The sequence below is a fragment of the Neisseria weaveri genome, assembly GCF_900638685.1.
Lineage (GTDB): Bacteria > Pseudomonadota > Gammaproteobacteria > Burkholderiales > Neisseriaceae > Neisseria > Neisseria weaveri.
In genome coordinates, this window is record NZ_LR134533.1 from 1,497,441 (window position 1) to 1,612,783 (window position 115,343).

Genomic DNA, 115,343 nt, shown 5'->3' on the forward strand with positions numbered 1-115,343 from the left:
CTTCGTAGGGATTGCCGCCGATTTCGCCTTTGAGGTTAATCACGGCGGTGTGTTCGCCGTGCGGAATGTGTGCGTCGTTGCGGCCAGTTAGCGATACGAGGAACAGTAGAAACAGCACAACCCAAACGATACGCCAAAAATTGCGCCAACGGCGACGGCTGCGCTGCTCTTTATAGGATTCCAGCAGGGCTTCGCGCAGGGTGTCGCGTTCCCAGCTGTCGGGCGGGGTGCTTTGGGAAGGATTGTGTTGCGGTTGGGCGGAATGGTCTTGCATGATTTGTCTGTCTCTGTTCGGATGGGGCGGAGGCCGTCTGAAAAAAACGGCGGTTTGTTATCTTACCGTGATTTTACAGGCTTGCCAAAAAGTCGGGTAATTCGGACAGGCGGTTTAACAGGGTAAGGTAAGGGGACTGTTGCAATTGGGCGGCGGTGTGTGCGCCGGTCGTGATGCCGATGCCGCGTGTTTTGGCATTGGCCGCCATATCCAAATCGAAAGTGGTGTCGCCGATGACAACTGTTTCCGCTGCCGGTAGGCCGAGTTCGTCGCACAGTTTGAATACCATGTCGGGTGCAGGCTTGGACGGACATTCGCTGGCACAGGTGGTGGCCAGCCAAAAATCGGCGGTGTCGGTTTGCCGGATGGCTTGATCCAATCCGGTACGGCCTTTTCCGGTGGCAACGGCCAGCCAGTAACCTTGCTGTTTCAGCTCGTTCAGGCAGGGTAAGGCGTCGGGAAACAGCCGCATATGGTGGTTGTTCGGGTTGAGATAATGACCGCTGTACGCGGCAATCAGCTCGGTGTGTGTCCGGTAGTCCGCTTCGGGTGCGAGAATCTGCATGATTTGCGGCAGGCTGTAACCGATCAGGCGGCGTATGTCGTCTGCCTCGGGAGCTTGCAGACCGCAATGGCGGAAACTCAACTGCATGGTTTCGATAATCGGGTTGGTGGTATCGGCCAATGTGCCGTCCCAATCGAAAATGACGAGTTTGGGTTTCATGGGCGTTCCTTTTCAGACGGCCTTGCGGCAGTAGCGGTGTTTTGGTGTTCCAATATCACGATAAACTGCTGCAATTCTTGTGGCAACGGTGCTTTGAGTACCAACGGTTCGTTGCTTAACGGATGGTTTAAATGCAGCTCGGCGGCGTGCAGAAACATGCGCTTCAGCCCCAACTTTTGCAGGTGTTTGTTGGCTTGGTAATCGCCGTAACGTTCGTCGCCTGCAATCGGGCAGTTTTGCGACTGCATATGCACTCGGATTTGGTGCGTACGCCCGGTTTTCAATGTGGCTTCGACAAAAGTCAGGTGCGACAAGCCGACTTGATGGAGCAGGCCCTCTGAAAAACGGTTGATTACGCGGAAGATGGTGTGGGCGCTTTGCCCGTCTTCGCTGACCCGAACCATTTTCTCGCCTTGTGCGCCCGTGTATTTCAAGAGCGGCAGTCTGACGTTTATTTTATTGCCGTCCAGTTTGCCGACGCCGACGGCCAGATAGATTTTTTTCGGATGGTCGTTGCGTATCGCTTCGTGTAATTTCACCAATGCGCTGCGTTTTTTGGCAATCATCAGTAAGCCGCTGGTGTCTTTATCCAAACGGTGGACCAGTTCCAAATATTTGGCTTGCGGTCTGGCACGGCGGACTTGTTCGATAACGCCGAAGCTGACGCCGCTGCCGCCGTGTACCGCCGTACCTGACGGCTTATTGATAACCAGCATGGCATCGTCTTCATAGACGATTTCAAATTCGCGCGCCGGTGCAGCCTGTTTTTCAGACGGCCTCTCTTTTTCGGCAATGCGGATAGGCGGAATGCGCACTTCGTCTCCGGCTTCGATACGGCTGTCGGCTTTGCAGCGTTTTTTGTTCACGCGCACTTCGCCTGCGCGGATAATCCTTTGGATATGGCTTTTCGGCACGCCTTTCAGGATTTTTATCAGATAGTTGTCCAAACGCTGCCCGGCCTCGTTTTCAGAGATACGGATATGGTTGACTAAGTCTTTGCTAATTGTTGTCATTTTATCTATAATCCGTTTACTGTTTCAGATGTGCGGCAAACGGTAAAAAAAGGCCGTCTGAAAACAGATGCGGCGATGTGCCGCAAATTATTGTGAATCGAATATTTTATATTAAAAACGCACTCCATAAAGCATTTCCTTTATCCGCCTCCAAGCCGGGCGGGTAGAGACGTAGTTAAGTTTAACCTTTTCCGACAGGTACGCCGGCAGGTGTAAGACGCAGCTATTTTGCGCAACCGGCGGCTGTTTAAACTGTCGGACAGCAATGAAGAAGATGACGGCTCAAATTTATTGTTCCGCGCAGTCAGGGATAACAACAAATCAAGCGCGGAATATTCAGGTGCATAGCCCTGTTTGATAATGCGGAATTGGCGTTCCGGCAGGCTGTGCCCGCTGCTCTTTACTGCCTTCTCGTTCAGATAATGCCCCGCGCCGTTTCAGACGGCCTGTCTGCCGGCGGCTTATAAGCTTAAAAACTGATTACCTGCCTCGTGAGTGCGTAAGCGAGGTTGTTATGAAACGAATGTTATTCAATGCCACGCAGGCAGAAGAACTGCGCGTGGCAATTGTCGACGGCCAGACCCTTTTGGATCTGGACATCGAAACGCTGGGCAAAGAACAGCGTAAAGGCAATATCTATAAAGGTGTGATTACCCGCATCGAACCGTCGCTGGAAGCGTGCTTCGTCGATTACGGCACCGACCGCCACGGTTTTCTTCCTTTCAAAGAAGTTTCCCGTTCCTATTTCCAAGACTACGAAGGCGGCCGCGCCCGCATCCAAGACGTGCTGAAAGAAGGCATGCAGGTGATTGTGCAGGTGGAAAAAGACGAGCGCGGCAATAAAGGCGCAGCGCTGACTACTTTCATCAGCTTGGCCGGCCGTTATCTGGTTTTGATGCCGAACAATCCGCGCGGCGGCGGCGTATCGCGCCGTATCGAAGGCGAAGATCGTCAAGAGCTGAAAGCGGCTATGGCGGAATTGGACGTGCCGCGCGGCATGAGTTTGATTGCGCGAACCGCGGGTATCGGCCGCAGCGTGGAAGAACTGCAATGGGACTTCAATTATCTGCAGCAACTGTGGCAGGCCATTGAAGAAGCCGGCAGGGCGCACAACGAGCCTTACCTGCTGTTTATGGAAAGCTCGCTGCTGATTCGCGCCATCCGCGACTATTTCCGCCCCGACATCGGTGAAATCTTGGTTGATAACCCGGACGTTCATGCACAAGTATCCGAGTTTATGTCTTATGTCATGCCGAATAATGCAGGCCGTCTGAAACTCTACGAAGACCATACGCCGTTGTTCTCACGCTTCCAAATCGAACACCAAATCGAAAGCGCGTTTGCACGCAGCGTCAGCCTGCCTTCAGGCGGTGCGATTGTGATCGACCACACCGAGGCGCTGGTGTCTATCGACGTTAACTCCGCCCGTGCGACACGCGGCGCCGACATCGAAGAAACGGCTTTCAAGACCAATATGGAAGCGGCTGAAGAAGTTGCCCGCCAAATGCGTTTGCGCGATTTGGGCGGCTTGGTGGTGATCGATTTTATCGATATGGAAAACCCAAAGCATCAACGCGATGTGGAAAACGTCTTGCGCGATGCCCTCAAAAAAGACCGCGCCCGCGTGCAAATGGGCAAATTGAGTCGCTTCGGACTGCTGGAGCTTTCCCGCCAGCGCCTGAAACCCGCATTGGGCGAAAGCAGCCATATCGCCTGCCCGCGCTGTGCCGGTACCGGCGTTATCCGCAGTATCGAATCCACTGCCCTGCATGTGCTGCGCATCATTCAGGAAGAAGCCATGAAAGACAATACCGGCGAAGTGCACGCGCAAGTGCCGGTTGATGTGGCCACGTTCCTGCTTAACGAAAAACGTGCCGAACTGTTCGGATTGGAAGAACGCTTGGATGTGTCGGTGTTCCTGATTCCGAATATTCATTTGGAAAATCCGCATTACGAAATCACCCGGGTGCGCGTCGATGATGTCGATGAAGATGCCGCACCGAGTTACAAACGGGTGGCCGAGCCGGAAGCAGATGAAAGTGCCAAACCCTTCGGCGGAGAAAAAGCCAAAGCCGCTTATCAAGAGCCTGCCGTAAAAGGCGTGAAGCATACCCAACCTGCACCGATTGTAGAAAAAACTCCGGAAAAAACTTCTTTGTGGGGTAGCTTGAAATCTTGGTTCGGTAAATTATTTGCTTCGTCTGACAGCGATGAAAAACGCGAAGAAAATGCAAAAAACGAGAAGCGCGGAGCCCAGCAGCAAAGACAGGGCAACCGTCGTCCGAACCAGCGCCGCCAACATCAGCGCCGCAACCACAAACATCATGATACCGAGCAGGATACGGATGTTCAGGTGGAGCATGTAAAAACTGCGGTTAAAGAACCGGCCAAAGAACCGCAGCGTGAGACCAGAAACCACAACCGCCGCAACCAAAACGAGCAAGCCCAACGCAGCGCACGTCCACAAGTTGAAGCAGTGGATGCGCCGGTAGAGGCAAAACAGGAAAAAGGCAATAACCGCCGCCGACGCAATAACCGCAGTCGTGATCAGCAGGCTGCGGAAGAGATGGCTTCTGTAAATGCGGTTGATTTTGCGCAAGCGGAAGTTGTTGAAGCCGAAGCACCGGTCGTGTCGGAAACGCCGAAAGGTGGTCGTGAGCATGAAAACAAAGGGAACCGCCGCCGCAACGATGCAAATCGAAATCAGCGCGACCGCAGAAGCAACAGCAAAAAACGTTATGTGCCGTCCGCCGCTAAGATCGAACGTTATCTCAGTATTGCCGAAGCAGGAGAAAAAGTCCGCTTTGCCGTTGCCCATGTGTTCGGTGAAAGTTTGCCGTCCGAATTGGCTGTTGCTGTTCCGGTTGTAGCCGAAGCAGCTCAGCCGCAGCCGGTTTTCCAGGAATTTGTCGAAATCAAAGGCAATGATGCCGGTGAGGATGATGAAAAAGCCATGTTGGCGACGGCGATTGAAAATGCGCACAGTGCCATCGGTCACGTAATCGGCTTGCAGGTTACGCCTGAAACAGAGACTGTCGTTCATGCGGTAGAGCAGGCGACCTTACCGAAATCGGCGCCGCAAGTGGAAATGCCGGTGGAACAACAGGTTGAAGTCAAAGCACAACCGGAAGCTGTCTCTGCAGCGTCATTCGAGCATATCGATTTGGGCGGTTTGCAGTTGGTGCAGACCCGTGCGGATGCGATGGCTGAAGCGGCGGCTCAAGCCCAGCCGCAGCAGTTGCCGGGTTTGCGCCGCTCGGATATGCCTAAGCATGATGCGGCGGAAGAAGCGCCTGTGACTTTGGTTCAGGTGGAAACATCGGTAAACCGTTAACCATGCTTGGATTTTCAGACGGCCTGGATAATATGTTAGGTCATTGGCAGGAGGCCGTCTGAATTTTCGAATGCAGCCCGGTTGATTGCAATCGGGCTTTTTTTTTACAGATTTGTACTTGATCACTGATTTTGATGTAATTCGTGGTAAAGCTGAGGCAAAACCGAGTTTTAGATAAGATTTTTCTTTGGGTATTTGTCGGAAAGATAGAGTTAGAAAGGTGGGAATATGGCTTTGTTCCAAAAAATAACGTGGCTGATTGCGGCACTTTCGGCAATGGCAACGGCAAGCTCGTTTGCTTCCCAATATCTATTAGGCATGAACCCTTGCGTGTTGTGTATTCTGCAGCGACTGATGGTTATGTCGGTAGGTATTGCGGCATTGGTTGTGTTGATGTTGGCCGGCAGCATTAAAAAAAGGCTGCTGGGTGTGGCTTTGATCAGCGTACCTGCAGTTTACGGTATCGGCGTGGCTGTATATCAGCTGTGGCTGCAGTCATTGCCGCCGGGTGCGGCACCTGCATGCGGCGCACCGTGGACATTCCGCTTGCGGGATTGGCCCTTATTTGAAATTTGGGAGCCGGTGGTACGCGGTTTCGGCGACTGTGCTGTTGCAGATTATTTTTTAGGCGTACCTCTGCCGGTGTGGAGTGTATTGTATTTCTCCACGGTTTTACTGTTGGTTTGGTACGCGTTTATCCGTAGTTTGCGCAGGTAACACGAAAATTTCAGACGGCCTGGTTTTATATCTGTTAAAGTTTTTTACACGGCTCTCTATTTATTGTTGAAAGTAGTGATACTTTTAAACATTGAGGGATATAAAATACAGGTACAGTTATTGCAAAGGCCGTCTGAAAAACTTTTCAGACGGCCTCATACACATCTACCGTTTCTATTTAATCCAACAGCAAAGCATCGTCCGATACTTTTTCGCCGCGGGTTTGTTCGAATAAATTAAGTAAATCAGGCACGTCCATGCCTTTACGTTGTTCGCCGGATACGTCCAACACTACTTTGCCTTGATGCAGCATGACCGTGCGGCTGCCGTGGTCGAGGGCTTGGCGCATGGAGTGGGTTACCATCATGGCGGTGAGTTTGTTTTCTTCGATGATTTTGTCGGTCAGCTCCAGCACAAACGCGGCGGTTTTGGGGTCGAGGGCGGCGGTGTGTTCGTCGAGCAGCAGGATTTTGCTCGGCTGCAAACTGGCCATCAGCAGGCTCACGGCTTGGCGTTGGCCGCCGGAAAGCAGGCCGATGCGGTCGGTGAGGCGGTTTTCGAGGCCGAGTTTTAAAATTGCCAGTTTTTCGCGGAACAGCTCGCGGTTTTCTTTATTGAGCGCAAAACCCAAACCGCGCTTGCCACCGCGCGAATAGGCCAATGCCATGTTTTCTTCGATGCTGAGGGCTTCGCAAGTGCCGGCCAGCGGGTCTTGGAAAACGCGGGCGACCAGATGGGCGCGTTTGTGGGCGGGAAGGCGGGTCACGTCTTGGCCGTCGATGTGGATGCTGCCGCTGTCCACCATCAAATCGCCGCTGATGGCGTTGAGGAAAGTGGATTTGCCCGCGCCGTTACTGCCGATCACGGTTACAAATTCGCCGTCTTGAATATGCAGGCTCATGCCGCGCATGGCGGGGTTTTCAATCGGTGTGCCGGCGTTGAAGGTAATTTTTAAATTGTCGGCGCGCATCATGATGTCTGTTTCCTTTTAAAAGCGCGTTTCATCATCGGCAAACGCAGGGCAAGCACAACGAGGATGGCGGTGATCAGGTTCAGGTCGGTCGGGCGCACGCCCAAGCCTTGCAGAAATTGGTTGCCGAGCGCAAACGCAATCAGCAAACGGTAAACCAATGCGCCCAAAATGGCAGCTAAGGTAATGAAAATAATACGTTTGCTGCCCAACAAATTCTCGCCGATGATCACCGCCGCCAAGCCGATCACAATCGTGCCGATACCGCTGGCCAAGTCGGCGCTGCCGGTAGTTTGGGCAAAGAGTGCGCCGCCCAAGGCAATCAAGGCGTTGGAAATCGCCATGCCCAACACAATCATTTTAGAAGTAGCCACGCCTTGCGCTTTGGCCATGCGGGCGTTAACGCCGGTGGCACGCATGGCCAAGCCGGTTTTGGTGTTGAAAAACCAATCCAGCAGCAATTTGGCCAGCACGACGAAGCCTAAAATAATCAGCGGCTGCACCCAAAATTGGTTACTGTAATCTTCGGCTACAAACGGGGAAAACACGCTGGGCGCGCCAATCAGCGGAAGATTCGGCGTTCCGCCTGTAATACGCAGGTTCACCGAATACAAAGCCACCATCACCAAAATACTGGCCAGCAGCGGCAGTATTTTCAGCGAGACGTTCAACCACGCCGTAACCATACCGGCACACGCACCGGCGGCAGCACCGGCCAAACACGCCAGCCACGGGTTCATGCCCGAGCCGACGCAAACGGCAAATACCACTGCGCCCAAGGGAAAGCTGCCGTCGGCAGTCAAATCGGGAAAATCAAGAATGCGGAACGAAATCAGCACGCCCAATGCTACCAAAGCGTAAATCAGGCCGGCTTCGATACCGCCGAAAAAAGCGATCAAGCTCATAGAGGACTTCCAGGTAGGTGGTTTTTATTGATAGGGATATCAAAGGAATGAGGCCGTCTGAAAATTTAATCGGTTTTCAGACGGCCTGGATAAGCCGGCCGGATAAATCAAACCAAGCTTATCGGTTTATGTCGGCTTATTCTTGGACTTCTTTGGCTTCTTTCAGTACGTCTTCGGTCAGAGTGACACCGGTTGCCGCCGCATTTTTCTTGCTGACGAACAAATCCAAAGTTTCCATACGGGCCGAAGGAATTTCACCGGCTTTTTTGCCTTGTAAGATTTGGAAGACCACGTCGCCGGTTTTCTTGCCCATGTCGTAATAGTTCACGCCCAAAGCCGCAACCGCACCGCGTGCTACAGAGCCGGTGTCGGCAGCCACCAACGGCGTTTTCATTTCGGCGGAAGCTTTAAACATGGATTCGTAAGAAGAGACTACGTTGTTATCCAAAGAAGTATAGATTAAGTCCACTTTGCCCTGCAGGCTGCGTGCGGCAGTCAAAACGTCGGATGAGCGTTGAGCCGGAGCGGCAACCAAGCTAATGCCTTGAGGTTCAAGTTTGGCTTTGAGTTGATCCAATACCACAGTCGAATTGACTTCGCCCGGGCTGTAAACGTAACCGACGTTTTTCACGGTCGGTACGATTTTCTTCATCAGGTCGATTTGCGGATCCAGCGGTAATTCATCGGATACACCGGTAACATTGGTGTTTGACGCTTCCCAACTTGGAACCAGTTTGGCGGCCACAGGGTCGGTAACGGCGGAGTAAATAATCGGAATGGTTTTGGAAGCGGCAACCATAGATTGTGCGCTTGGTGTCGCGATGGCTACCACGACATCAGGATTGTCGCCGACAAATTTTTTGGCAATTTGCGCTGCGTTGGCGGTGCTGCCTTGCGCGCTTTGGAAATCGATGGTCAGGTTTTTGCCTTCTTCATAGCCCTTGGCTTTCAGCTCGTCGATCACGCCTTTGCGCACGGCATCCAGAGCGGGATGCTCGACAATGGCGGTAATGGCGATTTTTTTGCTTTCTTGAGTTGCGGCTGCGGCTTGGTTATCGGCAGCGGCAGGCGCTTCGGCTTTTTTCTCGGCAGGCGAACAGGCGGCCAGTAAAACGGCAGTTAGGGTGCTCAAGCTGAAAGTAGTGGCTGGGAATTTCATCTCTATCTCCTGATGTATTCTTGTTGCGGACACATATTTAAATGTGAGTTGTCTGTAATCTTATTTTAATTTTCTTAAAAAATCATCGCTCTATTTTTACTTTTCGACATCTTTCAAGCGGATTTTTATTGGGAAAGTATTATGAAATTTTTGATTTCAGGCTTTTTCGGCTAAATTAAATCGGGCTTGTAACAATAAAAAGCGTTTTTTAAATTTGAATTGTGAAAAAATGGTTATCTATCGTCTTGTAGCGGAAAAGATGGGTGCAGGCTTATTTTCAAACAGACTTTGTTATTGATATTTATACAAAATTTTATTCTATATAAAAAACGAAGAACAATATGCTTTTGCTGTGATAAATATATTTTGAGGCTGTCTGAAATTTTCAGACGGCCTCAATTAAACAGAAAGCAGCTTGTTTTGACCGGGAGGTGGCAATCAGTAGCCCAAACGTTGGCAGATGGTCGATACCAATCCTGCTTGGTTTAGGGTGTAGAAATGCAGGCTGGGTGCGCCTTCGCGCAGCAGGCGTTCGCACATTTCTGTTACTACGTCCAAAGCCAGTGCTTTAATGGCTGCGGTGTCGTCGGCATAGGATTGCAGTTTCAAGCGCAGCCAACGCGGAATTTCTGCACCGCAGGTATCGGAGAAGCGTGCCAGTTTGGAGAAGCTGGCAATCGGCATGATGCCGGGGATAATCGGAATATCGACGCCGCGCCCCTGAACATCATCGACAAAGCGGAAATAGCTGTCGGCATTGTAAAAATATTGGGTAATGGCGGAGTCGGCGCCGGCTTTGGCTTTGCGGACGAAATTATTGATGTCGTCTTCCGCGCTGCGCGCCTGCGGGTGGTATTCGGGGTAGGCGGCGACTTCGACATGGAATTGGTTGCCGTATTGGTTTTTGATCAGTTCGACCAATTCGTTGGCGTAGCGCAAGCCGCTCATGCCTGCGCCGACGCCGGAAGGAATATCGCCGCGCAGGGCCACGATATGGCGCACGCCCATTTCTTTATAGATATCCAAAAGTTCGATAATTTCAGACGGCTGCATACCGACGCAGGGCAGGTGGGGAGCGGCGGCAATGCCTTCGCTCAAAATATCCTGAATGGCTTGAAGCGTGCCTTCTTTGGTGGAGCCGCCTGCACCGGACGTGCAGGAGAAAAATTCCGGGTTGTATTGGCTCAGTTGTTTGCGCGTAATCACTTGTTTGGCCCGGCCTTCAGGCGTTCGGGTCGGGAAAAATTCGAAGCTGAGTTGTTTTTTATCGTTGGACATGGTCAGGTTCCCGATGAAAGATTTTATTGAATGGAATCTGTGCAAGGATAGGTATATAACTTATTGAAATCAAGATGAAAGGCGGATTTTATGCTTGAAAAATATAAATTTTTGCATGAATAAAATTTATATACATTGATTTTGTTTGTAAAAATCCGTCATAAAGGGAAGTGCAAACATACGGAGGCCGTCTGAAAAAACGGGCTTGGGCAGGCGGCGGCAGCCTCAGGCCGGTTGCCGTAGGCGGCACGGTATCAAAATTCATTTTATTTGCTTATAATTCCTTTTTATTTTCCACAAGCGTATATCCCGTCATGAAATGGCTCAAACGCAGCAAAACCATCGTTAAAACCCTGCATAATTACGGCTTGGCGGACTTGGTCACGCCGTTGGTGCGCCGTGATTGGTTGCGCCGTTTTTTGGAAAGGCTGCCGAAGTCGCCGACATACACGCATGAACCGCTGCCGGTACGCGTGCGCTTGGCTTTGGAAAGTTTGGGGCCGGTGTTTGTGAAATTCGGGCAGGTGTTGTCGACGCGTCCGGATCTGATTCCGCACGACTATGCGCAGGAGCTGGCCAAGCTGCAGGATAAAGTGCCGCCGTTTGACGCCGAACTGTCGCGCCGACAAATTGAAAAAGCTTTGGGTAAACCGATTCACGAGCTGTATGCCGAGTTTGACAGCGAGCCGGTGGCCAGTGCATCGGTAGCGCAGGTGCATAAAGCACGGCTGCATTCCGGAGAACGGGTTGCCGTGAAGGTGTTGCGCCCGAATATTGCGCCGGTCATCGAGCAGGATTTGGCTTTATTGCGCTTCGGTGCCGGCTGGGCGGAGCGTTTGTTTTCAGACGGCAAGCGTTTGAAACCGCGCGAAGTGGTGGACGAGTTTGACAAATACCTGCACGACGAATTGGATTTGATGCGCGAAGCCGCCAATTGCAGCCAATTGGGGCGCAATTTTAAAGACAGCGATATGCTGCTCGTGCCTAAGGTTTTTTACGATTATTGCAGCCGCGACGTATTGACCATCGAGTGGATGGACGGCACGCCGATTTCCGATATCGAAACGCTGAAAGCCAAAAATATCGATTTGAAGAAACTGGCGAATTACGGCGTAGAAATTTTCTTTACCCAAGTTTTCCGCGACGGCTTTTTCCATGCGGATATGCATCCCGGCAATATTCTGGTGGCCGACGACAACCGCTACATCGCATTGGATTTCGGTATTGTCGGCAGTCTGACCGACTACGACAAACGCTATCTGGCGATCAATTTTTTGGCGTTTTTCAACCGCGACTACCACCGCGTGGCCACTGCGCACATCGAATCGGGTTGGGTGCCGGCAGAAACACGCGCGGAGGAATTGGAGGCGGCGGTTCGCGCCGTATGCGAGCCGATTTTCAACAAGCCCCTGTCGCAGATTTCGTTCGGATTGGTTTTGATGCGCTTGTTTGAAACCAGCCGCCGTTTCAACGTGGAAATCCAGCCGCAATTGGTGCTGCTGCAAAAAACCCTGCTCAATATCGAAGGTTTGGGCAGGCAGCTTGATCCCGATTTGGATTTGTGGGCGACGGCCAAACCGTTTTTAACCAAATGGATGAACGAGCAGGTCGGCCCCAAAGCCTTGTGGAACAACATTAAAAACGAAGCACCCGATTGGGCGCAGATTCTGCCGAGTCTGCCGCGCAAACTGAATATGCTGGTTGACGAAGCGCGCCAGCAGGAAATGCGCGATGCCTATATTCATTTGGTGAAAACCCAGCAGCGGCAGAATTTGTGGCTGTGTATCATTGCGGTGGCGTTGGTATTGATTCTGCTGTTTAAATAAATCATTCGAGGCCGTCTGAAATCTTTTCAGACGGCCTCAGTTATAATACCCGCATGATCTACCACCACATCGCCCTCAACATCCCCATTTCAGACGGCCTCTTAACCTACGGCCACCCGACTGCCTTGCCCAAAGGCTGTCGGGTGGTGGTGCCGTTTCGCGGCAAGCCTGTTGTCGGTGTGGTGTGGGCGAACGGGGTAACGCCGGAGATTGACGCGGCAAAAATCCTGCCGATTCAGACGGCCTTTACCAGTGAACCGCTGTTCCCTGAAAGCTGGTGCAAGCTGCTGGAGTTTACTTCGCGCTATTACCATTATCCGCTCGGGCAGGCTGTGTTTACCGCACTACCTTTGGGTTTGAAAGAGACCAAGCCCGTCGAAACCCCGCAGCCGCCGCAGTTTTATGCTTTGAACGACGCAGGCAAAGCGCAAACCCCGCCGCCGGAGCGTTTCCATAAAAAACACGCCTTGTGGCAGGCTTTGCTTTCAGACGGCCTCAGCATGGCGGCCTTGAAACACATCCACAACCAAGCGCCGAAGCTGCTGCAAGAGTGGACGGACAACGGCTGGATACGCACCGCCCAAGCCGCCGCGCCCGTGTTGAGGCCGTCTGAACACCGATTAAACGCCGAGCAGCAGGCCGCCGCGCAAGCGATTCAGACGGCCTTCGATACCTTCAAACCCTTCCTGCTCTACGGCATCACAGGCAGCGGCAAAACCGAAGTCTATTTCGACGTGATGGCCAAAGTGCTGGCGGCGGGCAGGCAAGTGCTGTTTCTGCTGCCCGAAATCAACCTTACGCCGCAACTGCTCAAGCGCGTGGAAGCCCGTTTTGCCGACGTGCCGACCGCCGTGCTGCACAGCCAAACCGCAGCAGGCAAGCGCACGCAAGACTATCTGCGCGCCATGCTCGGGCAGGCCAAACTGATTATCGGCACGCGGCTGGCCGTGTTTACCCCGCTGCCCGATTTGGGCTTGGTAGTGGTGGATGAAGAGCACGATTCCTCGTTCAAACAAGACAACGAACTGCGCTACCAAGCCCGCGATTTGGCCGTTTGGCGCGCACGGCAAAGCAGTTGCCCCATCGTGCTCGGCAGCGCCACCCCCAGTTTGGAAAGCTGGCACAAAGCGCAAACCGGCGCGTACCAACTACTCGAACTGACCGAACGCGCCCATTCCGCCGCCCAATTGCCGCAAGTCGACATCTTAGACGTGCGCCGCCTGCCGCTCGACAACGGCTTCTCGCCCCAAGCCCTGAAACTGCTCAAAACCAACCGCGAACAAGGCGGCATGTCGCTGGTGTATCTCAACCGCCGCGGCTTCGCACCCGCCCTGTTTTGCGGCGACTGCGGCCACACCTTCGGCTGCCCGCGCTGCTCCGCCAAAATGGTGCTGCACCAACGCGCCCGCCAACTGCGCTGCCACCATTGCGATTTCAGACGGCCCGTACCCTACAAATGCCCCGAATGCGGCAACCAAGACCTCACCGCCGTCGGCCACGGCACCCAGCGCGTCGAAGAAACCCTGCGCAACTTCATCCCGCAAGCCAAAATCGCCCGCGTCGACCGCGACAGCACCGCCCACAAAAACGACTGGGCCGATTTATACCGACGCATCGCCGCCAACGACATCAACATCCTCGTCGGCACCCAAATGCTCGCCAAAGGCCACGACTTCGCACGGCTGAACCTCGTGATCGTATTAAACGCCGACGGCAGTCTGTACAGCGCCGACTTCCGCGCCCCCGAAAGACTGTTTGCCGAACTGATGCAGGTTTCCGGCCGGGCAGGGCGCGCCGAAGCCGCCGGCAAAGTGCTCATCCAAACCCAACTGCCCGAACACCCCGTATTCGCCGCCGTAAAAGCGCAAAATTACCGCATCTTCGCCGAAAACGAGCTAAACGAACGGCAAACATTCAATATGCCGCCCTTCGGTTTTCAGACGGCCATCCGCGCCGATGCCGTAAAAATCGACGAAGCCGTGCAGTTTCTCAACGACATCCAAGCCGTTACCCAAGCACTGCTACCCGAAACCGTATCCGCCTTCGGCCCCGTGCCCATGCTGATGGCGCGGCTGGCCGAACGCGAACGCGCACAAGTATTTTTAGAATCCGCCTCCCGCAAAGACCTACACCACGCCGTGAGCCTGTGGGTGCAGGTGTTGCAGCAGTACCGCGACGGCAAAGTGAGATGGTCGGTGGATATCGACCCGCAAGAGATGTGAAGAGGTTTTTAAATATTTCTGATAATTTTTAATAAGTTCAGATAGGAGAATGATATGAATGGAACAAGATGGTGGGAAAATTATTTGGTTCGTTACTTAGTGCCATCAATTTTAGGGATGGTTATTTTAATGTGGTTGGGTGAAAATTTCCCTATGTTGAAAACTTATTTATCCATATTGCCGTTTGACGGATACGATAAATTCAGCACAGCCCACTTAGTTGGATGGTTACTATTTGGAACATTATATTGCTATATTGCTTCATATCCTATCTTGGTTTTTCATGCCATTAGGATTGAATTTTTTAAAAAAAATAAAACAAATATATTAAATTTACATACCGTTTTACCTATAAGTTTATTTACAATATTTATTGTTTTATCGGTATTAATTATTTCCTCTCAAAATAATAAAAATTTCGCTTTTGGTGTAGTAGTTTGTTCGGTGTGTGTTTTTTCACTTTATCAAATTTACTATTTGTATAAAGTATCTTCTACAAGATTGGGGTTTTCTTATGCAAAAAGACTAACCCAAGTCAGAAATGGTCAAAAAGATTTTGTTGAATCATATAGGCATTTGAGAGAACACGGTAATACGGCTCTCATTATTTTGTTTGAAATTTTGTTGGCAGCTGTTCTTTATGTTGTTTTGAGTTTCGAAGTAAAACCAAATTATCCAAATTTATCTAAAAAATATATTGATTTATCTATGGTTTCTATCATTTTGTTTATATGGGTTGCACCTGCCACTTTAGTATATTTTTACGGGCAATTTTTAGAGAGGAAATTGTCTCAATTTTAATGCTAAGTACGATTTGATTTATTAGATTCCTAGAAATCTATTCGAGGCCGTTTGAAATTTCAGACGGCCTCGAATAGATTGTGTTTTTCAATGCGCCGTATTTTAAAAGTTGGATATCTGTTTGGTTTATTTGTTAATGTTTCGATAAGTATAAGGTAGAAAATGTACTCGAGATGGTTAAAATCCCAATTTTTTCTTAGTGTTTTTGCAGGCTTGGCTTCAGTGCCTGCGGCGGCTGGTGCCGAACAATGTATGCATTCGGATTTGGATGTGGTGGTGTTGGGTTCGGGCGGGCCGGAGTTGAGTGACAGGCGTGCTTCTACGGGGTATTTGGTGCGCGAAAAAGGTAAGGCGCGTTTTATTGTGGATTTCGGGGCGGGTTCGTCGCTGAATTTCGAGTATGCGGGCGGGAAGATTAAGGATTTGGAGGCTTTGCTGTTTACGCATTTTCATGTGGACCATTCCAATGATTTGCCTGCTTTGGTAAAGGCTTCGTATTTCTCCGAACGTGATCGTGATTTGCCGATTTACGGTCCGACCGGCAATCATACGATTCCGACGACGCCTGTGTTTGTGGAAAGGCATTTCGGTGAGGAAGGCGTGTATCCGTATTTGTCGGATTTTCTGACGGGTGAGGCGGCATTTAGGTTGAAGCCGGTTGCGGTCAATGCGGATAAAAGCAGACCTGAGATGTTTGAAACGAAAATCGGCGGATTTACTTTGAGAGCGGTTCCGGTGGAACACGGCTTGCTGCCGTCTTTGGGGTGGCGTATCGAGAAAAACGGCTGTTCGGTAACGGTGTCGGGCGATACCAGTAATTTGGGTAGGACTTTGGATCGGTTGGCTGTGAATACGGATATTTTTATCGCGCATAATGCGGTTCCTGAAAATGCGCGCGACAAGGTTGCGCTGAAACTGCATATGACGCCGTCTGAAATCGGGCGTATTGCTAAAGAAACTTCGAGCCGCAGTGTGGTGTTGTCGCATTTTATGCGGCGTACCGAGCATGTCCGAGATGAAACTGCTGCCGCTATCCGCCGGCATTATCAAGGCAAATTGGCGTTTGCGGAAGATTGCGATATTTATTCGCTGCAAACGGGCATGAAAACGGGAAGTTGCAAGCAGCGGTAGGATTTTTGTTTATGTGGGGCCGGAGGCCGTCTGAAAATTTTAAAAACAGTTTTCAGACGTCCTCCAATTTTTTAACTTTTTTGGCAGCGGTTTTTGTTCATGCAGCGGTTTTTGTTCATGCAGAGGTTTGTAGATGGAATGCGCTGCCGGTAAGTGAACTTTGCTGTAAAAGCTTCCGTTGATTTGCGTTACATTGATGTGATACATGCGGAAAGCGTGGAATAGTTCTTTATCGGGCGGAATAGGGTGGTTCCAAAATTCAGCCAAGCTGTTTTGTGCTGTAATGCCGGCAATATCGTAATTTGCACGGCCGATAACTTTTACCGGCATATCGTGAATTAAAGCAGAAAGTCCGCTGGTGCTGTTGAGTGTGACCATTCCAATGCCGTATCTGAGAAATACGGGCAGAGGGGTGTCGTGGACATAGAAAACCCGCCCTTTTAATTTGGGATGCGCTTTGATAAAGCGGTTGATGTCTTTGCGGTAATCGATAAAGCCCCTATCCATCGGGTGGTGTTTGACAATCAGGTTGGTATCTTCGGGCGCATGAGTGGCAAAAGACGATAAAACGTGTTCCAAGAAGCTGCGTACCGATGAAAAATCGCTGTGTACTTTAACTTGACTGTCATTCATTACCTGTAAGGGGAGAATGAAGAATTTGCCGTATTTGCCGTTTGCAACCTGTTGGGCGAATTTACGGTCTTCAAAGATATAATTGGCGCGTTTCAGCCCGGATATCGTCCATGATTTGATGTAGTAGCGTAGGCTGCTGTTGCGGTGGTGTATGTAGTGGGGGTATTTATCGCGGTTTTTTCGTGCGGCAAAATAATACAGTGCGGCACATTTGGCCATAGGTATAAATCCCCCTTTAACTGCAGGCGGTGCTTGGTATTGCCGCACACGCAGTTTGGGTAATGCTTGCCGGTAAAAATCGGCACTTCGAGGCAGGGGGGAAAAGTTGTTGACGCCGCTTTTTTCCAAAGTAATGTAAAAGGGGCGGAAATAGCCTTCTTCGAATACCCAGAAGCTCAGGTCTTTCTGTTTGGCGATTTCTTTGGCTACGATATGGTAAGGCCGGTTGTCGCCGAAACACATGACGGCTTGGATGTTGTGGGTGTCGATAAAACGGCTTAGGAATGCGGCAAATTCTTGATAAGTGTCGCGATAGGCAAAGGTATTTTTAGTATTTTCAGGGTAAAAGAATTCATCTCCGTAGTTAAAATTAATTTTAAATACGGTTTTGTGATGTTGGACAGAGAGCCATTGTGAAAAGTCGTGAAAAAAAGAACTGACAGGACCTTGCAAAAGCAAAATTCTGTTTTTGGTATGGACTAACTCTTCTAAGTAGGCGGTAGTGATCTTATTTCCCATTATTGATTGTTATGTAGTAATTTTTATATTGGGTTACTATAACATCAATTTTATTTGATTGGTATATTTATTAATGTGTAAAGTTGCTTAATTTTAAACCATTGTTTTGATAGAAAGCTTCTATTTAAGTTGCTGTTTTGTTTTTTTTGTTTTTTTAATCTTTTTAAGGTCTCGATAGCAGTAGCAACATCAATCAAACCGAATGTTGTAGGGCTAATGTAGTTGGGATAGTGAATCAAGGTGCCGGCCACCAGCTCCCATAACGCCAATTTTCGAGTGCGGCGCGGAAGGTTCAGATAATCCTGAGTCAATCCCCAGCCGGCATAAAACGGCAGGCCGTAGCAATGTACGGTTTTACCTCGCAATAAGGCCTCGAATCCGGACAGGGAGGTCAGGGTATGGACTTCATCTGCATGCTTGAGGCAAGTGAGGATGTCGCACTCGGTAACGGTTTGGTCGGCATAGCGTGATGCTTCTTCCGGCGGAATTGCGCCGACGCGGTTGCCGCTCACAACATCGGGATGGGGTTTGTAGATGATGTAGGCATCGGGGTTCAGCTCGCGCACTTTTTTCAATAAACCCAAATTAGTGCGGATTTCAGGCAAACCGTGGCGGATGGAGGCATCGTCTTCTACCTGACCGGGCACCAGCAGCACTTTGCGGTCGGTATTCGGAATATTGAGCGTGCCGTTGCCGACGTTGTATTTGCTGATTTCCGCTTCGGTAAGCGCTTGCTGCAAATAAGAGGCCGTCTGAAAATCCTGTGCGGTAAATTCGCGGCTCTGCAAAATGTGTTCCAAGCGGGAGGGCTGTTCTGCGTTGAAGTAAATGCCTTGATCGTCGATAACGAGCGAGAGCGGCGGCACCAGATTGGAGCCTAATCCCACCGAACGTATGAAACCGTCTTCCATCCGCAGTACGGGCAGATTGTGTTTTTGCGCAAAATCAGCCGATTCCTGACTGCCGTTTCCCCAAACCAAAAGCCGTGCATCGGACGGCAATGCGGATTTTTCCAGTTTTTTGAAGGATGAAACGAAATGCAGTCGGCAGGAGGGCACATTGAAAAATGGCTTGATTACTGCCTGTTTCCACAAAGACATGCCGACGCAGTAAAGATTGCCACGCAGCTTTTCATTTAAGCGGCGGGCAGAAGAAAGATAGTCGATAACATCGAATATCGTTCCCGTTTTACCGGTGTTCGGGTTGATGTAGCGGCTGTATTGCAGATAGGCGGCAGCAAAAAGCTGCAACAGCGAGCGGGGGGCGCGACGTTTTTGTGCGGTTAAACCGGCTACACCGGAATGGCGGTCGTCGGAAACGCCCCAGCCTGCATACCACGGCAGCCCGAAAGTGACCACGGGCTTGCCCAGCAGCAGGGCTTCAAATCCCATTTGAGAAGTAACGCAATAAACTTTGTCTGCTTGCTCCAAAAGGGAAATCGGATTGATGTCTTCTGCCACCAAACGCACATTTTCCGCATGGTTAGAGAGATCGGTAAGGTAACCGCGTTTTTTACCGCTCAATACATCGGGATGGGTTTTCACCCAGATTTCCGCATCGGGATTTTCAGATAAGGCCGTCTGAAACATGCGCTCAAAAGTATCTGTATCCGCGCCGCCGTATTGCACCGCCATATCGCCGAAAGTTTGGTCTATAACCAACACAACTTCTTTTTCAGACAGCCGTTTGACAGAGAGGCCGTCTGAAAAGATTGGCGCATGGTTGTATTTGGAAAGTTTGTCTGCAACGATAAGGTCGATTGCTTTTCTAGCATCTTCAATGATTTCAGACGGCATGCTGTCCGCAGCCAAAACCAACTGCTCCAAACGCGAAGTGCGGGTGGTGTCGTAGTAAATACCCGAATCGTCAATCACCAGAGCAAGCGGCGGGCAGCCTGTTACGCCCAAACCGATTGAACGCAGAAAGCCGTCTTCCAAAGCAATGAATGGAAGGCGGTGTTTTTTTGCATAGGCGCGAGCTTTATGGGTGGTGGGGCGCAGACCCCAACCCAATACACAATTTATTTGGTTGGCTGATGGATATAGATTACATTCAGTTAAAAATTCTTGTAGATATGGAATGTTGCGGATACCATTTGAAAAAATTTTAGGTGATTTCTTCATAGCTATTTTATCAATACTAAATTTTTACAGAGAATCCATAACCTTATCTAAGAATTCAAGAAATTTATTTTTATCAATAATAATATCACCAGCAAGTGTTTGATTATTTCTATAGTTAGAATGTGTAGGTTCTACATAATAAGCAGCATAGGTAGCGTTTCGCAGTTGAGCAGTGCGAAAATAGCTGACTCTGTTATAGTCAGTATTCATAATTTCTAGAATTAATTTTAAATTTTGGGAAAAAGCACTATTAGCAATTCCCATACCATGAGGCCCAACAATAATTTCTGCATCTTTGAATAATTTTACTTGATCTGATTTTGAGAATACTCCAGGGTCAATAATTACAAAACCTCTTTTTTGTAGTTCTTCTTCTAATACATATTCATTTAATGTTTTTCGAAAAGTAGCTTTATTTCTTGATACATAGATTCTTTTGTGTGATGTTTTTGCTACTAAATGATTTTCCTTAGTTAAAGAAGAAACTACTCTATTTGCTGTGTGGATATAATGCATAGTTGGTGTATGTAAATGACCAAAACTGCCAAAACATGGAATTATCAATTGTTCGAATGATAGCCATTTGTGGTCTATTCGAATAATATTTTCTTTAGGAAGCCCAAGTTCTACTAAAAATTTTAGTAATTGATCATCTAATTCAGGTGTTATGTAGTTTAAATCATTTAATTTAAATCCCATTTGGCTGATAAAATTTAAAATAGGCAAGCATTCTCTTAAGAGATGGTCAAGATTGCCAAAAGGATATAGCCATAGAGATATTCCTTCTATTCTTACCTTGGGTATAGTATTTATATTCACATTGATAATGTTATTATTAACTTCAAAAAAACCAAATTTTTGGAAGTTAACTTTTGCCATATCATTTATAAAATTAAAGGCATAATATTTATCAAAAAACATACCCCAGTATCTAGGAAGTTTAGGGCATCTAGGAGTGACAGTGCACTCATTTATTTTTACAGAAAAAACTTCTGGAGCTGTATAAGAATCAGTAAAAATTTGTGATAATTCTTCTAATTTAATAGAATCTTCTTGTTTTTCAAAAAATTTCTTAGATGAAAAATTTAATTTTTGAGATTTTTCAAATTGATAAAAAGTGCAGTTACTTATTGTCTTTTCATCTAATCTGCGTAAGTCAAGAGGATGATAGGAAAACATAATTATGATCCAAGTATAAATTAATAGTAAAAAATATATTTGATTAAATTTTTGATTTAAAAAAATGGTGGAATAATCGTAAAAATTGATTAGGTGAGTCTGCAAAAAATTGTCTTGGATTGTTTTTGAATTTATTGATTTTCCTATTTATTTTTATATTCTTATTTATTTTACTCGATTGTTCAATAAAATTATTATTTTTAATAATTAATTCTTTTTCAGATTGAGAATTGTCTATATTTTTAGAGTTTTTTATAGTGTTGTTGGGTAATAAGGTAGATGGAGCATTTGTATCCTGTATGCGTTGGCTTTGTTTGCCAGATACAAGGGAAATAAAGTTTGGTAAGGTGAAAATCTTTTGCAAAATTGCCACACCTGAATCATGAACAGAAACAGTATGTTTTTGTAATAAAATAGTGATAAATTTTTCAAACAAATCTAGCTCATGCATTGATAATATATTATTTATTTCATGGTTTTTTATATGACGAATGAAGGTCTCAATGTCATTCAAATCATAATCAGAAGTAAATCCTTTTTTTCCGTAAAATGCATTACCGAATTGAACTGTTTTAAAGCCTTCAAAAGTAGCTTCTAATAAGCCTTGAGAATTGAGTCCTACTACCCAATCAGTCTGATTAAATAACTGTTTGATAGAATAGTGATCTACTAATTTAATCCTGTTTTGCTGCTCATTAGTCAAATTTTCAATAAACTCAGTTAATATATTTTTAGTTAATGATGTATGAATGTTATTTTTCTTCTCTTCCCAAGGGTGAGTTTTCATAACAACATTGAACCCATTCTTTGTTAACTTATCTATAAGTTCTTTATAAAATGAAATTGTTGATATTCCAGTATTTTTATATTCAAGTACAGAAAAATCATTAATTACTTGCCCTATAATACTCACGCAAGGTAAAGATTTTTCTGAAAATTCTATTGTTTCAGAAAAATCTGGTTGCTCTACGTTCTTGTTTTTTGATAGAAGAATCTTGTTGATGGCTTTGGAACGTTCTCTATCGTATTCGGTATTAGTTCCTAAATTGTTTAAATAATTTTGATAAACAGCAGGATGTTTTATATCGCAATTGTTTGCAATACTAGAATATCGTTCTTCACAATAATATTCGTTACCTGTAAATAGACTTTCCATTACCATCACTTTGGTTGGTGTGAACTTTAGTTGTTCGATCAAAGCTTTTTGATAAGTCAAACCACCTGAAAAAACACAACAATGAGTAAATGGGTACAATTCTGTTAAACGAACTTTCCAGAAATCTAGCCAATACCATGCTGAAGCCATATTTTGCAAAAGAATATTTTTATTTTCCGCTAGTAATTTATTAAATATTCCTATATTAGATTTAGGATAAGGCTTTTCATACCAAGAAGGTAATGTGGAGACTAATGTTAAAATTTCTGCCCGACAAATAGAAAAAAGATTAATGTCATTAATTTTAAAATCTTGTAAATCCCCGGATGATAATTTTGATAAAATTTCAATTTTATCAATTAATTTATCTAACTTGCTGTCATAAACCCCATATAAAGAAATCCAATCTTTATGGCTTTGCTCAAAGTGAACTTTTACTTTATTTTTTTCAATAAATTTAAAAAATGATCCAAAATTTTTTTTATTAATGTGTAATGAATCTGCTACCAAAATTGATATATTCATGTTTAGTCCCCGATTAATTTTTTTGATCTAATATATGTTTATAGACTGAAATATTACTTAAAACACTTTGTTCCCAACTTAATGCTAACGAAGTTGTTTCTTTTGCATTTTTTATCATATTAAGTAGTTTATTCCGATTGTAAACACATATATCCATAATATTTTCTGCATCTATATCTGGATTTAATGTTAAAAATAATCCATTTATATTATTTTTAATGATATCTTTGGGCATCCCTATATATGATGAAAATATTGGAGTTCCTGTTGCAATTGCTTCTGGTGTGTTTGCAGGCCCTCCTTCATGACTACTGCACATTAATAGAATATCTATATTTTCATAAAAACTTTGAAACATACGATAAGGTAATCTCTCGTAGGAAATAGCTTCAAATCCTAAGCTTCTCATCTCTATTGTATTCAAGGTTCTGTCTTGCCCAACGAAAACAAAATTAAAATATTTGGGATCTAATCGTTTTGCTAATTCAAAAAGATAAGCCTCTCCTTTAACTCTACGAGCATATCTACGTGAAGCCATTCCTAGAGTTATTTTATTATTTTCTTCGCATAACCTTGAGAAAGATGAATCATTTTTAGGTCGTAGATACTTGCTATGATATCCATGAGGGATTACATATAGTTTTTTTGTGTCAATACCTTGATCAATTAAAATTTCTTTTTGGCTTTGATTTAAACAGATGATCGCTGCTGATTCCATATAACGAGGAATGAAGCGAAATTTCGCATGCCAAGGATCTGGATCATTTAAATCATGATGCACAGTACACACAGAATTATTTCGTAATTTGGACTCTAGATGAGGACGATGATAATGATAAATATCAGCGTTTTCCAAAGGTTCAATGCTCACAATATGTTCAAATACTTGGCTGCCATATTGTTTAAAATATTCGATAATTGCTGTAAATATACTGCTATGAATATCTCTTGACATTACATGGTTTACTATATATTTACCTTTTACTGTTCTGTCAGATTTCTCAAAAATTTGACTTTGCATTATTAGAAGATCAGATATTTTAGAATTTTCATTATTCATTTTGCTTGCTCGTAATGATTTAAAAGTATATTTGAAAATATTACTAATGTGATTATTCTTGTCTTTAAATTAAAGAAATACTGAATTTAGATTCATTATTTTTCATCTCTTATTTTATTATAGTACATTTTGTAATTATTATAAAATTTATGTTCAATAATTTCATAGTATTAATGTGTATTTTGAATTTTTGTAAAATAATTTTAGCAATTATCGCAAATATATTCTGTTAATTGATACAATGTCAGCTATATATATTCGTAGAACTGGAAACCTAATAAATGATGAGAGGAAGAGAGTTTGTACTTTGTGCAATTTTAATAATATCAGCTGGTTGTGGTAATTTGCCAACATCGGGTCCGACACAAATTGGGGTAATTGGTTTGAAAAGCCAAACTGCTCAAGTTTCTGTACCTGATGTGGCAGTGATTGATGTTGATGAAAATGTAACCTCAGATTTGTATCGTGTGGCTTACGGGCAATCTTTTGCTGATTTTGGTTTGAGAGGATCCAGCTCAATTGATGTGATTGGTGCAGGGGATGTGCTTGAAATCACATTATGGGAAGCTGCTCCGGCAGTGTTGTTTGGCGGTGCTTTAAACTCTTTGGGTTCCGGATCTGCCCGAACAGTTAATCTTCCGCCTCAAATGGTAAATTCTAAGGGAGTTATTTCCGTGCCTTTTTTGGGAGCTGTGTCTGTGCGGGGTAAAACGACTGAAGTAATTCAAAAAGAGATTGTAGGCCGTCTGAAAAAAATGGCAAACCAGCCTCAAGCTATGATACGTGTTGTTCAAAATAATTCCAGTAATGCTACGGTAATTCGAGCCGGGCGCAGTATCAGGATGCCTTTAACCGGTCATCGTGAGCGGGTTTTGGATGCGGTGGCCGCTATTGGAGGTACGGATAGTGGAGTACAAGATATATCTGTACAGATGACCCGTAGAACCATGGTTCGTACGGTTGCTTTGGAAACGATTACAGCTCAACCGGCGCAAAATATTGTTTTACAGCCGGGAGATGTGATTACTTTGCTTTCAAAGCCTCTCAGTTTCACTGCCTTGGGTGCACTTGGTAAAAACCAGCAAATTTCTTTTTCGGCCAAAGGTATGAATTTGGGTGAGGCTATTGGTGCATCAGGTGGTTTGTTGGACAGACGTGCAAACCCTAAAGGCGTGTTCGTGTTCCGCTATCAGTCTTTAAATTTGTTACCAAAAGAAGAAAAAGAGAAGTGGTTGGCAAAAGGTTATGATGTTTCAATGGAAGTGCCTACTGTGTATAGAATGAATCTTTTGGATGCGAATTCGTTGTTTTGGTTGCAGAAATTTCCTATGAAGGATAAAGACATCGTTTATGTTGCTAATGCACCGTTGGCTGAAATGCAAAAATTCTTGCAGTTTGTGTTTTCTCCGGTGGTGGGTGGTGTGAATAGTGTGAACAATATAGCTAATTGATAGCGAATAGAAAGTGTAAATTAAAGATGTCTGAAAAAAATACGGATACAGAAAATGTTCAAACAAAATCTGAAGAAAAACAGGATACTACAAATAATCTTCAGCATAATGCAAATAGAAAATATAAGAAAAATGGGGTTTGTATGCCTAAGCCCGGACCATTGGCTTGGGCTACGATTATTATTCCTACAGTATGTTCATTGATTTATTTTTCAGCATGGGCGGCAGATCGATATACGTCTGAATCCAGTTTTGTGGTGCGCTCTTCTCACAATCAAACTTCGACCGGTGGTTTGGGAGCTTTATTGCAGAGTGCAGGATTTACTCGCTCGCAAGACGATACTTATACTGTTCGTGAGTATATGGGTTCGCGCACAGCTTTGGGAGAATTGAGCAAAACCATTCCTGTTCGCGCCTATTATGAAGAGAAAGGTGATGTATTCAGCCGCTTCAATGGTTTTGGTTTCCGAGATTCAGCTGAGGCTTTCTATCAATATTACAAAGAAAAAATCAACATTGCTTTTGATCCTGTATCCGGCATTTCTACATTGGCGGTGGAGTCGTTTGACGCCAAAGAGTCACAGCAAATCAATGAGGCTCTGCTCAGCAAGGGTGAAGAACTGATTAATAGGCTGAATGCCCGTGCGCGCAAAGATACTATTGATCAAGCTCAGCAAAACGTTGCTGTAGCGGAGGAGCGTGTTAAAAACGCGGCTGAAGAAATGGCTGTGTATCGCACTAAAAACGGTATTTTTGACTTAAAAGCCCAATCTGAAGCACAGATGAATTTGGTGTCGAAACTACAGGATGAGTTAATCGTTATTCAGACGCAATTAGACCAAGTCAAGGCAGTTACTCCGGAAAACCCCCAGATTCCCGGTTTGAAAGCACGTGAAAAAAGCCTGCAGAAGGAAATCAAACAGCAAATGCAGATGATTTCAGGTGGCTCAAGTAATTCTATCACTGCACAAGCTGCAGCATATCAGCGTTTGTTCTTGGAAAATGAGTTGGCGGAGAAGCAATTGGCTGCAGCAATTGCTGCTTTGGAAAACGCTAAAGCCGAGGCGGAGCGCAAGCAGCTCTATCTTGAAGTTGTGTCTAAGCCAAGTCGTCCGGATATGGCATTAAAACCTCAACGTTTATACAACATTGTTGCAACATTTTTTATTGGTTTAATGTTGTATGGTATTTTAAGTTTGTTGATTGCCAGTGTAAGAGAGCATAAAAACTGATGAAAGCGTTGCACGAAACTACTTTTCGGGAGTCTTTAGCGATTCAAAAACGGGTGGTTGGTGCGCTTTTGATGCGCGAAATCATTACCCGTTACGGGCGCAATAACATTGGTTTTTTGTGGCTGTTTGTAGAGCCGTTATTATTTACCTTGCTCATTGTGATGCTTTGGAAATTTGTCAGGGCTGATCAGATTTCATCTTTAAATATTGTTGCCTTTGTACTGACCGGTTATCCGATGGCCATGATGTGGCGTAATGCTTCCAACCGTGCGGTGGGCGCGATTTCGGCGAATGCCAGCTTGCTTTATCACCGAAATGTAAGGGTGTTTGATACGATTCTAGCCCGTGTATTATTGGAAATTGCCGGAGCTACCATCGCGCAAGTTGTGATTATGGCTGTTTTCATTGCAATAAAATGGGTAGAGATGCCGGCCGATATTTTTTATATGCTGATTGCTTGGTTGCTGATGGCTATGTTTGCATTTGGTTTAGGCTTAATTATTTGCTCCATTGCGTTCAAGTTTGATGTATTTGGCAAGCTGTGGAGTACTTTAAGTTTCGTGATGTTGCCTTTGTCAGGGGCTTTCTTTTTTGTCTCTACATTACCATATCAAGCTCAGGAATACATGTTGTGGATTCCTATGGTGCACGGCACGGAGATGTTCAGACAGGGATATTTTGGCAATACGGTTACCACATTGGAAAACCCATGGTATTTATTATTATGCAACTTGGTCATGTTATTTATCGGATTGGCAATGGTGGCTAAGTTTAGCAAGGGGGTAGAACCGCAATGATTTCCGTTGAGCATGTGTATAAAAAATACCAAACCCGCCAGGGTTGGCGCATGGTGCTTGAAGATGTCGATTTCAAACTGGAAAAAGGTGAAAAAATCGGTATTTTAGGTAGAAACGGAGCAGGTAAATCCACGCTGATACGCCTGATCAGTGGTGTGGAACCGCCTACCGAAGGCGAGATTAAACGCACGATGAGCATCTCTTGGCCGTTGGCGTTCAGCGGGGCGTTTCAAGGTAGTCTTACCGGTATGGATAATTTGCGTTTTATCTGTCGGATTTATAACGTCGATATCGATTATGTGAAAGCGTTTACGGAAGAGTTTTCCGAGCTGGGGCAATATCTGTATGAACCGGTAAAACGCTATTCTTCAGGTATGAAGGCGCGGCTGGCTTTTGCATTATCGCTTGCGGTGGAGTTTGACTGCTATCTGATTGATGAAGTGATTGCGGTGGGCGATTCGCGTTTTTCCGAGAAGTGCCGCTATGAGTTGTTTGAAAAGCGTAAAGACCGTTCGATAATTTTGGTGTCGCACAGCCCGAGTGCGATGAAACAATATTGCGATAATGCTATGGTGTTGGAAGCGGGCAGACTGTATAAATTCGATAGTCTGGATGAGGCATATCAATATTATAATGCCTGTATATAAAGAGTTTGTGATTCGAGAGGCCGTCTGAAATTTTCAGACGGCCTTTGTAATATGTTGGAAGTATTGGATTATTGGAAAGGCAGGGTATTTTATTTGGCTTGTTTTGCAGCTTTGTTTCATTGTAAACATGGTTGTAGAATAGCCTGTAGCAGTGAGGTTAAGCGGTTTTTTTATAATCCGGCAGCAGGATGGAAAGAAAGGCGGATGATGAGCGACATTGAGCAGAGAGAAAGGCGGCACAATAGCAGGCAGCATAAGCCGCCGTTTTGGCAGGCAGATAAGCCTTATCTCCATGAACACCACATCAGTGATATCCGTTTCCGTATTTTGGGTTATTTGATGGCTTTGTTGGCCGGGACGATTAACGCCGGCGGTTTTTTTGCGGTGGCACGTTATACGTCGCATGTAACCGGTGAATTGTCCCATGCGGCGGATATGGCTTATTTGGGTGAGTGGAAAGTGGTGGCCGTGTCGATATTGGGTGTGGTCTGCTTTGTGTTGGGGGCGGCGCATTCCAGTTGGGTGATTTTGTGGGCGAAGCGTCAGCGTTTTCGCGGCGGATTCGGATTTTCGATGTGGTTGGAAGCGGTGTATTTGTTGCTCTTTGGTTTGTGGGGTGTGATGACAATTGAGCTGGGGCAGTTTATCGTGCCGGCGGCAGCGCTTTTTTTGCTGTGTTTTATTATGGGTATGCATAATACGGTGATTACGGTTTTATCGGGCGGTGCGATCCGTTCTACGCATATGACCGGTACGGCGACGGATTTGGGTATCGAATTGTCGAAAGTGTGGTATTACCAGAAAGACAGCAATCCGCGCTTGCCTAATGTGCAGGTAAACATTCCGAAAATCAAGCTGTTTGTCGGCTTGATGCTGGCTTTTGTGTTGGGCAGCTTTGTCGGCGCGTGGGGTTATCATACGGTGGGTCATCATTTTGCGTTGCCGGTGTCTTTGGTGTTGTTTATGTTGGGATACGGCTCGGTGGGATATGATGTCCGCTTGCGGTTGAAGTTGAGATTGTTACACAGGCTTCGTAAGCATATCGATATAGAATGATTGTGTGCCGAATTACAACGTAAGCGTGTTTTTGGCGGTTTATGATGGAAAAAGACGTAATTTCTGTGTAATTTCCCGTTAAGCAAACTGTGAAATACTCAAAAGCCCGTTATAGTTGTTTTACTTTCCGGCTGTCGGTGCATTGCCGAAACGGTGTAGAAACAGGCTGGAACTGCAAATAAATTGATATTGAAAGGTTTGTTATGAAATTGAAATCGTTGACTGTAGTGGGTATGTGTGCGGCTTTGGGTTTGGCAGGCTGCGTGACCAATCCTGAAACCGGTAGAAGTATGCCGAGCAAAACCGCAATGTACGGTTTGGGCGGTGCGGCAGTGTGCGGTATCGTGGGTGCGTTGACTCACGGCAGCAAAGGTGCACGCAATTCGGCATTGGCTTGCGGTGCGGTAGGTGCCGGTGTCGGCGGTTATATGGATTACCAAGAGAAAAAATTGCGTGAAAGCTTGGCCAATACCGGCGTGGATGTTGAGCGTCAAGGTGACCAAATCAAGTTGGTGATGCCTGAAAGCGTAACTTTTGCAACCGGCAGTGCAACTTTGAGTACGGCGGCAATGGATGCCTTGAACCGTGCTTCTCAAACGCTGGTTCAATATCCTGATACTACTTTGACTATCGCCGGTCATACTGATAATACCGGTTCGGATGCAATCAACGAGCCGTTGTCTCAACGTCGCGCCCAATCTGTGGCCGGTTATCTGAACCAACGCGGTGTAGCCGTTGCGCGTTTGAGCACGATTGGTTACGGTTCGCGTCAGCCGGTTGCTTCTAATGCTACCGTTGAAGGTCGCGCACAAAACCGTCGTGTGGAAATTTTGATCAATCCGGATCAAAAAGCAGTACGTGCTGCCCAACAGCAAATGTAATCGTTCGATTGGTAATGCTAAAAAGGCCGTCTGAAATTTTCAGACGGCCTTTTATTTGTGAATACATTGTTGTTTCGATTAATCTTTAATGCGTGTGGCCATTAAAGTATGCAGACGGCGGTTGTCGGCGCGGGCAACGGTAAATTGCAGCGGGCCGACAATAATTTTTTCGCCACGCACGGGCAGGTGGCCGATTTCCTGAATCACCAAACCGCCGATGGTGTCCACTTCTTCGTCGCTGTACGACGTACCGAAGAATTGGTTGATGTCTTCGATTTCGGTTACGGCATTGATGCGCCAGCGTTCTGCGGAAACGGCAAAGATATTGTCGGCGCTTTCGTCTTCGTCAAATTCGTCTTCGATGTCGCCGATAATCTGCTCGATGATGTCTTCAAAGGTAACCAAACCGGAAATGCCGCCGTATTCGTCGACGACAACGGCCATGTGGATGCGTTGCTCTCGGAATTGGGTCAGCAGTGAATTGAGCGATTTGCTTTCCGGTACGAAAACGGCCGGACGCAAAACCGATTGCAGGTTGAATTGTTCGGGGTTGATTACGTATTTGAGTAGGTCTTTCGCGTGCAAAATACCGAGTACTTCGTCTTTGTCTTCGCCGATAACGGGAAAACGTGAGTGTGCGGTTTCGGCAACGTAGGCAATGATGCGTTCCAAACTTTCGTTGGATTTGATGACGTTCATTTGGCTGCGCGTCATCATGGCATCGCGCACTTCCAATTCTGAAAAGTCGAGCATTTTTTCCAGCCGCGCCAGTGTTTCTCCGTCAAATACCTGCTGTTCGTGCGCTTGGCGCAGCAGGCTGACTACGTCTTCGGCGGAGTCGGGAGATTCGCCCGAAAGGCGGGAAACCAGTCGTTCGAAAAAATTGGGTTTCGACGGGGTGTCGTCCATGGGTGGTTAATCCTCTAAATATGGGTTTGGGTATCCTAACTGATTAAGCAGCTGGATTTCAAGTGTTTCCATTTCTTCGGCTTCGCTGTCTTCGATGTGGTCGTAACCCATCAGATGAAGCGTGCCGTGTATGGTTAAGTGGGCGAAGTGTTGGGTTGGGATTTTGCCTTGTTCTGCGGCTTCTTTGGCAACGATTTGCGGGCAAATAATCAGGTCGCCGTGGAGGCCGTCTGAAATCTGTAGGTCAAACATGGCTTCGCCTTCGTCTAAAGCAAAACTCAATACGTTGGTAGCGTAATCTTTGCCGCGGTAATCGCGGTTGTAGCTGCGTGCTTCTTCTTCGTCCAGTAACAACAGGCTGATATCAGCCCGGCGGTATGTGTTTTTCAGGGTATGCCAAATCCAGCGGTAGAAATCCTGTTCGGCAGGAATATCCGCCATACTGCTGCGGTTGTCGAAATGCAGGGAGAAGCGCTGTTTTTGCAGGGTGAGAAACGGATATTTTTTAGCAGCTTTCATTTTTTCAGACGGCCTTTTCGGTAGGGTTTATGGTTGTGATCGGTTTTGGGGATCAGCCGTCGCCGCGTTCGAGAAGCATCAGCAGCATGGCGGCGTTTAACACCAATACGTCATCTTCCGCCGGGGCTTGGGCAGTTTTTTCCAAGCTGAATTTGCGTTCGAAGAATGAGGCGTTTTTCTTGAGGCGGTAAGTTTCGCGACCGTCCGGCGTGGCGATGGTGTAGGACGGGTTGAGAAAGTAGCCGGTAAGCATGCCGATAAAGGGGATTTCGCCGACGATGCCGTCTACCACTGCCGTCCACGGATTGGTTTCGTGCAGGGTATAGCGTAGGTTGCCTGCGGCATCGTTGAGACTGTAACTGGTTTTCCATAATGACTTCATGCCGCTGCGCTTGATGCTGCCTATGGTTCGGCCGGCCGCATCGCGCACGGTGTAGCCGGCGTTGAAGTCGATAATGCGGTCGGCGTCGATGGTGTAGAGTCTTTCGTTGCGGCCGGCATTGCGGAAAATTTCGATGGATTCTTTGATTTTAAAAATCTTCTGACGCGTGTAGGCGACTTCTTCGCCTTGTGCGTTGTATACGGTGAAATCGTTGGAGGGGGTGAAGATTTTAAAGGTAAAGTTGAGGGGGAATTGAAGGTTTTGCATGTGTTGCTTCGATAAATCAAGATGTTGCCGATTATATAGCAAATCCTTTGATTTTTGCTATGCTCCTGCAGGATTGTCAGTCTGTGTCGGGCGGTAACGGATGGGTGGATTGCAGCTGGTTTATGTAAAGCGAGGCCGTCTGAAAATTTCAGACGGCCTCGCTTTATCGGCGGTCAGATATTAGACCATTGACGCAGCAGATTGTGATAAACACCTGTAAGCAAAACGGATTCTTCAGATTCGCCGTGTTGCGTACGCAGGGAGGTGATGGCCCGGTCCATATCGAACAGCATGGTACGTTTTTCGTCGCTGGCAACCATGGATTGTGTCCAGAAAAAGCTGGCGATGCGTTGTCCGCGGGTAACGGGGGTAACGTGGTGCAGGCTGGTGGCGGGGTAGACGATCATGTCGCCGGCTGCCAGTTTGACACTGTGGCTGCCGTAGTTGTCTTCAATCACCAGCTCGCCGCCGTCGTATTCGTCGGGGTCGTTGAGAAAAAGGGTGCTGGATACATCGGTACGTACCCATTGACCGGTGTAGGGGTCGCTGCGGATGGCATTGTCGATATGGTTGCCGAAGCTTTGGCCTTCGCGGTAGCAGTTGACCAACGGCGGAAAAATGGTGTGGGGCAGGGCGGCGGAAAAAAATTCGGTATTGCGTAAGACGGCGGCTTTTACAAGTTCGGCCATGGCTTTGCCCGCTTCGCTCATTTGTGGCAGTTGCAGGTTGTTTTTGACTTGACCGGACTGGCTGCCTGCGGTGATTTTGCCGTCACTCCATGGGGCGTCGGCCAGCAGATTTTGCGCGTAGGCCAGTTCGTCGGCGGTTAATACGTTTTCGATGTGCAGCAACATGGGGGATCTCGTCCTTGTGGTGGTAAGTCGGTAAACTGAATATGGCCGGTATGCCGTGATATTGAGTTTAAGGGCTCTTGAGTTGGAAGAGGCCGTCTGAAAATTTGAGGGAATTAGGGTTTTCAGACGGCCTGATGGCTACAGGGAGCGTTTAGAATTTATAACCGAAAGTTGCCAATATCGTACGGCGGTCGCCCGGTACGGCTTGGCGGCGGTGGCCTGTGGTGAAGTGTTTTTTGTCAAACACATTGTTCACGTTGAGTTGAGCGCGGTATTTTCGGTTTTCGTAGCTGGTCATGGCATCAACTGCGGTATAGGCAGGCAGTTTTTGCACAATGTCGCCTTTGCTGCTTGGATTGTGGGTATAGCGGTCGCTGATATGGCGGATACCCAAACCGGCATTGACGTTGTCGGTAATGCGGTAGTTGGTCCACAGGTTGGCGGTGAACTTGGCGGCTGCTTCGGGGAAGTGTCCGTCAAGCTGCTTGGTTTTGGGATTGGTGGCTTTCATTTTGCCGTTGCTGGCCACGATGTTGGCGATCATGTTCAGGCGGTCGGTGATGCGGCCGGCTACTTCTACGTCTAAGCCGTACACCTTGGACCAGTCGATAAAGCCTGCATCACGGTAATATTGCTGGGTTTTTTTGGTGTGGAACAGGGCGGCGTTTACGGTTAGTGCATCGTCGAAGAAGGCGTTTTTGGTGCCAATTTCGAAAGTGCGGGTTTTTTCCGGTTCGGCAACCAGTTGAGAGTCGTCGAGACTATCGGATTGACCGGTTACGCGGTAGGCCACGGGTGTGGTGGCGGTGTTGTAGGCAGCGTAAACATTGTGGCCGGGCAGGTAATCCCAAATCAGGCTGCCACTGTATGTCCAGATATTGTCGGAACGGTCGGCATCTTTACTGTTGACATTGGTGAGAATCGCTTTGTTTTTGGTACTGATGCGGTTGAAGCGCACGCCTGCAACGGCTTTGACTGTGGGGGTCAGTTCCATAATGTCGTTAAGGCCGAGACCGATTGTGCGCGTCGTCAGGGTTGAGTTGTGTTTGGGGTCGCGCATTACCGTTACTTTGCCATCAGCAAATTTACCTGTTGCAATATCGTAAGGCAGGCCTTGGTTGCTTGCGGCTTTGGCACCGTTCAGTTGGAAGGTCTGCCCTCCGGTGAAGTTTTTGCGTTTTTCCTGCGTCAGCTCCAAGCTGGCCAATAAGTCGTGTTTGATGGCGCCGGTTTCAAACTTGATGTTGAAGTCGGTTTGGTTACTCCATGTGTTTTTTTGGTATTTGATGGTTTTAAAGTCGCCGAAATTGCGGCGGATGGCGGTTTCGCTTGAGTTCCAACGCGGTGCTAAAACCAGATAGTCGTAATCGTTTTTGGCGTAGCGCAAGGTGTTGGTCAGTTTGGTTTCGTCGTTGAATTTGTGGCTCAGCTTTGCTGTGGCCGTATGGTTGCGGCGTTTTTCAAAGTCAATGTTTTTGTAGCCGAAGTTGGTATCAATCAGGCGCAGATCCGCAGTGGCGGTTTTGTCGCCGGTTTTGCGGTAGGGAATGCCTAAGTCGGGCGTGTTGTCGGCTTTTTCGAATTTATATGCGGCTTCCAGTTGCGTATCGCCGCTCAAACCGATGGCAATGCTCGGTGCGAACCCCAGTTTTTTGGTTTCGGCCGGCTTGCGGAATGAGTCGTGTGCTTCGCCCATGGCATTGAAGCGGACGGCAATATCGTCACTGAAGGCATGGTTGAAGTCGGCTGTCAGACGGCTGTGGCTGCGGTTGCCTAAGCTGATGGCTGCTTCGCCGCCGGTTCCGATATATGGTGTTTTGCTGGCTTGGTTGATTACGCCGCCTGCCGCTCCGCGTCCGAACAGAACGGCTGCGCTGCCTTTCAATACTTCGATATGGTCGGTGTTGAATGTGTCGCTGTTAAATTCGGCTGCTGCACCTCGGATGCCGTCGTCGTAAACATCGCCGCCCGCATGCATGCCGCGGATAATCGGTACTTCCGTTTGACCGCCTTCACCTGCTTGGAAAGTAATGCCGGCATTTTTTAATGCGCCTTTCAAGTCGCTGGTGGCTTGGTCGCGCATAACTTGCTGGTTGATAACGGTTGCGCTTTGGGGCATGTCCTGTAAGTCTTGCAGGCGCTTGCCGATGGTGGTGTTGGGGGCTTTGTAGCCGCTGCGGAGCGGCTTATTGCCTTGTACTTTGACGCTTTCTAAATCGGTTTTTTGGGTTTCGGCTAGAGCGGGGTTCATGGCTGCGGCCAGTAAGCCTACACCGAGCATCATCGAGCGGCTGCGGTTTCCTTTTAAGATGGTTGTTTTTTTATCGGACATCGAAAAAACTCCTCAAGATGGTTGTTGTACGGCAATGGGACGAATGCGCCGGATTGCTGCCGTTTGGTCAGATTTATCAGATATTAATGATTTCGTGTTCTCGGCAGGTTTAAGGGGCAAACCGGCGGTTATCGGAGCTTACGGGCTGCTGTCGTTCACCCCTGACGCCGGTTTGCATAAAATTTGGCCGTCTGAAAAAGCGGCCGTTTTACCGTATTTAATTTCAAATCATTTTGAATTTTAATAATTTAAAATAAATTGATAACCAAAATCATTTATATTCTAAATTGGCTTAAAAATTTGTCAAATATGTTTACTTTTGCCCTATTTGTTTTGAATGTAAACAGAAGCTGTGAAATAGCATTAATACTCTGGTAAACCGTAGGCTTCCTTGAATTTTTCAGTCAACCTGTCTGCTTGCTTTAGAGTGTGGTATGGATGTAAATGTGGAGTTGTTTTCGAAGTTGCCGCTGTTTAAGATTGGACAATATTGGGTATTCGGTAAGACTGAGGCCGTCTGAAATTTTCAGACGGCCTCAGGTTTCGATTGGTATGCATTTTTATGCGTGGTATTGATTGGGCAGTAACTTTCTTTGTTTATTGTCTTCCCGCTCTTCCGCCGCATCAGCCGCATCGTAGGCTTCGACGATTTTCTGCACCAAAGGATGGCGCACCACGTCTTCGCTGGTGAAGGTGTGGAAATACAAGCCTTCGATGCCGTTGAGTTTTTCTTTGGCATCTTTCAAGCCTGATTTGATGTTGCGTGGCAGGTCGATTTGGCTCAGGTCGCCGGTAATCACGGCTTTGGCACCGAAGCCGATGCGGGTGAGGAACATCTTCATCTGCTCGGGCGTGGTGTTTTGCGCTTCGTCGAGAATCACATACGCGCCGTTGAGCGTGCGGCCGCGCATGTAGGCGAGCGGCGCGATTTCGATTAAGCCTTTTTCCAAGAGCTTGGTTACGCGGTCGAAGCCCATCAAGTCGTATAACGCGTCGTAAAGCGGGCGCAGGTAGGGATCGACTTTTTGGGCGAGGTCGCCGGGCAGGAAGCCGAGTTTTTCACCGGCTTCTACGGCAGGACGCACTAAAACGATGCGCTCGATTTGGTGTTTTTCCATCGCGTCAACGGCGGCGGCTACGGCCAGATAGGTTTTACCCGTACCGGCAGGTCCCAGTCCGAACACAACATCATGGTTGAGCAGCGCGCGGATATAGCCGTTTTGGCGCGGTGTACGCCCGCCGATGCTGCCGCGTTTGGTACGCAGATAGTATTGCTGGTCGTGATGTTTTTCTTCGTGTTGCGCGTCGGCGGTTTTGGCTTCGACGGCGGCAAGCTGGATGTCGCTGTCTTCCAAGTCGCGGCTTTCGGCGGTGCTTGCCAAGGAGAGCAGGGCGCGGCGGCCGGCGTGGGCGAGGTCGCCTAAAAAAGTAAATTTATTGAAACGTCTGCTGATTTGAATGTCTAAAGCTTTGGCAAGTACATTGAGATTATTGTCGAGCGCGCCGCATAGGCGTTGCAGTACGGTGTTGTCGATATCTTCGAATTGTAGGTGGACGGTATGGCTCATTGTCGGCTTCGTCTGTGGAAATGGTATTGATGATTGGCTATATATAGGGTTGAAACGGTGGAAATACAAGTTTCGGCGGTGGTTTTTTCAGACGGCCTTTTAAAATTGTAAGTTTTATAAAAACTATCGTTTTTACAGCGAAATTTATCGCCAAATTATAGTTGAATTATGATACATTTCTGATGTTGTCTATAATTTTTAAAGATTAAGTAGCTGCAAGTCCGTTTTTAAATGATTTTGATAGTTTGATGTCATAATTTTATATTGTGATTATTTGAAAACCGGTTTGTTTCGGATGGGCTGTTTGAAGAAAAATATATTTTCAGACGGCTTGGTATAGATTTTAAAGAGTGTGAAAATGACAGAGCTGACTGAAATTATCCGTTCGGATATTCAAGCATTAACCGCTTATCATGTTGCTGATTTGCCGCAGGATTTTATCAAGTTGGATGCGATGGAAAGTCCGTTTCATCCGTTTGGGCGTAAAGAGGGATTGCGTGAAGAATGGTTGGCTTTGATGGCTGAAGCGCCGATTCATCTTTATCCCAATCCGGCAACATCCGGTTTGCAGCAGGCTTTGCGTGAGGCTTTTTCGATTCCGGAATGTGCAGAAATCGCTTTGGGTAACGGTTCGGACGAGTTGATTCAGTTGATGACCATGCTGGTTGCAAAACCGGGTGCGGTGATGTTGGCGGTGGAGCCGAGTTTTGTGATGTATAAGCACAATGCGGCTTTGTACGGCATGGAATATGTCGGCGTGCCTTTGAACGACGACTTTACTTTGAATCTGGAAGCCGTATTGGCGGCGGTACGCCAATATCAGCCGGCATTGATTTTCTTGGCTTATCCGAATAATCCTACCGGCTTGCGTTTCGAGCGCAAGCAAGTGGAAGCGGTGATTGCGGCGGCAAAAGGGATTGTTGTGGTGGACGAAGCCTATGGGGCGTTTAGCGATGACAGTTTCTTGCCTCAGGCAGGGAAGATTGAAAATCTGGTGGTGATGCGTACCATCAGTAAAATCGGTTTTGCCGGCTTGCGTATCGGTTATGCCGCGGGTTGTCCCGCCATTATGAGGGAATTGGCCAAAATCGTTCCGCCATACAATATGAACCAGTTGAGTTTGGCAACGGCCAAGTTTGCGATGAAGCACGCCGATGTAATTGAAGAAACCGTTGTTTTTTTAAAGGCAGAGCGTGAACGAATGCAGCTGGAAATTGCCAAACTAAACAGAGTAAAAGCTTTTCCGAGTGCCACCAATTTTATTACCGTCCGTGTTCCCGATGCGCTGGCTTTGTTTGAAAAGTTGAAAGAACACAAGATTTTAATTAAGAAATTGCACGGTTCGCATCCGCTGTTGGATGAGTGTGTGCGCATTACCGTCGGCTCGCGTGAAGCAAACGATGCCGTATTGACCGTGATGAAGGGGCTTTATGCCTAAATTTTCAGACGGCCTATATACTTTGAATCCACAATAATAAATTTTTTATAGTTTTACAGACAGAATCATGATGACTCAAGCAGAAATTCATTTACAAAATCTTTACCTTTTAATTAAAGAAGCCGGTTCTTTAGCCGAATTGGCACGCCGTTGCGGTTATGACAAATCCGCATCTCTGTTTCAGGTTAAGCGCCGTTTGGAAAAGCAGAAAGCCGAAGGCGATCAAGGACGCGGTATTGCCCGTTCGGTTGTGGCCAAGTTGGAAGCCGGTATGAATAAGCCTGAAGGCTGGATGGGGCGTGATAACAGTAGCACACCTTCGGAAAATGTTGCGGTCGGAATCGGTTCGAATACCGGTTCGGGCAACTCTTCCATTGTTATCGGCTCACCTTCCCATATTCATCAGCCGGCCGGTCCGCGTGCCGTTACGGTGAGCCGGCATACCAGCGAAACCCAGATTACGGTTTCTTTGAACTTGGACGGGACGGGACAATGCCGTTGCGATACGGGCGTGCCGTTTTTGGAGCACATGCTGGATCAGATTGCCCGTCACGGTTTGATCGATTTGGACATTACCTGCAAAGGTGATCTGCATATCGACGACCACCACACCGTGGAAGACATCGGTATTACCTTGGGTCAGGCTTTGAAGCAGGCTTTGGGTAATAAGGCGGGTATCCGCCGCTACGGCCACAGCTACGTTCCTTTAGATGAAGCTTTGAGCCGCGTGGTGTTGGATTTGTCAGGCCGCCCGGGTTTGACTTATAACATCGAATTTACGCGCGCGATGATCGGGCGTTTTGATGTGGATTTGTTCAGTGAATTTTTCCACGGATTGGTCAACCACAGTATGATGACGCTGCATATCGACAATTTGCGCGGCTATAATGCCCACCATCAGGCGGAAACGGTATTTAAGGCCTTTGGTCGTGCTCTGCGTATGGCGGTGGAATACGATGAGCGTATGGCCGGTAAGATGCCTTCAACCAAAGGCACGCTGACTGCTTGATATTCTGTTTAGGCCGTCTGAAAAGTGTTGAGGCCGTCTGAAAAACAACGTGTGATTTTCAGACGGCCTTATCGGCAATAAACAGCAGGAAGACAAAAAGATGTTTGTTACTTTGCTTTTGGTCACGTTTTTACTGGCGTTTGCAGTATCGTTTGCCGTGATGAAATTGTTCAGCCGTCCGTTGCATGCCATAGTCCACCGCATTATCGACGACCCCATACACGAAGCATGGGTTCGCTATATCAAATTTGCCTTAATGGTGGTCGGTGTGTCTGCCGGCGTACGGATTTACGAGCTGGAAAAATATATTACGCCGCTGCGTCGTGTATCGGACGATAAAAATGAAGTGATCCAATTGACAACGGAACGCTGGATCTTGGAAATTTACCGAACCGTTATCGAGTCATTGCAGGGCATTGCGTGGATGCTGTTGCTGTTTTTCGTGTTTGCATTGATTGGTTATGTCGTGGTTCGTTTGGGCGAGAAAAGGTCAAACCGCCTGCCATAATCAAATAATCAGTATTATTTAAGTGGGAAACCCAATGTCGTTATATTGTCGCGGTATGGCGGATGAAAATATTGCCGTCCTGCATAGGTATGATGACATACGCCCGAGAGGCCGTCTGAAAAATAAAAAGGGAATTGGATGAAAGTAGCTATTGTCGATTACGGTATGGGTAATCTGCATTCTGTTTATAAATCGGTATGTGCCGCACAAAAGCTGGCGGACGTGCAGGCTGAGATTGTTTTGACCGACCAGCCTGATGTGGTCTTTGCCGCCGACAAAATCATTTTCCCGGGGCAGGGCGCGATGCCCGACTGTATGGGCGCGCTTAAGCGCAGCGGTTTGGGCGAAGCAGTTTCAGACGGTCTGAAAAACAAACCTTTTTTCGGTATTTGCGTCGGTGCGCAATTATTGTTTGAGCACAGTGAAGAAGGTGATACGCCGGGGCTGGGCTGGTTTGAAGGCGAAGTGAAACGCTTTGCCTCCGATATGTCGGATGCGGACGGCAACAAATTGAAAGTGCCGCATATGGGCTGGAACAATGTCCGTCAGAAGCAAAGCCATCCCTTATTTAAAGATATTGATGACAATACCCGCTTTTATTTTGTTCATAGCTATTATTTCTCTCCCAAAGATAGCAATATTATATTAGGAACCAGTGAGTATCCGCACGAATTTGCTTGTATCGTTGGAAAAGAGAACGTATTTGCAACGCAATTCCATACCGAAAAAAGCCATGATGGCGGTTTATTATTGCTACGTAATTTTTTGCATTGGAATGGATAAAATGTGTAAAATAAGCGCGGCCTGTCATGATAGGCCGTTTTGTTTGTATACATAAATCTATTTATTCATCCTTTTGATTAATGGAAAGAAAATGTTACTTATCCCTGCGATCGATTTAAAAGAAGGCAGCTGCGTGCGCCTGAAGCAAGGTTTGATGGATCAAGCCACTGTATTTTCCGACAAACCGGCAGAAACGGCACTGCATTGGTTGAAGCAGGGAGCAAGACGTCTGCATTTGGTAGATTTGGACGGTGCTTTTGCCGGCAAACCGAAAAATCTGGAAGCCATCCGGGAAATCCTTCAAGCGGTGTCGCATGATATTCCCGTCCAATTGGGCGGCGGTATCCGCGATATGGCAACCATTGAAAAGTATCTCGAATTAGGTTTGAAAGATGTCATTATCGGTACGGCAGCGGTCAAAAATCCCGAATTTGTACGCGAAGCCTGCAAGGCGTTTCCGGGGCATATTATTGTGGGTTTGGATGCGAAAGACGGCATGGTAGCGATTGACGGTTGGGCAACGGTAACCGAACATCACGTTATCGATTTGAGCAAGCAGTTTGAAGATGACGGCGTAAACAGCATCATCTATACCGATATCGGCCGCGACGGCATGATGAGCGGCGTCAACATCGATGCGACCGTTAAGTTGGCGGAAGCGGTTAACATTCCGGTGATTGCTTCAGGCGGCCTTACTGATTTGGACGACATTTGTGCTTTATGTGCCGTAGAAAAAAGCGGTGTGGCCGGCGCGATTACCGGACGTGCTATCTATGAAGGCAGCATTGATTTTGCCGAAGCGCAAAAATTGGCCGATACTTTGGCTCAAGCATAAAATATATAATTAAACCAACTATTAAATAAATCGTCTTTAACAAACAGCGGTATCCGGAAAGGCTATTGGGATGCCGCAAACATTATTAAATTGGGGAATTTGTAAATGCTTTCAGCATTTATTTTGGGTTTTTGGGTATTGTGGTCGGATGAACGGGACGTCAATATTTTCTATGAAAGTTTGATGTTTATTTTAGTCAATGTTTTGCTCACTTCGGCCTTAGAGTTTCATTTTCCGGCTTTCAGCCTGCTTTGGGCTTTGGAAACGGCTTTATTGTGGTGCTATGTGATCGCGGCATTGATGCTTATCCAAAAATTGTCGGTTAATTTTATGATCACGATTGCAATGTCGATTGCCATTGCGGTAGGTTATTATCATCTGGCCGGGCAAGCCGATATTTGGGTTGCTTCTTGGTTGGCAAAGATTTGAAACAGGCTGCTTCGGCAGCCTTAATTATGAGGGCAGAATACATGGCTTTAGCAAAACGCATTATCCCCTGTTTGGACGTGGACAACGGCCGCGTTGTCAAAGGTGTCAACTTCGTCGGCTTGCGCGATGCCGGCAATCCGGTTGACGTAGCCAAACGCTACAACGACGAAGGTGCCGACGAGCTGACCTTTCTCGACATCACCGCTTCTTCCGACAACCGCGACACCATTCTGCATGTGATTGAAGAAGTCGCCTCGCAAGTGTTTATCCCGCTTACCGTCGGCGGCGGCGTGCGCTCCGTAGCTGATGTGCGCCGCCTGCTCAATGCGGGTGCCGACAAAGCCAGCATCAACACCGCCGCCGTAACCAACCCCGATTTGGTGAACGAAGCCAGCAGCTTTTTCGGTTCGCAAGCGATTGTGGTGGCGATTGATGCCAAAGCCGTCAATCCCGAAAACACCCGCTGGGAAGTATTTACCCACGGCGGACGCAAAGCCACGGGCATTGATGCGGTCGAATGGGCGCAAAACATGCAGGCGCGCGGCGCAGGTGAAATTCTGCTTACCAGCATGGACAGAGACGGCACCAAAATCGGCTTCAACCTGCCGCTTACCCGCGCCATCAGCGAAGCGGTGGATATTCCCGTTATCGCCTCAGGCGGCGTGGGTAATGTGCAGCATCTGATTGACGGCGTGAAAGAAGGCAAAGCCGATGCCGTGCTGGCCGCCAGCATTTTCCATTTCGGCGAAGTGAGCATCCGCGAAGCCAAAGAAGCCATGCGCGCAGCGGGTATCGAAGTGCGTTTGTAATATTCACTTTCAGACGGCCTCCCAACCGTTGAGGCCGTCTGAAAAGAAAGAAACCGATATGAAAAAATTCATTCCAATTGTATTGATGTCTTCCCTGTTGGCCGCGTGCGGTGGTGGCAATACCGAAAAAATCGGCGAGGCAAGCACCGTGTTCAACATGCTCGGCAAAAACGACCGCATTGAGATTCATGCGTTTGACGATCCGCAAATTAAAGGCGTTACCTGCTATATTTCCTATGCCAAAAAAGGCGGTTTGAAAGAAGCGGTAAACTTGGAAGAAGACGCGTCCGACGCTTCCGTTTCCTGCGTGCAGACTGCGCCGCAAATCAGCTATAACGAAGCTGAAGTGGCCAAGCCGCAAAAGATTTTCAAAAAAGGCTCCAGCTTTATTTTCAAGACCCTGCAAGTGATGCGCTACTATGATCCCAACCGCAAAGTGTTTTCATACATGGTGTACAGCGACAAAGTGATTCAAGGTTCGCCGAAAAACTCGATGGACGCTTTCTCCTGCTACACCGGCGCACCGCTGGACGCTGCCAAGGTGAGCGTGCAGCCAAACCAGCAGATTCACGGCTCGTGCATCGTTACGCTTGCCCGGAAATAAAGAGCAAATGAACTTCATTTGAAAGAGTACGTTCGTCATGCTCGGGCTTGACCCGAGCATCTTTGATAAGATTACTGGAATCAAAGATACTCGGGTCAAGCCCGAGTATGACGAAACTATGATAAAAATAAGTTTATTTTATAAACTTCAGGCCGTCTGAAAGCCCTAGGCTTCTACCAAGCTACAAACAGATCGGAGCAGCATGGATTTAACCCTTTGGCATTATGCGGCGATTGCCGTGCTGGGCATTTTAGCCAGCATCATCAACATTTTGGCGGGCGGCGGTTCCAATCTGATTCTGCCGCTGTTGATGGCCTTCGGCGTGCCGCCCGATATTGCCAACGCCAGCAACCGCGTCGGCATTTTTTTCCAGTCTCTCACCGGCATCAGAGGGTTTAGAAACGCCGGCGCGTTGCCTACACACGATTTGCGCGGCATTTTGCTGCCGATGATATTCGGCGGTTTGGTCGGCTCCGTGTTGGCTTCGGTATTGCCCAATCAAATTCTGAAACCCGCTTTGCTCGTCTGCATTCTCGGTGTGGCCACGCTCACTTTTCTCAAACCGCAGCTTTTATTGCCGCCGCAAAACGTGCAGGAACGCAAAGTGTCCGACACGCGCGGGGCGGCGGTTTTGCTGTTTGCCGTCGGTATTTACGGCGGTTTTGTGCAGGCCAGCACCGCGTTTATTTTGCTGCCCGTGCTGGCGGGCGTGCTGCACTACAACCTGCTGCGCGCCAACGCCTTGAAACTGGTGTGCACGCTGGCGTTTACCGTCGTGGCTTTGGCCGTGTTTATCGTGCAGGGGCAGATTTGGTGGGATGTCGGCCTTGTGCTGGCAGCAGGCAATGCCATCGGTTCGATGATCGGCGTGAAAATTGCCTTAAAACTCTCACCCAACACCTTGCGCACGATTTTATTTGTGATGACGGTTGTGGCCGTGGTCGCGGCGTTTTTGAAGTAAATAAGGCCGTCTGAAAACACGGATTTCAAAAGATAAATTCATGAACATGCCTGCAAAATCCTACCGCTACATTCTGCTTGCCTTAGCCTTATTTCAGACGGCCTGTACGCCCGAAAGCAGCAGCCAATTCCAAGCCGAACGCGAAGTTTTATCACCGGTTGCCACCAAAGATTCGGCTTCTTGGGTCGGCATCTATCGTGGCGAACTGCCTTGCGCCGACTGTGATTACATCGAAGCCACCATCGTTTTGCGCGATAATCTGCATTACAGCCTGACTACCCGACACGTCGGCAGAGTGGCCGGCGTATTGCCGTCTGAAAAACGCGGCACTTTCCATTGGCGCGACGACGGCCTGCTGCAATTGGATGCGGCGGGCGACAATATGGTGTTTTTCGCTCACGAAAAAGGCCTGCAAATGCGCGGCAACGACGGCAAAGCCTATCCCGACGGCAAGGGGAAAATCTGCGGTTTGGCAAAAACCGGCAGTTTTGTGCCCGGGCAGTGAGCGGTTTTCAGACAGGCATTCTTGCGATGGCCTGCTCTGCTGTACAACAAGGAGAAACCATGCAGTTTGAGGAATACAGAAAATATGATGCCGTCGGCTTGGCAGAGTTGATCCGCAAAGGCGAAGTATCTGCCGATGAAGTGCTTCAGACGGCCTTAAACCGTTTAGACGCGGTAAATCCCAAGCTGAATTTATTGGCCCATGATTTGCGCGAACGGGCTTTTTCATGGCAGAGGCCGTCTGAAAATCCCCATGCGCCTTTAGTCGGCGTGCCGTTTCTATTGAAAGACTTAATCGCCGATTGGGAAGGCACGCCCACATGGTCTGGTTCGCGCATGATGAAAAATTATGTAGCCAAACAAAACAGCGCTTTAACTCAGGCTTATCTAAATGCGGGGTTGCGCATTTTCGGTAAAACCACCACGCCGGAATGGGGCGCGTATCCCGTTACGGAAACAGAAATCTATGGCATTACCCGTAATCCGTGGAACTTAAGCTATACACCGGGCGGCAGCAGCGGCGGTTCGGCGGCAGCCGTTGCTGCAGGTGTTGTGCCGGCAGCGCATGGCGGCGACGGCGGCGGTTCGATACGTATGCCCGCCCATAATTGCGGCATCTTCGGCTTGAAACCGAGCCGTGGCCGCAGCAGCTTTGAACCGTTACAAAGCGAAGCATGGCAAGGCTTGGTCAACGAACATGTGCTGACCCGCAGCGTGCGCGACAGCGCCCTGTTTCTCGATATTGCGGCTCAAACCCAAACACACGCCCTGTATGCCTGCCCCCGACCTGCCGAATCGTTTTCAGACGGCCTCAAACACGACACAGGCCGTCTGAAAATCGCTTTTTGGCAGAAGCCGTGGTTTGGCGGAGAAAATGATGCAGACACGCAAACGGCATTTGCCCACAGTCTGAAATTGTTGTCAGATGCAGGGCATCATTTGGAAGAAGCCTCTCCCGATTTTTCCCCGTCTAAAATACTCAACCGTGCAGCAAGGGTCTTGGTGATGGGTGAAACAGCCAAACTGCTTTATCTTCATCAACAGGCAACCGGGCAAAAACTGCATCACAGCCAGTTGGAACCGGCAACTTGGGCGTTGATTTCACAAGGACAGCAAATCAGTGCAGGCGAAATGGCGTGGGCGCGTGACGTGATGCTGACACAGGGGCGAGCCGCCGAAGCGTTTTTTACACGCTACGATGTCTTAATGACACCGATTTGCCCGCGTAGCACACCGAAAATCGGCGAACTCATGCCGTCTGAAACCGAGCAAAAGATCATCCGTTTGCTGTTCGGTACGTTGAAATTAGGCTGGCTGATGAAACAAAACCCCTTGATTGAAAAAGAAGCCGAGCGCACGTTGCAATACATCGGCTACACCGCACCATTTAATATGACCGGCAATCCCGCCATGAGTGTCCCGCTGTTTTGGCACAACGGGCTGCCGATAGGTACACAGTTTGCCGCAGCACGCGGGCGGGAAGATTTACTGCTGCGCTTGGCGGCGCAATTAGAACAGATTCAACCGTGGGCGGATAAACAGCCGTCCATATAAGATAAAATAACCAACCTTAAAAAAATGTCGTATAAGAAAGCCTGCAACAACAAGGCCGTCTGAAAAAGGAGTAACAAACATGCCGAACCCACTGCTGGATGCCGTTAAATTCGATGAAAAAGGCTTAGTTTGCGCCATCGCACAAGACGCGAAAACCCTGCGCGTGCTGATGGTGGCTTGGATGAACGCCGAAGCGCTGCAAAAAACCGCCGAAACGGGTTATGCCCACTATTACAGCCGTTCGCGCCAAAAGCAATGGATGAAAGGCGAAGAGTCGGGGCATACGCAAAAAGTGCACGAGCTGCGCTTGGATTGCGACGGCGATGCGGTAATTATGCTGATAGACCAAGCCGGAGGCATTGCCTGCCATACCGGCCGCGAAAGCTGCTTTTACCGCGTGTGGCGCGATGGCGAATGGCACATTGTAGATGCGGTATTGAAAGACGAAAAAGAGATTTACGGGCATACGCACGGTTGATGCCTGTCTGAAATCAGTATGCCGCCATGCGGTTCAATTAAATCAAGAGAATACTAACTATGACCGACCAAGTTTTAACCCAAATCCAAAACGTGATCGATTCCCGCAAAGGCCAAGATCCGGAAACGTCTTATGTGGCTCAGCTTCTGCACAAAGGCGAAGATAAAATCCTGAAAAAAGTGATTGAAGAAGCGGGAGAAGTGCTGATGGCTTCCAAAGACGGCGGCGGAGAACATCTGGTTTACGAAGTGGCGGATTTGTGGTTTCACACGCAGGTGTTGCTGGCGCATCACGGCTTGCGCGTTGAAGAGGTGTTAAACGAACTGGCGCGCAGGCAGGGTTTGTCGGGGCTGGTGGAAAAGGCTTCGAGAAGCGCAGAATAAGGTAAATGGGATATAGCAGATTAACTGTTTTTATGTTGGTTTAAGGCATTAGGGAACTGTTAAGCTGTTTTTTATTTGGGTTGAAGATAAAAACAAGTCAGGCCGTCTGAAAAAGCCTGACTTGTTTTTTATAAGCTGCAGCAGTTATTTTTGTTTTTTCGGCAGGATAAACCGCATTTTCAAACCGTTGGGTTTGATGTTTTCAGCGATAATCTTACCGGCGTGTTGTTCGACAATGTGTTTGGTGAGTGCTAAGCCCAAGCCGGTACCGGGCTTGTTTGCGCCGCTGTCGGCCCGGAAGAAAGCCGTAAAAATATGCGGCAGCTGCATTTCGTTAACACCGGGACCGTTATCGGTAATGTCGATTAACCAGTTACGGTAATCCTGGTGCAGTTTGATCTGTATGGTACTGCCTTGTGGACTGTAAGACATAGCGTTACGGATCACGTTGTCGATGGCGCGGTAGAGATAACTTTCATTTGCCAGCAGTTTTGCATCTTGTGGGATTTTTTCCATGACCAAATTAATGGTTTGCTGGTTTTGTTGTGCAACGCTTTGGCAGTCTTCAACCAAATGTTGGAGAAAGGGGATCAATACCAGATTTTCTTTTTCCAGCGGCAGATTTGAAGTTTCCAGTCGGGATAGGGTGAGAAGTTCGCCGACCAAATTGTCCATACGCGTCAATTCGCCTTCCAAGCGTTTTAAATATTGCTCCTGTTTTTGCGGCTGTGCTTGAATCAGCCCCAAAATTGCCTGAATCCTGGCTAAAGGGGAGCGCATTTCGTGGGAAACGTGATGGAGCAGATGGCGCTCCCGTGCAACCAGTTTTTCCAATTGCTGAGCCATTTTGTCGAACTGTTGCGCCAAATTGGAAAGTTCGTCGTCCCTATCGTCCATTTGGTGGGAAATACGGGTATTTAATTCGCCTGCTGCCAGCAGGTTCATACCGCGATCGAGAATACGGATGGGTTTGGTAATGTTGTTGGCCAAAATATAGGCCAATAACAAACCCACTAAAATAATAAAGCTTAAGATGATAAATTCATGCCAGATCGGTGCCAGTTGCAGGCCGGGGATATATAGCGGACTGGGCGGACGTTGGATTTGCTGGTTGTCCCAACCTTTGATGAAAAACAGATACTCCTCGCCCCAGCGGTTATATTCCATGCGCACCAAAGGAGATTCCGGATGTTCCATAGCGAATTGGCGTGCTGATTCGATGAGTTTTTGGTTTACTTTCCGATTCAGCAGGTCGCGTTTTTCATCACCGGAGATGACGTAGATGTTGTGGGTAACGGGATTGTTTTTCCATCGGTTCAGGATATCCAATGTGCCTTGTCCGCCCTGTGCGGAGAAAGCGGAAGCCAAGCTGTCGAGCAGGGTGGTTTCAATGGTACGCTGTTGCTGGAAATGGTTTTCAGCAATGGTATTTTGTACTAACCAGAAAGAAAAACTCGCCACGAATATCGAGCAGATGATTACTGCGCAAAACGTGGCGAAAATGCGTTGGAACAGTTTCATTTATGCTGTTCCTGAAATCAGTTTTTGACGAACAGGTAACCCAAGCCGCGTACGGTTTGAATCAATGAGGCGTCGCCTAATTTGTGACGGATACTGGAGATATGCACGTCGATGCTGCGGTCGAATTTTGCCAGTTTTCTATCTAAAGCTTCTACAGACAGGGTTTCTTTGCTCACGACTTGTCCGGCATGGCGCATCAATACTTCCAATAAATTGAATTCGGTACTGGTCAATTCCAAAGGCTGGTCGCCGATGGTGGCTTGGCGTTTGGCAGGGTAGAGAGAAACATTGCTGACAGACAAGCTGTTGGCATTGCCCGGTTGTTCGCCTGTTTTGTGAGCACGGCGCAAGATTGCGTTGATGCGTGCCAATAATTCGCGCGGCGTGCAAGGTTTTGGAACGTAGTCGTCGGCACCCATTTCCAAGCCGATAATGCGGTCGATATCGTCACCTTTGGCAGTCAACATGATTACGGGAATCGTGCTTTGTGTGCGGATGTGTTTCAGCACTTCCAGTCCGTTCATTTTCGGCATCATGGAGTCTAATACGACAACATCGTATTGACCGGATAAAATTTCATGAACGCCGGCTTCGCCGTCGGGTACGCTGTGTACGTTGAGGCCTTCGGCCGTCAGGTATTCTGACAATAGTTCGGTCAATAAAGCGTCATCATCTACCAGTAATACTCGACTCATGGTCTATCCTTTATTGTGACTGATTGATTAATATTGATATTTGCATGGCATTTTAAATGCGATATGTTCCTAATCTTAACATGCAAATATGTTTTGTTGATAGTTTGTTTTCTAAGGCTTTTGCGCTTTTTTGCATTGTTTGTCTGCGTTTTTACATTTCAGACGGCCTCTGCCTATAAGCACGGTTTGCTGTTGGGTCTTAAAACATTAAATTGTTTGCAGGTTTTTTCGATTTGGGACAGCAAGGGGTGTAATTCGGGATTGCTGCGTATTTTAGAAGTGTAAAACGGCATGGTGTAGGGGTAATACAAATACATTTTTTCCAACCAGGCTTCGGCTTCTTGGTGTTGGCGGTTTCGGTATTGATAAAGGCCGACTTGATAGGCATTGGCATACGGACGGAAAGTCAACGCTTCCAAAGCCGCTTGCTGTGCCCAAGGTTGAATGGTTTCTTGACTGGGTTCGGCACGGCGGGTGAGTGCCAGTTGTGCGTAGTAGCGCAAGAGAGGCTCGTTTTCGGCAATATGGTTAAGGCCGTGTATTTTGAGGGCAATGTCGGCCGGTGTGTCGCTTTTGGGGCGGCTGCTATATTCGGTAAGTTGCGAATAGGTATGGGTAAGGTTGGCAAGTCCGGTCAGTAATACGACCGAAACGATGGCTCCTGCATAGTGTGTTTTGGCAACAGCCCAAGAACTGTGGTTATTTGAAGGAGAGAGCGCGATCATTAGGCCGAAGACGGATAAGAAATAGACATACCACAAAGGGTATTCAAGCATGCTGTGGCACAAAGTTACCGTCATGGCTGCCAACAGGAAGAAAGCTGCAGGATGTGCGGGACGCATCAGGAGTTTTCTAATGGCAACGAGAAATCCGAGACCAACAACAAGCGTACCTGCCAATCCCATTTCTGCCAGTAATTGCAAGATTAGGTTGTGGCAGTGGGTAAACAAAACATTGAGCAGGTTGTTGGTAAAACCGCCGCTTTCCCCGTGCAGAATGAATCCCTGCAGCGCGTAGCTGCCCCAGCCGTGTCCCCACAGCGGTGCATTCATAAACAGAGACCAGGCTTTTCTGCCTTCTATGTCGCGCACGGAACCGCTGAAAGCGGAGCTGTCTGCACGAGCTAAAGCGGTTTGATATTGGGTTTCGGAAAACCAATCGATCAGCGTGCCGATTCCCAGCTGTATAACGAAAACCAGCGATAAGGCGAATAAAGACGTAAGAACAGTACGGTTGCCGGACTTGCCCGACAGCAACCGCCAAAACGGCAGCAGCAGACCGATGCCGATTAAGTAGGCGAAAATAGTGCGGGAATTGACAAAACCGAGTGCCAAAGCAAGATAGGCAATCAGAGCGATACCGACCGCAGTCGGAAGGCGACGGATATTCCACAAATAAGTGGCGGCCATGATGCCCCACATCAGGTAATGACCGAGATGGTTTCTTTGTCCCAATTGGCCGTTGACTTCACGCAAGCCTTTGTAAGAGACAATGCCGTGTAGAAAGTCGGCAGAAGCCCAACCGGTAAACTGCATAATTGCGACCGCAGCCTGCAACACCGCCCCGATAAGCAAAGCCGAAGCGAAAACGGAAACTACGGTTTCGTGGCCGAAATCTTCAATCCAACTGCGGCATGCCCATGCGCCCAAAGCGATGATCAGGAATGACCAGGCCGCCATATCGCTTATACCCGGATAGGTTAAATCCATGACACGGGCTTGAATCCACCAAAATGCGGCCAACAGCATGAAATAGAAAAATGCGGCAGGCAATCGGTTTTTCAGACGGCCTGACAGCGAGGAAAGCAGCAGAAACAGCAATATGCCGCTGAGGGAAACTGCCTCGATATAAAAACTGGAAAGAGGGCCGACGCGGTAAATCATCAGAAACGGCAGGGCGCAGATCCAAAGAAAGCAAAACCAGAGCGGCAGGAGTGCTTTGGAAAATAAACGGTGCTGAAAAGTTTGGGCATCAAACATTGTTTTCTTTCTTGTGTGTTTTGATGTAGGCCAGGCAAGAGATAAAAAATACGGTGGCGGAGAGTGTGGCCGCGCCGGCGCAGAGGCGGCTGGCCGTTTCCGCGTCAAACAAACGTACGACCGCTTCGGCAAAGTAAAATAAAATCAGCAGACTGCTGTATTGGAAGGTATAGATTTTGCCTTTCAGGATGCCGGCTAAAGGCAGGCACAAAGGCAAAGCTTTTAAGGCCAGCCATGAGCCGCCGGGTCGCAACGGTGCGATCCAAAGCTCCCAAGCCACGCTGACGGCAATGAGGGAAATCAGGCTGAAAATAGCAGCGGCGTGCGACCAGTGTTTTCGGGCGGAATAGGTATTCATCGTTTAATCGGCCGGGATTGAGGCCGTCTGAAATTTTCAGACGGCCTTTGGAAAAAATGCTTTGAAAAACAGTAAAAATATGTCGGGCATTTTACCTTAAAAACCAATGAGGCCGCCTGAAAATTTCAGACGGCCTCATGATACTGTGTTGTTGATGATCCAACCTTGCATGAAGGCTGCTTCGATGTTTTCGATTTCCGTTTCAAAGCGTGAACAGCTTCAATATCGGCTTAAAGTGTTTGCCGCAAAACTTACGGATTTTACCGGTCGGACGAAGGCCGGATAAAACGGCAAAACCACAAGCCTGCTTCATAAAGCAGAATCAAGGGCACGGCCAGAAGGATTTGCGAGATGACATCGGGCGGCGTCACAATGGCTGCCACCACGAAAGCACCGACAATCACATAAGGCCTTGCCGCCTGCAGCTGCGCACGGGAGACAATGCCCATCCGGTTAAGTAAAACCACAACGATGGGCACTTCGAAAGTCATGCCGAATGCGACAAACATGCCTAAAACAAAAGAAAGGTATTTGTCGATGTCGGTAGCCATATTGACGCCGGCAGGGGTAACGCCCGCCAAAAACTGGAAAATAACGGGGAAGACCAAAAAGTAGGCAAATGCCATACCAGCGGCAAACAGCAGCAGGCTTGACAGCAGCAAAGGCGTAATCAGGCGTTTTTCGTTTTGGTAGAGCGCGGGGGCAATAAAAGCCCAAACCTGATAAAGCGTGTGCGGCAGCGAGAGCAGGAATGCCACCATCAGGGTAACTTTAACGGGTACGAAAAATGGTGCAATGACATCGGTTGCAATCATGCTGGTGTTGGCCGGCAGAGACGACATCAGCGGTTTGGCCACAAAGGAATAGAGCTCTTGGGCAAACGGCATCAGGCCGAGGAAGCTTAATAAGATACCGCCGGCAATCCACATGGTGCGGCGGCGCAGCTCGATGAGGTGCTCGATAAGCGGTTGGGTTGTTTGGGTCGGATCGGTCACCGTCGGCTCACTTCCTGCGTGCGCGCAAATGCGGTTTCGGCCGGTAGCGCGGACGCATATCGCGTTTGCGCTGTATGGCCTGTTTGTGGATGGATGCGGTATTGAAGCTGCGGCTGCCGACTGTTGGTGCGGCATAGCCGGCATCGAAGAATGATGATTCGGTTTCACCGTTGTTGTGGGTGAAATCCGGCAGCGGATGACCGTTTTCGTCCAATCCGAAATCGGCCGGTGTCCTCATCTCGGGTACGCGTTCCCAAGCCGGAACTTTGAGGCCGTCTGAAATTTCATTCAGATGGCTTTGGGTTTCCGCGCCGATATGGTTGATTTCGTTTTTCAGGCTGCCTGCCGCCGATTCAAACTCCTGCTTGGCTTGCCGCAATTCGTCCATTTGGATTTGGGCGTTGAGTTCTTGTTTGATGCCGCTGATCAGGTTTTGGGCGCGCCCTAAAAGGCTGCCTGCCATGCGTGCGGCTTTGGGCAGCCTTTCCGGGCCGAGTACGACCAGGGCGATGGCGCCGATGAGCAGAAGTTCGCTGAAGCCGAAGTCAAACATGGGTTAAACCGTTTTGTCTTCGTCTTTTTTGTGTTCGATGATTTCATCTTTCTTGCCGGCTTCGCTGCCTTCGTTCAGGCCTTGCTTGAAGTCGTGCACGGCACCTCCTAAGTCTTTGCCTACGTTACGCAGTTTTTTTGTGCCGAAAACGAGTACGACGATAACCAGTACGATAATCCAGTGCCAAATTGAGAAGCTGCCCATGGTTGAGATGTCCTTTCGGTGATTGAGTAAACCGTTTGTGCGGCGTATTTATGCGGGACGGCCTAAGATGTGGATGTGCAGGTGGAATACTTCCTGACCGCCGCCCTTGCCTGTGTTGATTTGTGTTTTGAAGCCGTTGGCCAAGCCGTTGTCTGCGGCGATTTGCGGAACTTTCATCATCATTTTGCCCAATAAGGCTTCGTGTTCGGGTTTGGCGTGTGCCAGTGAATCGAAGTGGGTTTTGGGAATCAGCAGTAGGTGTACGGGTGCCGACGGGTTGATGTCTTTGAAACATACCATATCGTCATCTTCGTAAACGATACTTGCCGGGATGTCTTTGGAAACGATTTTGCAGAAGATGCAGTCGGTCATGATAAGCTCCGGAAAAGGTGGTTTCGTTCGGCTGTATTTTCAGACGGCCTTCCGGTGGCGGAGGCCGTCTGAAAAATAACGGCTTTTGTTTTCTTATAAGGTTATTGGTTTTTTTCGATGGTTTGTTTCAGCTGCGGCAGCGGGCTGTATCCGCCTTGGGTTCTGCCGTTGGGGAAGACTAAAGTCGGCGTGCCGTGGAAGCCCAGCTGCTCGCCCAAAGAAACGGTTTCTTCAACCGGATGGTCGCATTCGCCGGTTTGCTTCGGCATCTTGCCTTTGCGCATCCATTCGATCCAGGCGGTGGTGCGGTCGGGTTGGCACCAGATTTGTACGGCTTTGCGCAGGCCGTCCGGATGCAGGCTGGCAATCGGCATCATGAAGCTGTAAATGGTGATGTCGGTCATTTTGGCAAATTCACCCTCCAGACGTTTGCAGTAAGGGCAGTCGGGGTCGGAGAATACGGCGACTTTGAGCTTGCCGTTGCCGCGTACTTCTTTGATGGCTTTGTCTAAAGGCAGGCTGGAGAAATCGATGCGGTTGAGTTCGGCAACGCGTTTGTCGGTCAGGCTTTCGCGGCTTTGGATGTGAATCAGGTCGCCAACCAGCATGTGTTCTGCTTTGGCATCGACATAAACGATTTGGTTGCCGCTGACGGTTACTTCATACAGGCCGTTAATCGGGCTATTGTGTACGCTTAATACTTTCAAATTTTGCTCAGCATAGACTTTTTCCAGCTTGGCTGTCAGTTCGGTTGAAGTGTTACTGTCGGTAGGGGTGTGTTGTGCGGCGGAACTGGGTTGGCTGCATGCGATTAACGGAGTCAGCGCTAAAAACAGTAAGGTGTTGAGAAATTTGATTTTCATGATTTTATATTAATATATTAAATGGTTATGTGAAAACAGGTGCAAACGGATTGTATCAAATATCTTTCGGTTTGCGGTAAATTCGGATGTGGCCGGATATTTTCAGACGGCCTTGGAGTTGAATAAAAGTAGAACAGTTCGGGCTGCTTGGTGTAAAGTTCGGCATAAGGCAGGGTTTGGTGCGTGTGCGGTTTGCTGAAACTGTGTGGCAGCTTGCCGGACTGCATTGCCGTATTGTGTCCCACCGCTTGTTTGCCCTATGTTTACGGAGCATGATGATGACGCCTATTTTAGCTTTTGATATCGAGACGGTTCCCGATGTAAAAGGAATCCGCGTATTGTTTGATTTGCCGGATACGGTGTCGGATGCGGAAGTGGTGGCGTTTGCGCAGCAGAAGCGGCGCGCGCAGACGGGCAGTGATTTTATGCAGCACCATCTGCATCAGGTGGTGGCGGTTTCCTGCTGCATGCGTTGGGGAGCGGATAAAATCCACGTCGGTACCATTGGTGAGCAAGGCGATTCGGAAGAAACGGTGATTGCCAAGTTTTTTGATTTGATTGAGAAACACACGCCTCAGCTGGTCAGCTGGAACGGCGGCGGATTCGACTTGCCGGTTTTGCATTACCGTTCGCTGATTTACGGAATTTCTGCGGCGCGTTATTGGGATATGGGCGAAGGGGACTTCGGCGACAGCCGTGATTTCAAGTGGAATAACTACATCAGCCGCTATCATGCGCGGCATTGTGATTTGATGGATTTGCTGGCACTGTATCAGCCGCGCGCCAATGTGCCGTTGGACGATATGGCCAAGTTGTGCGGTTTTCCCGGAAAATTGGGTATGGACGGCAGTCAGGTGTGGGAAGCCTATCATGCAGGCCGTCTGAAAGAAATACGGGATTATTGCGAAACAGATGCGGTAAATACCTATTTGATGTATCTGCGTTTCCGTTTGATGAGCGGTGCTTTGGATGCGGATGAATACGAGCAGGAAATCAGACGGGTGAAAACTTATCTGAAAACTTTTGAAACTGCGGTACATTGGCAGGAATTTCTTGCGGCTTGGAAATGATAAAGCCGTCTTCGGGTGTTGTCGGTTGAGAATTGAGTGTGTATGAATGGTGTTCCGTTGAATCAGATTACCCTTATCGGCGTCGGGCTGATCGGCGGCTCTTTTGTCTTGGATTTGAAGCGTAGGGGAAAGGTGCGCCGTGTGGTCGGCGTGGATTTGAACCGGGATAACCTCGACCGCGCTTTGGAACGTCGTGTGATTGACGAAGCGTTTGACCGTATTTGCCGCGAAAGTGTCGCCGGAGCGGATTTGGTTTTGATTGCTACGCCGGTATCTACTTTGCCTGCAATTTGCACGGCGTTGTCGGGAATTTTGGATAAAGAAACGTGGGTGTCGGATGTCGGCAGTACGAAGCAGTCTGCGATTGCCGCTTTTCAGGTATACCTGCCTGCACATTTTTCCCGTTGTGTGGCGGCACATCCGATTGCCGGTTCGGACAGAAGCGGTGCGTTGGCGGCTCAGTTCGGTTTGTATGAAGGTAAGAAACTGGTGATTTGTCCGCACGGTGCCGAATGTTCAGACGGCCTCAAGCTGATCGAATCCTTATGGCAGGCAGTCGGTGCCGATATTTTTTATATGTCCGCACAAGAGCATGATGCCGTCTTTGCAGCGGTATCGCATATGCCGCATTTGTTGGCTTATGCTTATGTCCATCAGATTGCCGATCATGAGGACGGGCAGAAGTATTTGGCGTTTGCCGCTTCGGGCTTTCGGGATTTCAGCCGTATAGCTTCGAGCCATCCGGATATTTGGACGGACATCTGTATGGCAAACAAACACAGTCTTTTACAATTGATAGAAGGGCAGCAGGCGCAGCTGCAAAATTTGAAAACCATGTTGGAAAACGGCGACGGCAAGGCAATGCACCGTTATTTTTTCAAAGCCAAGCAAACGCGTGATGATTGGTTGGATCAGGTTTAAACAAACCGTAATTAAATAAACATAAACACATTTTTGGGAAAATGCTGTTCAGGCGCGGCTGTCAATCGGCTGCGTTTCCGGCAATGAAAGTTGTATGAGAAGTTTTATTGTTTTAACGCTATTTTTGGGGTTGGCGGCTTGTGTTTCGCAAAAGCCGGTTGTATTTAAGAATGTTAAGGGGATGGATAAGCGTCCGGCCCGTTTAAAGCCGCCAAAGGCGGTAACGGTTCAGCCGAAAACGGTTCGTCCCGTCAGGAGTGTGGGCACGAAAGCGTTTTCGGTGGTGTACAAACAGCCGGTTTATCGGGCGAAATACCCTTTGCGTTGGGAAACGGTTAAATCGCCGAATTCCGGCAGGTTGCCCGATTGGCAGAGCCTGAGCCGGATGAAACCGGGTTTGTCGATGCCGGAAGTGCGCAATATATTGGGTTCGCCGCGGACGCAAAGCCATACTTCGCTGTCGGAATGGAATTATCTTTACCGCTATATGTTTGGCGGTACCATGCAGCAATGCCAGTATAAGGTGGTGTTTGATAAGCGGTCGGGTAGGGTGGACGGGCTGTTTTGGGAGCCGGTCGGTAATGCGCACTGCAAGCATTGAATGAATGATGTTGAAAAGGCCGTCTGAAAATTTCAGACGGCCTTTGTTTTGGATTTGTTTTAATCCGTTGGCAATCAGCTTTGCTTTCGGTAAATCCTGATTTTCTGTATTAACCGATAGTCGGTGAATCGGATGCTGTCGGCGTTTAAACCAATTTGGCGGCGAAATTGCTTAAATCCAAGCCGGTTTTTTCTTTGACTTCCGCGATGATCTCATCGGCGCCGCGCCCTTGTTTGGCTTGGCTGATGGCCCATAATATAGAGCTGCGCGTGCCGGTTCGGCAATAGGCCAAGACAGGGCCGGGGGATTGTTCCAGTAAAGCCGAAAAAGCGGCACTGTCATCTGCAGTGATATTGGGGGCGACAACGGGCAAGTGATGGAAGTCGGGAATGCCGGCTTCTGCTAATTTGGCTTGGATGGCTTGTGCGACAGGTTGGGTTTCTTCCTCACCGTCCGGACGGTTGCAGATAACGGTAGTGATGCCGGCTTTGGCGGCTTCTTGAATGGTTTCGTCGCTGATTTGGGAGGAAATATACAGTTTTTCGCTTAATCGGCAGAGAGACATGGGGGTTTCCTTTTCTGTGATTGAAAAATGGTTGCAAAATATTGTAGTAATGTAATCTTGCTTGGATTTGAGAGCAAGGTGTTCCGTTTGCCGTAAGCAGATTTTATTGTTGCTTACGGCTTTATTATGGGAAATGCGGTTATTTAGGCCGTCTGAATATTTCGGTTAAACAGCCAGTCGGCCAATTTATCCGGGTTTTCGGTTTGCAGCAGTGCGGTATCGGCTTCTGCTGCTTGTATGGTCAGTTCTGTTTCATGCAGCACGCCGTCGCGGAAGAAATGTATGTGAACGGTGTCGCCGATATTGAGTTTCGACCATTGTGCGGTAAAGTCGGTGCAGGCAAAACGGTTGAGGGCGATGATTTTGTCGTTGGTACACAACCCTGCCCGCTCTGCGCTGCCGTCATGAAAAACGTGGCTAAGCGTGATGCCGTCTGAATTTTGTTTGAATCTTGCGCCGAAATCTCCGGCAGAGTTTTGCGGTTCAATCCGGCAAACGTATGCACCGCCGTGGCTGCGCGTCAGGGCGTGCCATTGTAAATCGATACCTGCGTAAGAGAGACATTGGGTCAGCGGCAGATCATGGGTTGAATATAAGGCCGTCTGAAAAAATTCATTTAAATCCAAGCCGGTGATTTCTTGGCAGCGTTGTTGCCATTGTTTTTCCGGAATGCCTTTACGGGTTGCCTGCCAGTCGCGGTAGTGTTGTTGCATAACCGTGTCTAAACTGAATAAACCATTGCTTTTTTCACGAATAATCAAGTCTAGGCATAAAGCGGCCAGCGCGCCTTTTTGATAGTAGCTGACAATGCTGTTGGGACTGTTTTCATTTTGTTTGTAGTATTTGTTCCAAGCGGTGAAGCTGGATTCTGCCAACGTCTGTTTCAGACGGCCTTTGCCCTGCTGTACCCGGGTCAGGTTTTTGGCTAAGAGATTTAAATAGGTTTCGGGAGTAATGACGCCGCTGCGCACCAGGAATAAATCGTCGTAATAGGAAGTGATGCCTTCAAAAGCCCATAATTGTTCGGTGTAGCACTCTTGATCAAGGTCGTAAGGGGCGAATGCTTCCGGTTTGACGGATTTCACATTCCAAGCGTGGAAATACTCGTGTGAACACAGGCCGAGAAGTTGGACGTAGTTTTCGTCATTATCCGGAGTGTTGTGCAAAGGCAGGCAATTGCGGTCGGCAAGCAGGGCGGTACTGCTGATGTGCTCAAGACCGCCGTAGATATTGTCGCCGACGTGCAGGAGAAACAGATATTCTTCGAACGGCGCCGGTTCGGGAAACATTGCCAATTCTGCTTGGCAGATCTTTCGGATATCGTCGATAAAACGGGTTCTGTCAAAGTCGGCATAATGGCCGCTCAAGGCAATACGGTGCGGAATGTTGTTTGCCGAGAAGTGCAGGATTTCAATATTGCCGGTTTCAACTGGGTGATCGATCAATTCGGCATAAGAGGCCGTCTGGAAATTATGATGTGTATCGGATCCGATGCGGGGCAGGGTAGTGGCTACTTTCCAGCCGTGCGGCAGGTTTTGCAGGGAAACCTGGTGCGGAAAGTGTTCAAATCCCGATGCTTTCAGAAACAGGCAGGCACCGTCGAAAAAACCACGTTCGGTTGTAAGAAATGCGCCGCGTACAGACAAGTCAAAAGCGTAAACAGTGTAGCAAATGCGCCACTCTCCGGCCAAAGGCGGGGTTTTCCAAGTATTTTTGCTCGTTTGGATTAAGCTCGTTTGACGGTCGTTACACCAAGCGTTGATTTCGATAATGTGCCGTGAAAAATCACGAATCAGATAACTGCCGGGAACCCAGTTCGGCAAACTGAATTCTAAAGATAAGGCTTTTTCTTGGCGAAGCGTTAAGCAGATTTCCCACTGGTGTTTATTGGGGTTGGGAGAGACGGTGTAGTAAAGCATAGAAAATCCGAATTGTTAAAAAATGTTTAGATAGTCCAAACAGTTTGACTTGTATCAATAAGCAAAAAAGTTGCAGCCCTTAAGCTAGCGAGATACAAAGGTAAATCGTAGTTTTCCTTTGCGAAGTTATGGTTTTACACCGATTTGGCTTGGTATGGCAAAGGTTTTGATTTAAAATGTACCAGTTAAACTTCCGCTTTGCATGTCTGAAATGACGGCAGCGGTGTTAAATTAAGAAAAATCGGGTGTCTCTTTAGTTTGAATCAGAAAGCTAAAGCAAACCGATCAATATTAATTGCCATGTTTTATGGAGACCTTCATGGAAACGCAAACTTATAACTACAAAGTGGTGCGGCAGTTCGCCATCATGACTGTAGTTTGGGGTATTGTAGGTATGTTGGTTGGCGTGATTATCGCCGCCCAACTGTTTGCCCCTGCTTTAGACTTAACCGACATCGGCCCGTGGTTTCACTTCGGCCGTCTGCGTCCGTTACACACCAACGCGGTTATTTTCGCTTTCGGTGGTTGCGGTCTGTTTGCCACATCTTATTATGTTGTTCAGCGTACATGTAATGTGCGTCTGTTCGGCGGTAATTTCCTTCCGGCATTTACTTTCTGGGGCTGGCAGGCCGTTATCGTTTTGGCTGCAATTACCCTGCCTTTGGGTTATACCCAAGGTAAGGAGTATGCGGAATTGGAATGGCCGATCGATATCCTGATTACCTTGGTATGGGTTGCTTATGCCATCGTATTCTTCGGTACCATCGCCACCCGCAAGATCAAACATATCTATGTGGCCAACTGGTTCTATGGTGCGTTTATTTTGGCTGTTGCCTTGCTGCACATTGTTAATAACCTGAGCATTCCTGCCGGCTTTATGAAGTCTTATCCGATTTATTCGGGTGCGATTGATGCGATGGTTCAGTGGTGGTACGGTCATAACGCGGTGGGTTTCTTCTTGACTGCTGCTTTCTTGGGTATGATGTATTACTTCGTTCCTAAACAAGCAGGCCGTCCGGTTTACTCATACCGTTTGTCTGTGGTTCACTTCTGGGCATTGATCTTCACTTATATGTGGGCCGGTCCTCACCACCTGCACTATACCGCTTTGCCTGACTGGACTCAGTCTTTGGGTATGGTTCTGTCGTTAATTCTGTTTGCACCTTCTTGGGGCGGTATGATTAACGGTATTATGACTTTGTCAGGAGCGTGGCATAAATTACGTACCGATCCTATTTTGAAATTCCTGGTGGTTTCATTGTCTTTCTACGGTATGTCTACATTCGAAGGTCCGATGATGTCTATCAAATCGGTTAACGCGTTAAGCCACTATACCGACTGGACCGTGGGTCACGTACACTCGGGTGCTTTGGGTTGGGTAGGTTTCGTTACCATCGGTGCGATTTATTATCTGATTCCGCGCTTGTTCGGGCAAAAAGAAATGCACAGTGTCAAGTTGGTTGAAGCGCATTTCTGGATTGCTACAATCGGTGTGGTTCTTTATATCGCGTCAATGTGGATTTCAGGTGTGATGCAGGGTCTGATGTGGGGCGCTCTGAATGATGACGGTACTTTAACCTACTCTTTCGTTGAGTCAGTAAAACGCAGTATGCCTTTCTATATGATCCGTTTCGCAGGTGGTGTGCTGTATTTGAGCGGTATGGTAATTATGGCTTATAACGTTTACCGTACAGCTGTCGGCGGCAAACCGGTGGATGCTGAAATTCCTGCTGTTTCGCAAACTCAACACCACTAATATAAGAAAGACAGGCTACCAAAATGAAATTACAACAATTAGCTGAGGAAAAAGTCGGAGTGTTGATTGTCTTTACCTTCTTGGTAATCAGCGTCGGCCTCTTGATTGAAGTTGTACCGTTGTTTTTTACAAAATCCGTAACACAGCCTGCGCCGGGCGTAAAACCCTACAGTGCTCTGCAGGTCGCCGGCCGCGACATCTATGTGCGTGAAGGCTGTTATAACTGCCACTCTCAAATGATCCGTCCTTTCCGTGCGGAAACCGAGCGTTATGGTCATTATTCTGTTGGCGGAGAGTCTGTTTACGACCGTCCGTTCCAATGGGGTTCTAAGCGTACCGGCCCTGATTTGGCACGTGTTGGCGGTCGTTATTCTGACGAATGGCACCGTATCCACCTGTTGAATCCGCGCGATGTGGTACCGGAATCGAATATGCCTGCTTTCCCATGGTTGGCGCGTAATCCGGTTGATCCGGAAAAAACAATCCGTCATATGAAAGCATTGCGTGCGGTTGGTACACCTTACAGCGACGAAGAAATTGAAAAAGCTCCACAAGAGCTGGCTAACAAATCAGAGCTGGATGCTGTAATTGCCTATCTGCAAGGTTTAGGCTTGGCATTGAAGAACGTAAGGTAACATCATGGATATAAACTGGGTTCGCTCACTTTTTACGGTTTGGGTATTTATTAGCTTTGTGTTGGTTTTGTATATTGTTTTGAGTAAAAAGAATAAACAAAATTACAACGATGCAGCACAAAGTATCATGGACGATAATGATACCCCCGAATCTTCTAAAGATGAGCGTTAGCCCGGTTTACCGTGGTAACGGAGCAAAATAATGAACACAACTTCCCAATTTACCAGTAGTTTCTGGAGTATTTATATTACTGTGATTGTCGTACTCAGTTTCATCGGTTTGATGTGGCTGTTGATTTCACAGAATAAAACCAAAGCGCCGCCAAAAGGCGAAGATGTTAAGACCATGGGTCATGCATGGGACGGTATTGAAGAATACAACAATCCTTTGCCTCGCTGGTGGTTCTACCTGTATATCCTGACCGTGGTTTTCGGTGTCGCATATTTGTTTTTATACCCAGGTTTGGGTGATTACAAAGGTTTCTTAAACTGGACAAGTACAAACCAGTATGAGAAAGAGGTGCAAAAAGCTGATGAGCAATATGGCAAGCTGTATGCAAAATTTGCCAATATGCCGATCGAAGCGGTAGCAAAAGACCCTCAAGCTCAACGTATCGGTAAAAACTTATTTGATACTTACTGTATCCAATGTCATGGTTCGGATGCAAAAGGTTCAAAAGGTTTCCCGAACTTGACCGACCATGATTGGCTGTGGGGTGGCGAGCCTGAAAAAATTCAGGAAACCATTCAAAAAGGCCGCGTAGGCGTGATGGCTGCTTGGGGTCCTGCTTTAGGCGAAGAGCGTGTAAAAGATGTAGCGCACTATGTAATGTCTTTGTCTAAGGCCAAAGAACAGTACGACGAAGAGCGTGCAGAGCGCGGTAAGGTCTTGTTTAACGGCGGTCCAGCAAACTGCTTCACTTGTCATGGTGACAAGGGTCAAGGTATTCAGGGTTTAGGTCCGAATTTGACCGATGATGTATGGCTGTGGGGTGGTACTCAAAAAGCCATTATCGAAACCATTACCAATGGCCGTCATAACCAAATGCCTGCTTGGGATAATTTCTTGGATAAAGATAAGCTGCATATTATGACCGCTTATGTGTGGGGTCTGTCTAATAACGGTAAACAAGCTGCGCCTGCTGCTAAAAAAGAAGAAGCTGTCGCTGTAGAGACTTCTAAACCTGCTGCTCCTGCAGAAGATAAAGCAGAAGTGGTATTTGATACTCAAGCCGGTACTCCGGTAGCAAACTTCTATTTTGCAACCGGTAAGAGCGACGTAGCAGACAATGCCGCTGTCATTCTTCCTGATCTGATTAAAGCAGGTAAAGACGGAAAGAAATTGGTAATCAGTGGTTATGCTGACAGCACCGGTAATGCGGCTGCTAATGCCGAGTTGTCTAAAAAACGTGCCCAAGCTGTAAAAGCTTTCTTAGAAGCTCAGGGTGTTGCGGCTGAAAACATTGAGCTGCGTAAACCTGAAAATACAACCGGTGCACAAGGTAACAATGCTGAAGGTCGCCGTGTAGAGGTTCGCATCGAAGGCTAATTGGTTCTTGAATGAATGCAATAAACCGCCCTTATATGGGGCGGTTTTTTTATATAGATTGGTTTGCAGGTGGGTAATGAGGGTTACTTAGTATGGAACTCTTATAATTTTCAGACGGCCTTAGGTTTGTTCCGGTGAATATCGGATTAAAAGTCGTGTAAGAAATATAAAATGCCCTGACAATGCGGTTTTGTCAGGGCTGGATGGAATGTAAATTATTTTATTTTAACGGTTCAAGCAATTTTGCAAATGCTTCTTCAAATTGTTTTAAGCCATCTTCCTGTAGGCGTTTTGCCATGGCCTCCAAATCTATGCCCAAATTTACGGTTTCATTTAGAATGCCGGCAGCTTTCTCGTGATTTTCTTGGAGAGTGGCTTTAGCCGTGCCGTGATCGATAAACGCTTTCAACGTGGCATCAGGTACGGTATTGACTGTATCGGGGCCGATTAAGCTGTCTACATATAATGTATCAGGATAGTCGGGGTTTTTGACACCTGTTGAGGCCCAAAGCAGTTGCACCGGATTAGCACCTTGTGCAGACAGTTTTTTGAAATGATCACTTGCGAAAAATTGCTTCCAGTCTTGGTAAGCGGTTTTAGCTAAAGCAATCGCAACTTTGCCTTGCAGATGTGTAGGTAATGAAGCATCTAATGTGTTATCAATGCGTGAAATAAAGAAGCTGGCAACAACGTGAATGGAATCAACGGATAAACCCTGATTAATACGGTTTTGTATGCCTGTTACATATCCTTGGTAAGCTTTTAATGTTTGTTGGCGTGAAAATAATAAAGTCAGGTTGATACTGATGCCGTCTGAAATTAGTTGGGTTAGGGCTTGAATGCCGGCATCGGTTGCCGGAATTTTAATCATTACATTCGGACGGTCGATGGTTTGGTAAAGTCGTTTGGCTTCTTCAACGGTTCCTTCAACATTGTGGCTTAAATCAGGTTCAACTTCCAAACTTACAAAACCAGTTTTCCCGCCTGAGGCTTGAAATTCGGGCAGGCAGATATCGCATGCAGCACGTACGTCAGCAATGGCCAGAGTTTCGTAGCGTTGTTTCGGGGATAGGTCTTGTTGTTTTAATTCTTCGATTTCTTTTGCATAGAGTTCATCACCGGCAAATGCTTTTTGGAAGATGGCAGGATTGGAAGTAATGCCGCAGATGCCTTGTTTTAACATTTCGGCCAGTTCGCCGTTTTGAATCAGTGAGCGTGATAAGTTGTCCAGCCAGATTTGCTGCCCCAGCTGTTTAACGTCTGAAAGAATGGTCATTTTTAGTCCTTATAATAATCGGATGTTTCACGTTTGTTTTGTGCGATACCTGTATGATTTGTTCCGGGTATCGTAACGTTTATCACATGAGTTTGAGATTTGTTTTTTTAAGATGGTTGTATGGCTTAAAAATTCAATATGATGTTGTTTTTTATTTTAAGTATGGCAGGTATTAATTGGGTTTATTGTTTCTTCAAAAGGTATGGTACGCTTATTTGATGATAGAATGCTATATCTATAGTGGTTTGAAATTGTCGCTGCTTTGATGAAATTGCATCATTAATGTGTTTTGGAAGCTGATTTATATATGGTTAGAAAGTGGCGTTACGGTTGGCTGTTTCCATTGGTTTTGGCTGTCGGCTTAGGTGGTCTTTCTGCGTGGTTGGGACGTATCAGTCAGGTTGATATTGAGGAAGTGGTTTTGAATCCGGATGAACCTCAATATGCAATGCATGGTATTGACGGGCGTCGTTTTGACGATAATGGCCGTCTGAAAGAAAACCTGAGTGCAAATAAAGCTTGGCAGCTGCCGAACAGTAATGATGTGTATTTTGAAAAACCGGCGCTTGCATTATTTTCAGACGGCCTTTTGCTGTATTCGGTAGAGAGTTTAGAGGCCAAATATAATCTTGACAGCCGACAGGTGGTATTTGAGAAAGAAGTTGAGCTGGTTAAGAAAGCCGATGAAGTGCGTCCGGCCGGTGTGTTAAAAACGGCGAAACTGATTGTGGATACGAAAAGCGGTAGGGCGCATACTGATGAAACCGTGCGTTACAGCTACGGGCAATCACATGGTACGGCAAACGGTCTGGTATACGACCATAAACAGGGTTTGTTGAATTTACCCTCAAGAGTGAAAGCGATTATTTATGATCCGAAACAGCATTAAAACCATATTGTCTGTATTAATTATGGCGAGTGTACAATTTGCTTATGCTTTGGAATCCGACCGTAAGCAGCCGATTGAGATTGAAGCAGATCAAGGTTCGCTTGATCAGAATAACCAAGTAACCGTTTTTAGCGGTAATGTCGTTATCAAACAAGGTTCGTTAAACATTCGTGCCGGTAGTGTCCGTGTATCGCGTAACGATAAAGGCGATCAATTGATGAGTGCCGAAGGCAGCCCCGTCCGTTTCGGCCAGACTTTGGATAACGGCAAAGGTACGGTAAAAGGGCAGGCTAACAAGGTTGAGTATGCTTCGGCTACCGGAATTGTGAAGTTGCAGGGTAATGCAAAAGTCGAGCGGGGAGGCGATAAGGCCGAAGGTGCGAGCATTACTTACAATACCCGTACTGAAGTGTATACCGTCAGCGGCAGTAAGGCTGCCGGCATGAAAGGCGGCAAGCGCGTTACTGTAGTGATTCAGCCTGTATCAACAAAATAATCGGATAGGCCGTCTGAAAAAAGCCCCATATTTTCAGACGGCCTGTCTATCAATCAAGATTTTCAAGGTTTGTTTATGAGTAATCATAGCCGTCTGAGTGTTCAAAATTTACAGAAAAGTTTTAAAAAACGCCAAGTTGTCAAAAGTTTCTCATTGGATATCGAAAGCGGCGAAGTGATCGGCCTGTTGGGGCCGAACGGCGCAGGCAAAACAACCAGTTTTTATATGATTGTCGGCTTGATTGCGGCTGATGCAGGCAGCGTACTGTTGGACGGTAAGGAGATTGTGCACAGCCCCATTCATGAGCGTGCCCGATTGGGCTTGGGTTATCTGCCGCAAGAAGCCTCGATTTTCAGAAAAATGACCGTAGAGCAGAACATTCGTGCGATTCTGGAAATCAGTTTGCAGGATAAATCGAAAATCGACGATGAATTGGAACGTTTGCTTGCCGATTTGAACATCGGCAGATTAAGAGACAATCCGGCACCTTCTTTATCTGGAGGGGAGCGGCGCAGGGTAGAAATTGCACGGGTGTTGGCCATGCAGCCTCGTTTTATCTTATTAGACGAACCGTTTGCCGGTGTAGACCCGATTGCCGTTATCGATATTCAGAAAATTATCGCTTTTTTAAAAGAGCGCGGTATCGGCGTTTTGATTACCGACCATAATGTCCGCGAAACCTTACGCATTTGCGACCGAGCCTACATTATCAGCGAAGGGGCGGTGCTGGCTTCGGGAAAACCTGAGCAGCTGGTGCAGGATGAACAGGTTAGAGCGGTTTATCTGGGTGAAAATTTCGATTACTAAACAGAAAATTGCTGAATAAGAATAATCCATGAAGCAAAATGTCGGACTCAAACTCAGGCAAACCCAGCAGTTGAATTTGGGATTACAGCAGTCTTTGCGTATCTTGCAGATGTCCAGCCAAGAGTTGGAACGCGAGGTTGAAGATTGGTTGCAGGATAATCCCTTGCTTGAAAAAAATGATACGGAAACAGAGGCTGCTTTACAGCTGGAGCAGTTTACCGCTGCCGTCGGCAGCAGAAATATCGGTGGCGATGATGCCGAAGATATTTGGGCAACGATTGCGCACGAAGACAATTTCAACGAATACCTGCATAAACAGGTGTGCGAACATCCGCTGACACCGGTAGAGGCCGACAGGGTTCATCTGCTGATTGATTTTCTCGATGAACAAGGCTATCTCTCGGAGAGCTTGGATGAGATTGGCGAGCATATTCCTTTGGAATGGTCATTGGATCCCGATGCGTTGCAAGATGCTTTGGATTTATTGCAGAATTTTGAGCCGGCCGGTGTGGGTGCAGCCGATTTGGCAGAGTCGCTGTTGCTCCAATTGATGCGTTTGCCTGCATCTCCGGAACGCCAGGTGGCCGGCCAGATTGTCCGAACGATTTTGCATGAGCTTGGGCCGAGTAAGCAGCAGAACAAGGCAAAATGCCGGAAGTATTTTCCTGAAGCGGATGCCGGGCTGATTGAAGCGGCTTTGGCTATGATTGCTGATTTGAATCCTTATCCGGCATACGGTTTTGCCTCCGCAGAACCGACAGCATACATACAGCCCGATGTTTTTATCAAAGACACCAAAGACGGGTGGAAGGTGGTCGGTAATCAGCAAGCATGGCCGCAAATCGCATTGAACCAAGACTATTGTGAAATGCTTAAAGAGTCGGAAGAAGTCAGCGATGTTTGGAAAGAAAAACTTGCTGAAGCCAGACAGCGTATCGACAGCTTGGAAATGCGTAAAAATACGGTTGTGCGCTTGGCAGAGTATGTATTGTCCAAGCAAGAAGACTTTTTTACTTTCGGCGAAGTCGGTTTGGTACCGTTGCTGATGAAAGATGCGGCAGTGGAATTGGGTATTGCCGAAAGTACGGTTTCCCGTGCCGTAAACCAAAAATATTTAGCTTGCCCGAGGGGCGTGTTTGCGTTACGCTATTTCTTCACACAAGCCGTTGCCGCTTCCCGAGGCGAAGACACCAGCCAAAGTGCGGTTAAAGCCATGCTTTCCGAGCTGGTCAAAAATGAAAATAAGGAAAAGCCTTTTTCGGATGAAGCATTGGTGAAGCTGTTACAGAAACAGGGCGTTTCGATTGCACGGCGAACGGTGGCAAAATACAGGGAAGCATTGGGTATTCCTCCTGCCCATCAGCGCAAACCTTGAATACAGTATTTTGCAGCATGCATCGGCATTCTGCGTTTTCATACTAAAGGAGTGTTACCATGAATCTGAAAATTACCGGTCTGAACTTTGATGTTACGGAAGCCATTAAGAATCATGTCAACCAGAAGTTGGAACGTATCAACAGACATGCAGGCAATATTATTTCGGTTGCCATTACGTTGTCGGTTGAAAAAGTGAATAATAAAGCTGAGGCGGATGTGCATCTGGCAGGCAAGGATTTACATGTCGAATCAGTGGAAAGCGATATGTATGCGGCAATCGATATCTTGATGGATAAAGTCGACCGTGCCATTTTGAAACACAAAGGTAAAAGCAACGATGTGCGTGCAGTGGCAGCACCGGAGCCGGAAACCGAAGAGTAAAAGTGTTGCCGGTTTGAATGGCAATATTCATATAAAATGAAAATGAAGTAAAAAGGCCGTCTGAAAATTTTCAGACGGCCTTGTTTATGGTTGGCGGCGGATTGTACGATTTAGCGTTTGATACCGCTTAAACATGCCCAACCTTCATCTAGTTTAGCCGGTTGTAAGTCGAACCATTGCCCGTATATGCCGCTCATTTCTTCAACTTGCTCTTCCAGAATACCTGAAAGCACGATGCGTCCGCCTTGTCTGGTACGTTTGGCCAACATTTCACCAAGCATGCGTAAGGGGTTGGCGAGGATATTGGCGACCACGACATCAAATTGACCTTCGGGTAAATCTTCCGATAAGTAAAACTGTGCGTCTACTTGGTTTTGTGCCGCATTATCGCGACTGGATCGGATGGCCTGTTCGTCGATATCCACCCCCGTTGCACTTGCAGCTCCCAATTTCAGTGCGGCAATAGCCAGAATGCCGGAACCGCAGCCGTAGTCTAAGACTGATTCTCCGCCTTTTAAATTGTTGTCCAGCCATTGCAGGCATAAGTGTGTGGTCGGGTGGCTGCCCGTGCCGAAAGCCAAACCCGGGTCGAGCTGGAGGTTGATGGTGCCGCTATTCGGGGCTTCATGCCAAGAAGGAATCACCCACAGGCGTTCGGAAATTTGAATCGGATCGAATTGCGATTGGGTCAGCCGAACCCAGTCTTGTTCGGGCAATAACACCATTTCGTAAGGAGGGGTTTCAATTCCGCAGTCTGCGGCAGCAGCGGAAACGATGGGGTCGATATCGGTATGTTTGTCGAATAAGGCGATGACTTTGCTTTTCTGCCACAGTTGATCGGTCGGCATGCCAGGCTCGCCGAAAATAGGCTGTTCGTTACTGGTGCCGGCATAAGCATCTTCGATGGCGGCAGACAGGGCACCGTGTTCTATCAGGGAGTCCGACAGGGGTTCGGCGATAGATTCGTTTACGGCAATGGTAATTTGTTGGTATGACATATGGGCTTTCTTTGTGCTTCGGAGGCCGTCTGAAATTTCTGCAGATAGCTTGTGAGGTTATGTTGTCAATCGGGTTGGAATATTGGCGAATAGTCTTGTTTTGAGAAATAAGTTGATCCGCCATAGTTTTTTGTATTTTAACGGATTGCCTGATGTTTAAAAAGGCCGTCTGAATTTTCAGACGGCCTTTAGACTAAACTGGAAGAATCAGGCTTTTTGTGCTTTGCGTGCTTCCAGCCATTGTTCCAGGTAATGGATGCTTACTCCGCCTTCGCTAAATCCGGGGTCGACAAATAAATCGCGGTGCAGAGCCGTATTGGTTTTAATGCCGGTAATGGCCAATTCGGCCAAGGCAACACGCATTTTGGCCATTGCTTGCTCACGGGTTTTGCCGTGTACGCAGATTTTGCCGATTAAGCTGTCGTAGTTGGGCGGAATGCGGTAGCCTTGATAAATGTGGCTGTCAACTCGAATACCCAAGCCGCCGGGAAGATGGCAGCTTTCAATTAAACCCGGGCTGGGGATAAAGTTGTATGGGTCTTCTGCATTGATACGGCATTCGAAAGCATGACCTTCCAATACGATATCTTCTTGTTTGTATTGCAGCGGCAAACCGGCGGCAACGCGCAGCTGTTCTTGAACGATATCGACACCGCTGATCAATTCGGTTACCGGATGCTCCACCTGTACGCGGGTATTCATCTCGATAAAGAAGAATTCGCCGTCTTCGTATAGAAACTCAAAGGTACCCGCACCGCGATAGCCGATACGTTTACAGGCTTCCACACAGGCGTTGCCGATTTTCTCGCGTTCCGCTTGAGTAATGCCGGGAGCAGGTGCTTCTTCGATGACTTTTTGATGGCGGCGTTGCATGGAGCAATCGCGTTCGCCCAAGTAAATGGCATTGCCGTGTTCGTCGGCCAAAACTTGGATTTCGACGTGGCGTGGGCGCTGCAGATAGCGTTCCATATAAACCATCGGGTTGCCGAATGCGGCACCGGCTTCGGCTTTGGTCATTTCAACCGAGCGCAGCAAGTCTTCTTTTTTCTCGACCACGCGCATACCGCGTCCACCGCCGCCACCTGATGCTTTGATGATGACGGGGAAGCCGACTTGGTCGGCAATTTTCAGGATTTCTTCGTCGTTGTCGGGCAACGCGCCTTCAGAACCGGGTACGCAGGGTACGCCGGCTTCGATCATGGCGTGTTTGGCCGAAACTTTATCGCCCATTAAGCGGATGGTGTCTGCACGCGGGCCGATAAAGGTAAAACCGGATTCTTCCACTTGTTCGGCAAAGCTGGCGTTTTCAGCCAAGAAACCGTATCCGGGGTGAATGGCATCGGCACCGGTTACTTCGGCGGCGGAGATGATGGCCGGAATATGGAGATAGCTTTGCGGAGAGGGTGCAGGGCCGATACATACGGACTCGTCTGCCAGTTTGACATGAAGGCTGTCTTTGTCTGCTTCGGAGTGCACTGCAACGGTGGCAATGCCCATTTCGCGGCAGGCGCGTAATACGCGGAGTGCGATTTCGCCACGGTTGGCAATCAAGACTTTTTTCAGCATAGTTTTCTTTCAGAATGGAGTAAAAAGCCAAAAGGGCTTTTGTTCTGATCGGTTTCAGACGGCCTTATGCATAATCGGATGAGGCCGTCTGAAAAACGGGCTTATTCGATAATGAATAAAGGTTCGCCGAATTCGACGGGGTGGCCGTTTTCAACCAGGATTTCTTTCACTACGCCTGATTTTTCCGCTTCGATTTCGTTCATCAGTTTCATGGCTTCGATAATGCACAGGGTGTCGCCGGCTTTAACGGTTTGGCCTACTTCTACGAATGCGGGAGCAGTCGGACTCGGAGCGCGGTAGAAAGTGCCGACCATCGGTGATTTTTGTGCGCCGCTCAAATCGCGTGCAGCCGAAGGTGCGGCTGTCGGGGCTGCTGCGGGAGCAGGCGTTGCGGCCGGTGCGGCAACAACCGGTGCGCTGTGCTGCACCGGTGCTGCGTAGATGGCTTGTTGCGGTGCGGTTGAGCGGGTAATGCGTACTTTTTCTTCGCCTTCCGTCACTTCGATCTCGGCAATGCCGGATTCTTCAACCAAATCGATCAGCTTTTTCAGTTTTCTTAAGTCCATAATTATTTTCCTTTTGGTAAGGTAGGTGTTGCAGCCGATGGCTGCAAGCACGGAATTTCGTCTGCTCCGCTTGGGTGGGGGAGTGTGCGGAAGATGGGGTGCCAAACAGGATTTTTCTTAAATTTTCCTATGCTGTTTATTCCGCATGGTTTTGAAAATGATAATGGCGCATTTTCGCTAACTTGCTGTTAAATGTCTAGTAAAATATCAAAAATAAGTAGTTTTTTCGAATTATATGTAATTTCGGGCATTCTGTTTTGCGGGTTCGTTTTATGATGAGTAATTATTCTAAATATTGCTGTTTTGGGGGCCTTCGAGATTTTGAGGCCGTCTGAAATTTAGAATTGCGTATAATGGGCGGTTTGTTGGTTTTTGGATTAAAAGTTCATGCATATTTCGGATTTTGATTTTGAATTGCCGGATGATTTGATTGCGCAACATCCTCCCGAAATCCGCGGAAGCAGCCGTTTGTTGGTTGCTTGTCCCGGAGAGCCGTTGGGGGACGGGCAATTTGAACATTTGCCGGATTGGATTGCTGCCGGTGATGTTTTGGTATTTAACAATACTAAAGTGATCAAAGCGCGTTTGTTCGGAATGAAAGCCAGCGGCGGTAAGATTGAAGCGTTGGTGGAGCGTGTTTTGGATGAGCATACGGCTTTGGCGCACATCCGTTCTTCAAAATCACCGAAGCCGGGTACGGAGCTGGTGTTTGAGGGCGGGATCCGCGCTGTGATGGTGGAGCGTGCGGGCGAGTTGTTCTGCTTGCGTTTTGACGGTGAAAAGAATGTTTATGAGTTGTTGGAAGAAAACGGTCATTTGCCGTTGCCGCCTTATATAGAACGTGCGGCGGGTGAGGAGGATGACAGCCGTTACCAAACGGTTTATGCCAAGCATCAAGGAGCGGTTGCCGCTCCGACGGCTGGTTTGCATTTTACCGAGGCTTTGTTGCAACGATTGCGCGATAAAGGTGTTTGCACGACTGAAGTCACACTGCATGTGGGGGCGGGGACGTTTCAGCCTGTGCGCGTGGAAAATGTTGCCGAACATAAAATGCATAGTGAGTGGTTTGAAGTATCTGAAGCAACCGTGCGGTTGATTGAGGATGCACATGCCAGGGGAAACCGGGTATGGGCGGTAGGTACGACTTCGATGCGTGCGCTGGAATCTGCTGCTTTGGAAACAGGCCGTCTGAAATCCGGATGTGGCGATACGGATATTTTTATTACACCAGGTTTTCGTTTTAAGGTTGTCGACGGTTTGATTACGAATTTCCATTTGCCGAAATCGACTTTGCTGATGTTGGTTAGTGCTTTTTCGGGTGTGGAGCATATCCGTTCGGTTTACCGTCATGCGGTCGAGAAGCGGTATCGCTTTTTCAGCTACGGCGACGCCATGCTGTTGAAGCGTTGTGATGGCGGAGATGTTACGGTAAATCAAAGTTGATGTGATTGAAAATAACCGGATAAAAAAACACCGCTTTAGAGCGGTGTTTTTGTTGGCGTGACGGGCATTAATATTTTGTGTAAGCGTAATAGCTGTGCACATTTTGGGAATTGCGCGGTACGCTGTTGAAAATAATGCCGTTGATGTTGATATTGTTGTTTTTCAGACGGCTTAACGTTGCTTCCAGTTCGGCGGCAGTTGTGTTGTTGTGACGGACAACTAAGAAAGCTGTGCCGGCATATTGGCCGATAATGTTGGCATCGGTAACCGCCAATACGGGCGGTGTGTCGATAATAACGTAGTCATAGCGTTGTCTTGCCCATTCCAACAGGGCTTTCAAGCGGTTATCCATCAGTAATTCGGATGGATTGTCCGGAATCTTACCATGTCCGATAAAGCTTAAATTCGGAACTTGGGTCGGTTGGATGACTTTTTCCGGTGAAGTTTGTCCGGAAAGGATTTCTGCCAAACCTTCAGATTTGTCGACTGCAAAAACACTGTCTAAATAACCTTTGCGCATATCGGCGTCGATTAGCAGCACACGTTTGTCGGATTGGGCCATAACGCTGGCTAAATTGGAGGCGATAAACGATTTGCCTGCTTCGGGCGCCGCTCCCGATATCATTAAGATATTGTTTTTCGCGTCCATAGTTGAGAAGTGTACATGGGTACGTAGCGAACGTATGGCTTCGATAGCAATGTCAGAGGGGTCTTGTTTGGCCAACAGGAAGTGTTTCTTGGCACTGCTATTGTTTTTCAGCCATTTGGCAGCCGGCTGTATTTTGTTTTGGGTGGGTGAAATAGGAATCACAACGGTAACTTCCGTGCCCAAAGCTTCAATTTCTTCTTGGCTGGTAAGATGTCGGCGTGAGATTGAACGTACCAAGAACCAAGATGAGGCCAGCAAACCGGCCATCAGTGCTGATAAGAAGATGATAACGGCTTTTTTCGGTTTGATCGGATATTCGCCCGACACTGCCGGGTCGATAATACGCACGTGACCTTGGGCACTCGCTTTCATAATATTGAGCTCTTGCTGTTTGGTCAGCAGCTGCATATATGTGGCTTGATTGGTTTCGACGTTGCGTGTTAAGCGGATAATTTCCTGCTGGGTATTCGGTAAGTCGGCAATTTGGCGGTTGATTTTCGCTTTGGCTTGTTGCAGAACCCTTAATTTATCCAAGACGGCTTTATAAGACGGATGTTCAGGCGTATACAGTTCGGCCAGTCCGGCTTCTTCTGTTTTTAATGTGGTAATTTGTGATTCGATTTGAATCAGGCTCTCCAAAGCGCCTCTTGCTTCTATAGGAATATCGAGAGAACCGCTCTTGCGGCGGTATTCATTCAGCCTGTTTTCCGAATCCTGTAAAGCTTCTTTCAGGCGTGGTAATTCCTCACCGATAAATGCCAAGCCGTTGACGGCAACTTGTACGTCTTTGTTTTTGTTTTGGCTTACATAGTTATTGATGATGCTGTTTAAGATCAAGCTGATTTGATCGGGGTCGGTACCGGTGTAGCCGAGATTGATAATCGGGCTGGTTTTGCCTTTGCTTAATACGGACAGGTTAGTGAGCACTTTTTCAATGGCGCTGCGTTGAGAATATTTGGTCAATGTAAATTTTTGACCCGGCTCGGCCAAAATCTGATTGATTTGTAATGAAGTTTTGGGATTGATTTGAACAGTTTTGCCCACTTGTCCGTTGATGTTTGAATTGTCGGGCATAGTAGCGGTAAAACTCTTGTTGTCGATAACTTCGATTTCAATCGGTTTATTCAGCCATGCATCGTCAACTTCGAGAGTATATACGTCCAGCTGCGGTTTGGGGTCGCTGCTGAGATTTTGTGCGAGATTGCCGAAAACGGGAAAATATTTTGGCTCGATATGTTTGTCTAGATTAAGCTCTTTCACGGTTTGGCTGATGATCAGACGTGATTGGATCAGCTCGATTTCCGCTTCGGATTGAGACGGCTCTTGAGTAAACAGGCTGCTGATTTCGTTTAGAATTTGGTTTTGTTTGGTGCCCAATTCCAACATGGCATCCGCGCGATAGACGGGTGTAGTAGAAAAGGAGTAAATAGCACCGGCTAATCCGCCCAATAAAACGGCAGTAGCAATCTGGCGTTTATGATTTAGCAGATTTCTAAGCTGTTTGCCGAAATCTATATCGTCATCGGAATTGGCGGGCGTATTTTTCGTATAGTATTTGTTCATTATTTCGTTTCCCTAAGTTGGGGATTCAACCGGCCGTCTGATTGGAGAGTTTGTTGCTCCAAAGTTCGGCGGCTTCTTCTAAATGCTGATAAACAAGTTCAAAAAATTCTTCGCTTTGCATATAAGGGTCGGGAATACTTTTTTTTGCATTCCATTGGGCAAACAGCATGGTTTTGCTTCTCGAAGAAGGGGCTATTTCTGCTACTGAATCGATCTGCGAAGGTTCCATTACCAGTATCAAATCCGCTTCTCTGCACATGTCTTTTGTTAATTGGCGGGCAACATGGCCTGCGATAATGACCCCGTGTTTCAAAGCGGTTTTAATGGCTTGAAAATCCGCATCCCGCGGTGCGGGTACGTATAAACCGGCCGAGTAAATATTTAATTTAGGAAGCCTTTTGCGGAGTAACTGCTCGGCGGTAGGCGAGCGGCAGATGTTACCGACGCATACGATCAAAATATTTTGATACATAAAGTTTACAAATTGGCGATAAAAATATTTACGTATTAAAACTTAAAGATATTGTCTAAAGAGTTCGAGTTGGAAATGGTATTGGTCAACTGTGAAATAACGCGGTTCCAGCGTGTTACCGGAGCGGCCGTAATGTAGACAATATCTTCGGCATGCAGTTTAAATTCGTTGCCTAAAGCGTAAGCGGTTGCGTCTTTGAGGTTGAGCTGGTAAATATGGATCGGTTTTTCCAAATCTTTTGGCGTGTTGCGGATAACAAATACACCGGTTGCATCGGCATGGGTTTGATTTAAGCCGCCGGACTCGCCCAAAGCTTGAGTCAGGGTTAAGCCGTGCCCGCTCATGCGTAGGGCCGTTTGCTTGCCGACTTCGCCCATTACGTAAACTTTACTGTTTTCGTTGGTGGGTACATAAATAATGTCGCCATGGCTCAGCAGTTGGTTTTGCGCCAAATCGCCGTATTGAAGGATGTCCTGCAGTGAAACCGTAGAATCTACGCCGTTATGCGTCCATTTGATGTTTTGCGTGTCGGCATTGGCAGTTACACCGCCGGCCATATCGATGGCGTCTAGGAGGGTTACCGGAATGTTGGTAATCGGTTGCTGTCCGGCATTGGCTACCGCACCGGAGATGGTTACGCGCTGTGATCTGAACTCCGTTACGTTGATGGAAACGTGTGGATTTTTAATATAACGGCGCAATTGTGAAGTGATGATTTGCTGCAACTCTTCGATGGTTTTCCCTTGAACGTGCAGACGGCCTATTAACGGATAAGAAATGTAGCCGGATTCATCTACCCAAGTACCGCTGCTGACTTGTTTGCCGGGAGGATTGAATGTAGGTACTTTAGAGGCAAGGTCGGGATGATGCCAAACCATAATGTTCAATACATCGCCTTTGCCGATACGGTAGCGGTAAGTGGATTTTTTATGGTTTAAGTCCAAATTGTTGCTTGCCATGCGCGGTGGCTGTTTCATACTCTGGATAAGATTGTAAGTAATCGGACGTATGCTGACTTTGCTGTCCAAATCCACTCGCTGCGTAGAGTCTTGTTCGTGGTAAACAACGGTTTTATTTCCTTTGGGCAGGGACGAACCCGGCACAACCGTGCAACCCGTACCCAGGGCTAACAATGAAAGACTGATGATGGTCAGTTTGCAGTAATTCACGCAGAAATCCTTTTTATTTATCCGTTATCGCGGTATCAATTTTTTCAGACGGCTTATTGTTCTGCTGCCATATCAAATCGCAGATTTCGTCTTTAGGAGTAAAGGCTGTTGGCGCCTCGAGTAATAAATTTCTTACATCTGTTTGGTTTGATAAATCACATGCCTGAGTCAAGCGTTCGAGTATGTCCGAAAGCTTGTACCAAGGCAGCATAATTTCATTGGCGGTCATAATACGGGGGTGAGTGGTTTCTTTGACCTCTGCGCCGATTAATAGTTCTTCGTATAGTTTTTCACCGGGGCGCAAGCCGGTAATTTTAATCTCGATATCGCCGCCGGGATGCTCGGCATCTTTAATCTCTAAACCGCTCAGGCGTATCATTTGTTTGGCCAAATCAATAATTTTGACCGGCTCGCCCATATCCAAAACAAATACATCTCCGCCTTTGCCCATTGCACCGGCTTGGATCACCAGTTGGGCGGCTTCGGGAATGGTCATGAAGAAGCGGGTGATGTTTTCGTGGGTTAGGGTAATCGGCCCGCCGGCGGCAATTTGTTTTTCGAAAACAGGAACGACGGATCCGGAAGAACCGAGTACATTGCCGAAACGAACCATGCAGAAACGGGTTTTTTGGTCAGGCTCGGCAGCCAAAGCCTGGAGTACCAATTCAGCCATCCGTTTGCTCGCCCCCATCGTATTGGTCGGGCGCACGGCTTTATCGGTTGAAATCAATACAAAAGTAGAAACGTTAGAGTTAATGGCAGCTTGTGCGCAGAATAGGGTACCGTAAACATTGTTTCTGATGCCTTCGATGGTATTGAATTCAACCATGGGCACGTGTTTGTATGCTGCTGCGTGGTAGACGGTGTCGACTTTGTAAGCCGTCATAATTTCGCGCATACGTTCGTAATTCTGTACAGACCCCAGCAGCGGCAGTATCTCTACGTTAAAGCCTGCTGCAGCTTTCATTTCATTGAGTTCTTTGTCGATACTGTATAAAGAAAACTCGGATAATTCGAATAAAATCAGTTTGCTTGGTGCGCGTCGGATGATTTGTCTGCATAGCTCGGAGCCGATTGAACCGCCGGCACCGCTGACCATCACCACTTTGCCGGTAATGTCCGCAGCCATCAATTCGGGTACGGGATCTACGGGGTCACGTCCGAGTAAGTCGACAACCGATATTTTTTTCAAAGAGCCGACGCTGATTTTGCCGTCCACCAAATCTTTAACCCCGGGAATGGTGAGTACTTCGCAAGGATAAGGTTCCAGTTTTTTCAGGATATTTTTTCTTTCCTCGCTGGTCGCACTCGGAATGGCAAGCAGAATTTTGCTTACACCATAGCGGGCAATCAGATTGTCCATTTCGGACGGATGATAAACGGCCAAATCATAGATGACCGTACGTTGGATATGCGGATTGTCGTCTACGAAAGCAACGGCATAGTATTCGTTAACTTGTTTGATGGCTTCAAGTAATTGTCGGCCTGATTGGCCGGCACCATAAATAATGACCGGCTCTTGGGCTTTGCTTTGACGTGATGACAGCAGGGAGCGCAATGTCATGCGTGAGCCCGTGGTCAATACTACCAATACCAAAAAGTAAACGATAGGCAAGGCAAGACGCAGCCGTTGTTCGAAAATCAGAACGCTCAGGAAGAAAATGACCGCAGAAACCGCACTGCCCAACACGGTCATGCTGAGCACTTTGGTACTGACATAGCGGGTTACGGCACGATATAGCCCTAAACGGATAAAAAGAAAAATGGTTAGGCCTGTGGTAGCGATAAACGCTAACCAGTTGGCTGCACTGAGCCATTCTTGCGAGTAGCTGGCTTTAAGGTTTTGTGCAAACCAAAAAGCGATAAAAATAACGAGTGAGTCGTGAATAACAAAAATGATTTTTTTGATATTCCGAGGTAAGGCGAGCAGTTTTTCCAGATTCATATTGATATTTCTGATTTTAAAGTTATAGCCGGTCTGTTTGTATCACCTGTGTTTATTTTAGTTAGAGTCTTTTAAATATAGATAGTTTCCTATAGGAAGAAAATGGTCCGAATCTTAGTCGGACCATTTTGCTTTTTCTTATGCCGTAGCCTCTGCCATCACTTCTTCGATATGGCGACAGCAGAAATCCATTTCTTCCGGCGTGATGGTCGGATGCACCAAGAACATCAGGCTGGTGTCGCCCAATTCCACCGCGTTTTTCAAACGCTCTTTCGGCCGCCACGGCGTGTTGTCGAAAGCTTTTTCCAAATACACCTCCGAGCAGCTGCCCTGATAGCACGGCACTTTGCGCGCGCCCAATTCTTCGACGATGCGGTCGCGGCTCCAGCCTGCTTTGAGGTTTTCGGGTTTCACGAACGCATAGAATTTGTATTGCGCGTGTTCGATGTAGTCGGGAACGTTCACCAAACGGATGCTGGCGAAGTTTTTTAAGACGGCCTCCAGCTTGGCGGCGTTGGCTTGGCGTTTGGCCGTCCATTCCGGCATACGTTTGAGCTGGATGCGGCCGATGGCGGCCTGCATTTCCATCATGCGCCAGTTGGTGCCGAAACTTTCGTGCAGCCAGCGGAAGCCGGGCGGGTGTTGGCGGTTGTACACGGCATCGTAGCTTTTGCCGTGGTCTTTATACGACCACATTTTCGACCACAGCTCTTTATCGTTGGTGGTAACCATGCCGCCTTCGCCGCCGGTAGTCATGATTTTGTCTTGGCAGAACGACCATGCGCCGACATGACCGATGGAGCCGACCGGTTTGCCTTTGTATTTCGCACCGTGCGCTTGGGCGCAGTCTTCGATGACCCACAGTTTATGCTTGCCGGCCAAGTCCATAATAGCGTCCATTTCGGCGGGCATACCGGCCAAATGCACCACGATAACGGCTTTGGTATTCGGAGTTAAGGCCGTCTGAATGGTTTCGGCGGAAATGTTTTGGCTGTTTAAATCCACGTCGGCAAACACGGGGTTGGCACCGGCGGTCACGATGGAAGAGGCGGAAGCCAAAAACGTGCGCGAGGTCACAATCACATCGTCGCCCGCGCCGATGCCCATGGCTTTCAAGGCAACGTCCAAAGCGAGCGTACCGTTGCCAAGTGCTACGGCGTATTGCGTGCCGGCAAAGGCGGCAAATTCTTTTTCAAACTCACGGCATTCCGTGCCCGTCCAATAATTGACTTTGTTGGACAGCAACACACGGGATACGGCATCGGCTTCTTCTTGGGTGAATGAAGGCCACGGGGCAATAGAAGTATTAAGCATCGGCTTGTCCTGCAAAAAGGCTGGTGGAATCTTTGGGGGCGACGGCTTCTAAAATCCGGCGGTTGACCAGAGTGAATTTTTTGCCGTCGATTTCAACATACGCACCGTCGTAAGGAGGGAACCAAAACGCGCGCACTTTTCTATCAACATCATCGCCGGGGCGGATTTCTTTCATGGCTTCCATTTCGGCGCGGCTGGTATAAGTTCCGCCAACATTTGGATAAGTGGGCAGTTTCGCACCGCTGTTGACGGCCTGCATAATTAAACGCTTGGCAAACTCGTCCAATACCGACATCGAGCGGCTTTCCAAAGATTGTGCGGTTTCGGTATCGGGATTCATCGGAAAGCGCACCACTTCGATTAAATCGCCGGTGTCGATGGAATCGTCGACATAGTGGGCAGAAATGCCCCATTCGGAGAGGCCGTCGAGAATCGCCAGATTGTAGCCGCCGGTGCCTTTGTATTCGGGGAGGATGGCGGGGTGGAAATTGATGGTGCCGCGCGAGGGGACGGTCAGAAATTCATCACGAAGCTTGCGCCAGTAGAGTATCGACAAGCCCAAATCGTATTTCAGACGGCCTTCGCGCATAGCTTCTAAAGCAGTATCGAAAGTGTAGAGGGGAAGCCCCAATCTCTTGGCAGCCGCCGTGGTGGGAGAGCCTTGCAGGTGGCTGTCGGTGAGTACGCCTACGATTTCGATGTTATTTTGCGCGGATAGGAATTCCAATAATCCGGCCGACACTTTTTTCCGACCCATAAAGAGAATTTTGGTCATTTTTTATCCTTGATTTTTTAAATATATATGTGTCTGTGATAACGCCTTCCTAAAGGCTTTTATCGTGTAAAGAGTGAGGGGAGTTCGTCTATCCCGCCCAACCATATATGCGGTTGGTAGCTGTTATCGAAACGGTTCGCCTGATGTTGGTGGATATTGTGTTTTTTGGGCAAAATACCGATCGTCTGCCATCCCAAACGGTTGGGAGTGATGAAATCTTTGGCAATATTATCCCCTAAATAAATGTAGTGTCGACCGGAATAATGTTGTTGAACGTGTTTAAAGCGTTTTTCGTCAGGTTTTTCCGACTGGCATGCCTCTGAAATCAAAATTTCATCGAAGCACTCCAATAAGCCGAGTGCATATAATTTTAAACGTTGTGTCAGACTGCGGCCGTCTGAAATTAATATGCAGGCGGCAAACGGCTTCAGCAAGTTTTTAAATTTTTCAGACGGCATAAATGCCGTTAAGTTAGGGGTGTGCGTGCGATACAACCACAATAAAGATTGTTTTTCCGATTGGTTAAAACCGCACAACCGGCACAACTGGTCAAGCCAGTCGTTGCCGGATGTATCCAACTTTGCCATCAGCTTGTCGGCAGGGTATTCGGGGTAGAGCAGGGAGATGTGTTGACATACGGTTTGAATGCCGGAAAGTTTATATTCGTATTCCGGATACAGCGTGTCGTCTAAATCCAAGACCAAAATACTTTCCGACGGCCTGATGTTTTTCATTTATCTCACACTTTCTGATAATTTGCGTGCTATTCGGACACCAATATTTTCGCGTCGTAGCGCAACATGATTAAATTGTTTTGCCATTGGTCAAACGACGGAATCTCCTCGCCGTACAGGTATTCTTTGATTAACCAGCCTAAATAATTGGCACCGCATGCATAAGTAAGAGGGAAGCCGCCGCCGAATCTCGGGTTGATTTCAACGCCGTATAAAGTATTGCTTTCTTCGTGGTAAAAAAATTGAACGGTCAGGCAGCCTCTGGCTCCTTTAACTACCGCCATTTTTTCAATCAGCGTATCGTAAAGTTTACCGCGACGGGTGGCACCTTTGCTGACTTCGCCCGAGCGGACTTCCAAACGTTCGCGGGGTACCGTACATTTCAGACGGCCTGAGCGGTCGTAATACATATCGACAGTAAATTCTTTAAAAGTGTTTTTGATATCGATTAATTGGCAGAACATCATTTTGGGGTCTGTCAATAATTCATTGGTCAGCTCTTCGGCACTTTTTAGCATTTTCGCACCAACCGCACGGCTGCCGTCGTACGGTTTGACAAAGCAGGGGAATTGGATGTTGTTGCGGTCGTAAATTGCCGGTGTGTTGATGCCGAGTTTGTTGAACAGGGTAATGGTAGCGCGTTTATCGCGACAAATGCGGATAAAGTCGCTGTCGGATACTACAATGGTAATCCCGGCATCGGCAAATTGTTCGCGTGCGTCGGCCAGTTTTTGCAATTCGGTATCGATGGTCGGCACGATCAAGCCGATATTTTGTTTTTGGGCCAGTTTGAAAATCGAGTCGATATAATCTTCAGAGTCAATTCTGGGAACTTGGAACGAGCCGTCTGAAGTTTGGCAGGCGGAAGACATTTTCGGATTCAGGTCGGTAGTGTAAACCTTAATGCCGTCTGAAAATTTGGCAGCTTCTTTTTGAAAATCCTGAACCAGTTCGACCCGGCGCCCTGCGGATAATACCAAGATATTTTTATTTTTTGTCGTCATGATCGTTCCCTGTGAAAAATGGCATGGTGGCTTCGCCTTCTGCTGAAATGCCTTCTTTAATAAATACTTTTTTTATTGTGAGGAACAGGATTTTTATATCCAGCCAAAAACTCAAGTTATCGACATACCAAACATCCAGTTCAAATTTTTTGTCCCAAGAGATGGCATTTCTTCCGTTTACCTGTGCCCAACCGGTAATGCCGGGTTTGACTTCGTTTCGGCGGCGTTGGAAATCGTTGTAAAGCGGCAGATAACTCATTAAAAGCGGGCGGGGACCCACTAAACTCATGTCTCCTTTTAAGACGTTCCAAAGTTCTGGGAGTTCATCCAAACTGGAAGCGCGCAGTTTTTTTCCGAACGGCGTCAGGCGTTCGCTGTCGGGAAGCGGGTTGCCGTCGGCATCAACGGCATCGCGCATGGAGCGGAATTTGTACATTTTGAACGGTTTGCCGTTTAAGCCGGGGCGGATCTGCGTGAAGAAAACCGGCGAGCCTAAATTTTTTCGGATCAGGTAAACCAAAATCAAAAAGATGGGGGATAAGACCACAAGCCCGACCGCTGATGCTGTGATATCCAATAGGCGTTTAAGCAGTTTGTTCATGGTGCAGTCTTTCGATCAGGTTGATGATTTTCCGGTAGGAAATGTCGCGTTTAAAGCGTTGCAGTATTTCGTCGGTTTGGATGGGATTGTGCCGTTGCTGCATGATTTGCCGTGCCGCCTGAACGAAACTTCCGACATTACCGGATTGGTAATTGACGTGCGGAACCAGGTTGAGCACTTCTTCAACTTCGGGGTGAACCTGGCTGTTTAGAATCGGCTTCTGTAGTGCCATGTAGTCCGACAGTTTGTTGGTAATCGAAGCGGCAGAGTGGGCGTGGATGGGATTAATGGCAATATCGCAACCTTTGGCAACCGACATCATCTCGGTATAAGGAATGTAGCCGTAGAATTTGATGGATTGATCGGCGTATTGTTCCAGATTTTTTAAGTCCGGCCCGCCGCCCATGATGTGCAGCTCAACATCGGCACCCGTTTCGTTCAGCTGTTTGATGCCTTTGCACACGGTTTCCATGTCGTAGCTGAAACTTAACGTGCCCAAATAGAAAAAACGGATTTTCTGATCGGGAAATATTTTTGCTTCGGCCTGTTCCATCTTGTCGAAATCCGCACCGATATAAACCACTTCGCCGGGTGCCGAAGGATTGGCTTCACGCGCACGTTTGAGATAGGAACGGGAAACGGCAACCAGGCCGTCTGCACCGGCATAAGCTTTGTCGGCTTTGCCGGAAAAAGGCATCAGACGGTGGGGAATGTTTTTCAAAAAAGGGATAACCGTTGAAAAAGATTCGGGCCACACGTCTTGAACATCGATAATCAATTTATAGCCCAAACGTTGCTTGTATTCCCCCAATACGATATTGGTGGCGATTAACGGGTAAGCGGAAAACACGACGTCTTGTCCGCCCGGTGTACAGCTTTCCAACCATTGTTTCAAGTCCTGAACAAAAGCGTGATGGCTTTTCAGACGGTCGAGCGAAACATTTTTGGTGTAGCCGGTTTCTCTGAGCAGCTTAACTTTCAGACGGCCTTTTGAAGCAGCCTCGGCATCTTCAGGCCGTCTGAAAGATTTATCGTAATGTTTGAAGTTGCTGGTAATCAGCAAAACATTATGCGACTCTGCCAAGCGTTCGGCCAAATACCAAAAACGGTTGAAATGCGGTTCGCTGGGAAGGGAGCAGTATGGGGCGACAATGGTGATGTTCATGTTGCTTCCGATTGCTTACATATTGTATGCAGCCATAGTGGTTCTATAAATTTCTTCGTCGGAACAAACCGTCGCCACATGTTCATGCAGCGCTTTGCCCATCTCCTTACGCAATTCGGGGTGTTTGACCAGTGTGTCGACGGCTTCGATAAACTGTTCTTGGTTGCCTAATGGAATGCAGTAGCCGGTTTTGCTGTTGATGACCATTTCGGAAATGCCGGCCATGTTGTAGGTAACCACCGGTGTGTCGTATAAACCTGCTTCCAAAATATTGTTGCCTACCCCTGCTCCGTGGTCACCGGCGCAATTGGGTGTGTTAACCAAAATATCCACGTCTTTGAAATAAGCGGTCAAATCGCGGACGCCGCCGAGAAATTGGACTTTATCGCTGATGCCTAAGCGTTGTGCTTGTGCTTTTAAGTTGTCCATTTCTTCGCCTATGCCGGCAATATTTAGACGCACCGGCATGTTGCGGTCGATCATCATTTTGAAAATATCCAACATCAGATGCACGGCACGTACGGTATCCAGGCGTGATAAGGTTCCGAGCATCACATAATCTTTAGGCGTTTTTTCAGGGACATAATCCGGCTTATGTAAGGCATTGTAGGTGTAGGTGATGCGGGAGGCCGGAAAACCGTAGCGGATTAATTTATCCCGTTCGTGTTTGCAGTTGCCGATAATGTATACACCCAGTTTGTCGAACAATTTGGCAATTTTCGGATACGTTTCCGGATCCAAACCGCGTGCGTGGTAGAACACTTTGGTTTTCGGAGAGGCGATTTTTGCCGCCAATGCGCATGCGGGAACAATGCGCGCCATTTGGCAGTGGATTACATCGGGCTGTTCCTGTTTCAATAATTTGATATAGGCCTGCATGCCTTTCAAATAGCCCAGCCAACCGTTTTGATAGAAGTCGATTTCTTTCCACTGCATGCCTGCCGATACTGCTTCTTCGATTAGAGGGCCGTCTGAAGAAGCCAAAATAACGGTGTGTCCTTTGCTGCTCAGCAAACGTCCCAGGCGGAATGATGCGTGCTCCGTACCGCCGAGGCCGCTCATTGATGTTGTCAAAATAATTTTCATAGCAGTTTCTGTATATGGATATGGTAAATGGAAGGCTACTGTTTTCTGGATGAAGTGGCCAACGAGTAAACCAACATCAGGAAGCAGGGGAACCAAAGGAAAGGCATACGCAGAATGGTCGAGGGGATAAAGCCTGCCAATATGAAAATAGCGATGCCCATCATGGCTATAAAGCGTTGTTTGCTGCCGAGATATCTGTTACTCAAAATACTTAGACAATAAACAGCGATATAAATTGCAAAACCTAATAAAGAAATGAGGCCGAATCCCAAGTAAAGTTCAATAATAAAGCTGTGCGGATTGTGGAATCCCAGGCTGTCACTCAAGTTTCCGCTGAAATAGGGCGCAAAATCTTTCGGGCCGTAACCGATAAACAGTAAAGGCGGATTCTGTAAAAAGTAATCGTATATTTCCTGACGGTATGAAACCGATTTATCGCTTTCCAGTTCAAATAAAAACAGATACAGACGGTTGGAGATGTTTTCCAGAAAGACATTGCCGTTTAACGACAGCAGCAGGTTCTGAATCCAAATTTTCGGCACTTGAGTAAGTGCGATGGCGGCAATGGAGACGGACATCAAAGTCAGCAGCCCGTTTCTCATATAAACCAGATTAAGCATAAAAAGCGTGCTGTATATCAAAGTCGCCGTTCTCGATGCACTGGCAATAACAACCAAGCCCAGCATCAAAAACAGCAGCCAGCCGAATAGCGATTCTTTTCGAGATGAACTGGGCGCGTGAAAGAAAAACAGAATAGCCGCCGATGTGCAGACGGCAACGGTACTCAGGTTATTGGGATTGAAGAATAATCCTTTGATAATACCGGCATCCAAAGCCAGCACTTCGTCGTCAATGCCTACCAATGGAATGCCTGTTGCGATTTCGATAACCGGGGGAATACAGATAAACATGGCAAAAACAAATAGAAATTTCCTGATGAATTTCAATTTGTCCTGTTCTCTGGAAATCACAAGATAGAACAGATAAAAGAATCCCGGAAGTGTGGCGAAAAACAGGATGTCCACGATTTGGGTAGGCTCTAATGGGGAAAGCAGTAAATGGATTCCGCCCCACAACGACATGGCGGATACGGCTAAAAAAGCGATGATGGTTTTATTGCTCAACCTGTTTTTTTCAGCGAATGCGATTAAGGCTGTAACAGCGAGGAATAGAACCGTCATCGGGTTGTCGATTCTTGGAATCCCGACCAAATAGTTTAAGGCCGGTCCAAGCATGTAGCCGGCCAGCATGGTATATAAAATGCCGATGTATAATTTTTGACGTTTAATTTTCACCGCAAACTTCCTTGGGTTGCTTTATCGGTTTGTATCCAAAACGTGTTTGTATTGGTTGATTATTTGCGAAATAACTGCCGTTTCTCCAAATTCGGACAAGCAATTTTCCCTTAATGCTTCAGCGGGGTAGCGATGTTTGTTTTCGTATAAGGTAATGATTGCCCGGCTGAGTTCTTCGATATTTTCTGTCGGCACCAGCAGGCCGTTGTTTTCCGTTACGATGGAAGAGGGGCCTCCGCAGCGTGTGGCAATCACCGGCAGTCCTTGGGATAAGGCTTCGATGAAAACCACGCCGAAGGTTTCGTTGCGGCTGGCCAAGACGAAAGCGTCGCTTTCATACATGAGCTTCAACACTTGGTCATTGGTGAGGCCGCCTAAAAACGATACGGCATGCTGAATGTTGAGTTCCTGCGTTAATTTGCGCAGATCTGCTTCTGCAAAGCCGGTTCCGCCGATTCTGAGTTTCAAATCGGGATGGGTTTTAAGTGCTTGTGCAAACGCAGGCAAGAGGATGTCATAGCCTTTGTTGTAATTAAGATGGGCAACCGAGCAGAAAGTGAAATGTTCGTTTTTCGGTTTGTTGGCCGTATCCAGAGGGCGCATGGATGCCGGGGGCAGAATATTGGGAATGTATTTCCACTTCAATCCTTTATAGGCGTTTTCCAGCAGCTCGCAAAAATGTTTGCTGACGGCTATTCTGGAGGCGCATTGTTCGGCGGCACCCTGCATGGCAGGCCATTGCCAGTCTTGAATCATGTTTCGTGCGTAAGTCGAACTGTGTTCGGTCAAAACAAAGGGGATGCCGGTCTGTTGGTGGATTTGATGGGCCAAAATGCCGGCATGGTTCATACCGTGTGCATGAATGATGTCCGGTTTGCCGTGTTGTTTGATGTATTCTTTAAACAATTTATGTCCGGCTTTGACCCAGCGGTTTCGGTCGAGATAAGGCAGACGCGGAAAGAAATACATGCTTTTGTAAACAAAAGTGGGTACGTCTTTCTCGATATATTGCCGGATGCCGTATTCTCCCGTCAGGGCCGATTTGGCTTCTTTGCGCAAAGAGCGGAACAAAGGTGCGGTAACGCCGACTTTCAAACCTGCACGTTGCAGAGCCTGTGCCTGTAGACGGAAGAAAATTCCGTCAACATCTTCCGGTGTGGATGGATACCAAGAGGGAATAATTAAAACGTGCATAATGTTTACTCTATATCGATAACGATCAATTAACTTTTTTTCAGACGGCCTTTAATCGATTGGACAAAGCTGAGAATATTGTTTTTATACAGCATCAAAACCACGGCGATGGCAGTCAGCCACAGAAGGGCGAATAAAAAATAGTTTTGCGTATTGCCTATGCTGGTGTAGGCAACGCAGGTGGCCACGCATGCGGCGGTAGAGAGATACAGTTTTTTTCTAGGCAGTTTTTGCCAAATCAGTGCGGAAATCTCGGTTTTCAGGATAAACAGCACCCAGAAAGAGACGGCGGTGGAAATGGCTGCGCCGCGTGCGCCCCAAGTGGGCACGAGCAGATACAGCAAAGTAAACTGGCAAGCCAAAGCAATTAACGAGATAACGGTAATCAACCAGGTTTTTTTGACTACGTTGATACCGATTCCGCTGACTTCGGTCAGGGTGTACAGCAGGGGAAACAGGATGCTGGAGAGCAGGATAAATTGAACGGGTGCATATTGCTCGGGTAAGAAGAAGGTGATGATGGGAGAAGACAGTCCGACTGCAGACAGAATAACAATCATCAAAGCCGTCATCATCAAGCTGGTTTCGCCGATTTTGTGCAGATTTTCATTGTCTTTGACCCATTTGAATACCAGAGGCGACCAAATGGTTGAGAATACGCTTTGAAAAATCAAGGCAATAGCACCGAAGCTGACGGCCATAGAGTAGACACCGAGTTCGGATAAGGTTCCCAAATGCTTCAACAACAGGCGGTCGGCAGAAGCGAAAGCGAGGAAGGCCAGTTCGCCGATAACCATAGGCAGGCCGTAGCCCATGGTTGCTTTAACCAATTGCGGGTCGAAAGGTGCTTGTGCCGCCGCTATCAGATCTTTGCGGGTCTGTATGGTTAGAATCACAACGGCAGCCATTTGCGCGACTGCATATGTACCAATCAACGCCAAGCTGTCGGTAGGGTGGCCGGAAAAAATCAGCAGGCACACCAACAATAAAATGGCCAGTTTCGGAGTCAGTTGGGACAAAGAAAAAGACACCGCTTTTTCCTGCATACGCAGAATGAGGGAAATATGACGGGTAAGCAGCAGGCTGACTAAAAACAGAATGCTTAATATGCCTAAGGCGGCATTATCAAGCTCGAAGATTTTTTCAGACGGCCACGAAGGATTAATAAAAATAATGGCCGCTGCAAACAACAAGATCATGACGACGGGCGGTGCGGCCACAACTTTAAACAGGGCGGCTTTGTTGTCGGCGGAATAATATTCGCGGATATAGGCTTGATCCAGTCCCAAGTTGAACAGAACCATCAGAATGCCGGAAATGGTTTGCAGCAAAACAATACGGCCGATGTCTTCGGCAGGGAAATACCATGAAATCAGTGGTAATGATACAAGGCCGATGGCGGCGCTGCCGATCGGGCCGAGAGCATATCCTAGGATTTTCCGTATGTTCATGTGCTTATCGCAATTAATCTCGTTTGTTTCGTATTTTGTTAAGTTTATAGGCCGCAATCCAAAGTGTGTGCAATTTGATTACAAACGGCACCGGCTTCGGATGACGGCCTGATTCGGATACTGAATATTGACAGCAGCAGAAAGCGGTTTAGGCTTTGACTACTTTGGCATCTTTGCCTGAGAAGCGGCCGCGGGTATCAATAATCAGTTTGGCGTGTTGTTTTATTAAGTCGTAATCAAATTTGTCGTGGTCGGTGGTTAAAACGACGCAGTCAAATTTGGCCACATTTTCAGCAGAGATTTCTTCGCTGCTCAAATCGAAGTAGTGGTGTCCGGGAATGTACGGGAATACCGGAACATGCGGATCGGAGTAGGAAACTTTTGCACCGAGCGAGTGCAGGCGGTCCATAATTTCTACCGATGGGCTTTCGCGCATATCGTCAACGTTTTTCTTGTAGGCAATGCCTAAAACCAAGATTTTGCTGTCTTTGATAGAACGGTTGTGTTCATTCAATGCCAATCCTACTTTGCTGATAACGTAGTCGGGCATAGAAGAGTTCACTTCGCCGGCCAATTCGATAAAGCGCGTATTAACGCCGTATTCGCGGGCTTTCCAAGTCAGATAGAACGGGTCGATGGGGATACAGTGACCGCCCAAACCCGGACCCGGATAGTAAGCGACGAAGCCGAACGGTTTGGTCGCCGCAGCGTTGATGACTTCGTGGATGTCGATATCCATTTTGTCGGCCACGATTTTCATTTCGTTTACCAAACCGATGTTAACGGCGCGGTGGATGTTTTCCAGCAGCTTGGTCAATTCGGCGGCTTTGGTAGAGCTAACCGGCACCACTTTGTCGATTGCAGGTTGATACAGCGCCATGCCCACTTCCAAGCAAGCGGGAGTGTGTCCGCCCAATACTTTAGGGATGGTGCGGGTTTCGAAATTCGGGTTGCCCGGGTCTTCGCGTTCGGGCGAGTAAACCAAGAATACGTCTTGGCCGACTTTCAGTCCCTGTTCTTCCATACGCGGCAGCAATTCTTCTTCGGTTGTGCCGGGATAGGTGGTACTTTCCAAAGATAAAACCTGACCGGCACGCAGATAAGGTTTAACGGCATTGGTCGTGTCGATAACGAAACTGATGTCCGGTTCGCGGTATTTGTTTAACGGAGTCGGTACGCACAAGATAATGGCTTCCACCTCGCCGATGCGGCTGAAATCGGTTGTGGCCTCAAAGCGTGTATTGCGTGCGGCAGCGATTTTTTCTGCCGGAATGTGTTCGATATAGCTTTCGCCCTGGTTGAGTTTGGTAACTTTGTCTTCATCAATGTCGAAGCCCAAAACGGAATAGCCGATGTCTACATAGCGCAGCATCAGCGGCAGACCGACATAACCCAAACCGACAATACCGATTTTGGCAGATTTATCGGCAAATTTTTGAATGGTGGTATTTTTCATCATTTTTTCCAAATGTGTAAAAGCGAATTCTATGGAAACTAACCGTGTGAAAACTTCATGGTTGTTGCGGGCATGAAGTTTTGGGAAGCATTAGCGCGGCCGGATGTTTCGGAGGCCGTCTGAAATTATTGCCATATTGTTAATTTTGATTGCGGTTTTTCTGATTTGTTCCACAAATTTTGATGAAAAAAGAATATTTTTATAGTAATCATTATGAATCAGCAGCTTGTCGGCGCAGTGTCCATTTGATATCGCTGCCAACGGTTTCGAGACTGTGTGTTTGCCATTGCGGCGGTTGTAGCAGCGTTTGCGGATTTTCCGGCAGTGCGAACAGGCCGCGTGCGTTGTTGCCGAGAATTTTCGGTGCCTGATACAGCACAATTTCGTCTGCAAGGTCTTGGTAAAGAAATGCGCCTGCCAAGCCTGCTCCGGCTTCCACCATCACTTCTCCGAAACCGCGTTCGGCAAGCAGGCGGAGCAGGTCGGATAAATCGACTTGTCCGTTATGGGCGTTGGTCTGAATAATATCGACATGGTTGTAGCGTGCGAATTTTTTCAGACGGCCTTCTTCCGGATTGGCGGTGGCGATGATGGTCGGGCTGGTGTTATCTTGAATCAGATGGCAGTGTTCCGGCGTGCGTAAGCGGCTGTCTACAATAATTCGGGCAGGCTGGCGTAATGTTGGGAATGCGCGGACATTCAGCTTCGGATTGTCGGCCAAAACCGTGCCGATGCCGGTAATGACGGCGCAGCTTTCCGCGCGCAGGGTTTGTACGTCCAATCGGGCTTCTTCGCCGGTAATCCATTGGCTGAGGCCGTCTGAAAGTGCGGTTTTGCCGTCCATGCTTGCGGCGCATTTTAAACGTACAAACGGGCGGTTGCGTTCGATTCTGGACAAAAAGCCCCGATTCAGTTCTCTAGCCTGTTGTTCCAGCAATCCGCTTTCGGTTTGAATGCCTGCCGCCTCAAGCATGGCCAGGCCTTTACCCGATACCAAAGGGTTGGGGTCGGTCATGGCGGCCACGACGCGTTTGACGCCTGAATGAACCAGTGCTTCCGCACAGGGCGGTGTTCGGCCGTAATGGCTGCACGGTTCGAGCGTGACATAGGCGGTTGCGCCTTCGGCCAGTCCGCCTGCTTGCCGGAGTGCGTGGACTTCCGCATGCGGCCCGCCGGCCTGAATATGGAATCCTTGCCCGACAATTTGGCTGCCTCTTGCGATAACACAGCCTACGCGCGGGTTCGGCGAGGTGGAAAAACGCCCTTGTCGGGCGAGACTAAGGGCGTTTTCCATCATGAGGATGTCGTTACGGTCGAACATTTTTCAGACGGCCTCTGAGGTTATTTGGCTAGGTTGACGTCTTTTAAAACGGCAGCCAATTGGTCTTGGGTGGCGTTTTGTCCGCTGGCGCAGATGTTGTAGAGACTGCTGCCGTGGATGGCGATACAGTTTTCCGGCAAGGTGGTGCCGTCTGCATGTTTTTGGGTAAAACGGTAGTTCATGCGGTTGTCGGTAGCGGCGCCGACTTGAACGTCTTGCAGGTTTTCGGCCGATTTCAAGGCGTTTTTCAAGTTGGCGAAATAGGTTTTGGCATCGGATTTGGCTTCTCCGAGATTGACGGCGTAAAGGGTAATGCCGGTTTGTGCGTCGTGTTGCAACAGAGTCAGCTCGTTGCGGTCGATGCCTTCGGGATGGGCGGCGTTATCGTTGATGCGGTCTTCAAACCGGCTGGCTTGGACATTGATTGTGATTTTGCCGTCTGTACTGCTTAAGGTTTGCAGGGCTGCCGTTTCGGTTGCGGCGGAAGAGGGAGCCGTATTGTCTGACGGTACAGAAGTTTCGGCTTTTTGGCCGCAGGCGCTTAAACTCAAAATGGCGGCGGCAGTCAGGGCAAAAGCAGATAATTTCATGTTGGGATTCCGTAAGTATGATTGAGATATGGGTTTCAGTATATCAAATTCCCGTTGTTTCGGGGCAGCGGCAAACGGATTGCGGCGGATAGACGGCAAAAGCGTTTAAATGACCGTAACCGCGCAGGTGGCTGCCATATCGGTTTCGATGGGATAACCCGGAAAAAGTTTGAGGCCGTCTGAAATTTTCAGACGGCCTTTTTGTTTGCCTCTATAAAAGGCTTAGTTACCGGCACCGACCGATCGTGCAATGGCCAGTCCTTGTTCGATTGTCAGGAAAGCAGGCGGTTGCGGACAGCTTCTGCGGCTGATGTCGCCTTCTTCAAACATCACTAATTCGTTCACGGCCAGTTGCGACCATGTTTCGTTGACCGTAAGCGGCAGGGTGGCAATCACTGCTACTTTGTCGTCGGGCGTGGTAACGGCGGCAAAATCGATGGCAACGTCATCATCAACCAGCTTGGCTTCGCCAAACGGCGCTTTGCGTACGATGTAGTGCAGCAGCGTGCTGGCATGGGCAAACAGCAAATCGCCGTTAGACAGCATAAAATTGAATAAACCGTAGCTGCGGATTTCTTCGGTCAGCCGGTTGACGGCTTCAAACAGGGTATCGTTATCCGGCCGTGTCGAAAAGCGGCTGCGGAGTTGTTCGAGAATGTAGCAGAAGGCGCGTTCGGAATCGGTGTTGCCGACGGGGCGGTAGTAGTTGCCTGGTTCGGGAGCGAAGTTTTTCAGATGGCCGTTATGGGCAAACAGCCAATATTCTCCCCATATTTCACGAACAAAGGGATGGGTGTTGGCCAGTGCGGCTTGGCCTTGCGTGGCTTTGCGGATGTGGGCGATCACATTCTTGGATTTGATTTGGTAGGTTTTGACCAAATCGGCAACGGGGGAATCGGCGCTGGGCTTGTCGTCGTGAAACAGGCGTATGCCTTTGCCTTCGAAAAAACCGATGCCGAAACCGTCGGCATGGTGGTCGGTAACGCCGCCGCGCAGGCGGAAACCTTCAAACGAAAAAACGATGTCTGTGGGTGTGTTACAATTCATGCCTAAAAGCTGGCACATAAAATTACCTTTAAATTATCTCGAGAGTCCAATGACCACGATAGTGATCGTAGAAAAACAAAACCGTATCGCGATTGCCGCGGATAGTCAAACCACATTTGGCGACGACCAGTTTTTGGGTGAGGAAAACGATGCGTTCAGCGAAAAAATTTTCCGTCATGCCGATAGTTTTATTGCCGTTTCCGGCAGTACCGCGCATGATTTGGTACTGAAATCGGCGTTGAAAAATGTCAAAGCTGCCGATTTGTACGGCAGGGAAGCGATTTTTCACACATTCTGCAAATTGCACGCCAAACTGAAAGAGCATTTTTTCCTGCGTCCCGAAGAGGAAGAGGATGACCCGTACGAATCCAGCCAGATGATGGTGGTGATTGCCAATCCCAGTGGGATTTTCGGTGTTTACCCCATGCGCGAAGTTTATCAGTTTAAGCGTTTTTGGGCGATCGGCAGCGGCAGAAAGTATGCGATGGGTGCGCTTCAGGTTTTATACGGGCAGGAGCAGTATGATGCCGAAGCGTTGGCTGTAGCGGCTGTCGAAGCAGGTGCGGCATTCGACATCAGCACCAGTTTGCCGGTTCAACTGCTTGCTACAGAAAGAAAAATTTGAGCTTGTTTGAACGGACAAACCGCCCGGGATCAACGGGCGGTTTTTTTATGGCCTACTCTTGATTTCAGACGGCCTCACAACCATATTGGAGCCAATCGGATATTGATTTAATTCATCAGAAAGATTGGTTTATGAACATGAATACAGGAGTTGCCGCTTCGCTGTCGGACAGCCGCGTCCGCTTTATTTTTGACGATATGCCGGTACGCGGCCTGCATATCCGCTTGGAAAAGGTTTGGCAGCATATTGTCGGACGCAAACATTATCCTTTGGCTATCCGCCGTGCTTTAGGCGAGTTGTTGGCCGCCGGTGCTTTGTTATCGAGCAACTTGAAAAACGAAGGTACGCTGATTGTTCAGGTACAGGGGCAAGGCCGTCTGAAAATGTTGGTGGTGGAAGCGACTTCCGAGCAAACTTGCCGTGCGACCGCCCGTTGGGACGAACAGGCGCAGATCGGCGATGATGAAAGTTTGGTGGATTTGTTGGGTAAAAACAGCGTATTTGTGATGACGTTGCAGCCTAAAGAAGGCGAGCCGTGGCAAGGTGTCGTGCCGTTGGAGGGCAGCAGCATCGCGCAAATGTTGATGCATTATATGAAGCGTTCCGAACAATTGGATACCCACATTACTTTGGCCGCATCGGACGAAGCGGTCGGCGGCCTTTTGTTGCAGCGTCTGCCGGAAGAGGACGTAGACGCGGAAGCTTGGAATTATGTCGAAACGTTGGCGCAAACGGTTTCCTATGAAGAGCTGACTACTTTGGATGCGCAACATATGCTATACCGTTTGTTCCATGAAACGCCGCCCCGTGTTTTCGAGCCGGAAAATATGGAATTTGCCTGCACATGTTCGCGCGGAAAAGTGAGCGATATGCTGTTGATGTTGGGCGGGCAGGAAGTAGGCCAAGTAATTGTGGAACAAGGCAGCTTGGAGATTGATTGCGATTTCTGTAACGAAAAATATGTGTTTGACGAAACGGATGTCAATGCTTTGTTCGGCATGGACGTTGTGGAAGCCGTTAGGGAAGAGGCGCTGAAAATTCAATAGTTATGCGTTATAGATAAAATCAATTCCTTAAGTTGGCTTAGGGAGTATTGCCGGAAAAACCGGAATGCCGATGTCGGCATTCCGGTTTTTTTTATTGTCGGACTTTGGGCTGTGAAGAATTTATTATATTTTTAATAATTTTTCTGTTTTCAAAAAATCAGACGGCCTTTTGAAGCTGCCGGTGTCCGATTAAATGGGCTTGAATTGATATTTTATTTTTGTTTTTCAATCTTCTTGATAATTAAAATTTATTTACAAAAATGACAGGAACTCTTTATTGTGTAAATTAATCTATATAAATAGTAAAGCAGTGTGTAGGGTGGTTGTGCACATATTAATTTTCAATTTGATAATAATTGAATGATTTATAGTCGCTACCGATAAATGATGAGTAAAAACGTAGGAGAATGACATGAACCATACTTTTGCAAGCATCTATGATCCTGTTAAAGGTACATATGTTGCCGTAGCAGAAACAACCAAGCGCAAAGGTAAGCCGGCCGGTTCGGCCAAAATTATAGCGGCATGTATTGCTGCCGCTTGTTTGTCGGCAACGGCATATGCCGCCCCGATTACCCTGACAGGGGACTATGTACGCACTGCGGTTAATGACCGGGGTACGCTCGGTTCCGGTTATTCTGATTCTCCGGGTATGCAGTATGACAAAACCGGTAAGCGTAATTTCGGCATTGACGATTACCTGACTCCCGGCACGCCGTTCCAAATATTCAGTGTGAAAACCAAAGAAACCGGTTTGGCCACCAACGATAATAACGGTACGCAACAAATTGAAACGGTAGAAAAGCCGCGTGATATCAGCTCCGGAGACAGAGCTGCCGTTTCGTGGTCCGGCAAGTATGACGACTTCTACACGGTGAACCATCAATACAGCGTTGATAAAACCGAGCAGGGTATTCGTGTTGAAACCAAATTGACGGCCTTGAAAAATCTGACCGAAGTGAAATTCTTGACTGCTTTGGATCCTGATCCGGATGTGAACACTTACGCTTCCCATTACACGATAAACGGACGCGGCACCAGTAAATTCAAACCTGAAGACTGGGTGCATTCGTTGGGTCAGAAAACCGGTTTGCCGGTAGGTATTTACAGCAATTCTTCCTATAAACACAACACCGGTGTCTCGGAGGCTTGGACGGATGATCCGGATTTTTACCTTTCCGGAAAAATGGAAGGCAACGGAGATTACGCAATCGGCATGGGATTTGATATCGGCACGTTGGACAGCGGTAAAAGTGCGGATTTGGTTTATTACTATTTAATGAACGAAACACTGGATAAAATCGATGTGCCGCCTTCTTCAGGTACAACGCCCGTTCCTCCCGTAACCAAGTCCAATATCGATTTGAAAAAACCGTTTTACGATGGCTCGCAATTGGGTATAACGGTTAATCCGGCTTTCGAGGGCGGTACGCTGAGAACGGATAAAGAAGGGATGTACGCTTCTAATTTCACGATTAATCCGCTGGGCGGCAGAATTAATGCCGACGGTAAAGCGACCCGCTTTGTCGGTACGTTTGCCGATTTGGATGCGGCAGGCAGCGGCACGTTTACCGTTGCAGACGAAGTTGGCGGCGGTTCGGTAACTTTTGAGGGTGCCAATACTTATACCGGCAAAACCGTGATTGACGGTACGGCATTGTCATTGGCCAAATCCGGCAGTTTGGCTTCAAGCAGCGGTGTCGAGCTGGCCAAAGCCGCTTCCGTATTTGATGTATCCGGTGTAACAGGCGGTGCGACCGTCGTGAAGGATTTGAGCGGTGTCGGCGGCAGCACGGTGCGTACCGGAACAACGGTTTTAACTGCGGGAACCGCTCAAAATACCGAATTTGCCGGTAAATTCGAAGGTAGCGGAGGCTATGTTAAAGCAGGCAGCGGACGTATGCTGCTTAGCGGCGACAGTACGGCATTTACCGGTGCCAACCGCGTGGATGCAGGCGAATTACGTGTTGACGGAAAACTTGGCGGTCAGAGCTTGATTGTGGCCGATCAAGCCGTTTTGAGCGGCAGCGGTACGGTCGGCGGCTTGGTAACGGCAAAATCGGGTTCGTTAATTGTTCCGGGTGCGGATAAACAGAATACTTTGGTATTTTCAGACGGCCTCCAAGCTGAAGCAGGCAGCAAGTTGATGTTGCAGACCACTTTGAACGGTGACGACAGCGCAACCGATAAATTGGTCGTGGAAGGCGATACTGCCGGCAATATCACGGTGGAAGTGGCCAATTTGGGCGGTGCCGGTGCCAAAACCAAAGAAGGTATCAAAGTAGTTGAAGTCAAAGGCCGGTCCGAAGCGGTATTCAATTTGTCGCAACCGAAATTGACGGTTGATTCATACGAATACCGTTTAGTGAAAAACGGTTTGGTAACGCCGAACGACGGCAACTGGTATTTGCGTAATACTTTCCGTTCGGGCGTAGCCAATTATCTTACCGCTTCCGCAGCGAACAGCACCGGCGGTTTGGCATTGCTGTCTACCATGCATCAGCGTAACGGCAAATTCAATCCGGATACGGACGGTAAAGCCGAAACTTGGGCAAGGTTGATCAGTAGCCGGGACAAACAAGAAGGCGGCCGCCAATTCAGCTACAAACAAAACCTTTTCGGCGTACAGATCGGCCGTAATTTGTGGCAAAGCGGCGGAGACAAACCGTCTAGAGCGGGTGTAACCGTACAATATCTGCGTGGCAATGCCGATACTTACGACCGCGACCGCAATAATGTGTCGCTCGGCACATCAGCCGGAGAGGTTAAATCCCATACCGGCGGTATCGGTGTATATCATACCGTTACCGGCGCAAGCGATTGGTATGTAGATAGCGTTGCCCAAATCAATTATGTGAGCAACACATTGAAAGATGACGAGAAACGCACTTCTAAGCTGAAAGGCATGCAATACGGTTTGTCTGTTGAAGCCGGTAAGCCTTATGTGTTGGCCAACCAATGGAAAATCGAGCCGCAAGCGCAATTGTCATATCTGTATACCGATTACCGCAATGCAAGCGATGATTTTGCCAAAGTGAAAGTTAAAGATGCCGACAGTCTGCGTTTGCGTGTCGGAGCGCGTGTAGACAAACAGTTTGAGCAGAGAGATACCAACGTATATGCGCTTGTAAACCTGCATCATGACTTTGCCGATAAAAACCGTGCATCGTTTACCCACCCGAACGGCGGCGTATTGAAAGTGAAAGAAACATTCAAACACAGCGGTATCGAGGCAGGCTTGGGTGTGCAAACCAAGCTGGGAAGCAACAGCTATCTTTATTCCGATTTACGCCGTCTGCACCGCTTTGGCGGAAAAGGCCATCAAACCAATTTCAATATCGGTATTAAAGCCAAGTTCTGACAAAACTTGGATTTGAAACCGACTGATGTCGGAAACATAAGCCGGAGCGCATTCAGCGTTCCGGTTTTTTATCGTCATTTTTTTCAGACGGCCTTAAAGTATGGGAGTGACGGCAAGCCGGTTTTGCCGTATTTTGATTGGCGATTTTCGGCGGGTTGGTGTTGTGGGTGAAAGCAGACAGGAGAAAGACAGGAAAGGGGCAAGTGACTTGGATAGAAAGCGAGATTTGTTTATTGCTATGAAAAAGGCCGTCTGAAAATTTCAGACGGCCTTTGAATTTATTTAAATAAAAGCAGATTATTTTTTATTTAAAGAGTCACGGATTTCACGCAACAACAAGATATCTTCGCTTGGCTCGGCCGGAGCTTCTGGAGCCGCTTCTTCTTTACGCTTCAGTTGGTTGATCAATTTAACCACAACGAAAATCGCAGAAGCCACGATCAGGAAGCTGATTACAGTATTGATAAACAGGCCCAAGTTCAAGGTTACTGCGCCGGCTTCTTGAGCGGCAGCCAAAGTAGCATAACCGGCTTCAGGTGCATTGGCGCCCTGTTTCAAGGTAATGAACAGGTTGGAGAAGTCGACACCGCCCAACAGCAAGCCGATAGGAGGCATGATAACGTCGTCTACCAACGATTTTACGATGCCGCTGAATGCTGTACCGACAACCATACCGACCGCCAGGTCGATAACATTACCGCGCATAATAAATTCTTTAAATTCTTGTTTTAATGACATGATATAAATTCCTTGAGGTTATTGTTAATGTGTGAAAAATTCCTGGAATGTTTACGGTATGATACATTTTTTCAGGTATGGTTCAGAGTGTTTTGTGTAAAAAAAAGTATGTAACCGTATGTAGTGGGGGGGTGCTTCCGCTTAAGTAAGAAAAATGACCGCCCGAATGATCATGTTGATGTCTAAATACGACACTTTTTTGCATGCTGCTTATTTCGATTGAAATAGTTTTACGGAAAATGATATTTGCAAAAAAAGCCCTGTCTGCCGATTTTAATAAAGGCAGGCAGGGCTTTTTTGATGAGACGGTTTATTGTTGTTCAGGCTCTTTCAAAGCGTTGATGCTGTATCCGCCGTCAACGTAAGTGATTTCGCCGGTGATGCCGGAAGACAGGTCGGACAGTAGGAAAGCAGCGGCATTGCCTACTTCTTCAATGGTGACATTGCGGCCTAACGGGTTTTGTTCGGCAACGTGGTTCAGCAGTTTGCTGAAATCGGCGATACCGGAAGCGGCCAGCGTTTTAATCGGGCCGGCGGAAATACCGTTGCAGCGGATACCTTCGCGACCCAAGCAAGATGCGGTAAAGCGGATGCCGGCTTCCAGGCTGGCTTTGGCCATGCCCATAACGTTGTAGTTGGGAATGGCGCGGACGGCACCTAAATAAGACAAGGCAACGATGGAGGCATTGCGGCCCTGCATCATCGGGCGTGCGGCTTTGGCCAATGCAGGCAGGCTGTAAGCGGAAACTTCGTGTGCCACGTTGAAGGCTTCGCGGCTGATGCTGTCGAGAAAATCGCCGTTGAGCGCTTCGCGAGGAGCAAAGGCGATAGCGTGAACCAAACCGTCCAAACCGTCCCATGCTTTGCCCAAATCGACAAACAGTTGGTTGATTTCGTCGTCGCTTTGCACGTCGCAACGGAATACGAGTTCGGAACCCAATTCGGCCGCCATTTTGCGCACGCGGTCTTCCAGTTTTTCGACAACATAAGTAAAGGCAAGATCAGCGCCTTGTTCGCGACATGCTTTGGCAATGCCGTATGCGATGGAACGCTCGGAAATCATGCCTGTAATCAGAATTTTTTTACCTTGCAAAAAGCCCATGTTTATTATCCTTTGGTGGTGTAGTGATGGTTCTGCGGAATGGTTGACAGGCGATTATATCAAAAGGCTTTGTTTTGGTGTAGAAAAGGATTTTCAGACGGCATATTGTATAGGCACGGATTCGGAGGCCGTCTGAAAAAACGGCGTATATTGTAAAACTCGTTGCAGACTATCCGGCAGTGTGGAGGTAAAAAAGCCGGACGGTGTCCGGCTTGGGGTTATTGCTGATTTTGGCGATACCAATCGATGAAGGCTTCGGGTTTGACAAAGCCGAGCAAAGGTTCGCTGCGGCGGCCGTCTGCATGCACGGCAAAAATGCCGGGCGGGCCGAACAGACCGTATTCTTTTAATAATGCTTGGTGTTCCGGCGTGTTGGCGGTAACGTCGATTTTGAAGAAACGGTTCATATCGACGGCTTCGTGAACGGCAGGCTGGTTGAGTGTGTAGGCAGCCATTTCTTTGCAGGAAACACACCAGTCTGCGTAGAAATCCAATAATACCGGCTGATTGGGATTTTCTGTTAAAGCTTGCTGCATGGCGGCTTTGAGTCGGCTGACATCCGTGAAGCTGTGGCCGTATCCGCCGTGCTGTTCCGAAGGCGGAGTGAGTGTCAGGAAGTGGTGCAGCGCAGTGGTTTGGCGATTTAGGCTTTGAAAGCCGAACCACAATCCGCCCAACAGCAGCGCAGTTGCCGAAACCAAGCCGATGATTTTCAGACGGCCTTTTTGTTTAGGCATATGGTAGAACAGTAAAGCGGCGGGCGCGAGGATCAGTATGGTGTAAAGGGAAGCAACCAGCCAGTAGGGTAGGTAGGGCGTGGCCAGGTAAACGGCAACGGCAAGCAGGATAAAGCCGAAAGCATATTTGATGCCGTTCATCCAAGTGCCGGCGCGGGGCAGGATATGGCCGCCGAAAGTACCGATTAAAATTAAGGGTACCCCGGTACCGAGTGCCAAAGTATATAGAGCCAATCCGCCCAATGCGGCATCGCCGGTTTGGCCGATATAGCCTAAAGCGAAAGCAAGCGGCGGTGCGACACACGGGCCGACAATCAAGGCCGACAGCATGCCCATGACGAATACAGAAACGGTTTTGCCGCCGTTTAGTTTACTGCTTTGGTTTTGGAAGTAACTCTGTATGGCAACCGGCAATTGCAGATTGAAAATGCCGAACATCGATAGAGACAATAAAACCATTACCGCAGCAGCGCTCAGTACGACCCACGGTTGTTGCAGCCACACGGTCAGCAGCGAACCGGTCAAGCCGGCAATAACGCCGACAGCGGTGTAGGTCAGTGCCAGGCCTTGAACGTAAATCAAAGTCAGGATAAAGGCACGGCTTTTGGAAGTGTTCTTATCGCCGATAATGATGCCGGAAACGATGGGTAGCAGAGGATACATACAGGCCGTGAAGCTCAGACCCAAGCCGGCGAGAAAAAACGCCAATAAATTGGCGTTCAGCGTATCCCATGAAAGCTTGAAGCGGCTGCTGTCGGTATTGGTATTTTTGTTGAGGCCGGTGTTGTCCGGCTTTAAAAAACGGTTTTTCGCTGCAGCCGGTTCTTGAGCCTGCCCGGTTTGGTAAAGGCCGTTGCCTTGAATGTCGAACACGGCTTCGGCAGGGGGGTAGCAGACACCGGCTTCGGCACAGCCTTGATATTTTAATATCAGCTTGTATGGCGTTTGCGGCTGTTTATACGGCCAGTCGGCTTGCGCGGTGTGGTGGTAAACGGTTTGTCTGCCGAAAAACTCATCTTCTTTTTCTTCGCCTTTACTGTATCTGGCTTCGGCAAGCAGGCCGTCGGGATCGGTTTCGGCTTCGATTTTAGATTGGTAGAGATAGTAGCCTTCGGCAATGGCGAATTGCGCACTAATGCCTTGTTCGGTTACGTTTACTTGGGGAATAAAGGCTTCTTCGGGAGACAACAGCTTAGAGGGATCGACTGCGTAAGCTTGGGGTAGAAGCATGAGCCAGGAGGTAAGGAGAAGGAGTAGTTTTTTCATCATTATTTTTTCTGGTTGTTTCAGACGGCCTGAATAATTTTCGGGCTGTTAATGAATTAGACGGATGAGTTGGGTTTTTCTTTCAGTTTGTGAGCGTTTTTAGACGGCAGCCGGTTTGAAAGCCGTATCGTCCTGCGTTTGCGCGGGGACGGGTTTATTATATTAGGATAAGCCCGAGCTGTCATATCAAAGGCCGTCTGAAATTTTCAGACGGCCTTGGTGTTAAAAAGATTGATCTTTTTTAAGGATAAGCGATGTAGGCGTATGCCGAGTGGTTGTGGATGGATTCGAAGTTTTCGCTTTCCACCACGAATCCGCAAATACGGCTTTCCGCACGCAATGCAGTGGCAACGTCGCGCACCATATCTTCAACGAATTTGGGGTTTTCGTAGGCTTTTTCGGTAACGAATTTTTCGTCCGGGCGTTTCAGCAAGCCGTAAAGTTGGCAGGAGGCTTGGGCTTCTACGCAATCGATGACTTCTTCAATGCCGACTTCTTCGCTGCAGGTTAAGGTTACGGTTACGTGCGAGCGTTGGTTGTGCGCGCCGTATTGTGAAATTTCTTTGGAACAGGGGCAAAGGCTGGTAACGGGTACCAATACTTTCAATGTATGGCTGTATGCGCCGTTTTTGATTTCTCCGGTGAGGGTGACATCATAATCCAGCAGGGATTGGATGCCGGAAATAGGCGCGGTTTTTTTACGGAAAAACGGAAACGAAACGCTGATTTTTCCGGAATGGGAATCCAGCAGGGCAGTCATTTCTTCGGTGAGGGTTTTCAGACGGCTGAAGCTTAAGGCTTCGGTTTGTTTTTCCATCAGGGCGACGAAGCGCGACATGTGCGTGCCTTTTTGGTCGGCAGGCAGGAAAACGGTCATGGTGAGGCGGGCAACGGTGGCCTGTGTGCCTTCTTCTGTATTGAGGGTGATGGGGAAGCGCAAGTCTTTGATACCGACTTGGTTAATCGGCATGTTGCGTAAATCAGGAGTGGATTGCACGTCTGCAATAGCGGCGTTCATGCGGTAAATTTCCTTCATTGTGGATTGAGTGTGTGGGCTTTGCCGTGTTGCGGCGAGGCCGTCTGAAATTTTTTGGTGCGTGGTTTCGGACTGCACATATCATTTTTAATCGGCGATTATAGCATTTGTATTTTCAGACGGCATTGATTGTTTCTATTTTTCGGATAGTGTTACAATCCGTGCCTAATTGATTGATTATTGAATATTAAAGGCGGTTTGCCATGAAATTTGCGACACAAGCCATCCATGTCGGTTACGACTGCGACGAGCATCACCGTGCGATTATGCCCCCGATTTATCAAAACAGCATGTTTGCCATGCGGAAAATCGGCGAGCAGATTCCTTATCGTTATTCGCGTTTGAGTAACCCGACGCGAAGGGTGTTGGAAGACACGGTTGCACAGTTGGAGCAGGGTGAGGCCGGCTTTGCTTTTGCCAGCGGCATGGCAGGTATCGATGCGGTCTGGCGTACTTTTCTTCGCCCGGGCGATACGATTGTGGCGGTAGCCGATATTTACGGCGGTGCTTATGATTTGCTTGTCGATGTGTATGCACATTGGGGCATTGATGTGGTGTTTGCCGACCTGACCGAACCGGACAATCTCGATAACATTTTGGCGGAACGGAAGGTAAAAATGCTGTGGTTGGAAACGCCGTCCAATCCTTTATTGCGCTTGGTGGATATTAAAACTTTGGCAGAAAAGGCCAAAGCAGCCGGCGTGTTGGTGGGTGTCGACAATACTTTTGCTACGCCGTATCTGCAAAACCCGTTGGCGATGGGCTGCGATATCGTATTTCATTCGGCAACCAAATATCTGTGCGGCCATTCGGATGTATTGATGGGCGTGGTGGTGGTGAAAGACAAAGCTTTGGCCAAACCTTTGCATAATATGACGGTAAACACGGGCGCGGTTGCCGGGCCGATGGATTGTGCGCTGGTGTTGCGCGGCATTAAAACTTTGGCGGTGCGTATGAAACAACATTGCGAAAACGCGCTGGAATTGGCGCAGCGCCTGCAAAATCATGCGGCGGTGGAAAAAGTATTTTTCCCCGGATTGGCCGGGCATGAACACCATGATTTAGCCAAACGGCAAATGCGCCATTTCGGCGGCGTGGTGTCGGTTTATCTCAAAAACGATACGCAGGCAGCGGTGGACAGCGTGATTCAAAACCTGAAGCTGTTTAAGATGGCATCGAGCTTAGGCGGTGTGGAAAGTTTGGTGAACCACAGCTATTCACAGTCGCACAGCGGCATGTCGCCGGAAGTCAAAGCCGGATTGGGTATTAAAGAAGGCCTGTTGCGGTTTTCGGTCGGTATTGAAGATATCGAAGACATTTGGTCGGATATCGACAATGCGTTGAATACCGTTAAATAAACCGAGCGTTTTTTGTTGAAAGGCCGTCTGAAATTTTCAGACGGCCTTTTGCTTTTAAAACCCTAAAAAACCTATGGTTATGTTTCAGACGGCCTTTCGGTATAATCAAGGCCGTCTGAAAGTTTATAGATTGAAGAGATAAGCATGGCCGCCTCACCCGAAGCCAAATATACGGAAGAAACCGTATTATGGATCAAGCACCACACACCCAAGCTGATGACATTCGCCATCTCCCGCCCCGAAGCCTACCGTTTTTCGGCCGGCCAATTTTCACGATTAGGCTTTCGTGACGGCGAAGGCTTTATTTGGCGCGCCTATTCCGTCGTTTCCGCCGAATACGCCGACACCTTAGAATACTTCGCCGTTTTGATCGAAGGCGGCCCCATGTCGGCCAAACTCGCCGCGATGAAAGAGGGCGATACTATCCTGCTCGACAAAAACGCCACCGGCTTCCTGCTGCCCGAGCGCTTCCCCGACGGCAAAGATTTGGTAATGCTCTGCACAGGTTCCGGCATCGCACCGTTTCTATCGATTTTGGAACAGCCCGAAATCTGGCAACGCTTCGACCGCCTCGCCCTCGCGCATTCCGTTTCTTACGGCAACGAACTGATTTTCAACGACCGCATCGCCGCCCTTGCCGAGCATCCGCTGATTGAAGAACATTTCCACAAACTGCATTTCGTACCCGTCGTTACCCGCGAAACCACCGACGGCGCCCTCGGCAAACGCCTTCCCGAACTGTTAAAAAACGGCGAACTTGCGGCCGCATTCGATATGCAGTTCAACACAGCCGACACCCGTTTCATGATCTGCGGCAACCCCGCCATGGTGAAAGACACTTTCCAAGCCTTGCTGGACATGGGTTTTGCCATGCACCGCAACCGAATTCCCGGGCAAATCATGATGGAAAACGGTTTTTAATAATTACCAAATTTTCAGACGGCCTTACCTTATATATATTGAGGCTGTCTGAAAATTCTGGGCGGATTGGGATATTGGATGATGTCGGTTAATCACTATGAAAATTTTCCGGTAGGTTCGTTGGCGTTGCCGCGCCGGTTGCGTCGCCCCGTCCATGCGGTTTATGCGTTTGCCAGAATGGCCGACGATATCGCAGACGAAGGAGAAGCAGGCAACGAACAGCGTTTGCAGCAACTGGCCAAATTGCGGAGTGAGTTGGATAAGATCGGTCGGGGCGAGTTACCGGAAATGCAGGTTATGCGGAATTTGCAGCAGCGTGCAGTTGTACCTTTTCATCTGCCTTTGGCACCGTTTTACGATTTATTGTCGGCATTTGAGCAGGATGTCGTGAAAAAACGCTATGAAACCTTTGCCGAACTGGTGGATTATTGCAGGCGCTCCGCCAATCCTGTCGGCCGGATTATGCTGCACTTGTACGGAGAAACCGATAAGCTCAGTTTGGCGCAAAGTGACGGTATCTGCACGGCTTTGCAATTGATTAATTTTTGGCAAGATGTAGCGGTCGACTGGCAGAAAGGCCGCGTCTATATTCCTCAGGAAGATTTGCAGAAGTTTGATATCAGCGAGCAGCAGATTGCGGAAGGTAAAGTGAATTTCGCTTTTCAAAGGCTGATGGCTTACGAGTGCAACCGCGCTTATAAAATGTTGAAGGCCGGCTCGCCGTTGGGCAAGACATTGCAGGGCAGAATAGGTTTCGAGCTGCGCATGATTATTATCGGCGGCCTGACGGTTTTGCAGAAATTGGATGAAAACCGCTACGATGTTTTCAATAACCGCCCTAAATTGAAAGCGAAAGATTGGTGGATGATTGTGAAACGGGCATGGTTGAAGAAATAGTTATCTAAACCGAGTAATCTCAATATTAATAGGGAATAGAAAAAGGCCGTCTGAAATTTTTCAGACGGCCTTTTCAAACTCTTAATCAACGCGTTACCGGTTTATAGCGAATCCGTTTCGGTTTGGCACCCTCTTCACCCAAGCGGCGTTTTTTATCGGCTTCGTATTCCTGATAGTTGCCGTCGAAGAACACCCATTTCGAATCGCCTTCGCAAGCCAGAATGTGGGTGGCGATACGGTCGAGGAACCAGCGGTCGTGCGAAATCACCATCACGCTGCCGGCAAACTCCAGCAAAGCATCTTCCAGCGCACGCAGGGTTTCCACGTCCAAATCGTTGGAAGGTTCGTCCAGCAGCAGCACATTGCCGCCCGACAGCAAAGTTTTTGCCAAATGCAGGCGGCCGCGTTCGCCGCCGGAAAGGTTGCCGGCAATTTTGCTTTGGTCGCTGCCTTTGAAGTTGAAACGGCCCAAATAAGCGCGGGCGGGGATTTCAAACTGGCCGACTTGCAGAATATCTCGGCCTTCGGCGATGTTGTCGAACACGGTTTTGTCGTTCTGCAAACCTTCGCGGCTTTGATCGATCAGCGACATTTTCACGGTTTGGCCGATTTTCACTTCGCCGCTGTCGGGCTGCTCTTTACCGGCAATCATTTTAAACAGGGTCGATTTACCCGCACCGTTAGGGCCGATGATGCCGACAATCGCGCCGGGCGGCACTTTGAAGCTCAAATCGTCTATTAAGAGTTTGTCGCCGAACGACTTGCTCACGTTTACAAACTCGATCACTTCGTTACCCAAACGCTCGGCCACGGGAATAAAGATTTCCTGCGTTTCATTGCGTTTTTGGTATTCGTAGTTAGACATTTCTTCAAAGCGTGCCAAACGCGCTTTGGATTTGGCTTGGCGGCCTTTGGCGTTTTGGCGCACCCATTCTAATTCCTGCTTCATGGCTTTCAGGCGGGCGGCTTCAGTTTTGGCTTCGTTTTCCAAGCGTTTTTCTTTCTGCTCCAGCCAAGAAGAGTAATTGCCTTTCCACGGAATGCCGTGGCCGCGGTCAAGCTCGAGAATCCATTCGGCGGCGTTGTCCAAGAAATAACGGTCGTGGGTAACGGCCACTACGGTGCCGGGGAAGCGCACCAAAAACTGCTCCAGCCACTCCACCGATTCGGCATCCAAGTGGTTGGTCGGCTCGTCCAAAAGCAGCATATCCGGCTTGCTCAACAACAGCTTGCACAAGGCCACGCGGCGTTTTTCACCACCGGAAAGATTGCCGATTTTGGCATCCCATTCGGGCAGGCGCAGCGCATCGGCGGCGATTTCCAATTCATGCTCCATACCGCCACCGCTTGAAGAACCTGCGGCGATAATCGCTTCCAAACGGCCCTGCTCTTCCGCCAGCGCATCAAAATCGGCATCCGGATCGGCATACGCGGCATACACTTCTTCCAAACGCTTCTGCGCGGCCGCCACTTCGCCCAAACCGCTTTCCACTTCTTCACGCACAGTTTTTTCAGGATCCAGCTCCGGCTCTTGCGGCAGATAGCCGATTTTGATGCCGCTCATCGGCACGGCTTCGCCTTCAAACTCTTTATCCACGCCTGCCATAATGCGTAGCACGGTGGATTTGCCCGCGCCGTTCAAACCGAGCAGGCCGATTTTCGCGCCGGGGAAAAACGATAGGGAAATATCTTTGATGATGGTTTTTTGCGGCGGCACCACTTTGCTTACGCGCAGCATGGAATAAACGTATTGGCTCATAACTATCCTTATAATAAGTATATATAGCGGAGATGTTGCAGCTCTAAAATTTCAGACGGCCTAAATAACACCTTAATCCCCTCTGGAAATAGGTATGCATCAACAATAAATATTAATTGATGTACGTGATACCTGCGCGGTAAAGTTTGCCCACAGGATAGTCAACATTGTATCAGCCTTATGATGGCGCTTCAAAATACAGTAGCGGTAATGAAGAGTAAAAGGGCGGGGCTGCTATAACGATTGGAAGCAAGTTGAATAAATCAAGTCGGACGCCGGTGTCGGAATATCTGTTTGCAAAAAAGCAACAGAATTGATGATAGTGTTGCAAATATGCAATTTTATAAACCTTGTTTTTTAAGTATATGATTTTAAATGATATTGTTTTGTTTTAATTTTAGGTGGTTGACTCAATGTGTGTAAAATGCAGCAATAGGGTTGTATAAAGTTTGTTTTTTTACAATGAAGCAATTATATTAGCAGCCATGAAATCGCTAAATGCTGCGATCAATTCAAAGCCTGGATAGATAATTAATCCGACTATTTAGGTTTGTTTTCTTAAACATAGAAAAGGAATACAGCAATGAAAAAATCTCTGATTGCTTTAACCCTGGCAGCTTTGCCTGTAGCAGCTATGGCTGACGTTACTTTGTACGGTCAAATCAAAGCTGGCGTTGAAGTAAACCGCGTAAAAGTTGGTTCTGGTAGCTCTGCTGAAAAATCTCACACTGAAACCAAAATCGCTGACTTTGGTTCACGTATTGGTTTCAAAGGCCACGAGCACATCGGTAACAACTTGAACGCAATTTGGCAAGTTGAAAACAAAGTAAGCGTAGCTGGTGGCGGTTCATGGGCTAGCCGTGATTCTTTCATTGGTTTGGAAGGTGATTTCGGTAAAGTACGTGCCGGTAAATTAAGCACTCAATTGAAAGATATGGGTGCAGTTGACCCTTGGGAATATGACAGTGCTAACTTGGGCTTGGCTCAATTCACTCGTACTGGTACTCGTGAAGTATCTGTTCGTTACGACTCTCCAGTATTCTCTGGTTTCAGCGGTAACGTACAATTCACTCCTCGCGACAATGCTGGCGATCGCGAAGATGCTACTGGTAAAAAATTGCCAACTAAAGCTCAATACTTCGCTGGTTTGAACTATGAAAACGCCGGTTTCTTCGCTCAATACGGTTTTGGTTTGAAGAAAAATAACTACACAGCTAACAGCAAAAACAAAGATGGTTATGTTCACCGCGTAGAAGCTGGTTACGATGCCAACAATCTGTTTGTTGCTGCCGGTTACCAAGCTACTAAAGGCTGGGATACCGTTGCTACTTACCAAAGCGCCTTGGAAGGTGTGGATGCTACAGAGTTGGCAAACACTATGCAACCTACTGATAACTTCGCTTTGAAAACTCAAGAAGTTGCTGTAACTGCTGCTTACCGTTTCGGTAATGTAACTCCTCGTGTTTCTTATGCTCACGGTTGGGATGTGAAAAATGCCGCTGGTGGTGAAAGAGCTAAAGGCACTAAATACGACCAAGTGGTTGTAGGCGCTGATTACGACTTCTCTAAACGCACTACCGCTATGGTTTCAGCCGGTTGGTTGAAACAAGGTAAAGGCGACGACAAACTGCAAAGAACTGGTGGTTTGGTTGGCTTGCGTCACAAATTCTAATCTTCAGATTAGTCTGATAAAAGGGTCTGCATTGCAGGCCCTTTTTTATTGGATATTAATTTTGTATGTGTGGGTTGTGTAGATTAATAATGGATTTTGTATATCTTATTGCGTGGCTGTATGAATAAGAAGCAAGGCGTGTTTTTACTCTTGCTGTTTGCTCTGCGGTCAGATGATATGTTGCATGTAAGGCTTGAGTTTGCCGGCGTTATTCATTCATATCTCTATTTGATATAATGCCCAATCTAGTTACTCGTTTAACCGTCTGTCGGTCATTGTGTAAGTTTTCAGACGGCCTTGAAAGACAATATGAAATACAACGATCTGCGTGATTTTATTCAAAAACTTGAGCAGGAAAACAAACTCAAGCGCATCGGTTTGCCGGTTTCTCCCCATTTGGAAATGACCGAAATTTCCGACCGCGTGTTGCGTGCCGGCGGGCCGGCTTTGTTGTTTGAAAATCCGGTGCGGCAAGACGGTTCGCGTTACGATTTTCCCGTGCTGGCCAATCTGTTCGGCACGCCCGAGCGGGTGGCGATGGGCATGGGGGCGGACAGTGTGGACAAGCTGCGCGAAATCGGCAAAACGCTGGCTTATCTGAAAGAGCCGGAGCCGCCCAAAGGCATTAAAGACGCGTTTTCCAAACTGCCGCTGCTGAAAGACATTTGGAGCATGGCACCGAATGTGGTGAAAAAAGCGCCGTGCCAAGAAATCGTGATTGAAGGCGACGATGTCGATTTAAACAAACTGCCGATTCAGCATTGTTGGCCGGAAGACGTTGCACCGTTGGTAACATGGGGGCTTACCGTTACCCGAGGCCCGCATAAAAAACGCCAGAATTTAGGCATTTACCGCCAGCAGCTTATCGGCAAAAACAAGCTGATTATGCGCTGGCTCGCACACCGCGGCGGCGCGTTGGATTTTCAAGCGCATAAAAAAGCCCACCCCGGCGTGCCGTATCCGGTGGCGGTGGTGTTGGGCTGTGATCCGGCCACCATTTTGGGGGCGGTAACGCCGGTGCCGGATACCTTGAGCGAATATCAGTTTGCCGGTTTGCTGCGTGGTTCGCGTACCGAATTGGTGAAATGTATCGGCAATGATTTGCAAGTGCCTGCGCGTGCCGAAATCGTGCTCGAAGGCGTTATCCACCCCGATGAAACCGCGCTGGAAGGGCCTTACGGCGACCACACCGGCTATTACAACGAGCAGGATTGGTTTCCGGTGTTTACGGTGGAACGCATTACCATGCGCGAAAATCCGATTTACCACAGTACTTATACCGGCAAACCGCCCGACGAACCTGCCGTGCTGGGCGTGGCCTTAAACGAAGTGTTCGTGCCGCTGTTGCAAAAGCAGTTTCCCGAAATCGTCGATTTCTACCTGCCGCCCGAAGGCTGTTCGTACCGCATGGCCGTGGTCAGCATCAAAAAGCAATACGCGGGGCACGCCAAGCGGGTGATGATGGGCTGCTGGAGTTTTCTGCGCCAGTTTATGTACACCAAATTCATTGTGGTGGTGGACGACGATGTGGACTGCCGCGACTGGAAAGAAGTGATTTGGGCGATTACCACCCGCATGGACCCCGTGCGCGATACGGTGTTGGTGGAAAATACGCCGATCGACTACCTCGACTTTGCCAGCCCCGTTTCAGGCTTGGGCGGCAAAATGGGCTTGGATGCCACCAACAAATGGCCGGGCGAAACCGACCGCGAATGGGGGCGCGTGATTGAGCGCGACAAAGCCACCGTGGCGAAAGTGGATATTATGTGGAATGAATTGGGGTTGTGAATCGATACCTAATTATTAAGGCCGTCTGAAAATTTCAGACGGCCTTTTTGTGTTACAGACGGCTTGCTGGCGATATTTAGGGTATAGCCATGCCGCATAAGACATACGGTATTTGCTATATAATAAAGGCCGTCTGAAACTGGGGTGGTGAGTATGGTGGCTGATTTCGATATCCGATTGTTTTTGAAAAACCTGCCGAATCTGCCGGGCGTTTACCGCATGCTCGACAAAAGCGGGCAGGTTTTGTACGTCGGCAAAGCGGTCAACCTGAAACGGCGGGTGTCGAGCTATTTTCAGAAAAGCGACCACTCTCCGCGCATTACCTTGATGGTAAAACAAGTACATTCGGTCGAAACCACGGTTACCCGTTCCGAAGCCGAAGCGCTGATTCTGGAAAACAATTTAATCAAAGCCTTATCGCCGAAATACAATATTCTTTTCCGCGACGACAAAAGCTATCCTTATCTGATGCTGAGCGGGCATGAGTTCCCGCAGATGGCCTATTACCGCGGCACGCTCAAAAAGCCCAACCAATATTTCGGCCCTTATCCAAACGGTTATGCCGTGCGCGACAGCATTCAGATTCTGCAAAAAGTATTCCGCCTGCGCACTTGTGAAGACAGCGTGTTCGAACACCGCGACCGCGCCTGCCTGCTGTATCAAATCAAACGCTGTTCCGGCCCGTGCGTCGGCCACATTTCCTATGAAGACTACCAAGCCAGCGTGCGTGAAGCCGTTACCTTTCTCAACGGCAAAACCGATGAGCTGACCCAAACCCTGCACCACAAAATGAATCAGGCCGCCGCCGCGCTGCAATTTGAAGAAGCCGCCCGCTACCGCGACCAAATCCAAGCGCTCGGATTAGTGCAAAGCCAGCAGTTCATCGACAGCAAAAATCCCAACAATCCCAACGATATCGATCTGCTGGCGCTGGTGGTAGAACAAGGTAGCGTGTGTATCCATTGGGTCAGCATCCGCGGCGGGCGGCATGTGGGCGACAAAAGTTTCTTCCCCGACGTGCGCAACGACCCCGAACCCAACGGGCAGGATTACGCCGAAGCCTTTGTCGCCCAACATTATTTAGGCAAAAGTAAGCCCGACGTCATCATCAGCAACTTCACTTTACCCGAAGTGCTTCAGACGGCCTTAAACCAAGAACACGGCAAGCAAATCCAATTCGTTACCAAAACCATAGGCGAGCGCAAAATCTGGCTGAACATGGCAGAGAAAAACGCCAAACTCGCCATTGCCCAACACCGCTTGCAACACAGCAGCCAGCAACACCGCATCGAAGAACTGGCACGCGTGTTAAACATGGATTCAGACGGCCTCCAACGTCTCGAATGCTTCGACATCAGCCACACGCAAGGCGAAGCCACCATCGCTTCCTGCGTCGTGTACGACGAGCAAAACATCCAACCGAGCCAGTACCGCCGCTACAACATCACCACCGCCAAAGCCGGAGACGACTACGCTGCCATGCGTGAAGTGCTTACCCGCCGCTACGGAAAAATGGCCGAAGCCGAAGCCAACGGCGAAACCGTCAAATGGCCCGATGCCGTCTTAATCGACGGTGGCAAAGGGCAGGTCGGTATGGCCGTAACCGTGTGGGAAGAACTCGGCCTGCACATCCCCATCATCGGCATTGCCAAAGGCCCCGAACGCAAAGCCGGCTTGGAAGAACTGATTTTGCCGTTCACAGGCGAAACCTTCCGCCTGCCGCCCAACAGCCCCGCCTTGCATCTACTGCAAACCGTGCGCGACGAATCCCACCGTTTTGCCATTACCGGCCACAGAAAAAAACGCGACAAAGCCCGGGTAAGCTCATCACTCAGCGAAATTCCCGGCGTAGGCGCCAAACGCCGCCAAGCCCTGCTCACCCGCTTCGGCGGCTTGCGTGGCGTAACGGCAGCCAGCGTAGAAGACTTGGCACAAGTCGAAGGCATCAGCACCGCATTGGCCGAAAAAATTTACGAACATCTTCATTAAAGCAAACAGGCCGTCTGAAAATTTCAGACGGCCTTCGGTTTTATGCCATGGCTTGGTGTAATCAATTCGGTTTATCGGGTTGGGCGGTAGAGCGAAACGATGGTTTCCGCAGCTTGGACACAAGTGTCTACATCCGCAACCAAAGCAATGCGGACATAACCTTGTCCGGGGTTGCCGTTGTCGGTTTCGCGGGCAAGGAAGCGGCCGGGCAAAACCTGAATAGCGGCTTTTTGCCACAAGTTTCGGGCAAAGGCCAGGTCGTCTCCGTCGGGTACTTTCAACCAGATATAGAATGAGGCATCAGGCATATTTACATCAAATGCCTGCTGAAGAATCGGCACGACTTTATCGAATTTTTCCTGATACAGACGGCGGTTTTCTTCGACATGCGCTTCGTCGTTCCAAGCGGCAATGCTGGCACGTTGAACGGGAATGCTCATGGCGCTGCCGTGATAGGTGCGGTAGAGCAGAAAATCTTTAAGCAGTTGTGCATCGCCGGCAACGAAACCCGAACGCAGGCCGGGTACATTGGAACGTTTGGACAGGCTGGTAAACATGACAATGCCTTTGTTGGTACGGCCCAATTGAGAGGCCGCCTGCAAACCGCCGATGGGCTTTTTGCCGTCGAAGTAGATTTCGGAATAGCATTCGTCGGAGGCGATAATAAAGTCGTAGCGGTCTTGCAGCTCAAACAAAGCCTGCCAATCTTGCAGCTGCATGACGCTGCCGCTGGGGTTGTCGGGAGAGCAGACGAAAACCAGCTTGGTTTTCTGCCACACGGTATCGGGTACGCTTGACCAATCGGGCATAAAGCGCGGGGCCTGGTGATTGACGAAATAGATTTCACCGCCGCCGAGCAGGGTTGCACCTTCATAGATTTGATAAAAAGGATTCGGGCTGATTA

Annotated in this window: 105 protein-coding genes (2 of these 105 cut by a window edge); 48 read left to right on the top strand and 57 right to left on the bottom strand. The window is 48.2% G+C overall.

Annotated elements, in window-relative coordinates:
* The 3 genes from EL309_RS07300 to EL309_RS07310 form a co-directional block, all read right to left on the bottom strand.
* On the bottom strand, positions 1-274 hold the beginning of the coding sequence (locus EL309_RS07300) for a S49 family peptidase (protein WP_004283937.1). 704 nt of this gene lie to the left of the window's left edge; only the first 274 of its 978 coding nucleotides appear in the window; the start codon lies at positions 272-274; its stop codon lies off the left edge, out of view.
* A gap of 73 nt (positions 275-347) precedes the next feature.
* Positions 348-998 (bottom strand): HAD-IA family hydrolase, encoded by a 651-nt coding sequence (locus EL309_RS07305; RefSeq protein ID WP_004283936.1) that lies wholly within the window; start codon positions 996-998, stop codon positions 348-350.
* On the bottom strand, positions 995-2,011 hold the full coding sequence (locus tag EL309_RS07310) for an RluA family pseudouridine synthase (RefSeq protein ID WP_004283935.1): 1,017 nt from the start codon (positions 2,009-2,011) through the stop codon (positions 995-997). The genes EL309_RS07305 and EL309_RS07310 overlap by 4 nt, the downstream gene beginning before the upstream one ends.
* A 514-nt stretch (positions 2,012-2,525) precedes the next feature.
* Between EL309_RS07310 and EL309_RS07315 the strand changes: the two genes are divergently transcribed.
* Together EL309_RS07315 and EL309_RS07320 are read left to right on the top strand one after the other, a co-directional pair.
* Positions 2,526-5,345: an Rne/Rng family ribonuclease gene (locus tag EL309_RS07315; protein WP_443678124.1), complete on the top strand. Its 2,820-nt coding sequence runs from the start codon at positions 2,526-2,528 to the stop codon at positions 5,343-5,345.
* A 228-nt stretch (positions 5,346-5,573) separates the two neighbouring features.
* Positions 5,574-6,062, top strand: coding sequence for a disulfide bond formation protein B (locus EL309_RS07320; RefSeq protein WP_004283932.1), 489 nt, complete (start codon positions 5,574-5,576; stop codon positions 6,060-6,062).
* Between the two features lie 178 nt (positions 6,063-6,240).
* On the opposite strand, the gene EL309_RS07325 is transcribed toward EL309_RS07320, so the two are convergent.
* The 4 genes from EL309_RS07325 to metF all read right to left on the bottom strand — a co-directional run bounded on the left by EL309_RS07325 (position 6,241) and on the right by metF (position 10,374).
* Positions 6,241-7,035 (bottom strand): ABC transporter ATP-binding protein, encoded by a 795-nt coding sequence (locus EL309_RS07325; RefSeq protein WP_004283930.1) that lies wholly within the window; start codon positions 7,033-7,035, stop codon positions 6,241-6,243.
* Complete coding sequence (locus EL309_RS07330; protein ID WP_004283928.1) at positions 7,032-7,937, bottom strand: ABC transporter permease; 906 nt, start codon at positions 7,935-7,937, stop codon at positions 7,032-7,034. The genes EL309_RS07325 and EL309_RS07330 overlap by 4 nt, the downstream gene beginning before the upstream one ends.
* A 136-nt stretch (positions 7,938-8,073) precedes the next feature.
* On the bottom strand, positions 8,074-9,096 hold the full coding sequence (locus tag EL309_RS07335; RefSeq protein ID WP_004283927.1) for an ABC transporter substrate-binding protein: 1,023 nt from the start codon (positions 9,094-9,096) through the stop codon (positions 8,074-8,076).
* Between the two features lie 438 nt (positions 9,097-9,534).
* Positions 9,535-10,374, bottom strand: a complete 840-nt coding sequence (gene metF / locus EL309_RS07340) for a methylenetetrahydrofolate reductase [NAD(P)H] (protein ID WP_004283926.1) — start codon at positions 10,372-10,374, stop codon at positions 9,535-9,537.
* A gap of 314 nt (positions 10,375-10,688) precedes the next feature.
* Between metF and ubiB the strand changes: the two genes are divergently transcribed.
* The 4 genes from ubiB (at position 10,689) to EL309_RS07360 (ending at position 16,354) form a co-directional block, all read left to right on the top strand.
* Entirely contained in the window at positions 10,689-12,200 is a 1,512-nt protein-coding gene (ubiB, locus tag EL309_RS07345) for a ubiquinone biosynthesis regulatory protein kinase UbiB (RefSeq protein ID WP_036494924.1), read from the top strand.
* Between the two features lie 53 nt (positions 12,201-12,253).
* Positions 12,254-14,422 (top strand): primosomal protein N', encoded by a 2,169-nt coding sequence (locus tag EL309_RS07350; RefSeq protein WP_040669813.1) that lies wholly within the window; start codon positions 12,254-12,256, stop codon positions 14,420-14,422.
* Between the two features lie 54 nt (positions 14,423-14,476).
* Complete coding sequence (locus EL309_RS07355) at positions 14,477-15,223, top strand: hypothetical protein (RefSeq protein WP_004286193.1); 747 nt, start codon at positions 14,477-14,479, stop codon at positions 15,221-15,223.
* Positions 15,224-15,385: 162 nt separating this feature from the next.
* Positions 15,386-16,354, top strand: a complete 969-nt coding sequence (locus tag EL309_RS07360) for an MBL fold metallo-hydrolase (protein ID WP_231987926.1) — start codon at positions 15,386-15,388, stop codon at positions 16,352-16,354.
* A 39-nt stretch (positions 16,355-16,393) separates the two neighbouring features.
* Here the strand turns inward: EL309_RS07360 and EL309_RS07365 are convergent, their stop codons facing one another.
* The 5 genes from EL309_RS07365 to EL309_RS07385 are packed head-to-tail and all read right to left on the bottom strand — an operon-like array spanning position 16,394 to position 23,768.
* Positions 16,394-17,725: a capsule biosynthesis protein gene (locus EL309_RS07365; RefSeq protein ID WP_004283920.1), complete on the bottom strand. Its 1,332-nt coding sequence runs from the start codon at positions 17,723-17,725 to the stop codon at positions 16,394-16,396.
* 50 nt (positions 17,726-17,775) lie between these two features.
* Positions 17,776-19,848: a capsular polysaccharide biosynthesis protein gene (locus EL309_RS07370; RefSeq protein WP_193777287.1), complete on the bottom strand. Its 2,073-nt coding sequence runs from the start codon at positions 19,846-19,848 to the stop codon at positions 17,776-17,778.
* Positions 19,849-19,872: 24 nt separating this feature from the next.
* A complete protein-coding gene (locus tag EL309_RS07375; RefSeq protein WP_004283917.1) occupies positions 19,873-21,027 on the bottom strand; it encodes a glycosyltransferase family 61 protein in 1,155 nt (384 codons plus the stop codon).
* A gap of 43 nt (positions 21,028-21,070) precedes the next feature.
* The gene (locus EL309_RS07380; protein WP_004283916.1) at positions 21,071-22,708 is read right to left on the bottom strand and encodes a capsular polysaccharide export protein, LipB/KpsS family; all 1,638 of its coding nucleotides are present in this window, start codon (positions 22,706-22,708) and stop codon (positions 21,071-21,073) included.
* A 13-nt stretch (positions 22,709-22,721) separates the two neighbouring features.
* The gene (locus EL309_RS07385) at positions 22,722-23,768 is read right to left on the bottom strand and encodes a glycosyltransferase family 4 protein (protein ID WP_004283914.1); all 1,047 of its coding nucleotides are present in this window, start codon (positions 23,766-23,768) and stop codon (positions 22,722-22,724) included.
* A 281-nt stretch (positions 23,769-24,049) separates the two neighbouring features.
* Here EL309_RS07385 and EL309_RS07390 point away from each other — a divergent pair, with 281 nt between their 5' ends.
* The 6 genes from EL309_RS07390 to EL309_RS07415 all read left to right on the top strand — a co-directional run bounded on the left by EL309_RS07390 (position 24,050) and on the right by EL309_RS07415 (position 29,832).
* On the top strand, positions 24,050-25,219 hold the full coding sequence (locus EL309_RS07390; protein ID WP_040669809.1) for a polysaccharide biosynthesis/export family protein: 1,170 nt from the start codon (positions 24,050-24,052) through the stop codon (positions 25,217-25,219).
* A gap of 143 nt (positions 25,220-25,362) precedes the next feature.
* Positions 25,363-26,451 (top strand): capsule biosynthesis protein, encoded by a 1,089-nt coding sequence (locus EL309_RS07395; RefSeq protein WP_107726200.1) that lies wholly within the window; start codon positions 25,363-25,365, stop codon positions 26,449-26,451.
* A complete protein-coding gene (locus EL309_RS07400) occupies positions 26,451-27,248 on the top strand; it encodes an ABC transporter permease (protein WP_004283911.1) in 798 nt (265 codons plus the stop codon). Before EL309_RS07395 ends, EL309_RS07400 begins: the two co-directional genes overlap by 1 nt.
* Positions 27,245-27,895 carry an ABC transporter ATP-binding protein gene (locus tag EL309_RS07405; RefSeq protein WP_004283910.1) on the top strand — a complete coding sequence of 217 codons (651 nt, stop codon included), beginning with the start codon at positions 27,245-27,247 and terminating at the stop codon, positions 27,893-27,895. The genes EL309_RS07400 and EL309_RS07405 overlap by 4 nt, the downstream gene beginning before the upstream one ends.
* A 204-nt stretch (positions 27,896-28,099) precedes the next feature.
* Positions 28,100-28,951 (top strand): YoaK family protein, encoded by an 852-nt coding sequence (locus EL309_RS07410; protein WP_004283909.1) that lies wholly within the window; start codon positions 28,100-28,102, stop codon positions 28,949-28,951.
* A gap of 203 nt (positions 28,952-29,154) precedes the next feature.
* Positions 29,155-29,832: an OmpA family protein gene (locus EL309_RS07415; RefSeq protein ID WP_004283908.1), complete on the top strand. Its 678-nt coding sequence runs from the start codon at positions 29,155-29,157 to the stop codon at positions 29,830-29,832.
* Positions 29,833-29,910: 78 nt separating this feature from the next.
* Here EL309_RS07415 and EL309_RS07420 read toward each other — a convergent pair whose 3' ends face one another.
* The 5 genes from EL309_RS07420 to EL309_RS07440 all read right to left on the bottom strand — a co-directional run bounded on the left by EL309_RS07420 (position 29,911) and on the right by EL309_RS07440 (position 35,095).
* Positions 29,911-30,741 (bottom strand): HlyC/CorC family transporter, encoded by an 831-nt coding sequence (locus EL309_RS07420; RefSeq protein WP_004283906.1) that lies wholly within the window; start codon positions 30,739-30,741, stop codon positions 29,911-29,913.
* Positions 30,742-30,747: 6 nt separating this feature from the next.
* Positions 30,748-31,260, bottom strand: a complete 513-nt coding sequence (gene ybeY, locus EL309_RS07425) for an rRNA maturation RNase YbeY (protein WP_004283904.1) — start codon at positions 31,258-31,260, stop codon at positions 30,748-30,750.
* A gap of 52 nt (positions 31,261-31,312) precedes the next feature.
* Positions 31,313-31,909 carry an LURP-one-related/scramblase family protein gene (locus EL309_RS07430; RefSeq protein WP_004283903.1) on the bottom strand — a complete coding sequence of 199 codons (597 nt, stop codon included), beginning with the start codon at positions 31,907-31,909 and terminating at the stop codon, positions 31,313-31,315.
* 173 nt (positions 31,910-32,082) lie between these two features.
* Positions 32,083-32,763 (bottom strand): Fe2+-dependent dioxygenase, encoded by a 681-nt coding sequence (locus EL309_RS07435; protein ID WP_004283902.1) that lies wholly within the window; start codon positions 32,761-32,763, stop codon positions 32,083-32,085.
* Between the two features lie 151 nt (positions 32,764-32,914).
* Positions 32,915-35,095, bottom strand: coding sequence for a TonB-dependent receptor (locus EL309_RS07440; RefSeq protein WP_004283901.1), 2,181 nt, complete (start codon positions 35,093-35,095; stop codon positions 32,915-32,917).
* Between EL309_RS07440 and EL309_RS07445 the strand changes: the two genes are divergently transcribed.
* Positions 35,073-35,339, top strand: a complete 267-nt coding sequence (locus EL309_RS07445) for a hypothetical protein (RefSeq protein WP_232014413.1) — start codon at positions 35,073-35,075, stop codon at positions 35,337-35,339. The genes EL309_RS07440 and EL309_RS07445 overlap by 23 nt on opposite strands.
* A gap of 316 nt (positions 35,340-35,655) precedes the next feature.
* On the opposite strand, the gene EL309_RS07450 is transcribed toward EL309_RS07445, so the two are convergent.
* Positions 35,656-36,663, bottom strand: a complete 1,008-nt coding sequence (locus EL309_RS07450; protein ID WP_004283899.1) for a PhoH family protein — start codon at positions 36,661-36,663, stop codon at positions 35,656-35,658.
* Positions 36,664-37,021: 358 nt separating this feature from the next.
* Here EL309_RS07450 and hisC point away from each other — a divergent pair, with 358 nt between their 5' ends.
* From hisC to EL309_RS07515, 13 genes are all read left to right on the top strand, one after another.
* Positions 37,022-38,101 carry a histidinol-phosphate transaminase gene (gene hisC / locus EL309_RS07455; RefSeq protein WP_036494886.1) on the top strand — a complete coding sequence of 360 codons (1,080 nt, stop codon included), beginning with the start codon at positions 37,022-37,024 and terminating at the stop codon, positions 38,099-38,101.
* Positions 38,102-38,168: 67 nt separating this feature from the next.
* On the top strand, positions 38,169-39,110 hold the full coding sequence (hisB, locus tag EL309_RS07460; protein ID WP_004283896.1) for an imidazoleglycerol-phosphate dehydratase HisB: 942 nt from the start codon (positions 38,169-38,171) through the stop codon (positions 39,108-39,110).
* A 100-nt stretch (positions 39,111-39,210) separates the two neighbouring features.
* Positions 39,211-39,618 (top strand): hypothetical protein, encoded by a 408-nt coding sequence (locus EL309_RS07465; protein ID WP_004283894.1) that lies wholly within the window; start codon positions 39,211-39,213, stop codon positions 39,616-39,618.
* Between the two features lie 138 nt (positions 39,619-39,756).
* Positions 39,757-40,401, top strand: coding sequence for an imidazole glycerol phosphate synthase subunit HisH (hisH, locus tag EL309_RS07470; protein ID WP_004283892.1), 645 nt, complete (start codon positions 39,757-39,759; stop codon positions 40,399-40,401).
* Positions 40,402-40,492: 91 nt separating this feature from the next.
* The gene (hisA, locus tag EL309_RS07475) at positions 40,493-41,236 is read left to right on the top strand and encodes a 1-(5-phosphoribosyl)-5-[(5-phosphoribosylamino)methylideneamino]imidazole-4-carboxamide isomerase (protein WP_004283890.1); all 744 of its coding nucleotides are present in this window, start codon (positions 40,493-40,495) and stop codon (positions 41,234-41,236) included.
* A gap of 105 nt (positions 41,237-41,341) precedes the next feature.
* The gene (locus EL309_RS07480) at positions 41,342-41,665 is read left to right on the top strand and encodes a hypothetical protein (RefSeq protein ID WP_004283888.1); all 324 of its coding nucleotides are present in this window, start codon (positions 41,342-41,344) and stop codon (positions 41,663-41,665) included.
* Between the two features lie 41 nt (positions 41,666-41,706).
* Complete coding sequence (gene hisF, locus EL309_RS07485) at positions 41,707-42,474, top strand: imidazole glycerol phosphate synthase subunit HisF (protein ID WP_040669805.1); 768 nt, start codon at positions 41,707-41,709, stop codon at positions 42,472-42,474.
* Positions 42,475-42,532: 58 nt separating this feature from the next.
* Positions 42,533-43,078 (top strand): CreA family protein, encoded by a 546-nt coding sequence (locus EL309_RS07490; RefSeq protein ID WP_040669803.1) that lies wholly within the window; start codon positions 42,533-42,535, stop codon positions 43,076-43,078.
* 202 nt (positions 43,079-43,280) lie between these two features.
* Complete coding sequence (locus EL309_RS07495) at positions 43,281-44,039, top strand: sulfite exporter TauE/SafE family protein (RefSeq protein ID WP_004283884.1); 759 nt, start codon at positions 43,281-43,283, stop codon at positions 44,037-44,039.
* 40 nt (positions 44,040-44,079) lie between these two features.
* Positions 44,080-44,544, top strand: coding sequence for a copper resistance protein NlpE N-terminal domain-containing protein (locus EL309_RS07500; RefSeq protein ID WP_004283882.1), 465 nt, complete (start codon positions 44,080-44,082; stop codon positions 44,542-44,544).
* 59 nt (positions 44,545-44,603) lie between these two features.
* A complete protein-coding gene (locus EL309_RS07505) occupies positions 44,604-46,097 on the top strand; it encodes an amidase (RefSeq protein WP_040669829.1) in 1,494 nt (497 codons plus the stop codon).
* Positions 46,098-46,176: 79 nt separating this feature from the next.
* A complete protein-coding gene (gene hisI, locus EL309_RS07510; RefSeq protein WP_004283878.1) occupies positions 46,177-46,575 on the top strand; it encodes a phosphoribosyl-AMP cyclohydrolase in 399 nt (132 codons plus the stop codon).
* A 59-nt stretch (positions 46,576-46,634) separates the two neighbouring features.
* Positions 46,635-46,958, top strand: coding sequence for a phosphoribosyl-ATP diphosphatase (locus EL309_RS07515; protein ID WP_004283876.1), 324 nt, complete (start codon positions 46,635-46,637; stop codon positions 46,956-46,958).
* A gap of 144 nt (positions 46,959-47,102) precedes the next feature.
* Here EL309_RS07515 and EL309_RS07520 read toward each other — a convergent pair whose 3' ends face one another.
* The 9 genes from EL309_RS07520 to EL309_RS07560 all read right to left on the bottom strand — a co-directional run bounded on the left by EL309_RS07520 (position 47,103) and on the right by EL309_RS07560 (position 54,498).
* Positions 47,103-48,479, bottom strand: coding sequence for a sensor histidine kinase (locus EL309_RS07520; RefSeq protein WP_040669801.1), 1,377 nt, complete (start codon positions 48,477-48,479; stop codon positions 47,103-47,105).
* A 17-nt stretch (positions 48,480-48,496) separates the two neighbouring features.
* Positions 48,497-49,174, bottom strand: a complete 678-nt coding sequence (locus EL309_RS07525; RefSeq protein ID WP_004283870.1) for a response regulator transcription factor — start codon at positions 49,172-49,174, stop codon at positions 48,497-48,499.
* Between the two features lie 173 nt (positions 49,175-49,347).
* Positions 49,348-51,153 (bottom strand): Wzy polymerase domain-containing protein, encoded by a 1,806-nt coding sequence (locus tag EL309_RS07530; RefSeq protein WP_004283868.1) that lies wholly within the window; start codon positions 51,151-51,153, stop codon positions 49,348-49,350.
* Positions 51,146-51,511, bottom strand: coding sequence for a DUF2069 domain-containing protein (locus tag EL309_RS07535; protein ID WP_004283866.1), 366 nt, complete (start codon positions 51,509-51,511; stop codon positions 51,146-51,148). The genes EL309_RS07530 and EL309_RS07535 overlap by 8 nt, the downstream gene beginning before the upstream one ends.
* A gap of 260 nt (positions 51,512-51,771) precedes the next feature.
* Positions 51,772-52,506 (bottom strand): twin-arginine translocase subunit TatC, encoded by a 735-nt coding sequence (tatC, locus tag EL309_RS07540; RefSeq protein WP_004283863.1) that lies wholly within the window; start codon positions 52,504-52,506, stop codon positions 51,772-51,774.
* 7 nt (positions 52,507-52,513) lie between these two features.
* Positions 52,514-53,059, bottom strand: coding sequence for a Sec-independent protein translocase protein TatB (gene tatB, locus EL309_RS07545; RefSeq protein WP_004283861.1), 546 nt, complete (start codon positions 53,057-53,059; stop codon positions 52,514-52,516).
* Positions 53,060-53,062: 3 nt separating this feature from the next.
* A complete protein-coding gene (gene tatA / locus EL309_RS07550) occupies positions 53,063-53,263 on the bottom strand; it encodes a Sec-independent protein translocase subunit TatA (RefSeq protein WP_004283859.1) in 201 nt (66 codons plus the stop codon).
* A 48-nt stretch (positions 53,264-53,311) separates the two neighbouring features.
* On the bottom strand, positions 53,312-53,635 hold the full coding sequence (locus EL309_RS07555) for a histidine triad nucleotide-binding protein (protein ID WP_004283857.1): 324 nt from the start codon (positions 53,633-53,635) through the stop codon (positions 53,312-53,314).
* A 101-nt stretch (positions 53,636-53,736) separates the two neighbouring features.
* Positions 53,737-54,498, bottom strand: a complete 762-nt coding sequence (locus EL309_RS07560; protein WP_040669799.1) for a DsbC family protein — start codon at positions 54,496-54,498, stop codon at positions 53,737-53,739.
* Positions 54,499-54,776: 278 nt separating this feature from the next.
* On the opposite strand from EL309_RS07560, the gene EL309_RS07565 reads away from it, so the two are divergent.
* The 3 genes from EL309_RS07565 (at position 54,777) to bamE (ending at position 57,090) form a co-directional block, all read left to right on the top strand.
* The gene (locus EL309_RS07565; RefSeq protein WP_036494898.1) at positions 54,777-55,568 is read left to right on the top strand and encodes a 3'-5' exonuclease; all 792 of its coding nucleotides are present in this window, start codon (positions 54,777-54,779) and stop codon (positions 55,566-55,568) included.
* Between the two features lie 42 nt (positions 55,569-55,610).
* Positions 55,611-56,489, top strand: a complete 879-nt coding sequence (locus tag EL309_RS07570; protein WP_004283852.1) for a prephenate dehydrogenase — start codon at positions 55,611-55,613, stop codon at positions 56,487-56,489.
* A 181-nt stretch (positions 56,490-56,670) separates the two neighbouring features.
* A complete protein-coding gene (gene bamE / locus EL309_RS07575; protein ID WP_231987927.1) occupies positions 56,671-57,090 on the top strand; it encodes an outer membrane protein assembly factor BamE in 420 nt (139 codons plus the stop codon).
* 145 nt (positions 57,091-57,235) lie between these two features.
* On the opposite strand, the gene EL309_RS07580 is transcribed toward bamE, so the two are convergent.
* Together EL309_RS07580 and EL309_RS07585 are read right to left on the bottom strand one after the other, a co-directional pair.
* Positions 57,236-57,655, bottom strand: coding sequence for a TIGR01244 family sulfur transferase (locus EL309_RS07580; protein ID WP_004283850.1), 420 nt, complete (start codon positions 57,653-57,655; stop codon positions 57,236-57,238).
* A 143-nt stretch (positions 57,656-57,798) separates the two neighbouring features.
* Complete coding sequence (locus tag EL309_RS07585; protein ID WP_004283849.1) at positions 57,799-59,574, bottom strand: M61 family metallopeptidase; 1,776 nt, start codon at positions 59,572-59,574, stop codon at positions 57,799-57,801.
* 319 nt (positions 59,575-59,893) lie between these two features.
* Here EL309_RS07585 and ccoN point away from each other — a divergent pair, with 319 nt between their 5' ends.
* Genes ccoN through ccoP form a run of 4 tightly spaced genes read left to right on the top strand, consistent with a single transcriptional unit; the run spans position 59,894 to position 63,514 of the window.
* On the top strand, positions 59,894-61,330 hold the full coding sequence (gene ccoN / locus EL309_RS07590; RefSeq protein WP_004283848.1) for a cytochrome-c oxidase, cbb3-type subunit I: 1,437 nt from the start codon (positions 59,894-59,896) through the stop codon (positions 61,328-61,330).
* 23 nt (positions 61,331-61,353) lie between these two features.
* Positions 61,354-61,965, top strand: a complete 612-nt coding sequence (ccoO, locus tag EL309_RS07595) for a cytochrome-c oxidase, cbb3-type subunit II (RefSeq protein WP_004283847.1) — start codon at positions 61,354-61,356, stop codon at positions 61,963-61,965.
* A 4-nt stretch (positions 61,966-61,969) separates the two neighbouring features.
* Positions 61,970-62,137 carry a cbb3-type cytochrome oxidase subunit 3 gene (locus EL309_RS07600; protein WP_040669796.1) on the top strand — a complete coding sequence of 56 codons (168 nt, stop codon included), beginning with the start codon at positions 61,970-61,972 and terminating at the stop codon, positions 62,135-62,137.
* 30 nt (positions 62,138-62,167) lie between these two features.
* Positions 62,168-63,514 (top strand): cytochrome-c oxidase, cbb3-type subunit III, encoded by a 1,347-nt coding sequence (gene ccoP / locus EL309_RS07605; protein WP_004283845.1) that lies wholly within the window; start codon positions 62,168-62,170, stop codon positions 63,512-63,514.
* A gap of 220 nt (positions 63,515-63,734) precedes the next feature.
* Here ccoP and tal read toward each other — a convergent pair whose 3' ends face one another.
* Complete coding sequence (gene tal, locus EL309_RS07610; protein WP_004283844.1) at positions 63,735-64,790, bottom strand: transaldolase; 1,056 nt, start codon at positions 64,788-64,790, stop codon at positions 63,735-63,737.
* 307 nt (positions 64,791-65,097) lie between these two features.
* Between tal and lptC the strand changes: the two genes are divergently transcribed.
* The 5 genes from lptC (at position 65,098) to hpf (ending at position 68,740) form a co-directional block, all read left to right on the top strand.
* A complete protein-coding gene (gene lptC / locus EL309_RS07615; protein ID WP_040669794.1) occupies positions 65,098-65,679 on the top strand; it encodes an LPS export ABC transporter periplasmic protein LptC in 582 nt (193 codons plus the stop codon).
* Complete coding sequence (gene lptA, locus EL309_RS07620; protein WP_004286232.1) at positions 65,660-66,175, top strand: lipopolysaccharide transport periplasmic protein LptA; 516 nt, start codon at positions 65,660-65,662, stop codon at positions 66,173-66,175. The genes lptC and lptA overlap by 20 nt, the downstream gene beginning before the upstream one ends.
* 75 nt (positions 66,176-66,250) lie before the next feature.
* On the top strand, positions 66,251-66,982 hold the full coding sequence (lptB, locus tag EL309_RS07625; protein WP_004283841.1) for an LPS export ABC transporter ATP-binding protein: 732 nt from the start codon (positions 66,251-66,253) through the stop codon (positions 66,980-66,982).
* Between the two features lie 28 nt (positions 66,983-67,010).
* The gene (gene rpoN / locus EL309_RS07630; RefSeq protein ID WP_004283840.1) at positions 67,011-68,357 is read left to right on the top strand and encodes an RNA polymerase factor sigma-54; all 1,347 of its coding nucleotides are present in this window, start codon (positions 67,011-67,013) and stop codon (positions 68,355-68,357) included.
* A 59-nt stretch (positions 68,358-68,416) separates the two neighbouring features.
* Positions 68,417-68,740 carry a ribosome hibernation-promoting factor, HPF/YfiA family gene (hpf, locus tag EL309_RS07635; RefSeq protein ID WP_004283839.1) on the top strand — a complete coding sequence of 108 codons (324 nt, stop codon included), beginning with the start codon at positions 68,417-68,419 and terminating at the stop codon, positions 68,738-68,740.
* Between the two features lie 110 nt (positions 68,741-68,850).
* On the opposite strand, the gene prmA is transcribed toward hpf, so the two are convergent.
* From prmA to accB, 3 genes are all read right to left on the bottom strand, one after another.
* Positions 68,851-69,738 carry a 50S ribosomal protein L11 methyltransferase gene (gene prmA / locus EL309_RS07640; protein WP_004283838.1) on the bottom strand — a complete coding sequence of 296 codons (888 nt, stop codon included), beginning with the start codon at positions 69,736-69,738 and terminating at the stop codon, positions 68,851-68,853.
* A 207-nt stretch (positions 69,739-69,945) separates the two neighbouring features.
* On the bottom strand, positions 69,946-71,304 hold the full coding sequence (accC, locus tag EL309_RS07645; protein WP_004283837.1) for an acetyl-CoA carboxylase biotin carboxylase subunit: 1,359 nt from the start codon (positions 71,302-71,304) through the stop codon (positions 69,946-69,948).
* Positions 71,305-71,405: 101 nt separating this feature from the next.
* On the bottom strand, positions 71,406-71,870 hold the full coding sequence (accB, locus tag EL309_RS07650; protein ID WP_004283836.1) for an acetyl-CoA carboxylase biotin carboxyl carrier protein: 465 nt from the start codon (positions 71,868-71,870) through the stop codon (positions 71,406-71,408).
* A gap of 387 nt (positions 71,871-72,257) precedes the next feature.
* Here accB and queA point away from each other — a divergent pair, with 387 nt between their 5' ends.
* The gene (gene queA, locus EL309_RS07655; protein ID WP_004283835.1) at positions 72,258-73,313 is read left to right on the top strand and encodes a tRNA preQ1(34) S-adenosylmethionine ribosyltransferase-isomerase QueA; all 1,056 of its coding nucleotides are present in this window, start codon (positions 72,258-72,260) and stop codon (positions 73,311-73,313) included.
* Between the two features lie 67 nt (positions 73,314-73,380).
* On the opposite strand, the gene EL309_RS07660 is transcribed toward queA, so the two are convergent.
* The 18 genes from EL309_RS07660 to EL309_RS07745 all read right to left on the bottom strand — a co-directional run bounded on the left by EL309_RS07660 (position 73,381) and on the right by EL309_RS07745 (position 94,162).
* Positions 73,381-75,525, bottom strand: coding sequence for a polysaccharide biosynthesis tyrosine autokinase (locus EL309_RS07660; protein ID WP_004283834.1), 2,145 nt, complete (start codon positions 75,523-75,525; stop codon positions 73,381-73,383).
* Positions 75,526-75,550: 25 nt separating this feature from the next.
* Positions 75,551-75,997: an arsenate reductase/protein-tyrosine-phosphatase family protein gene (locus EL309_RS07665; RefSeq protein ID WP_004283833.1), complete on the bottom strand. Its 447-nt coding sequence runs from the start codon at positions 75,995-75,997 to the stop codon at positions 75,551-75,553.
* A 35-nt stretch (positions 75,998-76,032) separates the two neighbouring features.
* On the bottom strand, positions 76,033-77,166 hold the full coding sequence (locus tag EL309_RS07670) for a polysaccharide export protein (protein WP_081463195.1): 1,134 nt from the start codon (positions 77,164-77,166) through the stop codon (positions 76,033-76,035).
* 13 nt (positions 77,167-77,179) lie between these two features.
* Positions 77,180-79,111 (bottom strand): polysaccharide biosynthesis protein, encoded by a 1,932-nt coding sequence (locus tag EL309_RS07675; RefSeq protein ID WP_004283830.1) that lies wholly within the window; start codon positions 79,109-79,111, stop codon positions 77,180-77,182.
* Positions 79,112-79,249: 138 nt separating this feature from the next.
* Positions 79,250-80,425, bottom strand: a complete 1,176-nt coding sequence (locus EL309_RS07680; RefSeq protein ID WP_004283829.1) for a DegT/DnrJ/EryC1/StrS family aminotransferase — start codon at positions 80,423-80,425, stop codon at positions 79,250-79,252.
* Positions 80,418-81,200, bottom strand: a complete 783-nt coding sequence (locus EL309_RS07685) for a methionyl-tRNA formyltransferase (RefSeq protein WP_004283828.1) — start codon at positions 81,198-81,200, stop codon at positions 80,418-80,420. The genes EL309_RS07680 and EL309_RS07685 overlap by 8 nt, the downstream gene beginning before the upstream one ends.
* Positions 81,201-81,259: 59 nt before the next feature.
* Entirely contained in the window at positions 81,260-81,934 is a 675-nt protein-coding gene (locus EL309_RS07690) for an HAD family hydrolase (RefSeq protein WP_004283827.1), read from the bottom strand.
* A gap of 29 nt (positions 81,935-81,963) precedes the next feature.
* Positions 81,964-82,938: an ATP-grasp domain-containing protein gene (locus EL309_RS07695; RefSeq protein ID WP_004283826.1), complete on the bottom strand. Its 975-nt coding sequence runs from the start codon at positions 82,936-82,938 to the stop codon at positions 81,964-81,966.
* Entirely contained in the window at positions 82,922-83,539 is a 618-nt protein-coding gene (locus tag EL309_RS07700; protein ID WP_004286242.1) for a sugar transferase, read from the bottom strand. The genes EL309_RS07695 and EL309_RS07700 overlap by 17 nt, the downstream gene beginning before the upstream one ends.
* Complete coding sequence (locus tag EL309_RS07705) at positions 83,523-84,704, bottom strand: glycosyltransferase (RefSeq protein ID WP_004283824.1); 1,182 nt, start codon at positions 84,702-84,704, stop codon at positions 83,523-83,525. Before EL309_RS07705 ends, EL309_RS07700 begins: the two co-directional genes overlap by 17 nt.
* 15 nt (positions 84,705-84,719) lie before the next feature.
* On the bottom strand, positions 84,720-85,790 hold the full coding sequence (locus EL309_RS07710; RefSeq protein WP_004283823.1) for a glycosyltransferase family 4 protein: 1,071 nt from the start codon (positions 85,788-85,790) through the stop codon (positions 84,720-84,722).
* Positions 85,791-85,825: 35 nt separating this feature from the next.
* Complete coding sequence (locus EL309_RS07715) at positions 85,826-87,085, bottom strand: O-antigen ligase family protein (protein WP_040669789.1); 1,260 nt, start codon at positions 87,083-87,085, stop codon at positions 85,826-85,828.
* Positions 87,086-87,106: 21 nt separating this feature from the next.
* The gene (locus tag EL309_RS07720; RefSeq protein ID WP_004283819.1) at positions 87,107-88,279 is read right to left on the bottom strand and encodes a glycosyltransferase; all 1,173 of its coding nucleotides are present in this window, start codon (positions 88,277-88,279) and stop codon (positions 87,107-87,109) included.
* A 29-nt stretch (positions 88,280-88,308) separates the two neighbouring features.
* Positions 88,309-89,730 (bottom strand): oligosaccharide flippase family protein, encoded by a 1,422-nt coding sequence (locus EL309_RS07725; protein WP_004283818.1) that lies wholly within the window; start codon positions 89,728-89,730, stop codon positions 88,309-88,311.
* Between the two features lie 148 nt (positions 89,731-89,878).
* On the bottom strand, positions 89,879-91,186 hold the full coding sequence (locus EL309_RS07730) for a nucleotide sugar dehydrogenase (RefSeq protein WP_036494909.1): 1,308 nt from the start codon (positions 91,184-91,186) through the stop codon (positions 89,879-89,881).
* Positions 91,187-91,397: 211 nt separating this feature from the next.
* Positions 91,398-92,507 (bottom strand): bifunctional diaminohydroxyphosphoribosylaminopyrimidine deaminase/5-amino-6-(5-phosphoribosylamino)uracil reductase RibD, encoded by a 1,110-nt coding sequence (gene ribD / locus EL309_RS07735; protein ID WP_004286248.1) that lies wholly within the window; start codon positions 92,505-92,507, stop codon positions 91,398-91,400.
* A gap of 20 nt (positions 92,508-92,527) precedes the next feature.
* Entirely contained in the window at positions 92,528-93,097 is a 570-nt protein-coding gene (locus EL309_RS07740; RefSeq protein WP_004283813.1) for a hypothetical protein, read from the bottom strand.
* A gap of 222 nt (positions 93,098-93,319) precedes the next feature.
* The gene (locus EL309_RS07745; protein WP_036494911.1) at positions 93,320-94,162 is read right to left on the bottom strand and encodes a class II glutamine amidotransferase; all 843 of its coding nucleotides are present in this window, start codon (positions 94,160-94,162) and stop codon (positions 93,320-93,322) included.
* A gap of 31 nt (positions 94,163-94,193) precedes the next feature.
* Here EL309_RS07745 and EL309_RS07750 point away from each other — a divergent pair, with 31 nt between their 5' ends.
* The 3 genes from EL309_RS07750 (at position 94,194) to EL309_RS07760 (ending at position 99,176) form a co-directional block, all read left to right on the top strand.
* Positions 94,194-94,769 carry an Ntn hydrolase family protein gene (locus EL309_RS07750; RefSeq protein WP_040669786.1) on the top strand — a complete coding sequence of 192 codons (576 nt, stop codon included), beginning with the start codon at positions 94,194-94,196 and terminating at the stop codon, positions 94,767-94,769.
* Positions 94,770-94,900: 131 nt separating this feature from the next.
* A complete protein-coding gene (hslO, locus tag EL309_RS07755) occupies positions 94,901-95,815 on the top strand; it encodes an Hsp33 family molecular chaperone HslO (RefSeq protein ID WP_004283807.1) in 915 nt (304 codons plus the stop codon).
* Between the two features lie 412 nt (positions 95,816-96,227).
* The gene (locus EL309_RS07760) at positions 96,228-99,176 is read left to right on the top strand and encodes an autotransporter outer membrane beta-barrel domain-containing protein (protein WP_004283806.1); all 2,949 of its coding nucleotides are present in this window, start codon (positions 96,228-96,230) and stop codon (positions 99,174-99,176) included.
* A 297-nt stretch (positions 99,177-99,473) separates the two neighbouring features.
* Here EL309_RS07760 and mscL read toward each other — a convergent pair whose 3' ends face one another.
* The 4 genes from mscL to folE2 all read right to left on the bottom strand — a co-directional run bounded on the left by mscL (position 99,474) and on the right by folE2 (position 104,055).
* A complete protein-coding gene (gene mscL / locus EL309_RS07765; RefSeq protein WP_004283804.1) occupies positions 99,474-99,914 on the bottom strand; it encodes a large conductance mechanosensitive channel protein MscL in 441 nt (146 codons plus the stop codon).
* A 310-nt stretch (positions 99,915-100,224) separates the two neighbouring features.
* Positions 100,225-101,016 carry an enoyl-ACP reductase FabI gene (gene fabI, locus EL309_RS07770; protein WP_004283803.1) on the bottom strand — a complete coding sequence of 264 codons (792 nt, stop codon included), beginning with the start codon at positions 101,014-101,016 and terminating at the stop codon, positions 100,225-100,227.
* Positions 101,017-101,234: 218 nt separating this feature from the next.
* The gene (dsbD, locus tag EL309_RS07775) at positions 101,235-103,019 is read right to left on the bottom strand and encodes a protein-disulfide reductase DsbD (protein WP_036494928.1); all 1,785 of its coding nucleotides are present in this window, start codon (positions 103,017-103,019) and stop codon (positions 101,235-101,237) included.
* A gap of 241 nt (positions 103,020-103,260) precedes the next feature.
* Entirely contained in the window at positions 103,261-104,055 is a 795-nt protein-coding gene (gene folE2, locus EL309_RS07780) for a GTP cyclohydrolase FolE2 (RefSeq protein WP_004283801.1), read from the bottom strand.
* 203 nt (positions 104,056-104,258) lie between these two features.
* Here folE2 and EL309_RS07785 point away from each other — a divergent pair, with 203 nt between their 5' ends.
* From EL309_RS07785 to hpnC, 3 genes are all read left to right on the top strand, one after another.
* Positions 104,259-105,413, top strand: coding sequence for a trans-sulfuration enzyme family protein (locus EL309_RS07785; protein ID WP_004283800.1), 1,155 nt, complete (start codon positions 104,259-104,261; stop codon positions 105,411-105,413).
* Positions 105,414-105,557: 144 nt separating this feature from the next.
* Positions 105,558-106,334, top strand: coding sequence for a ferredoxin--NADP reductase (locus tag EL309_RS07790; protein ID WP_004286253.1), 777 nt, complete (start codon positions 105,558-105,560; stop codon positions 106,332-106,334).
* Positions 106,335-106,415: 81 nt separating this feature from the next.
* Complete coding sequence (hpnC, locus tag EL309_RS07795; protein ID WP_193777289.1) at positions 106,416-107,231, top strand: squalene synthase HpnC; 816 nt, start codon at positions 106,416-106,418, stop codon at positions 107,229-107,231.
* A gap of 85 nt (positions 107,232-107,316) precedes the next feature.
* Here the strand turns inward: hpnC and ettA are convergent, their stop codons facing one another.
* Positions 107,317-108,990, bottom strand: a complete 1,674-nt coding sequence (ettA, locus tag EL309_RS07800; RefSeq protein ID WP_004283796.1) for an energy-dependent translational throttle protein EttA — start codon at positions 108,988-108,990, stop codon at positions 107,317-107,319.
* Between the two features lie 583 nt (positions 108,991-109,573).
* On the opposite strand from ettA, the gene porB reads away from it, so the two are divergent.
* The 3 genes from porB (at position 109,574) to uvrC (ending at position 114,439) form a co-directional block, all read left to right on the top strand.
* Entirely contained in the window at positions 109,574-110,662 is a 1,089-nt protein-coding gene (gene porB / locus EL309_RS07810) for a trimeric porin PorB (protein ID WP_004283795.1), read from the top strand.
* A 309-nt stretch (positions 110,663-110,971) separates the two neighbouring features.
* A complete protein-coding gene (gene ubiD / locus EL309_RS07815; RefSeq protein WP_036494918.1) occupies positions 110,972-112,450 on the top strand; it encodes a 4-hydroxy-3-polyprenylbenzoate decarboxylase in 1,479 nt (492 codons plus the stop codon).
* Between the two features lie 153 nt (positions 112,451-112,603).
* Positions 112,604-114,439 (top strand): excinuclease ABC subunit UvrC, encoded by a 1,836-nt coding sequence (gene uvrC, locus EL309_RS07820; RefSeq protein ID WP_040669622.1) that lies wholly within the window; start codon positions 112,604-112,606, stop codon positions 114,437-114,439.
* Positions 114,440-114,510: 71 nt separating this feature from the next.
* On the opposite strand, the gene dapC is transcribed toward uvrC, so the two are convergent.
* A protein-coding gene (gene dapC / locus EL309_RS07825) for a succinyldiaminopimelate transaminase (protein ID WP_004283013.1) crosses the window boundary here: on the bottom strand, positions 114,511-115,343 show its 3' portion. Its footprint extends 364 nt past the window's final position; the window shows 833 of its 1,197 coding nt (coding positions 365-1,197); its start codon lies beyond the right edge, outside the window; the stop codon is at positions 114,511-114,513.

What these genes read in the sequence shown, in the direction of transcription:
- EL309_RS07335 (WP_004283927.1), bottom strand. Translation starts at nt 9,096, where the DNA reads ATGAAATTCCCAGCCACTACTTTCAGCTTGAGCACCCTAACTGCCGTT.
- hisA (WP_004283890.1), top strand. Translation starts at nt 40,493, where the DNA reads ATGTTACTTATCCCTGCGATCGATTTAAAAGAAGGCAGCTGCGTGCGC.
- EL309_RS07740 (WP_004283813.1), bottom strand. Translation starts at nt 93,097, where the DNA reads ATGAAATTATCTGCTTTTGCCCTGACTGCCGCCGCCATTTTGAGTTTA.
- EL309_RS07375 (WP_004283917.1), bottom strand. Translation starts at nt 21,027, where the DNA reads ATGTTTTCCTATCATCCTCTTGACTTACGCAGATTAGATGAAAAGACA.
- EL309_RS07570 (WP_004283852.1), top strand. Translation starts at nt 55,611, where the DNA reads ATGAATGGTGTTCCGTTGAATCAGATTACCCTTATCGGCGTCGGGCTG.
- EL309_RS07490 (WP_040669803.1), top strand. Translation starts at nt 42,533, where the DNA reads ATGAAAAAATTCATTCCAATTGTATTGATGTCTTCCCTGTTGGCCGCG.
- hisH (WP_004283892.1), top strand. Translation starts at nt 39,757, where the DNA reads ATGAAAGTAGCTATTGTCGATTACGGTATGGGTAATCTGCATTCTGTT.
- EL309_RS07705 (WP_004283824.1), bottom strand. Translation starts at nt 84,704, where the DNA reads ATGAACATCACCATTGTCGCCCCATACTGCTCCCTTCCCAGCGAACCG.
- EL309_RS07415 (WP_004283908.1), top strand. Translation starts at nt 29,155, where the DNA reads ATGAAATTGAAATCGTTGACTGTAGTGGGTATGTGTGCGGCTTTGGGT.
- ybeY (WP_004283904.1), bottom strand. Translation starts at nt 31,260, where the DNA reads ATGAAAGCTGCTAAAAAATATCCGTTTCTCACCCTGCAAAAACAGCGC.
- EL309_RS07480 (WP_004283888.1), top strand. Translation starts at nt 41,342, where the DNA reads ATGCTTTCAGCATTTATTTTGGGTTTTTGGGTATTGTGGTCGGATGAA.
- lptB (WP_004283841.1), top strand. Translation starts at nt 66,251, where the DNA reads ATGAGTAATCATAGCCGTCTGAGTGTTCAAAATTTACAGAAAAGTTTT.
- hisI (WP_004283878.1), top strand. Translation starts at nt 46,177, where the DNA reads ATGCCGAACCCACTGCTGGATGCCGTTAAATTCGATGAAAAAGGCTTA.
- EL309_RS07450 (WP_004283899.1), bottom strand. Translation starts at nt 36,663, where the DNA reads ATGAGCCATACCGTCCACCTACAATTCGAAGATATCGACAACACCGTA.
- ubiB (WP_036494924.1), top strand. Translation starts at nt 10,689, where the DNA reads ATGAAATGGCTCAAACGCAGCAAAACCATCGTTAAAACCCTGCATAAT.
- accB (WP_004283836.1), bottom strand. Translation starts at nt 71,870, where the DNA reads ATGGACTTAAGAAAACTGAAAAAGCTGATCGATTTGGTTGAAGAATCC.
- ccoN (WP_004283848.1), top strand. Translation starts at nt 59,894, where the DNA reads ATGGAAACGCAAACTTATAACTACAAAGTGGTGCGGCAGTTCGCCATC.
- EL309_RS07750 (WP_040669786.1), top strand. Translation starts at nt 94,194, where the DNA reads ATGACCACGATAGTGATCGTAGAAAAACAAAACCGTATCGCGATTGCC.
- EL309_RS07695 (WP_004283826.1), bottom strand. Translation starts at nt 82,938, where the DNA reads ATGACGACAAAAAATAAAAATATCTTGGTATTATCCGCAGGGCGCCGG.
- accC (WP_004283837.1), bottom strand. Translation starts at nt 71,304, where the DNA reads ATGCTGAAAAAAGTCTTGATTGCCAACCGTGGCGAAATCGCACTCCGC.
- EL309_RS07330 (WP_004283928.1), bottom strand. Translation starts at nt 7,937, where the DNA reads ATGAGCTTGATCGCTTTTTTCGGCGGTATCGAAGCCGGCCTGATTTAC.
- EL309_RS07700 (WP_004286242.1), bottom strand. Translation starts at nt 83,539, where the DNA reads ATGAACAAACTGCTTAAACGCCTATTGGATATCACAGCATCAGCGGTC.
- tatA (WP_004283859.1), bottom strand. Translation starts at nt 53,263, where the DNA reads ATGGGCAGCTTCTCAATTTGGCACTGGATTATCGTACTGGTTATCGTC.
- queA (WP_004283835.1), top strand. Translation starts at nt 72,258, where the DNA reads ATGCATATTTCGGATTTTGATTTTGAATTGCCGGATGATTTGATTGCG.
- mscL (WP_004283804.1), bottom strand. Translation starts at nt 99,914, where the DNA reads ATGTCATTAAAACAAGAATTTAAAGAATTTATTATGCGCGGTAATGTT.
- EL309_RS07440 (WP_004283901.1), bottom strand. Translation starts at nt 35,095, where the DNA reads ATGTCCGATAAAAAAACAACCATCTTAAAAGGAAACCGCAGCCGCTCG.
- EL309_RS07505 (WP_040669829.1), top strand. Translation starts at nt 44,604, where the DNA reads ATGCAGTTTGAGGAATACAGAAAATATGATGCCGTCGGCTTGGCAGAG.
- EL309_RS07580 (WP_004283850.1), bottom strand. Translation starts at nt 57,655, where the DNA reads ATGTCTCTCTGCCGATTAAGCGAAAAACTGTATATTTCCTCCCAAATC.
- ubiD (WP_036494918.1), top strand. Translation starts at nt 110,972, where the DNA reads ATGAAATACAACGATCTGCGTGATTTTATTCAAAAACTTGAGCAGGAA.
- hisB (WP_004283896.1), top strand. Translation starts at nt 38,169, where the DNA reads ATGATGACTCAAGCAGAAATTCATTTACAAAATCTTTACCTTTTAATT.
- EL309_RS07355 (WP_004286193.1), top strand. Translation starts at nt 14,477, where the DNA reads ATGAATGGAACAAGATGGTGGGAAAATTATTTGGTTCGTTACTTAGTG.
- EL309_RS07360 (WP_231987926.1), top strand. Translation starts at nt 15,386, where the DNA reads ATGTACTCGAGATGGTTAAAATCCCAATTTTTTCTTAGTGTTTTTGCA.
- EL309_RS07380 (WP_004283916.1), bottom strand. Translation starts at nt 22,708, where the DNA reads ATGAATATATCAATTTTGGTAGCAGATTCATTACACATTAATAAAAAA.
- EL309_RS07400 (WP_004283911.1), top strand. Translation starts at nt 26,451, where the DNA reads ATGAAAGCGTTGCACGAAACTACTTTTCGGGAGTCTTTAGCGATTCAA.
- tatB (WP_004283861.1), bottom strand. Translation starts at nt 53,059, where the DNA reads ATGTTTGACTTCGGCTTCAGCGAACTTCTGCTCATCGGCGCCATCGCC.
- EL309_RS07790 (WP_004286253.1), top strand. Translation starts at nt 105,558, where the DNA reads ATGGCCGCCTCACCCGAAGCCAAATATACGGAAGAAACCGTATTATGG.
- EL309_RS07730 (WP_036494909.1), bottom strand. Translation starts at nt 91,186, where the DNA reads ATGAAAAATACCACCATTCAAAAATTTGCCGATAAATCTGCCAAAATC.
- EL309_RS07410 (WP_004283909.1), top strand. Translation starts at nt 28,100, where the DNA reads ATGATGAGCGACATTGAGCAGAGAGAAAGGCGGCACAATAGCAGGCAG.
- EL309_RS07725 (WP_004283818.1), bottom strand. Translation starts at nt 89,730, where the DNA reads ATGAACATACGGAAAATCCTAGGATATGCTCTCGGCCCGATCGGCAGC.
- EL309_RS07315 (WP_443678124.1), top strand. Translation starts at nt 2,526, where the DNA reads ATGAAACGAATGTTATTCAATGCCACGCAGGCAGAAGAACTGCGCGTG.
- ribD (WP_004286248.1), bottom strand. Translation starts at nt 92,507, where the DNA reads ATGTTCGACCGTAACGACATCCTCATGATGGAAAACGCCCTTAGTCTC.
- prmA (WP_004283838.1), bottom strand. Translation starts at nt 69,738, where the DNA reads ATGTCATACCAACAAATTACCATTGCCGTAAACGAATCTATCGCCGAA.
- bamE (WP_231987927.1), top strand. Translation starts at nt 56,671, where the DNA reads ATGGATAAGCGTCCGGCCCGTTTAAAGCCGCCAAAGGCGGTAACGGTT.
- EL309_RS07525 (WP_004283870.1), bottom strand. Translation starts at nt 49,174, where the DNA reads ATGAGTCGAGTATTACTGGTAGATGATGACGCTTTATTGACCGAACTA.
- EL309_RS07500 (WP_004283882.1), top strand. Translation starts at nt 44,080, where the DNA reads ATGAACATGCCTGCAAAATCCTACCGCTACATTCTGCTTGCCTTAGCC.
- ettA (WP_004283796.1), bottom strand. Translation starts at nt 108,990, where the DNA reads ATGAGCCAATACGTTTATTCCATGCTGCGCGTAAGCAAAGTGGTGCCG.
- EL309_RS07515 (WP_004283876.1), top strand. Translation starts at nt 46,635, where the DNA reads ATGACCGACCAAGTTTTAACCCAAATCCAAAACGTGATCGATTCCCGC.
- EL309_RS07430 (WP_004283903.1), bottom strand. Translation starts at nt 31,909, where the DNA reads ATGCAAAACCTTCAATTCCCCCTCAACTTTACCTTTAAAATCTTCACC.
- ccoP (WP_004283845.1), top strand. Translation starts at nt 62,168, where the DNA reads ATGAACACAACTTCCCAATTTACCAGTAGTTTCTGGAGTATTTATATT.
- EL309_RS07305 (WP_004283936.1), bottom strand. Translation starts at nt 998, where the DNA reads ATGAAACCCAAACTCGTCATTTTCGATTGGGACGGCACATTGGCCGAT.
- EL309_RS07465 (WP_004283894.1), top strand. Translation starts at nt 39,211, where the DNA reads ATGTTTGTTACTTTGCTTTTGGTCACGTTTTTACTGGCGTTTGCAGTA.
- EL309_RS07385 (WP_004283914.1), bottom strand. Translation starts at nt 23,768, where the DNA reads ATGAATAATGAAAATTCTAAAATATCTGATCTTCTAATAATGCAAAGT.
- EL309_RS07745 (WP_036494911.1), bottom strand. Translation starts at nt 94,162, where the DNA reads ATGTGCCAGCTTTTAGGCATGAATTGTAACACACCCACAGACATCGTT.
- hpnC (WP_193777289.1), top strand. Translation starts at nt 106,416, where the DNA reads ATGTCGGTTAATCACTATGAAAATTTTCCGGTAGGTTCGTTGGCGTTG.
- EL309_RS07560 (WP_040669799.1), bottom strand. Translation starts at nt 54,498, where the DNA reads ATGAAAATCAAATTTCTCAACACCTTACTGTTTTTAGCGCTGACTCCG.
- EL309_RS07675 (WP_004283830.1), bottom strand. Translation starts at nt 79,111, where the DNA reads ATGAATCTGGAAAAACTGCTCGCCTTACCTCGGAATATCAAAAAAATC.
- EL309_RS07785 (WP_004283800.1), top strand. Translation starts at nt 104,259, where the DNA reads ATGAAATTTGCGACACAAGCCATCCATGTCGGTTACGACTGCGACGAG.
- EL309_RS07555 (WP_004283857.1), bottom strand. Translation starts at nt 53,635, where the DNA reads ATGACCGACTGCATCTTCTGCAAAATCGTTTCCAAAGACATCCCGGCA.
- tal (WP_004283844.1), bottom strand. Translation starts at nt 64,790, where the DNA reads ATGACCATTCTTTCAGACGTTAAACAGCTGGGGCAGCAAATCTGGCTG.
- lptC (WP_040669794.1), top strand. Translation starts at nt 65,098, where the DNA reads ATGGTTAGAAAGTGGCGTTACGGTTGGCTGTTTCCATTGGTTTTGGCT.
- EL309_RS07445 (WP_232014413.1), top strand. Translation starts at nt 35,073, where the DNA reads ATGGTTGTTTTTTTATCGGACATCGAAAAAACTCCTCAAGATGGTTGT.
- folE2 (WP_004283801.1), bottom strand. Translation starts at nt 104,055, where the DNA reads ATGAAGGAAATTTACCGCATGAACGCCGCTATTGCAGACGTGCAATCC.
- fabI (WP_004283803.1), bottom strand. Translation starts at nt 101,016, where the DNA reads ATGGGCTTTTTGCAAGGTAAAAAAATTCTGATTACAGGCATGATTTCC.
- EL309_RS07370 (WP_193777287.1), bottom strand. Translation starts at nt 19,848, where the DNA reads ATGAAGAAATCACCTAAAATTTTTTCAAATGGTATCCGCAACATTCCA.
- metF (WP_004283926.1), bottom strand. Translation starts at nt 10,374, where the DNA reads ATGTCCAACGATAAAAAACAACTCAGCTTCGAATTTTTCCCGACCCGA.
- EL309_RS07530 (WP_004283868.1), bottom strand. Translation starts at nt 51,153, where the DNA reads ATGTTTGATGCCCAAACTTTTCAGCACCGTTTATTTTCCAAAGCACTC.
- EL309_RS07660 (WP_004283834.1), bottom strand. Translation starts at nt 75,525, where the DNA reads ATGAACAAATACTATACGAAAAATACGCCCGCCAATTCCGATGACGAT.
- EL309_RS07435 (WP_004283902.1), bottom strand. Translation starts at nt 32,763, where the DNA reads ATGTTGCTGCACATCGAAAACGTATTAACCGCCGACGAACTGGCCTAC.
- porB (WP_004283795.1), top strand. Translation starts at nt 109,574, where the DNA reads ATGAAAAAATCTCTGATTGCTTTAACCCTGGCAGCTTTGCCTGTAGCA.
- EL309_RS07395 (WP_107726200.1), top strand. Translation starts at nt 25,363, where the DNA reads ATGCCTAAGCCCGGACCATTGGCTTGGGCTACGATTATTATTCCTACA.
- EL309_RS07420 (WP_004283906.1), bottom strand. Translation starts at nt 30,741, where the DNA reads ATGGACGACACCCCGTCGAAACCCAATTTTTTCGAACGACTGGTTTCC.
- EL309_RS07565 (WP_036494898.1), top strand. Translation starts at nt 54,777, where the DNA reads ATGACGCCTATTTTAGCTTTTGATATCGAGACGGTTCCCGATGTAAAA.
- EL309_RS07520 (WP_040669801.1), bottom strand. Translation starts at nt 48,479, where the DNA reads ATGAAACTGTTCCAACGCATTTTCGCCACGTTTTGCGCAGTAATCATC.
- EL309_RS07710 (WP_004283823.1), bottom strand. Translation starts at nt 85,790, where the DNA reads ATGAAAATTATTTTGACAACATCAATGAGCGGCCTCGGCGGTACGGAG.
- ccoO (WP_004283847.1), top strand. Translation starts at nt 61,354, where the DNA reads ATGAAATTACAACAATTAGCTGAGGAAAAAGTCGGAGTGTTGATTGTC.
- hisF (WP_040669805.1), top strand. Translation starts at nt 41,707, where the DNA reads ATGGCTTTAGCAAAACGCATTATCCCCTGTTTGGACGTGGACAACGGC.
- EL309_RS07535 (WP_004283866.1), bottom strand. Translation starts at nt 51,511, where the DNA reads ATGAATACCTATTCCGCCCGAAAACACTGGTCGCACGCCGCTGCTATT.
- EL309_RS07760 (WP_004283806.1), top strand. Translation starts at nt 96,228, where the DNA reads ATGAACCATACTTTTGCAAGCATCTATGATCCTGTTAAAGGTACATAT.
- EL309_RS07720 (WP_004283819.1), bottom strand. Translation starts at nt 88,279, where the DNA reads ATGCACGTTTTAATTATTCCCTCTTGGTATCCATCCACACCGGAAGAT.
- EL309_RS07320 (WP_004283932.1), top strand. Translation starts at nt 5,574, where the DNA reads ATGGCTTTGTTCCAAAAAATAACGTGGCTGATTGCGGCACTTTCGGCA.
- rpoN (WP_004283840.1), top strand. Translation starts at nt 67,011, where the DNA reads ATGAAGCAAAATGTCGGACTCAAACTCAGGCAAACCCAGCAGTTGAAT.
- EL309_RS07310 (WP_004283935.1), bottom strand. Translation starts at nt 2,011, where the DNA reads ATGACAACAATTAGCAAAGACTTAGTCAACCATATCCGTATCTCTGAA.
- EL309_RS07690 (WP_004283827.1), bottom strand. Translation starts at nt 81,934, where the DNA reads ATGAAAAACATCAGGCCGTCGGAAAGTATTTTGGTCTTGGATTTAGAC.
- EL309_RS07405 (WP_004283910.1), top strand. Translation starts at nt 27,245, where the DNA reads ATGATTTCCGTTGAGCATGTGTATAAAAAATACCAAACCCGCCAGGGT.
- EL309_RS07680 (WP_004283829.1), bottom strand. Translation starts at nt 80,425, where the DNA reads ATGCTTAATACTTCTATTGCCCCGTGGCCTTCATTCACCCAAGAAGAA.
- EL309_RS07600 (WP_040669796.1), top strand. Translation starts at nt 61,970, where the DNA reads ATGGATATAAACTGGGTTCGCTCACTTTTTACGGTTTGGGTATTTATT.
- EL309_RS07585 (WP_004283849.1), bottom strand. Translation starts at nt 59,574, where the DNA reads ATGCTTTACTACACCGTCTCTCCCAACCCCAATAAACACCAGTGGGAA.
- lptA (WP_004286232.1), top strand. Translation starts at nt 65,660, where the DNA reads ATGATCCGAAACAGCATTAAAACCATATTGTCTGTATTAATTATGGCG.
- EL309_RS07665 (WP_004283833.1), bottom strand. Translation starts at nt 75,997, where the DNA reads ATGTATCAAAATATTTTGATCGTATGCGTCGGTAACATCTGCCGCTCG.
- EL309_RS07390 (WP_040669809.1), top strand. Translation starts at nt 24,050, where the DNA reads ATGATGAGAGGAAGAGAGTTTGTACTTTGTGCAATTTTAATAATATCA.
- hslO (WP_004283807.1), top strand. Translation starts at nt 94,901, where the DNA reads ATGAACATGAATACAGGAGTTGCCGCTTCGCTGTCGGACAGCCGCGTC.
- EL309_RS07350 (WP_040669813.1), top strand. Translation starts at nt 12,254, where the DNA reads ATGATCTACCACCACATCGCCCTCAACATCCCCATTTCAGACGGCCTC.
- EL309_RS07685 (WP_004283828.1), bottom strand. Translation starts at nt 81,200, where the DNA reads ATGACCAAAATTCTCTTTATGGGTCGGAAAAAAGTGTCGGCCGGATTA.
- EL309_RS07365 (WP_004283920.1), bottom strand. Translation starts at nt 17,725, where the DNA reads ATGGGAAATAAGATCACTACCGCCTACTTAGAAGAGTTAGTCCATACC.
- uvrC (WP_040669622.1), top strand. Translation starts at nt 112,604, where the DNA reads ATGGTGGCTGATTTCGATATCCGATTGTTTTTGAAAAACCTGCCGAAT.
- EL309_RS07495 (WP_004283884.1), top strand. Translation starts at nt 43,281, where the DNA reads ATGGATTTAACCCTTTGGCATTATGCGGCGATTGCCGTGCTGGGCATT.
- hpf (WP_004283839.1), top strand. Translation starts at nt 68,417, where the DNA reads ATGAATCTGAAAATTACCGGTCTGAACTTTGATGTTACGGAAGCCATT.
- dsbD (WP_036494928.1), bottom strand. Translation starts at nt 103,019, where the DNA reads ATGAAAAAACTACTCCTTCTCCTTACCTCCTGGCTCATGCTTCTACCC.
- hisC (WP_036494886.1), top strand. Translation starts at nt 37,022, where the DNA reads ATGACAGAGCTGACTGAAATTATCCGTTCGGATATTCAAGCATTAACC.
- EL309_RS07325 (WP_004283930.1), bottom strand. Translation starts at nt 7,035, where the DNA reads ATGATGCGCGCCGACAATTTAAAAATTACCTTCAACGCCGGCACACCG.